The sequence below is a fragment of the Streptomyces sp. CNP082 genome (assembly GCF_059570535.1).
Genome location: NZ_JCANSZ010000002.1, coordinates 227079 through 339995, shown reverse-complemented (window position 1 = coordinate 339995; position 112917 = coordinate 227079). Strand labels below are relative to the sequence as shown.

General features: G+C 73.3%; 85 protein-coding genes, 1 other RNA gene and 2 pseudogenes (1 of these 88 cut by a window edge). 52 read left to right on the top strand and 36 right to left on the bottom strand.

Annotation, left to right across the window (positions count from 1 at the left end; all coding sequences use genetic code 11):
• The first annotated feature begins 221 nt into the window (after nt 1-221).
• The 7 genes from mtnA (at nt 222) to B124_RS02980 (ending at nt 8750) form a co-directional block, all read left to right on the top strand.
• The gene (mtnA, locus tag B124_RS03010) at nt 222-1325 is read left to right on the top strand and encodes an S-methyl-5-thioribose-1-phosphate isomerase (RefSeq protein WP_496501019.1); all 1104 of its coding nucleotides are present in this window, start codon (nt 222-224) and stop codon (nt 1323-1325) included.
• Nucleotides 1326-1429: 104 nt separating this feature from the next.
• Nucleotides 1430-2107 (top strand): two-component system response regulator MtrA, encoded by a 678-nt coding sequence (gene mtrA, locus B124_RS03005; RefSeq protein ID WP_496501018.1) that lies wholly within the window; start codon nt 1430-1432, stop codon nt 2105-2107.
• A 1-nt stretch (nt 2108) separates the two neighbouring features.
• Nucleotides 2109-4136: an MtrAB system histidine kinase MtrB gene (gene mtrB, locus B124_RS03000; protein WP_496501017.1), complete on the top strand. Its 2028-nt coding sequence runs from the start codon at nt 2109-2111 to the stop codon at nt 4134-4136.
• A complete protein-coding gene (locus B124_RS02995) occupies nt 4123-6024 on the top strand; it encodes an LpqB family beta-propeller domain-containing protein (RefSeq protein ID WP_496501016.1) in 1902 nt (633 codons plus the stop codon). The genes mtrB and B124_RS02995 overlap by 14 nt, the downstream gene beginning before the upstream one ends.
• Before the next feature lie 120 nt (nt 6025-6144).
• A complete protein-coding gene (locus B124_RS02990; RefSeq protein WP_496501015.1) occupies nt 6145-6891 on the top strand; it encodes a ComF family protein in 747 nt (248 codons plus the stop codon).
• 326 nt (nt 6892-7217) lie between these two features.
• The gene (gene hpf / locus B124_RS02985) at nt 7218-7937 is read left to right on the top strand and encodes a ribosome hibernation-promoting factor, HPF/YfiA family (RefSeq protein WP_496501014.1); all 720 of its coding nucleotides are present in this window, start codon (nt 7218-7220) and stop codon (nt 7935-7937) included.
• A 93-nt stretch (nt 7938-8030) separates the two neighbouring features.
• Nucleotides 8031-8750, top strand: a complete 720-nt coding sequence (locus B124_RS02980; RefSeq protein ID WP_496501013.1) for a response regulator — start codon at nt 8031-8033, stop codon at nt 8748-8750.
• A 71-nt stretch (nt 8751-8821) separates the two neighbouring features.
• On the opposite strand, the gene B124_RS02975 is transcribed toward B124_RS02980, so the two are convergent.
• The 3 genes from B124_RS02975 to B124_RS02965 all read right to left on the bottom strand — a co-directional run bounded on the left by B124_RS02975 (nt 8822) and on the right by B124_RS02965 (nt 11396).
• On the bottom strand, nt 8822-10021 hold the full coding sequence (locus tag B124_RS02975; protein ID WP_496501012.1) for a winged helix-turn-helix domain-containing protein: 1200 nt from the start codon (nt 10019-10021) through the stop codon (nt 8822-8824).
• Nucleotides 10022-10112: 91 nt separating this feature from the next.
• Entirely contained in the window at nt 10113-10715 is a 603-nt protein-coding gene (locus tag B124_RS02970; protein ID WP_496501011.1) for a GNAT family N-acetyltransferase, read from the bottom strand.
• Nucleotides 10716-10787: 72 nt separating this feature from the next.
• Nucleotides 10788-11396 carry a GNAT family N-acetyltransferase gene (locus B124_RS02965; protein WP_496501010.1) on the bottom strand — a complete coding sequence of 203 codons (609 nt, stop codon included), beginning with the start codon at nt 11394-11396 and terminating at the stop codon, nt 10788-10790.
• A gap of 316 nt (nt 11397-11712) precedes the next feature.
• Here B124_RS02965 and secA point away from each other — a divergent pair, with 316 nt between their 5' ends.
• A complete protein-coding gene (secA, locus tag B124_RS02960; protein ID WP_496501009.1) occupies nt 11713-14553 on the top strand; it encodes a preprotein translocase subunit SecA in 2841 nt (946 codons plus the stop codon).
• A 134-nt stretch (nt 14554-14687) separates the two neighbouring features.
• Here the strand turns inward: secA and B124_RS02955 are convergent, their stop codons facing one another.
• Nucleotides 14688-15422, bottom strand: coding sequence for an Rv3235 family protein (locus tag B124_RS02955; RefSeq protein ID WP_496501008.1), 735 nt, complete (start codon nt 15420-15422; stop codon nt 14688-14690).
• 241 nt (nt 15423-15663) lie between these two features.
• On the opposite strand from B124_RS02955, the gene B124_RS02950 reads away from it, so the two are divergent.
• The 7 genes from B124_RS02950 (at nt 15664) to B124_RS02920 (ending at nt 28105) form a co-directional block, all read left to right on the top strand.
• On the top strand, nt 15664-16176 hold the full coding sequence (locus B124_RS02950) for a DUF6912 family protein (protein ID WP_496501007.1): 513 nt from the start codon (nt 15664-15666) through the stop codon (nt 16174-16176).
• A gap of 46 nt (nt 16177-16222) precedes the next feature.
• Nucleotides 16223-16876 carry an HAD family hydrolase gene (locus B124_RS02945; protein ID WP_496501006.1) on the top strand — a complete coding sequence of 218 codons (654 nt, stop codon included), beginning with the start codon at nt 16223-16225 and terminating at the stop codon, nt 16874-16876.
• Between the two features lie 538 nt (nt 16877-17414).
• Nucleotides 17415-22400, top strand: a complete 4986-nt coding sequence (locus tag B124_RS02940) for an NAD-glutamate dehydrogenase (RefSeq protein WP_496501005.1) — start codon at nt 17415-17417, stop codon at nt 22398-22400.
• Nucleotides 22401-22462: 62 nt separating this feature from the next.
• On the top strand, nt 22463-24007 hold the full coding sequence (locus tag B124_RS02935; protein ID WP_496501004.1) for a stealth conserved region 3 domain-containing protein: 1545 nt from the start codon (nt 22463-22465) through the stop codon (nt 24005-24007).
• Nucleotides 24004-25224 carry a hypothetical protein gene (locus B124_RS02930; RefSeq protein WP_496501003.1) on the top strand — a complete coding sequence of 407 codons (1221 nt, stop codon included), beginning with the start codon at nt 24004-24006 and terminating at the stop codon, nt 25222-25224. The genes B124_RS02935 and B124_RS02930 overlap by 4 nt, the downstream gene beginning before the upstream one ends.
• Nucleotides 25221-26900, top strand: a complete 1680-nt coding sequence (locus B124_RS02925) for a hypothetical protein (protein ID WP_496501002.1) — start codon at nt 25221-25223, stop codon at nt 26898-26900. Before B124_RS02930 ends, B124_RS02925 begins: the two co-directional genes overlap by 4 nt.
• A complete protein-coding gene (locus tag B124_RS02920; protein WP_496501001.1) occupies nt 26897-28105 on the top strand; it encodes a glycosyltransferase in 1209 nt (402 codons plus the stop codon). Before B124_RS02925 ends, B124_RS02920 begins: the two co-directional genes overlap by 4 nt.
• Nucleotides 28106-28269: 164 nt before the next feature.
• On the opposite strand, the gene B124_RS02915 is transcribed toward B124_RS02920, so the two are convergent.
• The 6 genes from B124_RS02915 to B124_RS02890 form a co-directional block, all read right to left on the bottom strand.
• On the bottom strand, nt 28270-29958 hold the full coding sequence (locus tag B124_RS02915) for an oligosaccharide flippase family protein (protein ID WP_496501000.1): 1689 nt from the start codon (nt 29956-29958) through the stop codon (nt 28270-28272).
• Nucleotides 29959-29965: 7 nt separating this feature from the next.
• A complete protein-coding gene (locus B124_RS02910) occupies nt 29966-30919 on the bottom strand; it encodes a stealth conserved region 3 domain-containing protein (protein ID WP_496500999.1) in 954 nt (317 codons plus the stop codon).
• Nucleotides 30920-31086: 167 nt separating this feature from the next.
• Entirely contained in the window at nt 31087-32010 is a 924-nt protein-coding gene (locus B124_RS02905; RefSeq protein ID WP_496500998.1) for a carbohydrate ABC transporter permease, read from the bottom strand.
• Nucleotides 32007-33392: a carbohydrate ABC transporter permease gene (locus B124_RS02900; protein WP_496500997.1), complete on the bottom strand. Its 1386-nt coding sequence runs from the start codon at nt 33390-33392 to the stop codon at nt 32007-32009. Before B124_RS02900 ends, B124_RS02905 begins: the two co-directional genes overlap by 4 nt.
• 21 nt (nt 33393-33413) lie before the next feature.
• Nucleotides 33414-34775: an ABC transporter substrate-binding protein gene (locus tag B124_RS02895; RefSeq protein WP_496500996.1), complete on the bottom strand. Its 1362-nt coding sequence runs from the start codon at nt 34773-34775 to the stop codon at nt 33414-33416.
• A gap of 545 nt (nt 34776-35320) precedes the next feature.
• Nucleotides 35321-39886 (bottom strand): FHA domain-containing protein, encoded by a 4566-nt coding sequence (locus B124_RS02890; protein WP_496501038.1) that lies wholly within the window; start codon nt 39884-39886, stop codon nt 35321-35323.
• A 578-nt stretch (nt 39887-40464) separates the two neighbouring features.
• Between B124_RS02890 and B124_RS02885 the strand changes: the two genes are divergently transcribed.
• From B124_RS02885 to B124_RS02870, 4 genes are all read left to right on the top strand, one after another.
• Nucleotides 40465-42204: a serine/threonine-protein kinase gene (locus B124_RS02885; RefSeq protein ID WP_496500995.1), complete on the top strand. Its 1740-nt coding sequence runs from the start codon at nt 40465-40467 to the stop codon at nt 42202-42204.
• A gap of 147 nt (nt 42205-42351) precedes the next feature.
• A complete protein-coding gene (locus B124_RS02880) occupies nt 42352-43743 on the top strand; it encodes a serine/threonine-protein kinase (RefSeq protein ID WP_496500994.1) in 1392 nt (463 codons plus the stop codon).
• 483 nt (nt 43744-44226) lie between these two features.
• Entirely contained in the window at nt 44227-45348 is a 1122-nt protein-coding gene (gene prfB / locus B124_RS02875) for a peptide chain release factor 2 (protein WP_496500993.1), read from the top strand.
• Nucleotides 45349-45650: 302 nt separating this feature from the next.
• Entirely contained in the window at nt 45651-46451 is an 801-nt protein-coding gene (locus tag B124_RS02870) for a hypothetical protein (protein WP_496500992.1), read from the top strand.
• 178 nt (nt 46452-46629) lie between these two features.
• Here B124_RS02870 and B124_RS02865 read toward each other — a convergent pair whose 3' ends face one another.
• The gene (locus B124_RS02865; protein ID WP_496500991.1) at nt 46630-46827 is read right to left on the bottom strand and encodes a hypothetical protein; all 198 of its coding nucleotides are present in this window, start codon (nt 46825-46827) and stop codon (nt 46630-46632) included.
• Between the two features lie 215 nt (nt 46828-47042).
• Between B124_RS02865 and ftsE the strand changes: the two genes are divergently transcribed.
• The 5 genes from ftsE (at nt 47043) to ssrA (ending at nt 50924) form a co-directional block, all read left to right on the top strand.
• On the top strand, nt 47043-47732 hold the full coding sequence (ftsE, locus tag B124_RS02860) for a cell division ATP-binding protein FtsE (RefSeq protein ID WP_496500990.1): 690 nt from the start codon (nt 47043-47045) through the stop codon (nt 47730-47732).
• Nucleotides 47733-47762: 30 nt separating this feature from the next.
• Nucleotides 47763-48674, top strand: coding sequence for a permease-like cell division protein FtsX (gene ftsX, locus B124_RS02855; protein ID WP_496500989.1), 912 nt, complete (start codon nt 47763-47765; stop codon nt 48672-48674).
• Between the two features lie 90 nt (nt 48675-48764).
• Nucleotides 48765-49946: a S41 family peptidase gene (locus tag B124_RS02850; protein ID WP_496500988.1), complete on the top strand. Its 1182-nt coding sequence runs from the start codon at nt 48765-48767 to the stop codon at nt 49944-49946.
• A gap of 17 nt (nt 49947-49963) precedes the next feature.
• Nucleotides 49964-50443 carry an SsrA-binding protein SmpB gene (smpB, locus tag B124_RS02845; protein ID WP_047016032.1) on the top strand — a complete coding sequence of 160 codons (480 nt, stop codon included), beginning with the start codon at nt 49964-49966 and terminating at the stop codon, nt 50441-50443.
• Nucleotides 50444-50554: 111 nt separating this feature from the next.
• Nucleotides 50555-50924, top strand: a transfer-messenger RNA (tmRNA) gene (gene ssrA / locus B124_RS02840).
• Between the two features lie 266 nt (nt 50925-51190).
• On the opposite strand, the gene B124_RS02835 is transcribed toward ssrA, so the two are convergent.
• Both B124_RS02835 and B124_RS02830 read right to left on the bottom strand, forming a co-directional pair.
• Complete coding sequence (locus B124_RS02835; RefSeq protein ID WP_496500987.1) at nt 51191-52342, bottom strand: PP2C family protein-serine/threonine phosphatase; 1152 nt, start codon at nt 52340-52342, stop codon at nt 51191-51193.
• A gap of 324 nt (nt 52343-52666) precedes the next feature.
• Nucleotides 52667-53425 (bottom strand): Crp/Fnr family transcriptional regulator, encoded by a 759-nt coding sequence (locus B124_RS02830; RefSeq protein WP_496500986.1) that lies wholly within the window; start codon nt 53423-53425, stop codon nt 52667-52669.
• Between the two features lie 24 nt (nt 53426-53449).
• Between B124_RS02830 and B124_RS02825 the strand changes: the two genes are divergently transcribed.
• Nucleotides 53450-53710, top strand: coding sequence for a YciI family protein (locus tag B124_RS02825; RefSeq protein ID WP_496500985.1), 261 nt, complete (start codon nt 53450-53452; stop codon nt 53708-53710).
• Nucleotides 53711-53743: 33 nt separating this feature from the next.
• Nucleotides 53744-55042, top strand: coding sequence for an MFS transporter (locus tag B124_RS02820; protein ID WP_496500984.1), 1299 nt, complete (start codon nt 53744-53746; stop codon nt 55040-55042).
• 15 nt (nt 55043-55057) lie between these two features.
• Here the strand turns inward: B124_RS02820 and B124_RS02815 are convergent, their stop codons facing one another.
• Nucleotides 55058-56200, bottom strand: a complete 1143-nt coding sequence (locus B124_RS02815; RefSeq protein ID WP_496501037.1) for an MFS transporter — start codon at nt 56198-56200, stop codon at nt 55058-55060.
• Between the two features lie 212 nt (nt 56201-56412).
• On the opposite strand from B124_RS02815, the gene B124_RS02810 reads away from it, so the two are divergent.
• Nucleotides 56413-57327, top strand: a complete 915-nt coding sequence (locus B124_RS02810) for a LysR family transcriptional regulator (protein ID WP_496501036.1) — start codon at nt 56413-56415, stop codon at nt 57325-57327.
• Nucleotides 57328-58965: 1638 nt separating this feature from the next.
• On the opposite strand, the gene B124_RS02805 is transcribed toward B124_RS02810, so the two are convergent.
• The 10 genes and pseudogenes from B124_RS02805 to B124_RS02760 all read right to left on the bottom strand — a co-directional run bounded on the left by B124_RS02805 (nt 58966) and on the right by B124_RS02760 (nt 71967).
• Nucleotides 58966-59265 carry a hypothetical protein gene (locus B124_RS02805; RefSeq protein ID WP_496500983.1) on the bottom strand — a complete coding sequence of 100 codons (300 nt, stop codon included), beginning with the start codon at nt 59263-59265 and terminating at the stop codon, nt 58966-58968.
• Nucleotides 59266-59404: 139 nt separating this feature from the next.
• The gene (locus B124_RS02800) at nt 59405-62332 is read right to left on the bottom strand and encodes a glycoside hydrolase family 3 protein (protein WP_496500982.1); all 2928 of its coding nucleotides are present in this window, start codon (nt 62330-62332) and stop codon (nt 59405-59407) included.
• Between the two features lie 116 nt (nt 62333-62448).
• A complete protein-coding gene (locus B124_RS02795) occupies nt 62449-63456 on the bottom strand; it encodes a LacI family DNA-binding transcriptional regulator (protein ID WP_496501035.1) in 1008 nt (335 codons plus the stop codon).
• Between the two features lie 52 nt (nt 63457-63508).
• Entirely contained in the window at nt 63509-65800 is a 2292-nt protein-coding gene (yicI, locus tag B124_RS02790; RefSeq protein ID WP_496500981.1) for an alpha-xylosidase, read from the bottom strand.
• Nucleotides 65801-65827: 27 nt separating this feature from the next.
• Nucleotides 65828-66649: a carbohydrate ABC transporter permease gene (locus B124_RS02785; RefSeq protein ID WP_496500980.1), complete on the bottom strand. Its 822-nt coding sequence runs from the start codon at nt 66647-66649 to the stop codon at nt 65828-65830.
• Nucleotides 66646-67635, bottom strand: coding sequence for a carbohydrate ABC transporter permease (locus tag B124_RS02780; RefSeq protein ID WP_496500979.1), 990 nt, complete (start codon nt 67633-67635; stop codon nt 66646-66648). Before B124_RS02780 ends, B124_RS02785 begins: the two co-directional genes overlap by 4 nt.
• Nucleotides 67632-68936: an ABC transporter substrate-binding protein gene (locus tag B124_RS02775; protein ID WP_496500978.1), complete on the bottom strand. Its 1305-nt coding sequence runs from the start codon at nt 68934-68936 to the stop codon at nt 67632-67634. Before B124_RS02775 ends, B124_RS02780 begins: the two co-directional genes overlap by 4 nt.
• Nucleotides 68937-69219: 283 nt before the next feature.
• Nucleotides 69220-69416: pseudogene (locus B124_RS02770) on the bottom strand (beta-propeller fold lactonase family protein).
• A gap of 222 nt (nt 69417-69638) precedes the next feature.
• On the bottom strand, nt 69639-70034 hold the full coding sequence (locus B124_RS02765; protein WP_496501034.1) for a zinc ribbon domain-containing protein: 396 nt from the start codon (nt 70032-70034) through the stop codon (nt 69639-69641).
• Between the two features lie 475 nt (nt 70035-70509).
• The gene (locus B124_RS02760; RefSeq protein ID WP_496500977.1) at nt 70510-71967 is read right to left on the bottom strand and encodes an MFS transporter; all 1458 of its coding nucleotides are present in this window, start codon (nt 71965-71967) and stop codon (nt 70510-70512) included.
• Nucleotides 71968-72051: 84 nt separating this feature from the next.
• Here B124_RS02760 and B124_RS02755 point away from each other — a divergent pair, with 84 nt between their 5' ends.
• From B124_RS02755 to B124_RS02720, 8 genes are all read left to right on the top strand, one after another.
• Entirely contained in the window at nt 72052-73023 is a 972-nt protein-coding gene (locus B124_RS02755; protein WP_496500976.1) for a LysR family transcriptional regulator, read from the top strand.
• 767 nt (nt 73024-73790) lie between these two features.
• Nucleotides 73791-75173 carry a nitrate/nitrite transporter gene (locus B124_RS02750; protein WP_496500975.1) on the top strand — a complete coding sequence of 461 codons (1383 nt, stop codon included), beginning with the start codon at nt 73791-73793 and terminating at the stop codon, nt 75171-75173.
• Nucleotides 75174-75243: 70 nt separating this feature from the next.
• Nucleotides 75244-76392: a uroporphyrinogen-III synthase gene (locus B124_RS02745; protein WP_496500974.1), complete on the top strand. Its 1149-nt coding sequence runs from the start codon at nt 75244-75246 to the stop codon at nt 76390-76392.
• Between the two features lie 80 nt (nt 76393-76472).
• Nucleotides 76473-77021 carry a sigma-70 family RNA polymerase sigma factor gene (locus B124_RS02740; protein ID WP_496500973.1) on the top strand — a complete coding sequence of 183 codons (549 nt, stop codon included), beginning with the start codon at nt 76473-76475 and terminating at the stop codon, nt 77019-77021.
• The gene (locus B124_RS02735; protein ID WP_496500972.1) at nt 77018-77737 is read left to right on the top strand and encodes a zf-HC2 domain-containing protein; all 720 of its coding nucleotides are present in this window, start codon (nt 77018-77020) and stop codon (nt 77735-77737) included. The genes B124_RS02740 and B124_RS02735 overlap by 4 nt, the downstream gene beginning before the upstream one ends.
• Nucleotides 77738-77908: 171 nt before the next feature.
• Nucleotides 77909-80218 carry a HelD family protein gene (locus B124_RS02730; RefSeq protein ID WP_496500971.1) on the top strand — a complete coding sequence of 770 codons (2310 nt, stop codon included), beginning with the start codon at nt 77909-77911 and terminating at the stop codon, nt 80216-80218.
• 430 nt (nt 80219-80648) lie between these two features.
• Nucleotides 80649-82082, top strand: coding sequence for an NAD-dependent malic enzyme (locus B124_RS02725; RefSeq protein ID WP_496500970.1), 1434 nt, complete (start codon nt 80649-80651; stop codon nt 82080-82082).
• A gap of 268 nt (nt 82083-82350) precedes the next feature.
• A complete protein-coding gene (locus B124_RS02720; protein WP_496500969.1) occupies nt 82351-82632 on the top strand; it encodes an HU family DNA-binding protein in 282 nt (93 codons plus the stop codon).
• 78 nt (nt 82633-82710) lie between these two features.
• On the opposite strand, the gene murA is transcribed toward B124_RS02720, so the two are convergent.
• Nucleotides 82711-84102, bottom strand: coding sequence for a UDP-N-acetylglucosamine 1-carboxyvinyltransferase (gene murA / locus B124_RS02715; protein ID WP_496500968.1), 1392 nt, complete (start codon nt 84100-84102; stop codon nt 82711-82713).
• Between the two features lie 670 nt (nt 84103-84772).
• On the opposite strand from murA, the gene B124_RS02710 reads away from it, so the two are divergent.
• From B124_RS02710 to B124_RS02665, 10 genes are all read left to right on the top strand, one after another.
• Nucleotides 84773-85357: a YqgE/AlgH family protein gene (locus tag B124_RS02710; RefSeq protein WP_496500967.1), complete on the top strand. Its 585-nt coding sequence runs from the start codon at nt 84773-84775 to the stop codon at nt 85355-85357.
• 30 nt (nt 85358-85387) lie between these two features.
• Nucleotides 85388-85696, top strand: a complete 309-nt coding sequence (locus B124_RS02705) for a DUF3039 domain-containing protein (RefSeq protein WP_388898098.1) — start codon at nt 85388-85390, stop codon at nt 85694-85696.
• A gap of 207 nt (nt 85697-85903) precedes the next feature.
• Entirely contained in the window at nt 85904-87574 is a 1671-nt protein-coding gene (locus B124_RS02700) for a beta-N-acetylhexosaminidase (protein ID WP_496500966.1), read from the top strand.
• A gap of 250 nt (nt 87575-87824) precedes the next feature.
• Nucleotides 87825-88748: an FAD binding domain-containing protein gene (locus B124_RS02695; RefSeq protein WP_496500965.1), complete on the top strand. Its 924-nt coding sequence runs from the start codon at nt 87825-87827 to the stop codon at nt 88746-88748.
• Nucleotides 88745-90469 carry a (2Fe-2S)-binding protein gene (locus tag B124_RS02690; protein WP_496500964.1) on the top strand — a complete coding sequence of 575 codons (1725 nt, stop codon included), beginning with the start codon at nt 88745-88747 and terminating at the stop codon, nt 90467-90469. Before B124_RS02695 ends, B124_RS02690 begins: the two co-directional genes overlap by 4 nt.
• Entirely contained in the window at nt 90466-92748 is a 2283-nt protein-coding gene (locus B124_RS02685) for a xanthine dehydrogenase family protein molybdopterin-binding subunit (protein WP_496500963.1), read from the top strand. Before B124_RS02690 ends, B124_RS02685 begins: the two co-directional genes overlap by 4 nt.
• A 139-nt stretch (nt 92749-92887) precedes the next feature.
• The gene (locus B124_RS02680; RefSeq protein WP_496500962.1) at nt 92888-94366 is read left to right on the top strand and encodes an MFS transporter; all 1479 of its coding nucleotides are present in this window, start codon (nt 92888-92890) and stop codon (nt 94364-94366) included.
• A 24-nt stretch (nt 94367-94390) separates the two neighbouring features.
• Nucleotides 94391-94594 carry a ribbon-helix-helix domain-containing protein gene (locus tag B124_RS02675; protein WP_027754347.1) on the top strand — a complete coding sequence of 68 codons (204 nt, stop codon included), beginning with the start codon at nt 94391-94393 and terminating at the stop codon, nt 94592-94594.
• A gap of 3 nt (nt 94595-94597) precedes the next feature.
• Nucleotides 94598-95017 carry a type II toxin-antitoxin system death-on-curing family toxin gene (locus B124_RS02670; RefSeq protein ID WP_496500961.1) on the top strand — a complete coding sequence of 140 codons (420 nt, stop codon included), beginning with the start codon at nt 94598-94600 and terminating at the stop codon, nt 95015-95017.
• Between the two features lie 149 nt (nt 95018-95166).
• Nucleotides 95167-96948, top strand: coding sequence for a DEAD/DEAH box helicase (locus B124_RS02665; RefSeq protein WP_496500960.1), 1782 nt, complete (start codon nt 95167-95169; stop codon nt 96946-96948).
• A gap of 52 nt (nt 96949-97000) precedes the next feature.
• Here B124_RS02665 and B124_RS02660 read toward each other — a convergent pair whose 3' ends face one another.
• Nucleotides 97001-97441, bottom strand: coding sequence for a winged helix-turn-helix transcriptional regulator (locus B124_RS02660; protein WP_496500959.1), 441 nt, complete (start codon nt 97439-97441; stop codon nt 97001-97003).
• A 24-nt stretch (nt 97442-97465) separates the two neighbouring features.
• Between B124_RS02660 and B124_RS02655 the strand changes: the two genes are divergently transcribed.
• Together B124_RS02655 and B124_RS02650 are read left to right on the top strand one after the other, a co-directional pair.
• Nucleotides 97466-97906, top strand: coding sequence for a YybH family protein (locus tag B124_RS02655; RefSeq protein WP_496500958.1), 441 nt, complete (start codon nt 97466-97468; stop codon nt 97904-97906).
• A gap of 57 nt (nt 97907-97963) precedes the next feature.
• Nucleotides 97964-98611: a GyrI-like domain-containing protein gene (locus B124_RS02650; protein ID WP_496500957.1), complete on the top strand. Its 648-nt coding sequence runs from the start codon at nt 97964-97966 to the stop codon at nt 98609-98611.
• Here the strand turns inward: B124_RS02650 and B124_RS02645 are convergent.
• The gene (locus B124_RS02645; RefSeq protein WP_496500956.1) at nt 98608-99489 is read right to left on the bottom strand and encodes a DUF8692 domain-containing protein; all 882 of its coding nucleotides are present in this window, start codon (nt 99487-99489) and stop codon (nt 98608-98610) included. The two genes, B124_RS02650 and B124_RS02645, sit on opposite strands and share 4 nt — an antisense overlap.
• A gap of 227 nt (nt 99490-99716) precedes the next feature.
• Nucleotides 99717-101549, bottom strand: coding sequence for a WD40 repeat domain-containing protein (locus tag B124_RS02640; protein WP_496500955.1), 1833 nt, complete (start codon nt 101547-101549; stop codon nt 99717-99719).
• A 2062-nt stretch (nt 101550-103611) separates the two neighbouring features.
• On the opposite strand from B124_RS02640, the gene B124_RS02635 reads away from it, so the two are divergent.
• The 3 genes from B124_RS02635 to B124_RS02625 all read left to right on the top strand — a co-directional run bounded on the left by B124_RS02635 (nt 103612) and on the right by B124_RS02625 (nt 105614).
• Complete coding sequence (locus B124_RS02635; protein WP_496500954.1) at nt 103612-104181, top strand: COG4315 family predicted lipoprotein; 570 nt, start codon at nt 103612-103614, stop codon at nt 104179-104181.
• A 27-nt stretch (nt 104182-104208) separates the two neighbouring features.
• The gene (locus tag B124_RS02630; RefSeq protein ID WP_496500953.1) at nt 104209-104793 is read left to right on the top strand and encodes a DUF6529 family protein; all 585 of its coding nucleotides are present in this window, start codon (nt 104209-104211) and stop codon (nt 104791-104793) included.
• A gap of 146 nt (nt 104794-104939) precedes the next feature.
• Nucleotides 104940-105614: a TetR/AcrR family transcriptional regulator gene (locus tag B124_RS02625; protein WP_496500952.1), complete on the top strand. Its 675-nt coding sequence runs from the start codon at nt 104940-104942 to the stop codon at nt 105612-105614.
• A 48-nt stretch (nt 105615-105662) separates the two neighbouring features.
• Here B124_RS02625 and B124_RS02620 read toward each other — a convergent pair whose 3' ends face one another.
• Together B124_RS02620 and B124_RS02615 are read right to left on the bottom strand one after the other, a co-directional pair.
• Nucleotides 105663-105854: a DUF397 domain-containing protein gene (locus B124_RS02620; RefSeq protein ID WP_496500951.1), complete on the bottom strand. Its 192-nt coding sequence runs from the start codon at nt 105852-105854 to the stop codon at nt 105663-105665.
• Nucleotides 105851-106435, bottom strand: a complete 585-nt coding sequence (locus tag B124_RS02615; RefSeq protein WP_496500950.1) for a DUF5753 domain-containing protein — start codon at nt 106433-106435, stop codon at nt 105851-105853. The genes B124_RS02620 and B124_RS02615 overlap by 4 nt, the downstream gene beginning before the upstream one ends.
• Nucleotides 106436-106583: 148 nt before the next feature.
• Here B124_RS02615 and B124_RS02610 point away from each other — a divergent pair, with 148 nt between their 5' ends.
• Nucleotides 106584-107027, top strand: a complete 444-nt coding sequence (locus B124_RS02610; protein ID WP_496500949.1) for an ATP-binding protein — start codon at nt 106584-106586, stop codon at nt 107025-107027.
• Between the two features lie 18 nt (nt 107028-107045).
• Here B124_RS02610 and B124_RS02605 read toward each other — a convergent pair whose 3' ends face one another.
• Nucleotides 107046-107669 carry a hypothetical protein gene (locus B124_RS02605; protein ID WP_496500948.1) on the bottom strand — a complete coding sequence of 208 codons (624 nt, stop codon included), beginning with the start codon at nt 107667-107669 and terminating at the stop codon, nt 107046-107048.
• A 157-nt stretch (nt 107670-107826) separates the two neighbouring features.
• Here B124_RS02605 and B124_RS02600 point away from each other — a divergent pair, with 157 nt between their 5' ends.
• Nucleotides 107827-108300 (top strand): phospholipase, encoded by a 474-nt coding sequence (locus tag B124_RS02600; protein ID WP_496500947.1) that lies wholly within the window; start codon nt 107827-107829, stop codon nt 108298-108300.
• Between the two features lie 364 nt (nt 108301-108664).
• Here the strand turns inward: B124_RS02600 and B124_RS02595 are convergent, their stop codons facing one another.
• From B124_RS02595 to hppD, 5 genes and pseudogenes are all read right to left on the bottom strand, one after another.
• A complete protein-coding gene (locus B124_RS02595; RefSeq protein WP_496500946.1) occupies nt 108665-110077 on the bottom strand; it encodes an FAD-binding oxidoreductase in 1413 nt (470 codons plus the stop codon).
• 39 nt (nt 110078-110116) lie between these two features.
• Nucleotides 110117-110650: an SGNH hydrolase domain-containing protein gene (locus tag B124_RS02590; RefSeq protein ID WP_496500945.1), complete on the bottom strand. Its 534-nt coding sequence runs from the start codon at nt 110648-110650 to the stop codon at nt 110117-110119.
• A complete protein-coding gene (locus tag B124_RS02585; protein ID WP_496500944.1) occupies nt 110647-111861 on the bottom strand; it encodes an RNA-guided endonuclease InsQ/TnpB family protein in 1215 nt (404 codons plus the stop codon). The genes B124_RS02590 and B124_RS02585 overlap by 4 nt, the downstream gene beginning before the upstream one ends.
• Before the next feature lie 33 nt (nt 111862-111894).
• Nucleotides 111895-112275 (bottom strand): annotated as a pseudogene (locus B124_RS02580) (acyltransferase family protein); the annotation flags it as partial.
• Between the two features lie 82 nt (nt 112276-112357).
• On the bottom strand, nt 112358-112917 hold the 3' portion of the coding sequence (gene hppD / locus B124_RS02575) for a 4-hydroxyphenylpyruvate dioxygenase (RefSeq protein ID WP_496500943.1). 586 nt of this gene lie beyond the right edge of the window; 560 of the gene's 1146 nt are visible here — the last part of the coding sequence; its start codon lies beyond the right edge, outside the window; it ends in the stop codon at nt 112358-112360.

Sequence of the window (112917 nt, the reverse complement as noted above, 5' to 3'; positions counted from 1 at the left end):
TCCTTGCGGCGGCGGCCCTCGCCCGCCCACAACACGATCCGGGCTCGCAGGGCCACATCCGCCGTCACGTGCCGGTCCGCCACCAACGTCCGCAATTCTGCGGCCTGTTCTGAAGAGAGATTCACGCAGTGTCCAACGAGTCAAAGACCTTCAGGTGACATGAACCGGATCACAAGACACTAGGGGTTGAGTCATTTCCGGGGGCCTTGCAGACTGGGGTAATGGCCGAGAAGATTGCCGTTCTTCGCTGGGATGAGCCGGCGGACAGCGGGGGCGCTCCCGCCGTGGTGCTGCTGGATCAGACGCGACTGCCCGCCGAGGAGGCGGAGTTGGTCTGTGGCGATGTGCCGGCGTTGGTGCGTGCGATTCAGACGCTTGCCGTGCGAGGTGCCCCGTTGCTCGGTATCGCCGGGGCGTACGGCGTTGCCTTGGCGGCCGTGCGGGGGGATGACGTCGACCAGGCCGCCGATCTGCTTGCCGGGGCGCGGCCGACCGCCGTCAATCTGGCGTACGGCGTGCGGAAGGCGCAGGGCGCTTTCCGAGCTGCTGTGGAGGCCGGGGACGGGGGTGTCGGGGCGGCCCGTGCCGCGCTTGCTGAGGCCCGGCGCTTGCACGGCGACGATGCGCGGGCCAGTGCGCGGATGGCGGAGCACGGGCTGGGGCTGCTTCGCGAGCTGATACCCCGTGGCGGTTACCGGGTGCTGACGCACTGCAACACCGGGGCGCTGGTGTCCGGCGGTGAGGGGACGGCGCTGGCCGTGGTGCTGGCGGCGCACCGGGCCGGGGAGCTGCGGCGGCTGTGGGTGGACGAGACGCGCCCGCTGTTGCAGGGGGCCCGGCTGACCGCGTACGAGGCGGGGCGGGCGGGTGTGCCGTACACCCTTCTGACGGACAACGCGGCCGGGTCGCTGTTCGCGAACGGGCAGGTGGACGCGGTGGTCTTGGGCGCCGACCGGATAGCCGCGGACGGGTCGGTGGCCAACAAGGTCGGGACGTATCCGCTGGCGGTGCTCGCCCGCTACCATCGGGTTCCGTTCGTTGTCGTCGCGCCGACCACCACGGTGGACTTCGGCACGCCGGACGGCTCGGCCATCGAGGTGGAGCAGCGGGCCGGGGGTGAGGTCACGGAGTTCTCCGTGCCGCGTCCCGCCGGTTCCGGCCCGGGGCGGGCTGCGCTGGCGTACGCGGTAGCACCTGCGGGTACGCAGGCGTACAACCCGGCGTTCGACGTCACCCCGCCGGAGCTGGTGACGGCTCTGGTCACGGAGCGTGGGGTGGCTTCGCCGGTATCGGGGGATTCGCTCACGGAGCTGGTTGTGCGGTGACCGTGGGTGATCGTCTGGGGAAGAGGTGCGTTTCGGCCGGGGCCGAAACGTGACCTGGGACACGGGATTCTCTGTATGGGATGTGTAAATGGGATGATGTCGACATGAAGGGACGCGTTCTCGTCGTCGATGACGACACCGCACTGGCCGAGATGCTCGGCATCGTGTTGCGCGGAGAGGGCTTCGAGCCGTCATTTGTTTCGGACGGTGACAAGGCGTTTGCCGCATTTCGCGAATCGAAGCCCGACCTGGTGCTTCTCGACCTCATGCTGCCCGGCAGGGACGGTATCGAGGTCTGCCGCCTGATCAGGGCGGAGTCAGGTGTGCCGATCGTCATGCTGACGGCGAAGAGCGACACCGTGGACGTTGTCGTGGGCCTGGAATCCGGAGCCGACGACTACATCGTCAAGCCGTTCAAGCCCAAGGAGCTGGTGGCCCGTATCCGGGCCCGGCTGCGCCGGTCGGAGGAGCCGGTGCCGGAGCAGTTGGCGATCGGCGATCTGGTGATCGACGTCGCCGGGCACTCGGTGAAGCGCGGCGGTGAGCCGATCGCGCTGACGCCGCTGGAGTTCGACCTGCTGGTGGCGCTGGCGCGCAAGCCGTGGCAGGTGTTCACGCGCGAGGTGCTGCTGGAGCAGGTCTGGGGCTATCGGCACGCCGCCGACACGCGCCTGGTCAACGTCCACGTGCAGCGGCTGCGCTCGAAGGTGGAGAAGGACCCGGAGAAGCCGGAGATCGTGGTGACCGTCCGCGGCGTCGGCTACAAGGCGGGACCGAGCTGACGTGTTCCGCGTGCTGCCGCGGGAGGGCGTGCCCGGTGGGCCGGTGCAGCCGTTTGTCCGGCTGTGCGTGCGCTGGGTACGCCGCCCGTTGCACATTGCGACGAAGCTGTACCGGCGGAACATCCAGTTGCGGGTGGTCGCCACCACGCTGCTGATGTCGCTGGGCGTCGTCGTGCTGCTCGGCATCGTCGTCATCGGGCAGGTCCGCAACGGCCTGCTGGAGGCGAAGCTCGGTGCCGCGCACGGGCAGGCGCAGAGCGGGTTCGCGCAGGCGGAGATACGGGGCGCTTCGGAGGAGCCCGGCAGCGGCAGTGAGGCGACGGCGTCCGTGAACTCCGCGGAGTGGCGGGCGGCCCTCGTGGAGCAGCTCATGGGCAGCGGGCAGGGCGTGGTGTCCGTACTGGTGATGAGCTCCAGCGTGAACAACGAGGCCAGCGGCTCGTCCGACAACCCGCGCGGCTCGCTCGTCTCGGACGACACGTCGGTGGACAGCATCCCGGACGACCTGCGGGAGAAGGTGGACCGCGGCGGCGGTTCCGGGATCTACGAGCAGTACGCGCGCGTCTGGAAGCGGGGCTCGGACGAGAGCGAGCCGTCGCTGATCATCGGCAAGCGGCTGAACGACCCGAACAACAATCCGTACCAGCTCTACTTCGTGTTTCCCTTCACGCAGGAGGAGAAGACGCTGAGCCTGGTGAAGGGCACGCTGGCGACGGCCGGGGTGTTCGTGGTGGTGCTGCTCGGCGCCATCGCCTGGCTCGTCGTACGGCAGGTCGTCACGCCCGTGCGGATGGCCGCCGGCATCGCCGAGCGGCTGGCGGCGGGGCGGCTCCAGGAGCGGATGAAGGTCAGCGGCGAGGACGACATCGCGCGGCTGGGCCAGTCGTTCAACAAGATGGCGCAGAACCTTCAGGTGAAGATCCAGCAGCTTGAGGATCTGTCGCGGATGCAGCGCCGCTTCGTCTCCGACGTCTCGCACGAGCTGCGCACCCCGCTGACGACGGTGCGTATGGCCGCGGACGTCATCCATGAGGCGCGCGAGGACTTCGATCCGGTGACCGCCCGCTCCGCGGAGCTGCTGCTCGACCAGTTGGACCGGTTCGAGTCGCTGCTCTCCGACCTGCTGGAGATCAGCCGCTTCGACGCGGGCGCCGCGGCGCTGGACGCGGAGCCCGTCGACCTGCGGGAGCTCGTGCGGCGCGTCGTGGGCGGGGCGCAGATGCTGGCGGACGCCAAGGGCGGGCGGCTGCTCGTCCGGGGCGACGAGCAGCCGGTGATCGCGGAGGTCGACGCGCGGCGCGTGGAGCGGGTGCTGCGCAATCTGGTCGTCAACGCCGTGGAGCACGGCGAGGGCCGCGATGTCGTCGTACGGCTCGGTGCGTCGGAGAGCGCCGTGGCGGTGGCCGTGCGCGACTACGGCGTGGGGCTGAAGCCCGGCGAGGCGACGCGGGTGTTCAACCGCTTCTGGCGTGCCGATCCGGCCCGTGCCCGTACCACGGGAGGGACGGGGCTGGGGCTGTCGATCTCCCTGGAGGACGCCCGGCTGCACGGCGGCTGGCTGCAGGCGTGGGGTGAGCCGGGCGGCGGGTCGCAGTTCCGGCTGACGCTGCCGCGGACGGGCGGGGAGCCGCTGCACGGCTCGCCGGTGCCGCTGGAGCCGGACGATTCGCGAGCGCGGCGGGCGGCCCGGAAGGCGCCGGAGCCGGGTGCGGTGAGTGTGGCGCCGGCCGGCGGGTCGGCGGGCGGTGAGCTGCTGGGGACCGTACCGGCGCAGGGCGGGCGTGGGACGGCCGCCGCCGCGCGGGCGGCGGCGCCGCGGCCCGCGGCGCGGGCGGAGGCGGATCCGACGGCGCTGCCGGGCAGCGGGCGGCGGGTCAGCGGGTACACGGGGGCGGCGGACGAGGCGCCGGCCGGCGGGGGCGAGGATGGGTCCGGGAGCGGGTCCGAGGGCGTGCCTGAGGGGGGCGAGGGCGGCGGTGAGGTCCCGAGTGAGGTCGGCGGCGAGGGGGAGCGCGGTGGTCGCGTCTAGGCGTACGGAAGGGACGCAGGCGGTGCGCGGGCGGGGGAGCCGGGCGGGGGCCCGTACCCCGGATCCGTACCGGCGCCGCTCTTCGGCCCGTACGCGCCGGTACGCCACCGCCGCGCTGCTGGGCGGCTTCCTGCTCCTCGTGGGCTGCGCGTCCATGCCGGACAGCGGGGGCGTGCACCAGGTGCCGCCGTCGGAGCAGCGTGAGGATCCACGCGCGCGTACGTACGCGGAGCGGCCGGAGCCCGGTGCCCGGCCGGAGCGCATCGTGTCCGACTTCCTGGAGGCCCTGCGCAGCGACGACTACGCCACTGTCGCCAAGGCGTACCTGACGAAGAACGCGCGCACGTGGACTCCCGGCGAGACGACGGTGCTCGCCGAGGCCCCCGAGATGACGCTGCTGTCACCGGCCGGGCCCAAGCCGGTGAACGGCGACAAGATGACCACGTCGGTCGTCCAACTGCGCGGCAACAAGGTCGCGTGGCTCAACGAAGCGGGCACGTATACGCCGGATGAGCGCCCGTACAGCCGGAACATCGAGCTGTCGAAGACCAAGTCGGGGCAGTGGCGGATCGTGGATCCGCCGCGGGGGCTGGTGATCAGCCGGGCGGACTTCGAGCGGACCTTCCAGTCGGCCAGTACGTACCACTTCACGGCGCGCAGCAAGGACACGCTGGTGGCCGACCCCGTGTTCGTACGGCGGCGGATCGATCCCGTGACGGACGCGGTGAGCACGCTGCTCGACGGGCCGGGCGGGTTGATCGGCTCGGTGACGCAGACGACGTTCCCGGAGGGCACCAGGCTGGCGAGTAACCAGCGGCTGGCGGTCAACGAGGAGGGCACGCTGCGGGTGCGGCTTGCGCTGGAGACCAAGCCGGGGCTGCACACGTGTGAGCGGATGGCGGCGCAGGTGCTGCACACCGCGGAGAGCCAGGAGGGCGTGCGTGTCGACAACGTGGAGCTGCTGACGGCCAGGGACACCAAGATGTGCGACCTGAGCGCGTCGGCGGGCGAGCACTATGCACCGGACCGGCTGGCACGCCAGCCCTCTTCCCTGTACTTCATCGACGAGAAGAACCGGCTGGTGCGGACGTCAGCCGGGCCGGCCGAGGGTGAGGCCGGGCCGGCGACGGTGATCAGCCCGCTCGGCGACGGCAAGCCGGCGTTCGGCTCGGCGGCGGTGGCGCGTTCGGAGAAGAAGGCGGCCGGTGTCACGGCCACGGGGCGCGCGCTGTACGTGTCGTCGCTGGACGAGTCCTCGGAGCTGGGGGAGCCGCTGATGACCAGCGATGCCACCGAGGCGCAGGCCGAGCACGGCGACGGGCTCACGGCGGCGAGCTGGGACGGGCTCGGCGATCTGTGGGTGGCGGACCGGGTCGGCGGGGAGTCGCGGCTGTACTGGATGGCGGGCGGTGCCGGGGAGCCGGTGCGTATCGACGTCACGGGTCTTGACGGGCGGATCGAGGCGCTGCGGATGTCGGCGGAGGGGGCGCGGATCGCGCTGGTCGTCAGCGAGGGGTCGGAGAGCCGGCTGGTGCTGGGGGCGGTGTCGGTGAAGGACGGTGTGCCGGTGGTGGTGCAGTTGCGCGACACGGGGGCGCTGGAGGAGGTGCGGGCCGTGTCGTGGGCGGGCGAGACCCGGCTGCTGGTCGTGGGGCGGGAGTCCGAGGGCGTGCAGCAGATGCGGCTGGTGTCGACGGACGGGTCGGTGCCGCCGGCGGCGGAGCTGGGGCAGGGGCTGACCGGGGTGACGGCGGTGGCGGCGACGGAGGACGGGATGAAGCCGCTGGCGGCGGCGACGGAGGACGGAATCGTGCGGCTGCCGCAGAACGCGTACTGGAAGGCCGTGGAGGGCGGAGAGCGGGGCACGGCACCGGTGTATCCGGGGTAGCCGGACAGACCCGGGGCAGCCCGGGGCGGGGGGCCGCGGGGCGGTGCTGCCGGGTTGTCCACAAGCGGGGGGTTGTCCACAGGGGTCGCGGGAGCCGGTGGGGGCGGGCATGGTGGACGTATGCGGGGGACAGGGCGGGAACTGGCGGGGCTGATGCTGCCGGCCGGCTGCGCGGGATGCGGGGCCGGCCGGGGCGCGGAGGCGCTGTGCGCGGGGTGCGCGGCGGAGCTGACGGCGGGGGCGGTGCGGCGCGTGGTGCCCCGGCCGCGGCCGGCGGGGCTGCCCGCGGTGTACGCGGCGGTGGCGTATGCGGGCGCGGCGCGGTCGGCGCTGCTGGCGCACAAGGAGCGGGGTGCGCTGCGCCTGGCCGGCCCGCTGGGCGCGGCCCTGGCGGCGGGGGTCCGGGCCGGGCGGCGTGGCGGGGCGCGGGGGTGCGGGGCCGGTGGCGAGCGGGTGGTGCTCGTGCCGGTGCCGTCGGCGCGGAGGGCCGTGGGGCGCCGGGGGCACGATCCGGTGCGGCGAATCGCGCGCGTGGCCGCGGAGCGGCTGCGGCGGGGCGGGATACGGGTGGAGCTGCTGCCGGTGCTGCGGCAGCGGCGGGCGGTGGCGGACCAGGCGGGGCTGAGCGCCGCGGCGCGGCAGCGGAACGTTTTCGGGGCGCTGGAGGCGGTCCGCGGCGGTGCCTTGCGGCTCGGTGCCCCCGGGTGCCGGGTCGTGCTCGTGGACGACGTGCTGACGACCGGCGCCTCGCTCGCCGAGGCGGCGCGGGCAGTGCGCGCGGCAGGAAACCGGGGCCCGCTCGCGGCGGCCGTGGTGGCCGCGCCGCGCGACGCGTTCGAAGAGGGCCAGGCATGTGCGCTCCCTTGACTGCAATCTTACGTTTCCGCAGGTAGAAAGGAGGTATAAGGACCTGACCGGTCCGCTGTCGCCTCAGGGGGTGCCGCAGCATCTCAGGCGAGCTATGTTCGATTGTGAGGAGGCTGCGGGGACAGCGGAGAGGCGAATCCGCTGGAACCGATGGGGTGTCGATCTTGTCGGTAGGGGAGGAGGAGGTGAAGGCCGGTCCTCCCGCGGGAGGGGCCGGCGGCAGAGAAACCGGAGGCTCCGGCACGACCGGGGCCCCAGCGCACCAAGGGACCGGCTTCGCCCGTCAGCTCAGCGGTACGCGGAGCCGTTCCAGAACGGAGTTCTGCGTGGACATCGTCGTCAAGGGCCGCAAGACCGAAGTTCCCGAGCGGTTTCGTCGGCATGTGGCCGAGAAGCTGAAGCTGGACAAGATCCAGAAGTTCGACGGCAAGGTGATCAGCCTCGACGTCGAGGTGTCCAAGGAGCACAACCCGCGGCTGGCCGACCGCTGCGACCGGGTGGAGATCACAGTGCACTCCCGGGGGCCCGTGGTGCGCGCCGAGGCGGCTGCGGCCGACCCGTACACAGCCCTGGACCTGGCGACGGCCAAACTGGAGGCGAGGCTGCGCAAGCAGCACGACAAGCGCAAGACGAGGCGGCCCGGCCGGGACCGCCGCACCGCCGCGGAGGTGGGCGAGATCGTCGCGCACGCGGCGCAGCTCACCGACGAGGGGGAGCTGACGACCCCGTCCATGGAGACGGCGGGGGAGAACGAGGCACGGCAGAACGGCTCTCGGCCGCATCGCCGGGGCCCGCTGGAGGTGGATGGCGAGGGCCCGCTCGTGGTGCGGGAGAAGACCCACGCCGCCGCGCCGATGTCCCTGGACCAGGCGCTCTACGAGATGGAACTCGTCGGGCACGACTTCTATCTGTTCGTCGACTCCGACAAGAAGCTGCCCAGCGTTGTCTACCGCAGGCACGCGTATGACTATGGCGTGATCCACCTCGACCCCTATCTGATCGAGGCGTCGCTGCCCGACGGTGCGGGGGGTGCCTTGGGCGGCTGAAAGGCGACGGTAGGCGGGCGGCGGGGGCGTCACCCCGCCGCCCGATCGTGGAATCATGTGCGCGCACGGCAATGTCGGTGCCTGGGGGCAAGCGTGGCGGAGTTCGAGCTGAGCGGAGCTGGTGAGCCGAAGGCGGCGGTCGGTCCCCGGGAGGAGCCGATCCGCGTCCTCGTCGTGGACGACCATGAGCTCTTCCGCCGCGGCTTGGAGATCGTCCTCGCGCAGGAGGAGGACATTCAGGTCGTCGGTGAGGCCGGCGACGGCGCCGAGGCCGTGGACAAGGCCGCCGACCTCCTTCCCGACATCGTGCTGATGGACATCCGGATGCCCCGGCGCAGCGGCATCGAGGCGTGCACGGCCATCAAGGAAGTCGCTCCCAGCGCGAAGATCATCATGCTGACGATCAGCGACGAGGAAGCCGACCTCTACGACGCGATCAAGGCCGGCGCGACCGGCTACCTGTTGAAGGAGATCTCCACCGACGAGGTCTCCACCGCGATCCGCGCCGTGGCGGACGGGCAGTCGCAGATCAGCCCGTCGATGGCGTCGAAGCTGCTGACCGAGTTCAAGTCGATGATCCAGCGCACCGACGAGCGGCGCCTCGTGCCGGCGCCGCGGCTGACCGACCGGGAGCTTGAGGTGCTCAAGCTCGTGGCCACCGGGATGAACAACCGCGACATCGCGAAAGAGCTGTTCATCAGCGAGAACACGGTGAAGAACCACGTGCGCAACATCCTGGAGAAGCTGCAGTTGCACTCCCGGATGGAAGCCGTCGTCTACGCGATGCGCGAGAAGATCCTCGAAATCCGCTGACGCCTCCGGGCGCCGTGGCGGGCCCGGAGGCCGGCCCGCACGCGCCGTGCCGCGGGCCCCGGGGCCGGTCGTCAGCCCGCGGCCAGTGCTTTCTCCGCCGCCCGCGCCAGCGGCGTGTGCAGCTCCGGCGGGCTGACCCGCTCCACTCGCACCGCCTGCGCCCCGACCCAGCTCGCCGCCTCCGCCAGCGCCGCCGCCGTGGGTTCCACGGCCTTCGCCGGCGTCACGCCGTTTGGCCGGTCGGCACCCAGCGTCACCTGGCGGGCGACGAGCGTGCTCCCCTCGCGCGCCGGGTCGACCCGGCCGACGAGCCGGCCGCCGGCGAGCACCGGCATGGCGAAATACCCGTGTATCCGCTTGGGTTTCGGCACGTACGCCTCCAGCCGGTGCGTCAGCCCGAAGATCCGCTCCGTGCGTGGGCGGTCCCAGATCAGGGAGTCGAACGGGGAGAGCAGCGTCGTCCGGTGCCGCCCCCGCGGGGCGTCTGCCAGCGCCTCCGGGTCGGCCCACGCCGGCTTGCCCCAGCCCTCGACCTCCACCTCGACCAGCTCCGTCTCCCCCACGACGGCGGCGACCTGCTCCCCTTTGAGACGGTGATAATCAGCCAGGTCCGCGCGCGTGCCCACGCCGATGGCCCGGCCCGCCTGGGTGACCAGCCGGCGCAGGCACTCCTCGTCCGCCAGGTCGTCGTGGAACAGGGCGTCCGGAACGGCGCGCTCCGCCAGGTCGTACACCCGCTTCCAGCCGCGCCGGGCCGCGACGACCACCTCGCCGGCGTCCAGCAGCGTCTCCACCGCGATCTTCGTCTCCGACCAGTCCCACCACGGGCCGCCGTTCTTCGCCCCGCCCAGGTCCGTGGACGTCAGCGGGCCGTCCGCGCGCAGCCGGTCCACGACGGCGGCGCGGGAGCCGGCCGGGTCCTGCAGTTGATGCCAGCGGTAGCCGCGGGCGCGGCGCTCCCGGCGGCGGAAGGCGAACAGCGGCCACTCCTCGATGGGCAGGACGCAGGCGGCGTGCGACCAGTACTCAAAAGCGGCGGTGCCCGACCAGTACGCCGACTCCACCGCCTCGCGGCCGATCGCGCCCAGGCGTGCGTACGGCACCAGCTCGTGCGACCGGGCGAGCACCGAGATCGTGTCCAACTGCACCGCGCCCAGCCGCCGCAGCACACCGCGGGCACCGCCGCGGCGGTCGGGCGCGCCGAGCAGCCCCTGGGCGCGCAGGGCGATACGGCGGGCGTCGTCGGCGGAGAGAGACACTTTCGTGGTCATGCCGGCGAGCGTAAAGCCTGCCTCTGACACCCCGGCCCGCCGCCCCGGTCCGCCGCCCGGTCCGGCTGCCTGCCGGCGGCGCGGCCCGTCGTCAGCCCGCCGTGTCCCGTCCCCGCGCCGTCCCCGTCCCGTACGGCACCTGGGGGGCCAGGCCCAGGTCCGAGGGCAGCAGCGACGCCACCCAGGCGTCCCGCCGCACGCCCTGGTGGATGAGCCGGGAGCGCAGCACACCCTCCATCGTGAAGCCGGCCTTGCGCGCCACCGACCGCGATCCCTCGTTCCCCACCTGTGCCAGCCACTCCAGCCGGTCCGCGCCCAGCTCCGTGAACGCCCACCGCGCCAGCGCCGCCACCGCCTCCCCCGCATACCCCTGCCCGCGGTGCCCGGGGGCGGTCCAGAAGCCGACCGAGCGGACGCGCTCCTCGGGCCGGGCCGTGCGGCCCACGCCCGCCGAGCCCACCAGCGCGCCGCTCTCCAGCTCGGTGAGGACCAGGTCGTACTGCCGGTCCTCGCGCCAGCCCGACGGGATGATCTTCAGGACGTATTCCTCCGCGTGCTCCCGCTCGTACGGCGACGGGACCGGCAGCCAGCGCTGGATGGCGGGGTCCTGGCAGGCGGCCAGGACGGCATCGACGTCGCCGGGCTCCGCGGGGCGCAGCAGCAGGCGGTCGGTGACCAGCGTGATCGGGTCCATGGGGAAGATTGTCCGCTTACCGGGCTGAGGGCGCCAGCAGCACAGTTGGACACTCCGTGCGCCGTCGGACACTCACCGCGATGGCGCCGATGGCGCCGATGGCGCCGGCAGATACGGCAGCCGCGACTCCAGGCCCAGGTCCGAGGGCAGCAGCGAGCCCACCCAGGCGTCGCGCCGCGTGCCGTGGTTGACGAACCACGAGCGCAGCGTGCCCTCCATCGTGAACCCCGCCCGCAGCGCCACCGCCCGCGACGGTTCGTTGCCCACCTCGGCGAACCACTCCAGCCGGTCCGTGCCCACGTCCGTGAACGCCCACCGCGCCACGGCCGCCACCGCCTCCGCCGTATACCCGCGCCGCCGCTGCTCCGGCGCCGTCCAGTACCCCAGCTCCGCGACCCGCTCCGCATGCCGCGACGGCGTGAAGCCGACGAGCCCCACCGAGCCCACCAGCGCCCCGCCGTCGCGGGTGAAGGCGCCGAAGCTGTACATGGTGTCCTCGCGCCAGCCCGCCGGGCCGACCTTGAGGACGAAGTCCTCCGCGTGCGCGCGCCCGTACGGCGAGGGCACGCGCGTCCAGCGCTGGATGTCGGGGTCCTGGCAGGCGGTCAGGACAGCGCCGATGTCGCCGGCTTCCATGGGCCGCAGCAGCAGCCTGTCGGTGTCGAGCGTGACGGGTTCCATCCACGGATTCTCCGCCTGCGCCACCCGCCCCGCCATGGCTTTTAGACCCCTCCACCCCCGCTCCGCCCCGGCGGCCGGCCCTCGTCGCGGCGGCCCCTCGCGGCCCGTGCGGCACTTTCCGCGGCGCTCGTACGTTGACACGTACGGTGACGGCACCTAACGTCCCTGGGCTGGACCTCCCGGGACGCCCGCGTCCTCGCATACGATGGCCGGTGCGGCCGTGGGCTCCGCGAGGCCCGAGAGGAGCCCCAGAGGACAGGGGCCGCACCAGCGCACCCGACCGTGCCAGGCCCGACCGGCAAGGAGCCAGCCCAAAGTGTCCGTCTTCGGAAAGATCATGCGCGCAGGAGAAGGAAAGATCCTGCGCAAGCTCAACCGCATCGCGGACCAGGTCAACTCCATCGAAGAGGACTTCAAGAACCTCTCCGATGCCGAGCTGCGCGCACTGACCGAGGAGTACAAGCAGCGGTACGAGGACGGCGAGTCCCTCGACGACATCATGCCCGAGGCGTTCGCCACCGTACGCGAGGCGGCCAGCCGGATCCTCGGCGAGCGGCACTACGACGTCCAGATCATGGGTGGCGCGGCGCTGCACGAGGGCTACGTGGCCGAGATGAAGACGGGCGAGGGCAAGACCCTGGTCGGCACCCTGCCCGCGTACCTCAACGCGATCTCCGGCAAGGGCGTGCACATCGTCACGGTCAACGACTACCTCGCGCAGCGCGACTCCGAGTGGATGGGCCGCGTCCACCGCTTCCTCGGCCTCACGGTCGGCTGCATCCTCGCGAACATGCCGCCGGCGCAGCGCCGCGAGCAGTACAAGTGCGACATCACTTACGGGACGAACAACGAGTTCGGCTTCGACTACCTGCGCGACAACATGGCGTGGTCGAAGGACGAGCTGGTGCAGCGCGGCCACAACTTCGCGATCGTCGACGAGGTCGACTCGATCCTCATCGACGAGGCCCGTACGCCGCTGATCATCTCCGGCCCCGCCGACCAGGCCACCAAGTGGTACGCCGACTTCGCCAAGCTCGTCACCCGGCTGTCCAAGGGCGAGGCGGGCGACCCGCGCCTGGGCAAGCAGGAGACCGGCGACTACGACGTGGACGAGAAGAAGCGGACCGTCGCCATCCATGAGGCGGGCGTCGCCAAGGTGGAGAACTACCTGGGCATCGACAACCTCTACGAGTCGGTGAACACCCCGCTGGTCGGCTATCTGAACAACGCCATCAAGGCCAAGGAGCTGTTCAAGAAGGACAAGGACTACGTCGTCATGAACGGCGAAGTCATGATCGTCGATGAGCACACGGGCCGTATCCTCGCCGGCCGCCGCTACAACGAGGGCATGCACCAGGCGATCGAGGCCAAAGAGGGCGTCGACATCAAGGACGAGAACCAGACGCTCGCCACGATCACCCTGCAGAACTTCTTCCGGCTCTACAAGCGCGAGGACCGCGACGGCAACGAGCTGCCGGGCCTCGCCGGCATGACCGGTACGGCCATGACCGAGGCCGCCGAGTTCCAGCAGATCTACAAGCTCGGCGTGGTGCCCATCCCGACCAACCGGCCGCTGGCGCGCATGGACCAGTCCGACCTGATCTACCGCACGGAGGAGGCGAAGTTCTCCGCCGTCGTGGACGACATCTCGGAGAAGTACGAGAAGGGCCAGCCGGTGCTGGTCGGCACGACCTCGGTGGAGAAGTCCGAGTACCTCTCGCAGCAGCTCAGCAAGCGCGGCGTGCCGCACGAGGTGCTCAACGCCAAGCAGCACGACCGGGAGGCCGTGATCGTCGCGCAGGCCGGCCGCCGCGGCGCGATCACCGTCGCCACGAACATGGCCGGCCGCGGCACCGACATCAAGCTCGGCGGCAACCCCGAGGACCTCGCCGAGGCCGACCTGCGCCAGCAGGGCCTGGACCCGGTCGAGCACGCCGAGCAGTGGGCGGCGGGCCTGCCCGCCGCGCTGGAGAAGGCGGAGGCGGCGGTCAAGACCGAGTACGAGGAGGTCAAGGACCTCGGCGGGCTGTACGTGCTGGGCACCGAGCGGCACGAGTCGCGGCGCATCGACAACCAGCTCCGCGGTCGCTCCGGCCGCCAGGGCGACCCCGGCGAGTCCCGCTTCTACCTCTCCCTCGGCGACGACCTGATGCGGCTGTTCAAGGCGCAGCTCGTGGAGCGCGTCATGTCGATGGCCAACGTGCCCGACGACGTGCCGATCGAGAACAAGATGGTCACCCGGGCCATCGCCTCCGCCCAGTCGCAGGTCGAGCAGCAGAACTTCGAGACGCGCAAGAACGTCCTGAAGTACGACGAGGTCATGAACCGCCAGCGCGAGGTCATCTACGGCGAGCGCAAGCGGGTGCTGGAGGGCGAGGACCTGCACGAGCAGGTGCGCCACTTCATGGACGACACCATCGACGCCTACATCCAGGCCGAGACCGTCGAGGGCTTCGCCGAGGAGTGGGACCTGGACCGGCTGTGGCGGGCCTTCAAGCAGCTCTACCCCGTCTCCGTGACGATCGAGGAGCTGGAGGAGGCCGCGGGCGACCGCGCGGGCATCACCCCCGAGTTCATCGAGGACATGGTCAAGGAGGACGTCCGCACGCAGTACGGAAAGCGCGAGGAGCAGCTCGGCCCGGAGATCATGCGGGAGCTGGAGCGCCGGGTCGTGCTGTCGGTGCTGGACCGCAAGTGGCGTGAGCACCTCTACGAGATGGACTACCTCCAGGAGGGCATCCAGTTGCGCGCGATGGCGCAGAAGGACCCGCTGGTGGAGTTCCAGCGCGAGGGCTTCGACATGTTCAACGCCATGATGGACGGCATCAAGGAGGAGTCCGTCGGCTACCTGTTCAACCTGGAGGTCCAGGTCGAGCAGCAGGTCGAGGAGGTTCCGGTGCAGGACGCGGCGCCCGCCGCCGCGCCGCAGGACGCGGTGCCCGCCCCGGCGATCCACGCCAAGGGCCTGGACCAGCCGCAGCGCCCCGACCGGCTGCACTTCTCCGCTCCCACCGCGGAGGGCGGTGTCGCGGAGGGCGAGCTGGCCACCGACGGCGCGCAGGCCGCGGCGGGCGGCGGCTCGGGCGACGGCCGCACGCGGGCGGAGCGCCGGCGGGCCCAGAAGGGCGGCGGGAAGGGCAAGCGCCGCAAGAAGTAGGGCGGCAGCGGGCCGCCGGGCCGCACGCGCCCGGGGCGGCCCACCGGCCCCGCTGCGGCCCGCTCGGCGAGAGCGCCTGTGCCGGCGCCCGTCCGTGCCGGCGCCGGGGGCCTTCGCCGGCCCGCGTACCGGCTTCATGCGCGGCCGTGCCCCGGGCCCGGGTCCACCTCGACGGCGGCGCAGCGCCAGCGGTGGTCGGGGCCCAGCTCCAGGCGGAAGGCCAGTGCCCGCAGCCGGTCGCCCACGGCGACGCGCGCGAACGCCTCGATGACGTCGGGTGCCGGGCGGCAGTAGCCGCACGCGCGTAACTGCGGGCGGGGGCCGCCGCGGAGCGGCAGTTCGTCGGCGAAAGCGGCGAGCTGGTCGTACGCGGGGCCGACGGTGTGGCCCAGCAGCCAGTGCATCGGCCGCTGCCCGCTGAGCGCGAGCACCAGCCGTTCGGCGAACCACTCGTGCGGGCGCGGCTCCCCGGGCGGGCGCCGCGCGGGGCGGCGGGTGTCACGCCGGTTCGGCGGGGCGGTACGGCCGCGGGGCCGCCGGCGCGGGCGGGCCGGGGCCCGCCGGGGCGTCCCGCGCGCCGGCCTGTACGCGGGGTCCGGCTCGTACGCGGGCTCGCGGGCGGGGCCGGCTGCCGGCCCGTGCGCGGGGTCGGGGGGCGAAGCGCCCGCGGGGTCGTGTGGTGGGCCGGCTGCGGTGTCAGGGGCCGGTTCGTATGGGGTGTCCTGGGCGGGGACGTGCTGGGTGTCGGGCGGCGGGTGTTCCGCCGTGGGCGGGGTCGGTTCGTGTGCCGTGTCGTGGGGCCGTTCGTGCGGCGGCTGCTCCGGGTCGTGGTCCGGTCGCTGTGTCGGCCGGGTGTGTGTGGTCGTCACGCTGTCACCCCCGTGATGCGTGTGGTTCGCGATGCCCGAAGGTCTACCGGCGCCCCGCGCCGGCCGCAACGCCCCCCGTCCTCCTCGCGGCCCGTCCGCGGATTCACCTATCCAGGTGACCCGACCACCCCGGTGTCCGCCCGCCGGTCACGTCACGCCTGCTTCGGGCGTCGCACGGGGTGTCGTCGCCCCGGCGCGGGCAACCCACTCGGACGGGGGACCGCGGCCGTATAGTTCGCCCATGCGCGTGTACGTCCCCCTGACCCTGCCCGGCCTGGCCCGGGCGCACGAGGCCGGTGAGCTGGGCCCGGCGCCGCTGGTGGCCTACGCCGTGACGCCGGCGCTGCGCGAGTGGTACGTCTCGGACAACCTCGAAGAGCTGGAGTACGCGGCGCTCACCCGCGCCGCCCAGGCGTCGCTGCGGCTGCTGGCGATCGCCCCCGCCCCCGGCGCCCCGCCGCGCCGCGTGGTGGTCGCGGTGGAGCTGCCCGAGGGTGCCGCGGCGGCCGACCCGGACCGCGGGATGGACCCCGCCGCGATCGGCGAGGTGCGGGTTGCGGCGGCCGTGCCGCTGAAGCTGGCGGCGGCGGTGCACGTGGACGCCGACGACGCGGCGGCGGACGTCGCGGCGGCTGTCGCCGCGCTCGGCGCCGCGGACGCCGGCGACGACGACGCACGGTTCACGGTCGACGGCGCGGAGGACCACGAACTGCTCTGGTACGGCGTACAGGAGATCGAGAACCTCGTCGGCTGAGCGGCTTTCCGGCCCGGTTGTCAGACCCGCCGGTTACCGTTCTGGTGTGCGTACACACCTCGTCTGGGACTGGAACGGAACGCTCTTTCACGATATTCACGCGGTGATAGAGGCGACGAACGCCTCCTTCGCCGAGCTCGGCCTGCCGTCGATCACGCTGGAGCGCTATCGCGAGCTGTACTGCGTCCCGGTGCCGCGGTTCTACGAGCGGCTGATGGGCCGGCTGCCGACGTCCGAGGAGTGGGAGGTCATGGACGAGGCGTTCCACCGGCACTACTGGACCCGGGCCGAGGGCGCCGCCCTCGCCGAGGGCGCGGCGGAGCTGCTGGCGCAGCGGCGGGCCGCGGGGCAGACGCAGTCGCTGTGCTCCCTCGCGCCGCACGAGCAACTGCTGCCGATGGTGCACTCGCACGGCATCGCGGAGCACTTCGTCCGGATCGACGGCCGCACCGGCCCGTCCGACGGCGGCAAGGCGACGCACATGGTGCGTCATCTCGGCGCGCTCCAGGGCATAGACCCGTCCCGTACGGTCGTCATCGGGGACGCGGTGGACGACGCCACGGCCGCGCGGCACGCGGGTGTCCGAGCCGTGCTGTACACCGGTGGTTCGCACAGCCGGGCGAGCCTGGAGGCGGCGGGCGTCCCGGTGGTGGACACCCTCGCGGAGGCGGTCGCGGCGGCGGACGAACTGGCGGCGTAGCGGCGGCCGGGGCGCCCGCCCGGCGCCAGGACGCGCCCCCGTAACCGTGCGCCCCCGGAGGTGACGTTCGCCACTCGCGGAACACCGGGCTCAACCGGGCCATACGGAAGGCTTTAGTCCAGGTGAAGGACGTCCCGCACGCTGGAGAAGCTGTGCAGAACGTCAAAGAACGGGGGCTGCGTTTGTACACATTCGGCCGTGGACGCCGCCTGGCCCCAAGGGGATAGCCTGGTGGCGTGATCAGCCCGATATCTCATGAGGGCGACGGAGGCGGGGCCCGCGGGGCCCCCACGGCGCCCCTCCCGGCGTCGGTCGGCGCCGGGGACCCCGACCGGGGGACGGCTGATCGGCGAGACCGGTGCCGCCGCCCGATGATGGCCGGAAGCGGACCGGTGCGCTTCCCGTTCCGGCACGATGCCGCCCATGGCCCGGAGCTGTCCGGGCCGCGGTGCCGTGCCCGCTCGTCAGCAGGGCCGGGGAGAACTCCCGGCCCACCGAGAACCGTCACGCAACGGCGCGCGACAGGAGCCTGAGGACCATGCAGATCAAGCTGGCTGAAGCCAAGAACGAGCTGCTCGCGCGCGCCGCGCGGGTGGACGGGACGGGTGAGGGGGGATTGCCTCCGGAGACTCTCGACGCGTATCTCCAGCGCTACTACCTGCATACCGCGCCCGAGGATCTGCTCGGCCGGGACCCGGTCGACGTCTTCGGCGCCGTGCTCTCCCACTACCGCCTGGCCCAGAACCGTCCGCAGGGCACCGCCAACGTGCGCGTCCACACCCCCACGGTCGAGGAGAACGGCTGGACGTCCAGCCACAGCGTCGTTGAGGTAGTAACGGACGATATGCCGTTTTTGGTGGACTCTGTCACCAATGAGCTGTCTCGTCAGGGACGCGGCATTCATCTGGTGATCCACCCGCAGATCGTCGTCCGCCGGGACGTCACCGGGCAGATGCTGGAGGTGCTGGACGCCGGCCACGACCCGAGCGCCTCGCCGCCGTACGTCCGCGGCCTCGAAAACCTGCCGCACGACGCCGTCATCGAATCCTGGATCCACGTCGAGATCGACCGCGAGTCCGACCGCCAGGACCTGAAGCAGATCACCGCCGACCTGCTGCGGGTGCTCTCCGACACCCGCGAGTCCGTCGAGGACTGGCAGAAGATGCGCGACTCCGCCCTGCGCATCGCCGACGACCTCGACGAGGAGCCGCTGCCGGAGGACATGCCCGCGCAGGAGGTGGAGGAGGCGCGGGAGCTGCTGCGCTGGCTCGCCGCCGACCACTTCACCTTCCTCGGCTACCGCGAGTACCGGCTGACGGTCAACCACGACGGCGAGGAGCTGACCGCCGTTCCCGGCACCGGCCTCGGCATCCTGCGCGCTGACCCGTCGCACGCCGCGTTCGACCGGGACGACGGCAGACCGCAGCCCGCCTCCGAGTCCTTCCACCGGCTGCCGGCCGACGTCCGCGCCAAGGCCCGCGAGCACCGCATGCTGGTGCTCACCAAGGCCAACAGCCGCGCCACCGTGCACCGCCCGGCCTACCTCGACTACGTCGGCGTCAAGAAGTTCGACGCCGACGGCAACGTCATCGGCGAGCGGCGCTTCCTCGGCCTGTTCTCCTCCGCCGCGTACACCGAGTCCGTACGGCGCGTGCCCGTCGTCCGCCGCAAGGTCGCCGAGGTCCTCAGCCGCGCCGGCTTCACGCCCCACAGCCACGACGGCCGCGACCTGCTGCAGATCCTCGAAACCTACCCGCGCGACGAGCTCTTCCAGATCCCCGTCGCGGAGCTGCAGTCCATCGTCATCAGCGTGCTGTATCTCCAGGAGCGCCGCCGGCTGCGGCTGTTCCTGCGCCAGGAGGAGTACGGGCGCTACTATTCCGCGCTCGTCTACCTGCCCCGCGACCGCTACACCACCAGCGTGCGGCTGCGGCTGATCGACATCCTCAAGGAGGAGCTCGGCGGCACCTCCGTCGACTTCACCGCCTGGAACACCGAGTCGGTGCTGTCCCGGCTGCACTTCGTCGTCCGCGTCCAGCCCGGCACCGAGCTGCGCGAGCTGACCGAGACCGACGTCCACCGCATCGAAACCCGCCTCGCCGAGGCCTCCCGCTCCTGGAACGACGGCTTCACCGAGGCGCTGATCGCCGAGTTCGGCGAGGAGCGCGCCGCCGAGCTCGGCCACCGCTACGCCGGCTCCTTCCCCGAGGGCTACAAGGAGGACTTCGCGCCCCGCGCCGCCGTCTCCGACCTCCAGCACTTCGAGAAGCTCCGGGCCGGCACCGACCCGTTCGCCCTCAGCCTGTACGAGCCGGTGGGCGCCGCGCCCAACGAGCGCCGGCTGAAGGTCTACGGGGCGGGCGCGCCGTTCTCGCTGACCCGGGTGCTGCCCGTGCTGCACAACCTCGGCGTCGAGGTCACCGAGGAGCGGCCGTACGTGCTGCGCCGCGCCGGCGTCACCGACGCCTGGGTCTCGGACTTCGGCCTGCAGTTCCCGCCGTCGCAGAACGGCGGCGGCCTGGAGGTCGGCGAGGACGCGCGCGAGCGGTTCCAGGAGACGTTCGCCGCGGTGTGGAACGGCGAGGCGGAGGACGACGGGCTCAACGCCCTCGTGCCCGTCGCCGGGCTGACGTGGCGGCAGGCGATGGTGCTGCGCGCGTACGCCCGCTATCTGCGCCAGGCCGGCTCGAAGTTCAGCCCGGCGTACATGGAGGACACCCTCCGTACCAACGTGCACACCACCCGGCTGCTGGTGAGCCTCTTCGAGGCGCGCATGGCGCCGGAGCGGCAGCACGCCGGGCGGGAGCTGACCGACGGGATCCTGGAGGAGCTGAACGGCGCGCTGGACCAGGTGGCCTCCCTCGACGAGGACCGCATCCTGCGCTCCTTCCTCACCGCCATCCAGGCCACGCTGCGCACGAACTACTTCCAGACCGGCGACGACGGCCGCTGGCACTCCTACCTGTCGCTGAAGCTCGACCCGCAGGCCATCCCCGGACTGCCCGAGCCCCGCCCCGAGTACGAGATCTGGGTGTACTCGCCCCGCGTCGAGGGCGTGCACCTGCGCTTCGGCAAGGTCGCGCGCGGCGGCCTGCGCTGGTCCGACCGGCGCGAGGACTTCCGCACCGAGATCCTGGGCCTGGTCAAGGCGCAGGAGGTGAAGAACACCGTCATCGTGCCCGCCGGCGCCAAGGGCGGGTTCGTCGGCAAGCGGCTGCCGGACCCGTCGGCGGACCGCGACGCCTGGCTGGCCGAGGGCATCGCCTGCTACAAGACGTTCATCTACGGCATGCTCGACATCACCGACAACCTCGTCGGCGGCGAGGTCGTGCACCCCAAGAACGTCGTACGGCACGACGAGGACGACACGTACCTGGTCGTCGCCGCCGACAAGGGCACCGCGACCTTCTCCGACATCGCCAACGAGGTCGCCGTCTCCTACGACTTCTGGCTGGGCGACGCCTTCGCCTCCGGCGGCTCCGCGGGCTACGACCACAAGGGCATGGGCATCACCGCCCGCGGCGCCTGGGAGTCCGTCAAGCGGCACTTCCGCGAGCTGGGCGTGGACTGCCAGACGGAGGACTTCACCGCCGTCGGCATCGGCGACATGTCCGGTGACGTCTTCGGCAACGGGATGCTGCTCAGCGAGCACACCCGGCTGATCGCCGCCTTCGACCACCGGCACATCATCGTCGACCCCGACCCGGACCCGGCCGTCGGCTACGCCGAGCGGCGCCGGCTCTTCGAGCTGCCGCGCTCCTCCTGGGAGGACTACGACAAGGCCAAGCTCTCCGACGGCGGCGGGGTGTTCTCCCGCAAGGCCAAGGCGATCCCGGTGAACGCCAAGATGCGCCGGGCGCTGGGCATCCGCGAGGGCGCCGCGAAGATGACGCCCGCCGAGCTGATGAAGGCGATCCTCCAGGCGCCGGTCGACCTGCTGTGGAACGGCGGCATCGGTACGTACGTGAAGTCCTCGGCGGAGGCGCAGAGCGACGTCGGCGACCGCGCGAACGACGCGATCCGGGTGGACGGCGCGGACGTACGGGCGCGGGTCGTCGGCGAGGGCGGCAACCTGGGGCTGACGCAGCTCGGCCGGATCGAGTTCGCCCGCGTCGGCGGTCCCGACCGGCGCGGCGGCAAGATCAACACCGATGCGATCGACAACAGCGCCGGCGTGGACACGTCCGACCACGAGGTGAACATCAAGATCCTGCTCAACCAGGTCATCGAGGACGGCGACATGACCGTCAAGCAGCGCAACCGGCTGCTCGGGGAGATGACCGACGAGGTCGCCGCGCTGGTGCTGCGCAACAACTACGCGCAGAACACCGCCCTGGCCAACGCCGTCGCGCAGGCCCCCAGCCTGCTCCAGGCCCACCACCGGTACATGCGCAAGCTCGGCAAGGAGGGCGCGCTCGACCGGGAGCTGGAGTTCCTGCCCGGCGAGAAGCAGATGCGCGAGCGCCTCGCCGCGGGCCTGGGCCTCACCCAGCCCGAGCTGGCGGTGCTCCTCGGCTACACGAAGATCACCACCACGGAGAACCTGGTCGCCACCGGGCTGCCCGACGACCCGTACCTGGAGCGGCTGCTGTTCGCGTACTTCCCGCAGCCGCTGCGCGAGCGCTTCCCCGACCAGATCCGCGCGCACGCGCTGCGCCGCGAGATCGTCACCACGGTGCTGGTCAACGACGCGGTCAACACCGGCGGTACGACGTTCGTGCACCGGCTGAAGGAGGAGACCGGCGCCTCGACGGAGGAGATCGTACGGGCGCACACCGCGGCCCGCGCGATCTTCCACCTCGGCGACTTCTGGGACGAGGTCGAGACCCTCGACAACGTCATCGCGGCCGACGTCCAGACCCGCATCCGGCTGCACTCGCGCCGGCTGGTCGAGCGCGCCACCCGCTGGCTGCTCAACAACCGGCCCCAGCCGCTGCAACTGGGCGCGACCATCGACTTCTTCAGCGACCGCATCGGGCAGGTCTGGGCGGCGCTGCCGAAGCTGCTGCACGGCACGGACCTGGAGTGGTACGAGCGCAACCAGAACGAGCTGACCGACAACGGTGTCCCCGCCGAGCTGGCGCAGCGGGTCGCCACGTTCTCGGCGGCGTTCCCGACGCTGGACATCGTCGCCGTCGCCGACCGCACCGGCCACGAGCCGCTGGACGTCGCGGAGGTGTACTACGACCTCGGCGACCGGCTGCACATCAGCAAGCTGATGGACCGCATCGTGGAGCTGCCGCGGGCCGACCGGTGGCAGTCCATGGCCCGCGCGGCGATCCGCGAGGACCTGTACGCGGCGCACGCGCTGCTCACCGCCGCGGTGCTCCAGGCGGAGCCGGAGGCGGAGGGCGAGGCGAGCACGCCGGAGCTGCGGTTCAAGACGTGGGAGGCGAAGAACACGGCGATCCTGGGGCGGGCGCGCAGCACGCTGGAGGAGATCCAGGGGTCGGAGTCGTTCGACCTGGCGAACCTGTCGGTGGCGATGCGGACGATGCGTACGCTGCTGCGGACGAACCGGTAGGGGCGCGGTGGCGGCGGTGCGGCGCGGAGTCCGGGGCGGGCGAATGACGTAGTTTGTCCCGCATGGGGCAGACAGTCACGGACCAGCGCCCGACGCGCGTCGGTCCCGGTACGGCGGCCGTCGTCGCCGCGTACCGCCGTGCGCTGCCCCGCGTCGTCCGCCGCCACCTCGCCGCGCTCGCCGCCCCGCACCACGCCGACCGGCTCCGCGCCGCCCTCCGCGCCCGCCGCGAGCAGGCCGCCGCCGACGTGCCCGGCCGCGTCGTCGTCAGCGTTGCCGGCCGGCCGCGCATCGCCCACCTGCAGCACGCGCTCTCCCCGGTGCAGGCCCGCCGCGCCGGTGTGCTCGCCGTCACCCGGGCGCTGCGGACCGCCGGCGTGGCGTACTTCGCGGTACGGGGCCGGGCGTGCGGCCCCGCGGTCGTCGCCGTGCCGGCGGCCCAACGCCGCCGGGCGTGCCGGGCGCTGGCGCGGCTGTGCCGGGTGCAGCCGGCGTACGTGACGGTGGTGGCGGGCGCGGGCGCGGAGCCGGGCGCCGCGTTCGCGGCGGACGGTGCGGACGGTTCGTACCCCCGGCTCGTGCCCGGCTACGAGCCGGGCGTCTGGCAGCAGTGGGAGAAGAAAGCCGACGTCCTGCACCTCACCTGGTTCCGCACCGAGCCGGGCCGGCGGCTGGTCATCGGCCCCGACTCCGGCTGCGAAGTGGAGTTCTGGCGCCGGGACGGCACCGGCGACCGGCTCCTCGCGCCGCGCCCCGGCCGCGTCGCCGACAGCGTCCCGGCCGGCGCCACCGCCGTGAAGCTGACCGACCGCGGCTCCTGGGGCTGCGGCCGGCTCACGCTGCGCACCCGCGAGGAGTTCGCGCACCCGCTGCCCGGCGACGTCACGTACCCGGTCGACGCCGTCTACACCTGGGCCGCCCCCGAACTGCGTTACGCGCTGCGCTCCCTCGCCACGTACGCGCCCTGGGTCCGCCGCGTCCACCTGCTCACCGACGCCGCCGCCCCGCCGTGGCTGGACACCGCGCACCCGGGTCTCGCGGTGGTCGCGCACCGCGAGGTCTTCGCCGACCCGACCGCGCTGCCGACGTCCAACCCGCGCGCGGTCGAGAGCCAACTGCACCACATCGACGGCCTCGCCGAGCACTTCCTGTACTTCGGCGACCGCCTCTTCCTCGGCACCGAGACCGTGCCGGAGGACTTCTTCCTCGCCAACGGCCTCACCCGGTTCTTCGTCTCGACCGCGCAGGAGCCGCTGCGCCATGCCCCGCACCCGCTGCGGCGCAGCGTGCTGTGCGAGATCGAGCGCGAGTTCGGCGACCGCCACACGGCCACCACCGCCCACCGCGACCCGCACCGCGACGACCTGGCGATCCCGTCGTCGCTGTACCCCCACTACGCCGCCCACACCGGCCGCGCCGCCGCCGCGACGCTCCGCTACGCGCAGGTGGACCTGGCGTCGGCCGGCGCGGACGCCGTGCTGCGCGGGCTGCTGGCGGCGCGGGACCGGACGGTGATCCGGGTCGGGGGTGCGGGGGCGCCGGGGCTGCTGGGCGCGTTCCTGGACGCGTACTTCCCGGTGCCGAGTGCGTACGAGCTGCCGGGGTGAGCGCGGTGACGGAGTACCTGGACGCCGAGCACGTGTCGGTGCTGGACGGGCGGACGCTGAACGTGTGCGTGCGGCTGCCGGAGGGCGGCGCCGGGCTGGCGGGGGCGTGGCTGCGGGTGGGTGACGACCGGGGGCTGGCGCTGGAGGTGGCGGGGGAGCGGGCGTTCGGCACGTACGTGGTGGAGCCGGTGGTGCGCAGGGCCGGCGGGAGGCGGCGACCGCAGCGGGGGCCGCACGGGCTGGAGACGATCACGGTGGGGGAGGGGGAAGCGCGGGAGCTGGGCGTGGAGTTGGCGGCGGGGGGCTGGCGGCGGCGCAGGGGGTACGGGCTGAGGGCACCGGAGGGCGCGACGCCCGCGGAGCGGGGCGCGGGCGCGGCGGCGGGCGGTGCGGCGGGTCCGGGCGCGGGCGCTGCTGCGGTCCCGGGCGGGGTCTTGGGTGGGGTCCCCGGCTCGGGCGCGGTCGCGGGCGGGGGTTCTGCCGCCGGTACGGCCGTCCGCCCGGCGGCGGGTTCGGCGGCGGGTTCGGTGGCAGGTTCGGCCGCGGCCCGGGAGGCGGACCCCGTCGAGAGGCCCACCCGGCTCGATCCGCCGCACCCGGACGGCTGGCGTGTCACCGTCGCGTCGCCGGCGGACGGCCGCGCCGCCGTGCTGCGGGTGGCGCGGCTGGGCCCGCACGCGGAGGTGGTACGGGTGGAGGTGGGCTGGACGGAACTGGTGATCCACGGGCGGGTGGTGGGCCTGCCGGCGCCGGGAGTCGTGCCGCCCTGCGGCGGGTTGGCCCCCGGCGTGCTCGCCGCCGTCCTGCGCGGCGCCGCGCCTGCCGTCCCGGCTCCCGTCACAGCCCCCGGGCCGCCCTCCGGCGGAGGGCTCGTCGGTGAGCTGGTGGCGCGCGGGGAGGTCGGGGCGGTGTGCCGGGTGCGGGTGGTGGAGAGCGACGGCGGGGAGTTCACGGCGGTGGCCGGGGGCGGGGAGCTGGCGCGGCTGGCGGAGCGGGGCGGGGAGCGGGTCTGGGACGTACGGGTACGGTCCGGCGGCTGCGGGGTCGCGCTGCCGGTGGGGCGGCTGCTCGGCGACGTCGCCGACCCCGGGCGCGTACACCGGCTGCCGAGCCGGTTGCTCATCGCCGACTCCGGTGCCGTCGTCCGGGTCGCCCCGCACTACACCGCCGCCGGGCGGCTGGTCGTGGTCACCGAGGCCGTAGGGGATGTCAGATGAAGATCACGTTCCTCGCGGCCCCCTCCGCCGCCGAACCCCCCTCCGCCGCGGCACCCGACGGCGTCGCGCGCAGCCTCGCGGCGCACCACGACGTGGAGTTCGCCGCCGAGCCGGATCCGGCCGCCCTGCGGACGCTCGCCGCCGACGTCCTCGTCACCGCCGACCCCGGCCTCGTACCCGCCGTGTGCACCCTCGCCCCCGCCCGTACCCTCACCGTCCACCGCGCCCCCCGCCCCGGCCACCCGCCGCCGCCCGGCGCGCCGGAGCTGGATGCGCTGGTCGTCCCGGCGGAGGCCGACCGGGAGGCGTACGAGACGGAGTTGGGCCCGGCGGCGCCGCGGGTCGCGGTCATCCCCGACGACGAGCACGCCGCCCGCCGCTGGCACACCCTGCTCGCCGAGCTGTCCGCGCTCCGCGACGACGACCCCCGCCGCCAGCGCGACCGCGCCGACCGCGCCGCCTTCCACCGCGCCGCGACCGCCTCCGACTCCGAGTCCGCCGCCCCGCCCCGCCCCCTGCCGGCGCCCCCCGCGCCCGCGGCGGCGGAGCGGCGGCGGTGGGAGGAGGCGGTACGGGCCGCGGAGAGCGGGGGCGACCGGCGACTCGTGTGGGCGGCCGGGCAGTTGGCCGAGGTACGCGACGACCTCCTCGCGGACGACGTGTACGCCGCCAACCTCCGCCTCGCCGCGGACGCGCTGGAGGCCGCGGACGTCCCGTACATCCTGCTGCGCGACGCCGCCGACGCCGCCGACGCCGCCGACGCCCCGGACTCCGCCGCCGCCGGTCTCCTCGAAGACACCGACGCCGCTCCCCGCCACCGGCTGGCGGTCGACGCCGGCCTGCGCTCGCGCGCCTGCCGGGCGCTGGCCGGCGCGTACCCCGGCCAGGCCGTCTACGCCGCACCCCTCCACTCCCCTGACACCCCCAACACCCCCGACGTCCCGGGCACCTCCGTCCCCGCCGAACTGCTCACCGCCGAAGCCGAACCACCCGCGCTGCGCCTCTACCGCCCGTACCTCACCTCCGGCCGCACCCTCCGCTACGGCCCCGACCACGGCTGCGACATCGAGTTCTGGTACCGCCCGCAGCGCGGCGGCGCGTACGCCACCCCGCGCGCCCCCACCACGCTCGGCCCCACGCTGCCCTCGCTGACGCCGACCGCCGTCCTGTACGTGCACGACCGCGCGTTCCCCACCCTGCGCGCCTTCGTCACCGACCCCCGCCCGCCCGTCGACGCCGTTTACACCCGCACCGGCCCGGCGCTGCGCTACTCGCTGCGCTCCCTCGCGATGTTCGCCCCCTGGATCCGCCACACCTACGTCGTCGCCGCCACCCCGCCGCCCTGGCTGGACACCGCCCGCCCCGACCTCACCGTCGTCGGCCGGCGCCAGCCCCTCGACGCCCTCGCCGCGCGCGTCCTCCCCCTCGCCGACGACGTGTTCCTCGGCCGCGCCCTGTCCGCCCGGCGCTGCTCGGGCCCGCTGAGCGTCGACTCCGCGGGCGGCCACGACCCGCGCCGGCTCGACAGACTGTCCGCCGGCCGCGACACCGACGTCTTCTGCCTCGGTCTCGACGGCAGACTTCCCCGGGGCGTACAGGCGTTTCTGGAGGGGTACTTCCCGGTGCCCTCGCCCTACGAGCGCGCGGGGGCGCGCAGGGAGGGCGTACGGGCGTGAGGATCGTCTTCCTGCTCACCCGCGCCGACGAGCCGGGCGACCGCGCGCACGCCGTCCTCACCCGGGCCGGCCACCTCGCCGCGCGCCACGACGTCGAGGTCGTCAGCGTCTTCCGCACCCGCCACCGGCCGTCTCCCGCGCTCGACGCCCGCGTCCCGCTGCGCCACCTCGTCGACCGTACGGGACCCGTCCCCGTACCGCTGCGGCCCACCGCCCTGACCGACCGCGCCCGGCAGCAGCTCGCCGCCGCCCCCAGCGCGCTCGTCGACCCCGCCCGCGAACCGGACTTCGACGCGCTCACCGACACCGAAGTCACCCTCGCCCTGCGCACCTTGGACGCCGACGTCCTGGTCACGGCCTCGCCCGCGCTGCCGGGCATCGCCGCGGACCACGCCCCGGCGCGGGTGGTACGGATCCACGAGGAGCACGGTGACGGGGGCGGGCGCCCGCCGGCGCGGGTGGGGGAGTGCGACGCGGTGGTGGTGCGGACGGAGCGCGCGCGGTGGCGGCTGGCCCAGGCGCTGGGCGCGGCGGCCCCGCGGCTGGCGGCGATCCCGCTCCCGGCGCCTGACGGCTTCCGGCCCCGGTCGTCGCGGACGACGCGGACGGCGGTGATGGCGGGCCCGCCGGCCCGGGCGGACCACGCGCTCGCGGCGTTCGCGTCGGCGACGGAAGCGGAATCGGGGTGGCGGCTGCGGGTGTTCGGGGCCGGTCCCGAGCTGCCGCGGCTGCGCCGGCGGGTGGCGGAGCTGGGGCTGTACGAGCGGGTGGAGCTGCTGGGCCCGAGCCCGTCCATGGCGCAGGAGTGGGCGAAGGCGAGCCTCGCGGTGCTGCCCTCGACGAGCGGCCAGACGCTGGAGGCGTACGCGGCGGGCGTGCCGGCGGTGGCGTACGAATCGGCCGGCGGGCCGCCGGAGGTCGTACGCCACGGGGTCGACGGGCTGCTGGTGCCGCCGGACGACGCGGAGGCCCTGGCGGGCGCGCTGGGCCGGCTGATGGCCGAGGACGCGGAGCTGCTGCACCGGCTGGGCGCCAACGCCCGTGCGGGGACGGGGCGGTTCGCGGCGGCGGGGGTGACGCGGCGGTGGGAGGTGCTGTGCGCGGAGCTGGTCGGGATGCCGGCGGCGGTACGGGCGGAGCGCGCGCTGCGGTACCGGCGCCCCGCGCACCCGGGCGGGGTGAGCACGCCGTACGGCCTGGGCTGAGCCCCTCCGCGCCCGCGCGCCGGTGCGGAGCCGGAAACAGGAGCCGGCGGCGGGCGGACGGTCTCGGGGAGGCCCCCTGCGCGGGGTGCACTGTCTCCAAGACGCGCACGGCGCTGCTCCCCGGACAGCACGTTCCCGGGGCAGAGGGGCAGGGGGGCAGGCGGTCAGGCGGTCAGGTGCGGGTCCCGGGGGCGGGGGGCCGCCGGGGGCGGGCGGGGGTCGGACAGTGCCGTGGTGAGCGGGAGTTGCGCGTGCAGGCCCGCGCACAGCACGGTCACGGGCGCGAGCGAGAGCAGCCCGTAGAGCAGTGCGAGGCCCGGCTCCGTCACCAGTGAACCGGCCAGCGTCGCCAGGGTCCCGGCCGCCGCCCCGATGCCGCCGTGCACCAAGTGCCCCAGCAGCACCTCCCGTACCCGCACCAGACCGGACCGGCCCCACCGCAGCAGTTGCAGCGCGTGTCCCGCGGCCGGGCCCGCGGCGGCGGCGCAGGCCACCAGCGGCAGGGCGTGGCCGGCGCCGCGCCACCAGAAGACGAGGGCGAGGGCGCCGGCGGTGGTGAGGAGTACGGCCAGGTGCGTACCGAGGAGTCCGCGGCGCCGGCCGCGGGCGAGGTCGAGGGAGCAGCCGGTGGCGTAGAGGAGTTGCGGCACCGCTGCGGCGCAGAGCCACGGCACCAGCGCCGTCGCGGACTCCCACCCGGGGCCGAGGAGCAGCGTGAGCGCGGCGGGCCCGACGCCGGCGGCGACGCCGAACCCGGCGAAGGCGGCGGCGGAGGCGCCGGTGACGGCGAGCCGGGCGGCGGGGTCGGCGGGCGGCGGGGGGCGGCCCGGCTCCTCGCCGTGCTCTTCGTACGCCGCCTGCTCCGCGCGCGTCAGCGTCACCTGCTCCTCGCGCGCCGTCTGCTCCCCGTACCCCGTCTGCTCCTCGCGCGCTGTCTGCTCCTCGTACGCCACCTGCTCCTCGTACGTCACCTGCTCCCCGTATGCCGTCTGCCCGGCGCCCTTCGCCCGGTCCAGCGCCCTGCCGTACGCCCCTGCCGGCCCGTCCCACAGCGCCGCGGCGCGCGAGTACACCCCCGCCGCGCCCGGCCCCAGCAGCCGGCAGACCGCCCACAGCGGCGCGACCGCCGCGACCAGCCGCAGCAGCCCGAACCCGGCCGCGAACCACGAGACGCGGACCAGTTCCACGGCCGCCACCGGACGGCCCTCCGGCAGCGGCGTACGGGACAGCAGGAACCCGGCGGTGCACAGGGTCAGCGCGGCGGACACCGGCAGCATGGCGGCCAGCCCGAGGGGGTTGGCGCCGCCGGCGAGCAGCAGGACGCCGGTCGCGGTGCCGCCCGCCTGGCCGCCGGCGTCCGCCCACACGGCGGCGCGGGACCGGCCGGCCCGGCGGAGCGCGGCGACGGCCGCGTCGGCGGCGGGGTGGCAGAGGAAGGCGCAGGCGAGGACGCGCAGAAGCGGGGTGGTGCCGGGGGCGTGCAGGAGCATGGCGGGCAGCGGGGCGGCGAGTTGCGCGACGGAGAAGCCGATGAGCCCGGTGAGCCCGGCGAGCCGGAGCGCGGCGTGGGCGGTGTGCCGGGTCAGCGGCTCGGCGCGGTGCAGGCAGGCGGCGAAGCCGGTGCCGGCGAGGTGGGCGAGGAGGTGGACGGCGGTGAGGGCCACGGCGTAGGCGCCGAGGGCGGCGGGGGAGACGTGTCGGGCGGCGTAGGCGACGTAGCCGAGCTGGAGCAGCAGGCCGACGGCGGCGCCTGTCCACCGCCAGCCGGTGTCGGGCGGCGCGGCCGGGTCGGCCGGGTCGACCTGCGCGGGCGGGTCGGCCGGGTCGGCCGGGGTGCGGGCAGCCGGGGGCATGACCTGCTCACCTCTCGGACGGGCTCGGGGACGGGATCTCGAAGGGGCCGGGGACGGGGAAGTACGCCTGGAGGAACGGCCGTACGAGCTCCACCTGCGCGGCCAGGTCGCCCGCGCCGGAGAGCGTGTCGTTGAGGCAGAAGACGTTCCGGTCGCGGCGGCGCAGCAGCCGCCGCAGCCTGGCGGCGAGGTCCGGGTGCGCGAGGTCGACGTAGTCGTACGTGAGCTGCCCGGGCACCGCGCGGCCGGTGAGGGCCTCGTAGTAGTGGTGGAACGCGGACGGGATGCTCAGGTCCGTGGCGCTGCGGAAGCGGCTTGCCGCGGTCTGCCGGTGGCGTTCGGGGAAGCGCTCCTCGGGGAGCGCCTGCCACGTGGCCGGGTCACCGGCGGGGCGAACCCGGCGTTCGGGGCGCCTGCTGCGGTCGGAGTGGCAGACGTGGCCGGGGTGCTCCGCGCACAGTGCCGCCAGCGCGGCGACGGCGCGGGCGCGGAGGGGGGCGGGGACGGCGACGGGGGTGGAGATGCTGCCGTAGCCGCGGACGGCGAAGTGCTCGACGCCCGCGGCGTCGAGGGCGCCGGTGACCAGGCGCAGGTTCTCGTTGCGGGCGCGCAGGGGCGTGGGGGCGTCGAGCACGACGGCGAGCCGGGTCTGGCCGCGGAAGTGGACGATCCGGCGGTCGGGGCGGCCGAGTTGGCCCGTGGCGCGCAGGGCGCGCAGCACCGGCCGCTGCCCCGGCTCGGGGACCCGCCGGGACACGGCACCGAGGGCGCGCCGCGCCCGGCGCCGGCCGGCGGGGGTGGCGACGGCGGCGAGGAGCCGGCGCACGCGCCGCGGCACCCCCGCGACCTCCCGCGCCGCGCCCCCGGGCGCCGGCAAGGGCCGCGTGAGGACAAACTCCGGGCACTCGTCGGGATACGCCTGGACCCCGTACGCGGGGACGACGACGCTGAACCGGAGCACGGACACATCCCTGGGCGGGTGGCGGCGGAAGGACAGTCCGTTGGTCGGAATGTCCTTATTTCTGCTATCCGCCACGGTAGCGGCGGCGCCACGCACTCAGCGTTACGACGGTACGGCCGCCCGGGTGATGTCCCCGGACGGCCGCATCGCGTCAGTGATGTACGTACCTACTTGACCGCGCCCGCCATCACACCCGACACGAACTGCCGCTGGAAGGCGAAGAAGACGATCAGCGGGATGACCATCGAGATGAACGCGCCGGACGCGATCAGCTCGATGTTGCTGTCGAACTGCCGCGTCTGCTGCTGCACCGCCACCGTCAGCGGCGGCTTGCCCGGGTCGGCGAAGACCAGGGCCACCAGCATGTCGTTCCACACCCACAGGAACTGGAAGATGCCCAGCGCCGCGATCGCCGGCCCGCCCAGGGGCATCACGACGCGGAAGAACAGCCGCACCTCGCTCGCCCCGTCGATACGGGCCGCCTCCAGCAGCTCCCGCGGGATCTCCGCGAAGAAGTTCCGCAAGAGGAAGATGGCGAACGGCAAGCCGAACGCGGTGTGGAAGAGCACCACGCCCGTGATGGTGTGGAACAGGTTCAGATCCCGGTACAGCGACGCGATCGGGATCAGCGCCACCTGCACCGGCACCACCAGCAGACCCACCACGGCGAGGAACACCCAGTCCCGGCCGGGGAAGTCCATCCACGCGAAGGCGTAGCCCGCCAGCGCGCCGATGACCACCACCAGCACCGTGGACGGCACGGTGATCCAGATCGTCGTCGGCAGCGCGCCCATCACGTCGTCGTTGCCGAAGAGCGCGTCGTACGTGTCCGTGGTGAGCTGCCCCGGGTCGCCGAAGACCTTCCACCAGCCGGTCGTCGCGATGTCCGCGGGGTCCCGGAACGACGACAGCAGCAGCCCCACCGTCGGGGTCAGCCACAGGAACGCCACGATGATCAGGAACGCCCGGACCGCGCCGCCGCCCGCGTACCGGCCGATCCGGGAGGCGAGCGACTCCTTCGCCGGCGCCTTCTCCTTCGCCTCCCGCGGTTCCGGCTTCGGTGCGGTCTGTGCCGCTGTTGCGGTGGTCATCGGCCGGACTCCTTTCGCAGGCGGCGGATATTGAAGATCATCACAGGGATGACGAGGAGCAGCAGCACGACGGAGATCGCACTGCCCACGCCCAGGTCGGGCTCGGTGCCGGCGAACGCCTGCTGGAACAGCTCGACGGCCAGCACGTTGCCGTCCTCCAGCCGGGCGCTCGGCACGATGATGTAGACGAGGTCGAAGATCTTCAGCACGTTGATCATCAACGTGACGAGCACGACCGCGAGTACGGGCGCCAGCACCGGCACCGTGATGCGCCGGAACACCTGCCACTCGTTCGCGCCGTCGACCCGCGCCGCCTCCATCAGCTCGCGCGGCACCGACGCCAGACCCGCGGCGATCAGCACCATCGCGAAGCCGGCCCACATCCACACGTACGCCGCGATCACCGCCGGCGTCACCAGCGACGGGCCGAGCCAGTCGACGCCGCCGTACGCCTCCTCGAAGTTCGAGGCGGGCAGCCGCAACTGGGCGCCGTCGGCCTCGGCCGGCAGTGTGAACGTACCGTCGGAAGCCGTCGTGGCCGAGGCGACGACCTTGCCGTCCTTGACCGCCTCGACCTTGATGTCCTTCAGCGCCTTCTCACCGCTGTCGACGACATCGGGCTCGCCGCCGCCGGGCTTGAAGTCCAGCCACACCGTGCCGGCGATCCCGTCGCCACCGGTCTTCGGCTCGGCGGCAGGCTGCTCACCCTCCGCGTCCTGCGGCTTCACCGCGACCAGCGGCAGCAGCGCCGGCCGGCCGGCGCTGACGGTGGCCTCGGAGGTGAACGGGCCGTTGTCCGGGCCCTTCAGATCACCGTTCGGGCGCGGGCGGGCGCCCGGCCAGGGTGCGGGGTCGCTGAACGTGTCGTGGATCGTCGTCCACGCCGCGTTCGCGGCGCCGCGCTCCGGCTCGTTCTGGTAGACGAGGCTGAAGATGACGCCCGCCGCCAGCATCGAGATCGCCATCGGCATGAAGACGACCATCTTGAACGCCGTGCCCCACCGCACCTTCTCGGTGAGGACGGCGAAGACCAGGCCCAGCGCGGTGCAGACCGCGGGCGCGATCAGCACCCAGATCAGGTTGTTGCGCAGGGCGGTACGGATGCGGTCGTCGCTGAACAGCTCGGTGTAGTTGTCCAGGCCGATGAACTCGTCGCCGGAGACGTCGAAAAGGCTGCGGTAGACGGAGTAGCCGATCGGATACAGCACCAGGGCGCCGAGCAGGACCACGGCCGGCAGCAGGAACGCCACCGTGATCCAGCTCTTGGTCCGCACGACCGACCGGGGCGGCTTGCTCTTCTTGCCCGGCGGCGTGCGGGCCGGCGGGACGAGGGGGGAGGGTGCGGCGGACTTCGCCGCACCCCCCGCCGACGAGGTCGACATCAGGGTCTCCCTGCCCGTCCGTCAGCTCTTGTAGGCCGCGGCTGCGGCCTTCTCGAGGTCCTGCTGCGCGCCCTCGACGTCCTTGGGATCGGCCAGGAAGTCCTGCAGGCCCTTCCACTCGCCCTTGCCCGCGGTGCCGCCGAAGTCGGCGGGCGCCTGGTCGGACATGTCGAAGCGGAAGTCGTCCCCGGCGTCGATGAGCGCCTGCGCGATCTCGCGCTGCACGTCGTTCGGGTACGCGCCCATGTCCATGTTCTTGTTCGGCGAGATGAAGCCGCCCGGCTCCGCCCACGCCTGCGCCGCCTCCGTGCTCGCCAGGTACGTCAGCAGCGCCTGCGCACCCTTGGAGTCGGTCAGCGCCACGGCCGCGTCGCCGCCGGTGACGACCGGCTTGTCCGGGCCGACCGCCGGGAACGGGAAGACCTTCGCGTCCGCGCCGACCTTCGCGTCGGTCTCGTTGACGAACGCGCCGACGAAGTCGGCCTCGAAGACCATCGACGCCTTCGGGTCGTCCAGGTCGGCGAAGGGAGCCGTCGCCGAGTCCGGGAAGGCCATCTTCGTCGCCTTCTTCGCGCCGCCCGCGATCAGCGTGTCGTTGCCGAACAGCTCGCCGAGGGTGGTCAGCGCGTCCTTCACCGACGGGTCGGTCCACGGGATCTCGTGCGCCGCGAGCTGGTCGTACTTCTCCGGTCCTGCCTGGGAGAGGTAGATGTTCTCGAACCAGTCGGTGAGCGTCCAGCCGTCCGCGCCGCCGACCGCCACCGGCGGCACGCCGGAGTCGGAGACGAGTTGCGCGGTGTCCAGGAAGCCCTGCCAGTCCTCCGGCTCCTGGGCGCCCGCGTTCTCGAAGGTCGTGGTGTTGTACCAGACCAGGGACTTGTTGGCGGCCTTGGCGTACACGCCGTACTGCTCGCCGTCCACCGCGCCCAGGTCCTGCCAGCCCTGCGAGAAGTTCTTGCCCAGCTCCTTCTTCGCGGCGGCGTTCAGGGGCTTCGCCCAGCCCTCCTTGACGAACTCCTGCAACACGCCCACCTGCGGCGCGAACACGACGTCCGGCGGCTTGCCGCCGGCGACCTGGGTGCGGACGAAGGAGGCGACGTTGTCGCCGGTCGGCACGTACTCCACCGTGGCGCCGGTCAGTTCCTCGAACCCGTCGACGACCTTCTCGAAGTTCTTCTGCTCCGGCCCCGTCCACACGGCGCCGACGCGCAGCGACTCACCGTCCAGCTTCGGCAGCTCGACGCTGGAACCGGACTTGTCCGCGTTCCCGCCGCCACCGCCGTTGTCGTCGTCGCCGTCGTCGCCGCATCCCGCGGCGGTCACGGCGAGCGCGCCGGCGGCGACGATCGCCACCGCGGCCCGCACGACTCTCACCTGCTGCATCCCAGCCTCCCCAGGAACGCGGGGCAGATGGGGTTGTCCCGTGCCGGCGCAGACCTGCCCCGCGGGGCCTGCGCCGTGTTACCTGTGCGAAACGCTGTGGGGTATGTCCTACGCCCGGACCGCCGGGCCCGCAATAGCGTCTCCTACGCAAGCGCTGTCATCGGCCGTTTCGTGATCCGTCCGTGATGGGGAAGCGTTCGGAATGTGAAGGCGGGCGCTGATCGGCTGGAGACCGGAGGAGAGATAAAAACCGCTGGTGGGAGGGGATTTGAAGAGAAACGGGTGCGGGTGCGGAGGGTGGGGAGAGAGTTCGGCCGGTGGAGGGAGGGGTGGCGCGGGTGAGTTGACGGCGAAGGGGGATGGGATAGCAGATTGTTGCTGGGGGGACGGGTGGGGCACATGGGGCGAGTGGGGCGTTGAGGGCAGGGGCGTGCGGGGGCGGGTGCGTACGAAGGGTGCGAGGTACGTACGCGCCGACTCGCGGCGGTGGTGCGCAGACGCGGGCGGGCCGGGGCGGAGGCCGCGGGTGCTACGGGGACGGGGTGCTACGGGGACGGGGCGCGGGGGTCGTGCGGCTGGGCGGCGGACGTGGCCGCGGCGCGCTGGAGGGCGCTTGCGAGGAGGGCCAGATCCGTGGGGCCGTTGCCGAGTTCGCGCAGGGGGCGGCTCGTCGGCGGTGAGCCCATGCGGGCCCACTCCAGCGGGACGACGGTGGGCCGGGCGGTCGCCGTACGCGGGATCCGCCCGGTGACCCGGGCGGCCTGGAACGGCACGGGCTCCACCCCGGCGGCGCACAGCAGCCCGCGCCCGGGCGGCACGTCCTCGCCGCCGAGCACGACGTGGTGCGCGGCACCGGAGACCGCGGCGGTGGCGGCGGTCGCCGCGGGCTGCGCGGAGGCGGTGACGAGGTGCATGCCGAGCGGGCCGCCGTCGCGGGCGATGGCCTCCACGACCCGGACGACCGACCCGGCGGCGGGCCGCGCGGGGCTGCCGAGGGCGGGGGCCACGAGGGCGTCGAAGTCGTCGACGAGCACCACGACGGCGGGCGGCGCGGGCCGCCGCCCGGCGGGGGCGGTGACGGGGCGCGCCGGACTGCCGGCGCCTTCGGCACCTGGCGTCGCGCCGGCGCCCGCGCCCGCGCCCGTGCCCGCGCCCGCGCCCGCGCCCGCGCCGGCCGCGGGCCGCGGGCCGGTGTGCGCGCCCCCGCCGCTGCCTGCCACCGCGCCGGTGCCCGCCCCCGGTGGCTGAGCGGCGGGGGAGCGGGGGCGGAGCCGTAGCGTGTTGCTCTGCGGAGCCTGGACGTCCGCCGCCCCGCCCGACCGCGGTCCCGGGATCGCAGGACCCTGCGGCCCCGGCTCGCCCTCCGGCGCGTACAGCGCGGCCCGGCGCTTGAACTCCGCCCCCAGCTCCTGCGCGAACTCCCGTATCCGCACCGGGTCGGACGCCACCAGATGCCCCGAGACGTGCGGCAGATCCGCCGCCGCGCCGAGCGCGTCGCCCCGCTCCCGCCCCGCGCCGTCGACCAGCACCAACTGAAGCCGCTCCGGCGGCTCCCCGGCGGCCAGCGCGGCGGCGAACGAGCGCAGCAGCTCCGACTTGCCGCCCCGCGCGGCACCTTCGACCGCCAGCGGCCCGGCGGCGAGGTCGGCCAGGAGCCGGCCGCCCGGCCCCGCGCCGAGCACCGCGGCCACGCGCGGGGCGCCGGAACGGGACTCCAGCCAGCGGGCGGTGAGCGCGGTGGGGGTGGCGCGGGCGAGGTCGAGCTCGTCCAGGAGGCGCACGGACCCGGGGAGCGGGCCGCGGCGGGCGGGGTGGGCGCCGTCGGCATCGTCGCGTTCGCCGTACGGGGCGAGCGCGCGGGCCAGCCGCTCCGCCCACGCGGCCGACACGGCATCGACGGTCCCGGCCGGCCCGGCGGCCTCCTGCCCGGAGGCGGCGACCTCGAACCAGCCGCCGGCCGCGGCGGGTTCCGCGGACGCGGCGAAGCCGTCGCCGAGGCGGGTGCGGCCGGTCCCGTAGGCGGTGGCGGGGGAGTCGGTGGCGGAGGAACCGGCGGGGGCCTGGGCAGCGTACGGATCCCCCGCGGCCGGTTCCGCCCGCCCGGGCGGCGCTACGGCCGCGGGGGCGCCCGGCTCCGCGGCGGCGGCACCGACCGGCGCTGCCGCCGCCGGCCGCTGGAGGAGACGCAGGCCGGTGGCCACGTCGCCGCTGAGCAGCCCCACCGCGCCGCAGGCGGCGAAGCCGGGCGCCGCCTCGCTGGCCGCGGCGTACATCGCGGTCAACGGCGAGGCGGGGGTGGCGGGTGCGGTCTCGGCGAGGCAGACGACGTGGACGCCGGCGGCGGACCCGTACTCGGCGAGCCGGGCGACGGCTCCGCGGACGGCGGCCGTCCCCGGGTCGCCGTCGATGACGAGCACGCTGCGGGTCCCCGGCACCGGCTGCTCCAGCCGCCGCTGCAACTCGCCCACGCGCGCGGCGGCCTGCTCCCGGTCGTACGCGAGCAGCAGCCGGCAGTCCTGGCCCTGCCGCGGCCGTACGTGGGGGAGCCAGCCGGCCCACGACCAGTCCTCGACGCGGGCCTCGTGCGGCCGGGCCGGGTCGGCGGCGACCAGCACGAGTTCAAGGACGTCGGGCCCGTGCAGCGCGGCGAGCTGGGCCACGACCGACCGCGCGAGCCCGGCGAGCCGGGCCCGCGGCCCGGCGAGCGCGAGCGAACCGGCCCGGCGCAGATCGACGGTGAGGGGGGCGGTGCCGCCACCGATCCGGAACTCGGTGCCGAGCCGCACCACGAGCGCGTCGGCGTGCGAGCTGCCACGGCGGAACACGAGCCCCCGCTGCCCGGGCCCGCCGCCGGCGGCACCGGGATACGCGGGTCCGCCGGTGGTGCCGGCTGAGCCGGATCGCGCGGACGCGCCGGCTGCCGCACCGGGGTACGTGGATCCGCCGGCGGTGCCGAGGAAGGCGCTTGCGGTGGCACCTGGCTGTGCGGGGAGGCCGATGGCGGCGCCGGGATACGGGGCCCCTTCCGCGGCACCGGGCGAGCCGGGTCGCGCGGGGGCGCCCGGGGCGCCGGTCGTGCCGGAGTCCGGGATACCGCCGGGTCCTGCGGGCGCGCCGGCTTCTGCACCGGGATACACGGACCCGCCCGGGGGGCCGGTCGAGCCGGGGCCCGGGATGCCGGGTCGCGCGGACGCGCCCGCTTCCGCAGCGGGGTACGCGGATCCGCCTGCGGCGCCGGTCGTGCCGGGGCGTGCGGGCGTACCCCCTGGTGCACCGGGGTGCGGAAGTCCGCCCGCGCCGCCGGGGTGCGCGGGGGGGTGGGCCGGGGTGTCGCCGGGGGAGCAGAGGAAGCCCGGCCGGTACGCGGCCTCGCCGGCCAGGGCTGCGAGCAGGACGGCGGCGGCGTCGGGGTAGCGGTCGTCCAGGTCGGTCGTGCCGGCGCGTTCGGCGGCGGTACGGGCCGTGGCCGGGGCGGCGGCTGCCAGGTCCGCGGCACCGTCGCGCCCGCCCAGCCGGCGGGCCCACGCCCGGATCCCGCGCCGCGGCGGCTGCGGTACGGAGGCCGCTCCCGCGGCCCCTTCCGCGGCCCCGCCGCGGGACCGCAACTCCGGCGGCACGACGGTGCCCCGCGTAGGGGTGCCGCTCCTGCGCGGGGCGGAGCCGCCGGGCCCACGTGCCCCCTCGGCACCTGCACGCCCGCGCGCCCGCGCGGCACCGGACTCCGCCCCCCGGCGCCCCGCGCCGTGAGCGCCCTCGCCGCCCGGCGCGCCCCGGCCGGGCGCCGCACGCCCGGCGTCGTACCCGGGAGCTGCGCCCGCGGGAGGTCCGCCCCGGCCGAAGTCGGCGTCCCCTTCACCGTATGAGGGAACCGCTTCCGCGGCGCCCTCACTCAATTCGGGGACGACGCCCCCGCGGCCGTACGTGACGGGTCCGTCGAGGCCGGGGGTGGTCCGTCCGCGGCTGTACCCGGGTTCCGCGCCGGTGGCGGGTCCGCTCTGGTCGGGGCCGGTTTGTCCGCGGCCGTGTCCCGGTCCCGCGCCCGTGGCGTCGCCGCGTCCCGCGCGGGTACGCGCGCTGTCCGCGCCGCCGTCCGTGGCGCGCGTGCGCCCGCTGTCGTGTCCTGGACCGGCTTCGGGGTCCCGGCCCCCGGCGCCGGACGGGTCCGGACGAGCGCCGCCGTGCTCGTCATCGCGGCCGGGGTCACCGGCCGTCGTGCCGCGGGCGGTGCCGGACCGCCCGGCTCCGAACCGGCGACCGCGTCCGCTGCCGGGCTCGTCGCCGCCCGCGGCATCCGCGTACGCGCCTCCGTACGCCGGGCCGCCGCCCGCCGGCCAGCCGGTGCCCAGGCCGGTCGTCGTCGCGTCCCGCTCCCGCGGCTGGCGCTGGTCTGGGACCCGGCTGTGCTCCTGCGACCCCGACCCCGACCCCGGCTCCCCGCCGTACTCCCCCCCGCCCGCGTCCGTACGCCCGGACCCGTGGTCCGCTCCCGCCGGTCCCGCGATCCGCAGCGCCGACTCGCCCACCCGCAGCACCGCGTCCGCCCGCAGCGGCACCGGATCCGTGCCCACCGGGGTGCCGTCGATCGTCGTGCCGTTCGTGGAGCCCAGGTCCGCCACCGTGACGCCGCCGTCCGGCGTGACGGTCAGCGCGCAGTGGAGGCGGGAGACGTCCGGGTCGTCCAGGGGGACGTCGGCGTCCGCCGATCTGCCGATCCGGATCTGACCGCCGTGCAGCAGGTGGACCCCGCCGGCGTCGGGGCCGGCCACCACCCGCAGGGTGGTGACGGCTGCCGCGTCCGCCGCCGGGGGCTGGCCGTGGTCCGGGTCCGCGGGGCCGCCGAGGCTCAGCACCGCGCCGTCCACCAGCGGGGGTTCGCCGAGCAGGGTGCGGTCCGGGTCGAGGAGCCGGCGGCCCGCGTACACCGCCACGCCCGCGCCGCCGCCCGTGCTGCCCGCGGCGCCCCCGCCGCCCGAGGCGGCAGCCGCCGCCGCGTCGAGGAGGCCGCCGGCTACGGCGCCCAGTGCCGTGCCGGCAGGTGCGGTGACGATCACATCGCGGCCACGCGCGGCGACGCCGCCGCGCGTCGCCTGGACGGTCAGCCGGATCTGCATGCCTGTCACCGCTCCCTTCCCTGGGCAGGGCCGATTCGAGGGCCGCTGTCATATTCCCATCCCGCACCGACAACTCGCTGCGGGGCCGGTGTTGGTGGATCTTGTCTGACGCTTCCTGTCCGTACTCCGACGTGAAATTTGCCAATACGGACACCTGTTGACGCCTTCGCTCGCCCTTCGGGGCAACCAACGACCGGGAAGCTGACGTCCTTCCTTCGCACAGGCACCATGCAACGGCTGTGGCTGGACGGCACGGCACAGGTGAGAGTGCGCCGGAAACGGGTACGGCGTCGGCAGGGCACAAGGACACAGGACGAGCACGGGGACCGGGCGGACGGCAGCCGGACGGCAGCCGGACGGCAGCCGGACGGCAGCCGGGGAACAGGCAGCCCGGGGAAAGCAGAAAACCGCAGGCGCCTTCCGGAAAACCGGTGGCCAGGGGCGGACCCCCGACCAGGCCCCGGGTGCCGCCCGACCCCGGCGGGCGCCGCAGCGACGCCACTAGAGTGGTGCAGATGGCGCCCGGACCGACCGGTCCGCGGGCCGGCAGGAACGATCACGACCAGGGAGCGCATGACGTGCGGCCGGTAGGCAGCAAGTACCTCCTCGAAGAGCCGCTCGGGCGCGGCGCCACGGGCACCGTGTGGCGTGGCCGCCAGCGCGAGACGGCGGGGGCGGAGGCCGCCGTGGCGGGCAGCCCCGGCGAGATAGTCGCCATCAAGGTCCTCAAGGAGGAGCTGGCAGGCGACCCCGACGTGGTGATGCGGTTCCTGCGCGAGCGCTCCGCGCTCCTGCGCCTCACCCACCCGAACATCGTCCGCACCCGCGACCTCGTCGTCGAGGGCGATCTGCTGGCCCTCGTCATGGACCTCGTCGACGGCCCCGACCTGCACCGCTACCTGCGCGACAACGGCCCCTTCTCACCCGTCGGCGCCGCCCTGCTCACGGCCCAGATCGCGGACGCGCTGGCCGCCAGCCACGCCGACGGCATCGTCCACCGCGACCTCAAGCCCGCGAACGTGCTGCTCGCCGGCGGCGCCGGGCCCGACGGGGCCGGCCGGATGCAGCCGATGCTCACCGACTTCGGCATCGCCCGGCTCGCGGACTCCCCGGGCCTGACGCGCGCCCACGAGTTCGTCGGCACGCCCGCGTATGTGGCGCCCGAGTCCGCCGAGGGCCGCCCGCAGACCTCCGCCGTGGACGTCTACGGCGCCGGCATCCTGCTGTACGAGCTGCTGACGGGCCGTCCGCCCTTCGGCGGCGAGAGCACCCTGGAGGTACTGCACCAGCACCTCAGCCAGGAGGCACAGCGCCCGCCCGGCCTGCCGGACCCGATGTGGACCGTCGTCCAGTCCTGCCTGCGCAAGAACCCGGACGAACGCCCCAGCGCCGAGAACCTGGCCCGCGGGCTGCGCACCGTGGCCGCCGGCATCGGCGCGGGTGCCGCTCCCGAGCAGGCTACCGCCGCCCTCGGCGTGGCCGCGCTGCTCGCCGCCGACCCGCACCCGGCACAGGTGCCGGGCACGGGCACCGGCGCGTCCGACCCCACGCAGATCCTCCCCGCGGGCAGCGCCGGCGCCCCCGGGCAGCAGGGTGCGTACGACCCGAACGCCGCCACCAGCGTCCTGCCCGCAGGCGCCGCGGGAGCCGCGGCCGGCGCCGCCGCCGCGCACGGCCAGCAGGGGCCCGGCGCCCCCGGGGCCGAGGACGGCACCCGCGTGATGCCCGTCTCCGAAGGGCCGCCGCAGCAGGAGGGGCCGCACCCCTGGGAGACCCAGATGCGCGCCCTCCGCGACCGCGGCGAGCAGACCCAGCAGATGGGCTACATCGACCCCAGCGAGGACCCCCTGCGCCGCCGCCCGCCGCGGCGGGTCCAGCGCCGGCAGCCGCCGCCCGAGGCGTACGCGGCCCCGCCCCCCCGCCGCGAGCCGCCGCCCCAGCGCTACGAGCCCCGCCCGCAGCCGCCCGCGCCGGCGCCCCCGCCGCAGCAGCCGCCGCGCGAGCGGCGCCGCAGCGCGAACCCGATGCACATCCCGGGGCTGGGCTGTCTGAAGGGATGCCTGTTCACGGTCCTCATCCTGGTCGTCGTCTCGTGGCTGATCTGGGAGCTGACCCCGGTCCAGGACTGGATCGCGGACGGCAAGGGCTTCTGGGACCAGATCACCGACTGGGCCACCGACCTCAAGGACTGGATCTCGGACTTCAACGACGCCGCCGACGACGCCGAGAAGACGAAGGACAGCGTCGATGAGGGCGTCAACGACCTGAAGGACGTCCAGGACGGTCTCGACGGCCTGAAGGACGCCACGGGTCAGTGAGCGCGGATCGGCAGGTGATGTTCGGGGCCGTCCGAGAGGCCCCGAACCACCGCCTGGCCAGTGAGCTTGCCGACAAGTCGACACCCACGAGGGGTTTCCGTGCCGGTCCGGCACCCAACGTCCCCGTCGCCGCGTAGCTTTGACGTCATGGCACGCAGAATCGGCAGCCGATACGCCGCCCATCAGGTGATCGGACGCGGCAGCGCGGGCACGGTGTGGCTAGGCGAGGGCCCGGACGGACCGGTCGCCATCAAGCTGCTCCGCGAGGACCTGGCCGAGGACCGGGAGCTGGTCGAGCGCTTCCTTCAGGAGCGCACCGCGCTGATGAGCCTGGACCACCCGCGCGTCGTCGGCGTCCGCGACCTCGTCGTCGACGGCCGCGACCTGGCGCTCGTCATGGACCTCGTCCGCGGTACGGACCTGCGCACCCGGCTGGAGCGCGACCGCCGGCTGCTGCCGCAGGCCGCCGTCGCCATCGCCGCCGACGTCGCCGAGGGCCTCGCCGCCGCGCACGCCGCGGGGCTCGTACACCGGGACGTCAAGCCCGAGAACGTCCTGCTGGACTCCGACGCCCCCGCCGGCCCCGGCGGTGCGCCGCCCGCGCTGCTCACCGACTTCGGCGTCGCCAAGCTCATCGACGCACCCAGCCGCGCGGCGCAGCCGGCCGCCACCGCTCCCCGCCCCCGCGGCGGCACCGCCGCGGGCGTCCGGGTGCCGACCCAGCGCCGCGTCATCGGCACCCCCGACTACGTCGCCCCCGAGATCGTCGAGGGCCTGCCCGCGCGCGCGGCCGTCGACATCTACGCCCTGGCCACGGTGCTGTACGAGCTGCTGGCCGGCTTCACGCCCTTCGGCGGCGGCCACCCGGGAGCGGTGCTGCGCCGGCATGTGACGGAGACCGTCGCGCCGCTGCCAGGCATCCCCGACGAGCTGTGGGAGCTGCTGCTGCAGTGCCTGGCGAAGGCGCCGGCATCGCGGCTGCGCGCGGTCGAGCTGGCTGCCCGGCTGCGCGAGATCCTGCCGGACCTGGACGGGCTGCCGCCATTGGACGTCGAGGAGTCGGCGGAGGGGGCGGACGACCCGGCCGGCGGCGGGGCGGCGCACACGGTACGGCTCGGCGCGGACCGCGCGGGGGCCCCCGCCGGGGCGGGCGAGCCGAGCGTGACCGGCGCCGGCGGACGGCCGCTGCGCGGGTCGGTGCCGCTGGTCAGATCCGCGGCGCCGGACTCCAACCGGGACACGCACACGAGCATGCGCATGCCCAGCGCCGACGAGCTGGCGGGCGGCGCCCGCGGCACCGCGCGCGTGCCGCGGCTGGCAGGCCAGCCGCGGCCGGGCTCGGCCCGCGCCGCCCGCGCGGGCACGTCGCGGGCTGGGGGTGCCTCCACGCCCCTCGGGCGTAGGGGGAGGCTGAAGCTCACGGTCGCGGCGGCGGTGATCGCCGCCGTGGGCGTCGGGGGCTGGCTGGTCGCGTCGGGCGGCGACGACGGCGGGAACAGCGGTGGCGGCGGCGACCGCTCCGCCACCTCGGAACCCTGACCGGGGGCAGCGCCCCCGAGCCCCGACCCGGCCCCGAGCCCCGCCCCGCCGTCCCGACCCGGCCCCGGGCCCCGTGCCGCGCTGCCCGTACCCGCAGGACCCCGGCGCCGTACCCGCGAGCCGCCAGGCCCGCCCTCGCCCGCACCCCCGCAGGACCCCGGGGCACGTACCGCGGCCCCCGCGGGCCTGCGGGTACGGACCGGCCGTCACCGCTACACCGCGCCGCCCCCGCTGTCCTCGCACATCCCAGGTCAGCACCCCCGCCGGCCAGCCGCCGCCCAGGCCGGTCGTCGTCGCGCCCCGCTCCCGCGGCCGGGGCCGGTCCGGGACCCGGGTGTGCTCCCGACGCCGACCCCGACCCCGGCTCTCCGCGGTACTCCGCCCCGCCCGCGCTCGTACGCCCGGACCCGTGGTCCGGTCTCGCGGCCCGCGGGTACCGCACGCGCCACCTGCGGCCGGAGCATGCAGCGGTACGCTGGTGGCGTGGCAGCACCTGATGTATCCGAATCGCTCAAGGCCCTCAGCTCCACCATGGACTCCATCGAGGCCGTACTCGACCTCGACAAGCTGAGGGCCGACGTCGCCGCGCTCGAAGAGGAGGCCGCGGCCCCCGCCCTCTGGGACGACCCGGAGAACGCGCAGCGGGTCACCAGCCGGCTCTCCCTCCTGCAGGGCCAGTTGCGGAAGAACGAGGAGCTGCGGGGGCGGATCGACGACCTCGAAGTGCTCTTCGAGCTCGCCGAGAGCGAGGGCGACGCCGACACGCAGCGCGAGGCGGAGGGCGAGCTGTCCGCCGTCCGGCGCGCGGTCGAGGAGCTGGAGGTGCGCACGCTGCTGTCCGGCGAGTACGACCAGCGCGAGGCGATGGTCAACATCCGCGCGGAGGCGGGCGGCGTGGACGCCGCGGACTTCGCCGAGCAGTTGCAGCGCATGTACCTGCGCTGGGCCGAGCACAAGGGCTATCCGACGGAGGTGCTGGACACCTCGTACGCGGAGGAGGCCGGCATCAAGTCGACGACCTTCGCCGTCAAGGCCCCGTACGCGTACGGCACTCTCTCCGTCGAGCAGGGGACGCACCGCATGGTGCGCATCTCCCCGTACGACAACCAGGGCCGCCGGCAGACGTCGTTCGCCGGCGTCGAGGTGCTGCCCGTCGTGGAGCAGACCGACCACATCGACATCCCGGAGAACGAGATCCGGATCGATGTCTTCCGCTCCTCCGGGCCCGGCGGTCAGTCCGTCAACACCACGGACTCCGCGATCCGCATCACGCACCTGCCGACCGGCATCGTCGTCTCCTGCCAGAACGAGAAGTCGCAGATCCAGAACCGCGCCGCCGCCATGCGCGTGCTGCAGGCCCGCCTGCTCGCCAAGCGCAAGGAGGAGGAGCAGGCGAAGCTGAACGCGCTCAAGGGCGACAGCGCCGGCTCGTGGGGCAACCAGATGCGCTCGTACGTGCTCCAGCCCTACCAGATGGTCAAGGACCTGCGTACGACGCACGAGGTGGGCAACCCGCAGGCCGTGCTCGACGGCGAGATCGACGGCTTCCTGGAGGCGGGTATCCGCTGGCGCAAGCAGCAGGAGCAGGCTGCTGCCGAGGGCTGATTTCCGGCGCTCGCCGGAGGTGCCGGCGGACCCGGTTGTTCCCCTTTCTTTCCGCCCCTTTCCCCGGCTGACCGCGCTCGCTGCGAGTGTCACAGTCGTGCACCATTCGGCCCGGACAATGGCCGGAAAAAGGTACAACCCCGTCTCAACTCGCTTGACGCTCCAGTGAATTCCCGAGAGGCTGGCGGCCGAGCTTTGTAGGTGTGTGGGGTTCGTGTGACTCAGGGGGGTAAGCCCGCCGCGAACAGGCCCCGTACCGACGCCAGCCCACTGACGAGTACGGCTACTGGGGGTAGCGAGCAATGACGAACAAAGTGCGTGTACGGGTGGCGCGGGTCGCCGCCAGCGCGCTGATCGCCGGCGGGGCCTCCCTTGCCGCCGCCGGTGCCGCGCAGGCCACCGGCGACGACGGCGGCGACACGCGCGTCGAGATCCAGGCCAACTCCGGCAACGGCCAGGACGGTGCGAACGGCCAGGGCGACGAGGATGCCGGCGGCGTGATCGCCGGCCTCATCGAGGGTGCCACCGGCGCGGTGACCGGCGAGACCACGGGCGAGACGACCGGTGAGACCACCGGTGAAACGACCGGTGAGACCACGGGCGAGACGACCGGTGAGACCACCGGTGAAACGACGGGCGAGACCACCACGACGGGTGAGACCACCGGCGAGACCACCACCACAGGTGAGACCACCGGCGAGACCACCACGACCGGTGAGACGACCGGCGAGACCACCACTGGCGAGAGCACCAGCAACGGCACTTCCGGTAACGGCGGGGCCGACGACGGCGGTTCCGGTGACGGCGGCGCGGACGACGGCGGTCAGCAGACCACCGGCGGCCAGCAGACCACCGGCGGCACCGGCGGCGGCGACTCCGACTGCGAGCTGGACGACGACAGCGTCATCTGCGAGACGGAGTCGACCTCCGGCGGCAGCGAGCCCTCGCCGGCCGGCGACAGCAGCCAGCCGCAGGAGCAGTTGGCCGACACCGGTTCCAGCGGCACCACGTACCTGCTCGTGGGTGCGGCCAGCATCATCGCGGGCGGCGTCGGCTTCCGGCTGCTGCCGCGGCTGATGACCCGCAACGAGACGGCGGCCTGACCCGCAGCGCCCGCCGCACAGGCGACACGAAGGGCCCGGAGCGATTCGCTCCGGGCCTTTCGCCTGCGTGGTTGCGCTTGGTGAGGATCCGTCGCGCTGCGTCGGTCAAAGCGATGTGATACGGATCACACTCGAAAGTCCGTGGTCCGTACGCCGCCGGGCCCCGCGGGCTTCGCGGCTACGCCGTCCGCTGCTGCAGGAACAGCACCGCCGCCACGGCCGCCAGCAGCGCCAGCAGTATCCACACCGTGGTCGTCGTCAGGCCGTGCCAGCCGTTCTCCTGGCGCATGCGCTCCCTGCTCGCCCGGCAGACAGGACAGCGGCCCTCGCTCACGGGCCCCGCACAGTTCGCGCAGACCAGCCAGTCGCGTGTCATGTGCTTCCTCCTCCCGTTCGCTCTCCAGCTCCGCTGGCTCTCTATTTCTCCACTTACCACTGTGCCAGGTCCGCGGCGAATCGGCGCGTGTCCCCGGATCCCCGCCGCCGCACCGGGAGGTTTGTCCGTGACGAAACGCACCAACCGCCCACGGCGACTGCGCGCCCCCATCCCCTTCGCGTAAGGTCACCTGCGACCGCGACAGGGAGCCCAGCGTGATCCGATTCGACAACGTCACCAAGATGTACCCCAAGCAGAACCGACCCGCGCTCCAGGACGTCTCGCTGGAGATCGAGCGCGGCGAGTTCGTGTTCCTCGTGGGGTCCTCCGGCTCCGGCAAGTCCACGTTCCTGCGGCTCATCCTCCGCGAGGAGCGCACCACCCACGGCCAGGTACACGTACTCGGCAAGGATCTCGCCCGGCTGTCCAACTGGAAGGTGCCGCAGATGCGGCGCCAGTTGGGCACGGTCTTCCAGGACTTCCGGCTGCTGCCGAACAAGACCGTCGCGGAGAACGTCGCGTTCGCCCTCGAAGTGATCGGCAAGCCCCGCGGCCAGATCCGCAAGACCGTCCCCGAGGTGCTCGACCTCGTGGGCCTGTCCGGCAAGGGCGACCGGATGCCCGGCGAGCTGTCCGGCGGTGAGCAGCAGCGCGTCGCGGTCGCGCGGGCGTTCGTCAACCGGCCGATGCTCCTCATCGCGGACGAGCCGACGGGCAACCTCGACCCGCAGACCTCGGTCGGCATCATGAAGCTGCTCGACCGCATCAACAGGACCGGTACCACAGTGATCATGGCTACGCATGATCAGCAGATCGTCGACCAGATGCGCCGGCGCGTCATTGAACTCGAGTTGGGGCGGCTGGTACGCGACCAGTCGCGCGGTGTGTACGGATACCAGCACTGAGCTGCTGCCCCCGGAGCTGAAAGGACGGGCATGCGCGCCCAGTTCGTCTTCTCGGAGATCGGCGTCGGTCTCCGCCGCAACCTGACGATGACCTTCGCGGTGATCGTCTCCGTGGCCCTGTCGCTGGCCCTGTTCGGAGCCTCCTGGCTCATGGGCAAGCAGGTCGACACCATGAAGGGCTACTGGTACGACAAGGTCAACGTCTCCATCTTCTTCTGCAACGAAGTCGACGCCGAAACCTCGCCCAACTGCAAGAAGGGCGCGGTCACGGAGGAGCAGAAGAAGGAGATCCGGACCGAGCTGGAGAACCTGGAGGTCGTCGACACCGTCCAGTACGAGTCCAGCGAAGAGGCGTACAAGCACTACAAGGAGCAGTTCGGCGACTCACCGCTGGCCTCTTCCCTCAAGCCGGACCAGATGCAGGAGTCCTTCCGGGTCAAGCTGACGGACCCCGAGAAGTACGACGTCATCACCAGCGCCTACTCCGACAGACCGGGCGTACAGGAGGTACAGGACCAGCGCAACGTGCTGGAGAGCCTGTTCAACCTGCTCAACGGCATGACGTACGCGGCGATCGGCGTGATGGCGCTGATGCTGATCGTGGCGATCATGCTGATCGTCAACACCGTACGGGTGTCGGCGTTCAGCAGGCGCCGGGAGACCGGGATCATGCGGCTGGTGGGCGCGTCCAGCGTCTACATCCAGTTGCCGTTCATCGTCGAGGCGGCCGTCGCCGGGCTGATCGGCGCGAGCTTCGCCGCGGTGATGCTGGTCGCCGGCAAGCACTTCCTGATCGACAACTGGCTCGCGGACAAGATCCTTTTGATCGACTTCGTCGGCTGGGACGAAGTGATCCGGGTGCTGCCCCTCGTCGTCGCGATCGGCCTGCTCATGCCGGGCATCGCCGCGTTCTTCGCGCTGCGCAAGTACCTCAAGGTCTGACGATCGGGGCGGGTGTGGCGTAGGCCACGTGCGTGCCACGGCGTGGTCAACTCCCCATCTGGCACCCGCCGCTGTCCTACACTCAGCGGCATGTCGGGTTCGGCTGACAGCGACAGGCCCCGCAGCGCCTTCCGCCGCGGGGCCTCCCTGACGTTCGTCTTCGTCAGCGTCCTGGCCACCGGCGCCGCCACCGGGTCCTGGCCCGGCGAGGACGGGCGCCCGCCCAAGGTGCTCACCGGCCACGTCGCCGACGGCCGGGACTACGAGCCGCGCACCGGCGAGGGCGGCACCGCCGAGTCCGCGGGCGAACTGGTCAGCCGCAGCGGAGACCGCTGGTCGACGGCGTACAGCGCGCGCGAGTACGAGTCGCTGCAGCAGATGCTGGCGGGCAGATACGTCGGCGTCGGGCTGTGGATCAAGACCGACGAGGCCGGCCTGATGGAGATCGCCCAGGTCGGCGAGGACAGCCCGGCCGCCGAGGCCGGCATCCGCGCCGGCGACACGCTGCACGCCGTCGGCGGCACGCCCGTCGCCAGCCGCCCGGTCACCGAGGTCGTCGCGCTGCTGCGCGGCGAGGAGCTGGGCGAGGGGGCGCCCGGCAGCACGGTGGTGCTGGCGCTCCAGCGCGGCGAGCGGCGCTGGACGCGGCCCGTGCGCCGGGTGGAGCTGACGACCCAGCCCGTGACCGTACGGCAGGACGAGCCCGCGGCCGACGGCGCCACGGCCGCCCCCGTGATCCGGGTGGAGAGCTTCACCCGCGGCAGCGGCGCGGAGGTGCGCCGGGCCGCCGCCCGGGCCCGCGGCGGCGACGGCCTCATCCTCGACCTACGGGGTAACTCCGGCGGCCTGGTCGTCGAGGCCGTCGAGGCGGCGTCGGCCTTCCTCGACGACGGGGTGGTCGCGACGTACGACCTGGAGGGCAGGCAGCAGGCGCTCTACGCGAAGCCCGGCGGCAACACCGGGACGCCGCTGGTCGTCCTCGTCGACGGCGGCACGATGAGCAGCGCCGAGCTGCTGGCCGGGGCGCTGCAGGACCGGGGCCGCGCCGTCGTCGTCGGAACCCGCACCTTCGGCAAGGGCTCGGTGCAGATGCCGAAGGCCCTGCCCGACGGCTCGGTCGCCGAGCTGACCGTCGGCGAGTACCGCACCCCGGCCGGCCGCAGCCTGGAGGGTGTCGGCGTCACCCCGGACCTCGACCTGGCCGTCACCGGCGACCGGGACGCCGAGGAGGAGGCCCGCACGGTTTTGAGTGGCCTCGGGAGCGGCGTCTAGGCGACAATGGCCCGGCTATGGGTAAAGACACGGGTCGCAAGCTGATCGCGCAGAACAAGAAGGCGCGGCACGACTACCTCATCCTCGACACGTACGAGGCGGGTCTCGTGCTGACCGGTACCGAGGTCAAGTCGCTCCGCCAGGGGCGCGCCTCGCTCGCCGACGGCTTCGCGCACCTCGACGGCGGCGAGATCTGGCTGCACAACGTGCACATCCCGGAATACTCGCAGGGTACGTGGACGAACCACACCGCGCGCCGCAAGCGCAAGCTGCTGCTGCACCGCGCCGAGATCGACAAGCTGATCGGCAAGACGCAGGAGACCGGGCTGACGATCGTGCCGCTGGCGCTGTACTTCAAGGACGGCCGGGCGAAGGTCGAGATCGCGCTGGCGCGCGGCAAGCGGGAGTACGACAAGCGGCAGGCCCTGCGCGAGAAGCAGGACAACCGCGAGGCGCAGAAGGCGATCTCCGCGGCCCGCCGCAGGTTCCGCGGCTGACCTGCGCGGACGGGTCCGTACGGCGGCGGAATAGGGTGGCACGCCGCGCCGTTCTTCCACTACCATGACACCAGCGGTCCCGAGGGGCTGCGCACCTTGAAAACACCACATGGGGATGATCGGTTTCGACAGCGGCTGTCGGAACAGGAGAAGCGAGCCGAGGAAGCGGCCATGATCTCGTTAACCACAGGCCGAAACAAATAATCGCCAACACCAAGCGCGATTCCTTCGCCCTCGCTGCATAAGTAGCGACTTGCGAAGTGTCAGCCCGGGGGTGTTCCCGACCCGGATCCTGGCATCAGCTAGGGGACTCCACCGCTAGACCCGGTCACGGGGTGTAGCGGGACAAACCACAGTGACTGAGCCCGTCGGAGACTTGTCCGCGTGATCTCCGGGGCCGAGAAAAACGAAGCGGACTGCGCTCGGAGAAGTCCTGTCCCTGCACCGTTGGACGCGGGTTCGATTCCCGCCATCTCCACGAATGCGATAGGCGACGTGTGCCCGCGGAATGCGCGGGCCGGGTCGCCTTCGTCGTTTCTGCGCGGCTGCGCCGCGCGGAGCGGGGGCTTTGCCCCCGCACCCCCTTTCCCTGCGGGGTGGGCCGGCGGCGTGTGCCCGCGGAATGCGCGGGCCGGGTCGCCTTCGTCGTTTCTGCGCGGCTGCGCCGCGCGGAGCGGGGGCTTTGCCCCCGCACCCCCTTCCCTGCGTGGTGGGCCGGCGGCGTTTCTGTGCGGCGAACGTAGCTGGTCAGAGCGGGGGCGGGGTGTCCGGGAGGCGTTCGATGGCCAGGAGGGCGGCGTCGTCGCCCAGACGCCGGCCGGCGTGCCGGAGCAACTCCGTGCGCAGGGCCGTGACCAGGGCGTCCAGGTCCTCGTGGGCGTGGCGGGCGGCGCTGGTGGTGAGGGGGAAGTAGACCCCGTGTTCGTCGCGGGCCTCGATGAACCCGTCGGTATAGAGCAGCAGCCGCTCGCCGGGGCGGAAGTCGATGGTCTCGGGGACCGGCATGGTGCCGACGAGACTGCCGAATCCGATGGGGACACCGGGCCGGTCGGGCAGTTGGCTGGTGACGGTGCCGCCGCCGATGAGCAGCGGTTCGGGGTGGCCCAGGTGCACGATGCGGGCGACGTGTTCGTCGGGCGGGATCTCCATCAGCAGGGCGGTGGTGAAGCGCTCGCTGAAGTCCTCCGCCGGCTCGGACCGCCTGATCTCCCGCCGCGCGGTCTCCTCCATCCGCCCGGCGACCTCGCCGATCGTGGGCTCCCGGTAGGCGGCCTCGCGGAAACACCCGGTCAGAATGGCGGAGACCCCGACGGCGGGCAGCCCCTTGCCCCGTACGTCGCCGATGAGCACCCGGACGCCGTACGGGGTCTGGAGCACCTCGTACAGGTCCCCGCCGATCTGCGCTTCGGCCTCCGCGGCGAGGTAGACGCTGCGCACGGCGAGCCGGCCGATACGCGGTGGCGGCGGTCGCAGCAGCGCGAGCTGCGCGGCCTTGGCCACCGACCGGACCTGCTTGAGCTGGGCCTCGCGGTGCTGCCGGATGACGGCTGACGCGACGCTGGCGAAGGCCACGGCCGCCAGGGCGGCGAGGATCAGGTTGGCGCTGACGTCGCCCCAGACGCCGTTGGAGTAGCTCAGGCCCGCGGCCAGGCCGATCGCGGTGGCGCCGATCGCGGCGGTGGCGCGTGCGGACGCAAACGCCGCGGCCACGACGGGCGCGGCGCCGAGCAGCGGCGTCATCCGCAGCCAGGAGGCGGCGGAGAGGTCGACGGCCGCGACGACCACGAGGATCAGCAGGGGGTACAGGACGCCCGGAACCCGGGGCGCGCCGTGCCGGGCGGGGTCCTCCTCGGCGCCTCCGGCATCGCGGCGGTGGCCGCCGCGCGACGGGAGTCGCATGGTGATGGCGCCCTTCGGTCGATCAGTTCCTTATGTCCCGATTAATCGAGGATAAGTCACCGAGAGGGAAGGCGAAGAGACTGTGTGGCCTCGTCGAGGGACGGGGAGCGGGCTACCGGGAGGTACCGCGGGGCGGTGGCCGGGCGTGAGGCCGGAAGGCGGGTGACGCTGGGGCTGCTGGCGCGGCTTCGTACGGGCTCCGGGCCCGGCTGCGTACCGGGGCGTATGCCCGGGCGGCCGGCTCCCAGGCATGTCCGGCGCCTGTCCGGCGCCTGTCCCGCGCCTGTCCGGCGCCTGTCCGGCGCCTTTCCGGCGGCGGTGCCGTCAGGGGTGTCCGGGCGTGGCGCGCAGTGCCAGGACCTCGGGGGCGGTGATCTCCACCTCGCCGCGGGCGTACGTCAGCACGCCGTCGCGGCGCAGCCCGGACAGCGCGCGGTTGAGGGTGACGCGCGTGACGCCGAGGTGGTCGGCCAGCGGCTGCTGGCCGCCGGGGAGCGGGACGCGGGAGGAACGCAGGCGGGCGGCCTCGGCCAGCAGCCAGGCCGCGAGCCGGGCGGGCGTGGGCAGGGTCGCCGTCGCGGTGAAGCGGGTCTGCTGCTCGCGGGCCTGGGCGGCGAGGGTCCGCAGGACGTGGGCGCGTACGGCGGTGGTGTCGTCGACGAGGGCGAGGAAGCGGGCCCGGGGCAGGCTGCGTACGGTGCAGGGGGTGAGGGCGGTGAACGTCGCGGTGTGGCCGCGGTCGTCGATCACCGCGACCTTGTCCAGCGCACACGGTCCCGGCCACGCCCCGACCCGTACGACCCGCCCGGCCGCGGACACGACGGTGGCGGCGACCCGGCCGTCGAGGAGCAGCAGCAGGTGCCCGGCCGGCTCCCCGGCCGCGCGCAGGACGTCCCCGGCGGCGTACCGCCGCGGGACGGAGGCGTGCCAGAGGTCGCGCAGGCGGGCCGGAGGGAGGCCGTGGAGCAGCGGCACGTCCCTGAGCACCGCGGACGCCGCGGGCCCGGCGTCCGGCGCCGCGGGTTCCGCGCCCGCCTCCGGCGGCGTCCCGGTGCGTGTATCGGGCGATACAGATCCGCTCACATCCCCGACCGTACCGTCGCCCCCATGCTCGTACTCGAACTGCGCTTCGCCCCCACCCCCGCCCGCCTCGACGCCCGGCCCGCCCACCGCGACCGCCTCACCCGGCTCCACCGCGACAAGACCCTCCTCGCCGCCGGCCCCTGGGCCGACGACTCCGGGGCCCTGCTCGTCTTCGACACGGCCCGCGACCGGCTCGACGCGATCATGGCCGACGATCCGTACTACCGCACCCCGGGTGTCGAAGTCGTCGGCATCCGCGAGTGGATGCCCGTCGTCGGCCCTTGACCTCCACCCCGGTTCACCCGGCACGCTGACGGCGTGACCCGCCGCCTCGTCCCGCGCGCGTACCGCCCCGTGCTCGCGCACCCCCGGCTGCGCCGGCTGCTGCCCGCCTTCGTGGCCTCGGACTTCGGCGGCGGCATGAGCATGGTCGCCGTGGCGTGGCTGGCCATCCTCATCGCGCCGGACGGCAGCGAGGGCCTGCTCGTCGGGGCAGCGCTCGCCGCGTACGCGCTGCCGGGGGCGGCGGGCGTGCTGCTGCTCGGGCGGTGGCTGCGGAAGCTGCCCGCGCGCCGGCTGCTCATGGCCAACTGCGCGCTGCGCGGCACCCTGTTGGGCTGCATCCCGCTGGCCTGGGGCGCCGGAGTGCTGGATCCCGTGACGTACGTGGTGCTGCTCGGCTGCTCTTCGGTGCTGACCGCCTGGGGCAACGCGGGGAAGTTCACGCTCGTCGGCGAACTCCTGCCGGAGCAGCACCGGCTGGCCGCCAACGCCCTGCTCGGCGCCAGCATGTCCACGAGCATCGTCGCCGGCCCCGCCGCGGCCGGGTTCCTCGCCGCGGCCGTCAGCCCGGCGTGGGTCATCGGCCTGGACGCGCTGACGTATCTGGCGCTCGCCGTGCAGACCGCGCGGCTGGGGCCGGTCGGGGCGGAGAGCGAGGAGGGCGCAGACGCGCAGCACAAGCCCGCCGGCCGCGGGCTGCGGCTGTTGGCCACCCAGCGCGAGCTGCTCGCGATTCTCGTCCTGACCTGGCTGTTCTTCGCCCTCTACGGCCCCGTCGAGGTCGCTCTGCCGCTGTACGTGACCGGGGTGCTCGACGGCGACGCCGGGCTGCTGGGGCTGTTCTGGACGGCCTTCGGCGTCGGCGCGGTCGCCGGCGGGCTGACGGTCGGCGCGCTGCGGCGGCTGCCGCTGTGGCCGGTGACGCTGGGCATCGTCGCCGGCTGGGGGGCGACGCTGCTGCTGCCGTACGGGCTCGGGGCGGGGATCGTCGCGGCGATGGCGTGCTTCGCGCTGGGCGGCGCGGTGTACGGCCCGTACCCGGCGCTGTCGTTCACGCTCTTCCAGAACCGTACCCCGGCGGGCTGGCTGACCACGGTCCTCGCGGCGCGCGGCGCGGTGCTGCTCACGTCGACGCCGGTCGGGGCGGCGCTCGGGGGGCCGCTGGTCGCGGCGTTCGGGGCGCGGGGGGTGCTGGCGGGGTCGGGGGCGGCGACGGTGGGGGTGGCGGTGGTGGGGACGGGGGTGTGGCTGGCGTCGCGGGGGGCCGGCACCGTAGCCGAGGCCGGTGAGGCGCAGGACGGCGCCGGGGCGCGGGGGCAGGACGAGTGGGCGTAGCGGCGGGGGGCCGGACTATGGGGCGGCGTTGGTCTGCTGCCCGGGCACGCGCCCGAGCAGGGTCACCGCGAGTGCGCCCAGCGCCAGCGCGCCGCCGAGCCACAGCACCGAGCGCGTGCCGAACCCGTCCACCATCCGCCCGCCCGTGAACGCCCCCAGGGCGATGGCCCCGTTGAACACGGAGACGAACAGCGACGTCGCGCCCTCCCGGGCCCGCGGGGCGGCCAGGCCCAGCCACGTCTGCGTACTCACCGACACCCCGCCGTAGGCGAGCCCCCACACGACCAGGAGGACCGCCGCCCCCGCCACCGACAGCCCGAGCAGCGGCACGAGCAGCAGGGAGCCGGCCAGCACGGCGCTGATCACCAGCACGGTGCCGCGCAGCCGCCGGGCCACCCGGGCGCCGGCCGCGAAGTTGCCGGCGATCCCGGCGACTCCGTACACGAGCAGGAGCGTGCCGAGCAGCGACGCGCCGACGCCGGAGAGGTCCTCCAGGATGGGACGTACATAGGTGTACGCGGCGAAGTGGCCCGTCACCAGCAGGAACACCACGGCGAGCCCGGTGGCTACCCGGGCGTTGCCGACCAGCCGCAGCACCCCGCCGAGCGCGACCGCCTCCTCGGCGGGCAGCGGCGGCAGCAGCACGGCCATGGCCGCGGTCACGAGCAGCGCCAGGGCGCCGACGGCGAGGAACGCGGCGCGCCAGCCGACGAGTTCGCCGATGTACGCGCCGGCCGGCACGCCCACGACCGAGGCGACGGCGACGCCGCTGAAGATGAGGGAGGTGGCCGCCCCGACTGCCCCGGCCGGCACCAGCCGTACCCCCAGCCCGCCGGCGAGCGACCAGACGCCCCCGAGCCCGACGCCGACGAGCACGCGGGCGGCCATCATGACCGCGAAGTTCGGGGACCAGGCGGCGAGCGCGTTGGCCGCGGCCAGGAGCACCATCAGGGAGCAGAGGACCAGGCGCCGGTCCAGCCGGCCGACGGCCGCGGTGACGAGCGGGGCGGAGAAGGCGGCGATGAGGCCGGTGACGGTGAGGGTCAGTCCGGCCGTACCCTCGCTGACGTCCAGCGAACCGCTGACCGGAGTGAGCAGGCCGACCGGCAGCATCTCGGACGTGACCACGGTGAAGGTGCCGGCTGCCACGGTCGCCACGGCGGGCCAGCCGCCGCGGGGGGAGGTGGGGGGTGTGGCGGTGGGGGCGGACAGCGCGTCGACTTTTGCCATGGCTTAAGCGAAGCCCGGGGGGAGGGAGGGGAACAAGCACGAAGTGCTCATGCTTCTATGAGGTGGGCTAATCGAACGGCGGCGCGGGACGGGGCCGCGCGGAGGGGCGGCACACCATGGCAAGCACTGGTCAGGGACCGGTGGGCGGGGTGGAGATCCGCGAGCTGGAGTGCTTCCTGATCTTGGCGGAGGAGCTGCACTTCGGCCGTACCGGCGAACGGCTCTACGTGTCCCAGGGCCGGGTCAGCCAGCTCATCCGCGCGCTGGAACACCGCATCGGCGCCCGCCTGGTGGACCGCACCAGCCGCCGGGTCCGGCTCACCCCGCCAGGCGAGGACTTCCTCGCCGCCCTCCGCCCGGCGTACGCGGCGCTGCGGGCGGCCGTCGGCGACGCCAGGGCGGCGGCGCTGGGGGTCGGCGGGCCGCTGCGCATCGGGTTCCAGGGGGTGGTGGGGGACGGGTTCATGGACGTGGTCGGGGAGTTCGAGAAGCGGTACCCGGGCTGCACCACGCGGCTCACCGAACTCCCGCTGTCGGACCCCTTCGGGGCGCTGAACCGCGACGAGGTGGACACGGCGGTGGTGCTGCTGCCGGTGGCGGAGCCGACGCTGGTGCTGGGCCCGGTGTTCTCCGTCCAGCCGCAGTACGTGGCGGCCTCCCGCCGGCACCCCTTCGCGGCACGCGGCGAGGTGGACGCGGAGGACCTGGCCACGACACCGCTGATCGGCGTGACCGCGCCGGCCCCGGGGTACTGGCGTGCCGCCCAGGCCCCGCCGCACACCCCGGCGGGCACACCGGTGCCGCGGGGCCCGGAGGTGGGGACGCTGCAGGAGGGCTTGTCGCAGGTGGCGGCGAACAGGGGGGTGATGCTGCTGTGCCGGCCGACGTCGGAGCACCACCCGCGGGGGGATGTGGCGTATGTGCCGGTGAGGGGGGTGGGGGACTCGGCGCTGGGTCTGGTGTGGCGGGAGGACAGGGAGAACGCGAGGGTACGGGCATTCGCGGAGACGGTGGCGGAGTGGGTGGGGAACGGGGCGTGGGGGGCGGGCGGTTGAGGGGTGGGGGCTGAAGTCGGCCTGCCAGAGACAGGCGCGCACGCCTCGCGAGGCAAAACTCGGCCCTCGTGGGTGATTTACCCTGATTTGGCAGCCCAGTGGTCGTGACTTTGTGCCGGTCGCGCGCATTCCGGGCGGCCTGGCGGTGGGGTGACGTGCTACGGGCGGGTGGGTGCGCCTGGGGGTGGCGGAAGTCGGCGCTGGGGGCCTGATTCGGGCTGGATCGGGGGGTGTTACCGCGAGTTGCGGCGAGTTTTCTCCGCTCGGGACAGCACGGACGTGGCGTCGGTGCCCCGGTCGGCGGAGGAGGTGCGGGTCGTGGGGCAGGTGGTCGCCCTTGGGTGCCGACGTCGGGAGAGCTGGAAGACGGCGCGGTGGGTGGTGTCGGGCGGTCGGTCGCCTGCCCCCGGGGGGCGGCGTTGCCTTCGCAGGCCGCCGCAGGCGAGGGGGCCCCATGCTCAAACACCACGCAGACGGGAACGCGTACGCAACCCGTACGCCCGACGCCGCCCCCGGCGCCCGGGGGCATCCGCTACGCGTGCTGCCCGTCGCGGAGTTACGCCGCCGTCAGCGGGCGCCGCTACGGCCGGCCCCACCCGACGCCGGTTTCCCACCCCGACCCGCCCGGCCGCGACGGCGCCGAGCCACCCGCCGCGCGCCGCGGGGGCCGTCCGCCGGCCGGGCCCGCCGCGCCGGGCTGGCCATGCGCCAGGCTGGCGCCCCGCCGGCGAGGGCCGGTCTCCGCGATCGGGCGCACCCCGGCCCGCGGGGGGCAGGCCCGGCCCGGGGGACCGGCAAACGCCGCTGGGCCCGGCTCCGTTCGCCGCCGGAGCGATGGGCGGAACCCGGTCCTCGGAAACGGGGCCGCAGAACCCGGCTCTCGGAACGAGGGCCCGCGGAACGGGGCCCGTGGGGCCGACGGTGCGGTATCGGGGCTGCGGTACCGGGGTGTCGGAATCGGGGGTGCCCTGGTCGTTGGCGCGCTGGTTCGACGTGGGTTTGGAGCATTGGGCCCTGCTCGAACGCCGGCCCCTTGCACGGCGCTATCGTGCTCCGGCCTCCCGGTGACCGTACGGAACAGGGGGCCCCTGCGCCCGGGGATCTGGCCCGGAACGGGGCGTGGCGGCGGGCTTGTCGTGTTCCGGGCGGACGAATCTGGCCGTAACTCGGGGTAACAGCCCCTGTTTCGGCCCATTCCAGGGCCTGAAGGCCGACTTTTGCCGCGTCAGGAGCGCGGCGCCTTCCGGCCGTGTGCTGACTCGGGTACGGGGTGGGGGGAGGGTGCCCCCGCAAGTGGGCCATCGACAGTGCGCGCAACGTCGAGACCCTCGGCTTCCTCCAGGACCTCAGCAAACGCGGCTGCACCCAGCCCAACCCCGGCCAGACCAACCGCCCCGACGGCACCTGGCCGCTGTTCGCCCAGGGCAAGGCCGCGATGGTCTACGGCGCCTTCGGCGCACGGGCGTTCCTGGACCTCATCGAGGAGGGCGACGTCGACTACGGGCTCGCCGTCCACCCGGTCAGCCACGGCGCCGAGCCCGTCGCGCACGGGATCCAGGACTACCTGATGGCGTTCAGGAAGTCCGGCAGCCGCGACCTGATCCGCGACTTCCTCAGCTTCTTCTACCGGCCCCAGAACTACGTGCCGTACCTGAAGACCGAGGGCCTGCTGCCGACGACGCAGTCGGCGGTCGACGTGCTCAAGGACGACCCGGAGATCGGGCGGTACGTGGGGATGACCGGCCGGGCCCGGTTCGACCCCACCACGCGGCCGGTCTGGGCCGAGCTGCTCGGGGTGATGGGCAACGACCTGGGCAACGCCGTCAGCCAGAACTCGGCGCCGGAGAAGGTGCTCCGCGAGTTCCAGTCCATCGCCGTCTCGGGGGGGCTGACGGGCTCCGGGCAGGTCCCGGGGGACGCCCCCGGGCCCTCCGGCACCCTCCGGCACCCTCCGGCACCCTCCGGTGCTCTGGCGCCGCCGGCCGCCGTGCCTCGGCACGGCGGCGCCGGCCCCGGCGTCCGCGGCGGGCGGCCGTCCTCCCGCCCGCCGCGGACTTCCCCTCCCGGCCGCCGGTGGTCAGCGCAGGGTGAAGGTGGCCAGGCGCACGTCCCCGGTCAGGACCAGGTACACGTCCTGCCGCTTCGCGGCGCCCTTCAGCGCCGCGGTGACCTCCGTGTACGTGTACCGCGAACCCGTGCTCGGCACCGGCGCCGTGCCCGCGAGGCGGCCGTCCGGTGCGCCCAGGCGGACCTCCAGCGTGCCCGCGCCCGGCGACTCCTTCGCCACCCGGGCGGTCAGCCCGCCCGCGCCGCGGCCCAGGTCCGCGTCCGCGAACAGCAGCCATGCGCGCGCCGACTCCGCGCCGACCGCCGTGCCCCGCGGCTTCGCCTCGTCGACCAGCCGCACGCCGTCGTAGTCGTCGAAGTTCTCCGCCCGCGTCGTGCGCGTCAGATCGCGCGCCGGGACCGTCTCGCCGTCGACCTTCAGCGCCGTACGGCCGCGGATGTCGCCGGACGACGAGCCGACCAGCACGTCGTACGTGCTGCGCTCCACCACCCAGCGCTCCCGGGTGACGTCCCAGTGCGCCAGCGCGTCGCGCTCCAGCGGCAGCGTCACCGTCCGCGTCTCGCCCGGTTTCAGCGACACCTTCGCGAACGCCTGCAGCTTCTTCAGCGGCTGCTTCACCCGCGAGCTGCGCTGCCGCGTGTAGAGCTGGACGACCTCGGCGCCGGCCCGCCGGCCGGTGTTGGTGACGGCCACCTCGACGCCGTCGCCCACGACGCGGGGGCGGCCGTAGCCGAAGGAGGTGTACGACAGGCCGTGCCCGAAGGGGTAGAGCACGTCGCCGGTGAAGTACTGGTACGTGCGCTCGTGCTTGATGTTGTCGTACTCCAGGAGCGACGGCAGGTCGTCCGCCGACCGGTACCAGGTCTGCGTCAGCTTGCCGGACGGATTGGCGTCGCCGAAGAGGACGTCCGCCAGCGCGTTGCCGGTCTCCTGGCCCGCGTGCGTGGTCCACAGCAGGGCCGGGACGTTGTCCTGCTCCCAGGCCAGGGTGGTGGGGTAGCTGTTCTCCACCACGACGACGGTGTCCGGGTTGGCGGCCAGGACCGCCCGCACCAGCTCGGCCTGGCTCTCCGCGAGCCCCATGTCCTCGCGGTCATCGGTCTCGCGGGAGTTGATGAAGGGCATGGAGCCGACCACCACGATCGCGGTGTCCGCGTCCCGCACGGCCGCCACCGCCTCCTCGGTGCCGACGCGCACCACTTCCCGCTCGTAGCGGCTCGCGTTCGCCGCGGTGGTGCGGTGCAGCCTGCCGTCGTCACGGGCCCCGAGGTACACCTCGTCGCCGAACCAGTTCTCGTAGCCCGCGTAGCGCAGCAGGAAGGTGCCGTCGTCCTGCTCTTCGAGCTTGAACAGCTGGGAGACGAACCAGCCGTTGGGCTGGTCCTGGTCGTTGAAGAAGAGGTGCTCCTCGGGACCGGAGCCGTCCGGGTCGCGCATGCCGACGACCTTGCCGTTGGCGACGGCCCGCAGCGTGACCACGCCCTGGCCCCAGCCGAAGACGTCGAACTGCTCCGTCTCGCCCGCCTCGGTGGCGCCCTCCGCCAGCGCCGCCCCCTCCGCGCCGCCGCCGGCACTGACGTACGCGCCGCTGTCGGCGTTCTTCAGCGCGATCCGGTCGACGCCCTCGCCGCCGGTGACCTCCACGCCGGAGCCGAGCCGGTCGGTGATGCCCTTGAGCGGCGTCACCGCGTACGGCAGCTCGCCGGAGTACCAGTCGGCGTAGAGGGTGTCGGACAGCGGGCCGACGACGGCGACCTTCCGCAGCGCCTTCGCGTTCAGCGGCAGTGCGCCGCTGTCGTTCTTCAGCAGCACGATCGCCTCGGCGGCGGTCCTGCGGGCGAGCTTCTGGTGCTTCGGGCTGTTGATGACGGACTTGTCGATGTGCCCGTACGGGCCGCCGTCCTCGTCGAAGTCGCCGAGGCGGGCGCGGACGTCGAGGATGTGCCCGACGGCGGTGTCGATGTCCGACTCGGTGAGCATGCCCTGCGCCAGCGCCTCCTTGACGGCGTCGGCGGTCGGTTTGCCGTTGGCGTCGTCGGTGGTGAAGCTGTCGACGCCGGCCTTGAGGATGGCGGCGTCGGCCTCGGCGAGGGTGTCGAAGTACTTCTGGGAGCCGGTGGCCGGGAGGTTGTTGGGCGCCCAGGCGTCGGTGACGTTGAGCAGGGCGCGGTCGGTCCAGGTGCGTACCGAGGCGTTGAGGTCGGTGACCGTGCAGGGGCGTCCGTTGACGAGGTTGTACGCGGTCATGACGCCGCACGCGGCGTCGGCGGAGATCGCCGCCCGGTACGCCGGCTCCTCGTACTCCTTCAGCACCCGCGGGCGCAGGTCGGAGGAGGTCTGGTCGCGCCGGACCTCGTTGTTGTTGGCGAGGTAGTGCTTGACGAGCGGGGCCGTCTTGAGGTTGTCGGGGTCGCCGCCGGACATCCCGCCCGCGTACGCCGTGGAGATCACGCCGGTCAGGTACGGGTCCTCGGAGTAGCCCTCCTCGTTGCGGCCCCAGCGCGGATCGCGCAGCAGGTTGACCGTCGGTGCCCACACGTTCAGGCCCCAGCCGGCGGGGCGCTCGTGCTGCAGACCGCGCACCTCGTCGCCGACGGCGTCGCCGACCTCGCGGACCAGCTCCGGGTCCCAGGTGGAGGCCAGGCCGATGGCCTGCGGGAAGACGGTGGCGGGGCCGAGCCAGGCGAGGCCGTGCAGCGCCTCGGTGCCGGTGCGGAACGCCTTCATCCCCAGCCGGGGGATGGCGGGCTGCCACTGGTGGAGCAGCGATATCTTCTCGTCGAGGGTGAGTTCGGCCAGCAGTTCGCGGACCTTGCCGGCGGCGGCTGAGGCAGCCGGGCCTCGTGGCGCGGCGGCGGCGTTGCCGGCGAGCGCGGTGGCGAGAGGGCCGGCCAGCGGGAGGGCCAGCGGGACGGCGAGGATTGATCTGCGTTTCACGTGCGCGACTCCTTCTGATCTTGTCGAACGATCTAGTCGAATCGCTTCGACTACGAGATGGATTGCTCCGTTCTCCGTTACGCGAGGCATGTGCCCGCCGCCCGGGGCTCCCGCCCTCAGCCGGCCCGCGGCGCCGTCGTCGCCCGCCGGGTCAGCCGCGGCGGCAGCAGCGTGGACTCCGGCACGTCCAGTTGGCCGAGCTTGCGCATCAGCAGCTCCACCGCCCGCGTGCCGATCTCCGCCGACGGCACCGCCACCGACGAGATCGGCAGCGGCGCCTGATCGGCCAGCTCGTCCGGGCAGATCGCCACGACCGACAGGTCCTCCGGCACCCGCAGCCCGAGCCGCCGGAACGCCTCGATCAGCGGCTGCACCACCGGCTCGTTGTGCACCACCACCCCGGTCAGCTCGGGGTGCTCGCGCAGCAGTTGCTCCGCCATCGCCTGCGCCGCCGCCGGGGTCGCCTCGCAGGGGTGCACGGTCGACGTCAGCCCGCGCTCGTCGGCCGCCGCGGTGAAGCCGTACGTGACGCGCTGCGCGAACCCCGTCTCGCGCAGGTAGACCTCCGGCGGCGAGCCGACGAGGGCCACGCACCGGTGGCCCAGCTCCGCCAGATGCGTCACGCACGCCCCGCCGGCCGCCGCGAAGTCCAGGTCGATGCAGGTCAGTCCGGCCGGCTCGGCGGGGAAGCCGATGAGCACCGAGGGCCGGTCCAGCGTCCGCAGCAGCGGCAGCCGGGCGTCGTGCAGTTGCACGTCCATGACGATGAGCGCGTCGACCAGCGCCGTGTCCGCCACCCGCGAGAGCCCCTCCTCGCCCTCCTCCTGGGTGAGCAGCAGCACGTCGTGGTCGTGCTGCCGGGCCGTCGTCACCACCGAGACCGCGAACTGCATGACGACCGGCACGTGGATCCCGCTGCGGAACGGGATGACCAGCGCCAGCACGTTGGACCGGCTGCTCGCGAGCGCGCGGGCGCCGGCGTGCGGGCGGTAGCCGAGCTCGCGGATGCTGGCCTCGATGCGCTGCCGGGTCTCCTCGGAGATCGGGCGCTTGCCGCTGAGCGCGTACGAGACGGTGCTCGGCGACACCCCGGCGTGCCGGGCCACATCGGTGATCTTGACCATCAACTCCCCCTGCTCGACGGGCCGGACGTGCGGCATGCCGGACAGCCGGACCCTAGCCCAGCTCCGCGACGACGACTCCGCGGCCCGCCTCCGCGCGCACCGTGGGGCCGCCCACGACCTCCAGCGCCCACGGTTTCCCGGCGCCGGCGGCGTTGCCGGCGGCGCCGCCCGCCGACGCCCGCACCGTGCCGCCCTCGCAGACGACCGTGAACGTCGTCCCCCCGACCGGCACCGCCACCCGCTGCCCCGGCCGCGGCCCGTACACCCGCAGCGTCACCCCGTCCGCGTAGTCGTAGTCCGGCCGGTCGTCGACCGAGCCCACCGGCAGCACCGCGCCCGGCCGCACCAGCACCGGCGCGCTCGCGAACCCGTGGCGCTCCCGCACCCACCGCGGCCCCCGCACCTCCTCGCCGCTCAGCAGATGCGTCCACGTGCCCTCCGGCACGTAGTACGACACCTCGCCCCCGTCGCTGAACACCGGCGCCACCAGCAGGTCGGGCCCGAGCATGTACTGCCGCTCCAGATGCGTGCACGCCGGGTCGTCCGGGAACTCCAGCGCCATCGGCCGCATCATCGGCACACCCGACTCGTGCGCCTCGCGCGCCACCGCGTCCAGATACGGCATCAGCCGCAGCTTCAGCTTCGTGAACACGCGCAGCACGTCCACGGCCTCCTCGTCGAAGAGCCACGGCACCCGGTACGACGACGAGCCGTGCAGCCGGCTGTGCGACGACAGCAGCCCGAAGGCGATCCACCGCTTGAACAGCGCCGGGGACGGCGTGCCCTCGAAGCCGCCGATGTCGTGGCTCCAGTAGCCGAAGCCCGACATCCCCAGCGACAGACCGCCGCGCAGCGACTCGGCCATCGCCTCGTACGTCGACTCGCAGTCCCCGCCCCAGTGCACCGGGAACTGCTGGCTCCCGGCCGTCGCCGACCGCGCAAAGACCACCGCCTCGCCCTCGCCGCGGTGCTTCTTCAGCACGTCGAAGACCGTCTCGTTGTAGAGGTACGTGTAGTAGTTGTGCATCCGCTCCGGGTCGGAGCCGTCGAAGTACGCGACGTCGGTGGGCACCCGCTCGCCGAAGTCGGTCTTGAAGCAGTCCACGCCCATGTCGAGCAGCGCCGCGAGCTTGCCGGCGTACCAGGCGCGCGCGTCCGGGTTGGTGAAGTCCACCAGCGCCATCCCCGGCTGCCACAGGTCCCACTGCCACACCGAGCCGTCCGGCCTGCGCAGCAGATAGCCGGCGTCGCGGCCCTCGGCGAACAGCGGGGAGCGCTGCGCGATGTACGGGTTGATCCACACGCAGATCTTCAGGCCCCGCTCCTTCAGCCGGCGCAGCATGCCCGCCGGGTCGGGGAAGACCCGCGGGTCCCACTCGAAGTCGCACCAGTGGAACTCGCGCATCCAGAAGCAGTCGAAGTGGAAGACGGACAGCGGCAGGTCGCGCTCGGCCATCCCGTCGATGAAGGAGGTGACGGTCTCCTCGTCGTAGGAGGTGGTGAACGACGTCGACAGCCACAGGCCGAACGACCAGGCGGGCGGCAGCGCGGGCCGGCCGGTCAGCGCCGTGTACTTGCGCAGGATCTCCTTCGGCGTCGGCCCGTGGATGACGTAGTACGTCAGCTCCTGCGCCTCGACGCTGAACTGCACCCGCGACACCGCTTCGGAAGCGACCTCCAGCGACACCCGCCCGGGGTGGTCGACGAAGACGCCGTAGCCGGCGTCGGTGAGGTAGAACGGCACGTTCTTGTACGCCTGCTCGGTGGCCGTGCCGCCGTCGGCGTTCCAGATGTCCACGACCTGGCCGTTCTTCACCAGCGGCCCGAAGCGCTCGCCGAGCCCGTAGACATGGGTGCCGACGGTGAGCCCGAGCTGCTCGCGCAGATAGTGCCGGGGCGGGCCGCCGGGGGTGTCGGTCTCCATGATCCCCATGCCCTTGGGCCCCGACGACGTCAGCGGCTTCAGCCCGTCGGCGGTGAGGAAGTCCAGTTGCCACGGCCCGCCGCGTGCCACCCGCACGGCGAGGCTGCCGGCGGTGAGCAGGGCGTGGTCGTCGTCGTAGCTGACCTGCGCGTGCGGTGCGGACTCCGCGAGGTGGAAGCGGGGGCCGGGATCCGTCTCGCCGTCGAAGTGGGTGAGCGTCACGCCGATCACGTCGGGCATGGGGGAGTGGCAGGAGACCGTCATGACCGGGCCCTTCAGCAGATCGCCGCGGTGCCGGATGGGCTGGGTAGGCGCGTGGACGTCCAGCGTGCCGTCCCCGGCGGTGACGTCGAGCACCTCCACGGGGTACGCCGCGCGGACACCCGAGCGCAGCATCCAGTAGCCGTCGGTGAACTTCATTCGTTGCCTCTCGGGGTCAGTTGGAGATCACTTGACCGCGCCCACGGCGATGCCGCGGGTCAGGGTTCGCTGGAAGATCAGGAAGAACGCGATCGCCGGCAGCACGCCCAGCAGGGCGGCGGCGTTGGTCATCGTGGCGTCCATGTCGCGCTGGCCCTGCAGCACGCCGAGGGCGACGGACACGGTCTGGTTGTCGTCGGAAACGAGCATGACCAGCGGCAGCAGGAACTCGTTCCACGTCCAGATGAAGAACAGCACCATCAGCACGCCGATCGTCGGCCGGCTGACGGGCACCACCACCCGCCACAGCACCTGCCACTTGGTCGCCCCGTCGATCCGCGCCGCCTCGATCACCTCGCGCGGGAAGCCGCCGAGCACCGAGGACAGCAGGTACGTGCCGAAGGCGGACTGCACGACGGTGAAGACGATCACGACGCTCAGCCGGGTGTCGTAGAGACCGAACTCCTTCGACAGGTAGTAGACCGGGTAGACCAGCGCCTCCTGCGGCAGCATGTTCGCCAGCACGAAGAACGCGAGCACGTACGGCCGCCCCCGGATCCGGCCGATGCCGATGGCGTAAGCGCTCAGCACCGACAGCACCACCGCGAGCACCGCCACCGAACCGGAGATCAGCACCGAGTTCCACAGCTTCTGGCCGAAGTCGACCCGCTCCCAGAAGTCCACGAGGCCGTCGAGGTACACGCCGTCGGGCATGCTGAGCGGCCCGTCGCTGGAGTACTCCTCCGGCGTCTTGACCGCGTTCATCAGCACGATGAGGAACGGCAGCACCATGAACGCCGCGCCCAGCACCAGCGCCACGAGCACGGGATACTTCTTGACCGGGCTCATCTGTTCTCGTCCTCCGCCCGCGTCTGCAGCTTCAGGGCGACGACCGCCAGCACCAGGATCAGCACCGTGAGGACGGTGGAGATCGCGGCGCCGTAGCCGGCCTGGAAGTTCTCGAAGAAGTTCTGGTACGCGAAGTACGACGGGACGTTCGTCGCCCCGCCCGGGCCGCCGCCGGTGAGGACGTACACCATGCCGAAGACCTTCAGCGCCGCGATCGTGCACCACAGCAGCACCACCGCGATCTCCGGCCGCAGTTGCGGCAGCGTCACGTGCCAGAACCGCCGCCACCAGCCGGCGCCGTCCAGCTCCGCCGCCTCGTGCAGCGCCGGGTCGACGCGCTGCAGCCCGGACATGAAGATCACCAGCGGGAAGCCGATCTGCACCCACACCATCACGGCCATCACGCTGTACAGCGCCCAGTCCGGGTCGCCCAGCCAGTCCTGCTGCAGCGCGTCGAGCCCGACGGCGCCCAGAAGTTCGTTCAGGGAGCCGCTCTCCGGCGCCAGGATCCAGCTCCACACGATGCCGGCGACCGCGATCGGCAGCACCTGCGGCAGGTAGAAGCAGGCGCGCAGGGCCGCCACCCAGCGGCTGCTCGCGTGCTTGCCGACGAAGTCGAAGAGCGCCGAGGCCAGCACCAGCCCGAGCGCGGTCGGCACCAGCGCCATCGCCGCGACCATCGCCAGGCTGTGCCGGAACGACTCCCAGAAGTCGTCGTCGCCGAGGAGCCGGTCGTAGTTCTCCAGCCCGGTGAACTCGGGTGTGCCGACACCGCTCCAGTCGGTGAAGCTGATCCCGGTGTTCATCACGAACGGCACGATGATGACGATCAGGAACGCCAGCCCGCCGGGCAGCAGATAGAGCGCGTACGAACCCTCGGTGGACGTCCGGTGCGTACGGCCGCGACGTGTGCGCCACCGCCGGCGGGAGGGGGTTCCGCTCCCGCCGGCGGGGCGAGCCGCGTCCTTGGAGACGACGGCCGTCATTCCTGCAGCACGTTCTCGTCGTACTCGGCCTGGAGCGACTCCAGTATGTCTCCCGGCTCGGCGCTGCCGGTGAGGAGCTTCTGCGTCTCGGAGGTCATCGAGTCGTAGAAGCCGTTGGCCGGCCAGTCGGGGTAGTAGGCGAGGCCGTCGTTCCCGGCGAGGGCCGTGTAGTCCTCGATGAGGGCCTTGGACTGCGGGTCGGTGATCGCGGCGGCGTCGGCCGCGACGGGGACGCCGCCGTTGTCGCCCAGGATGTTCTGGATGCCCTTCTTCATCGTGATGTCGATGAAGTCGTACGCCAGCTCCTTGTTGTCGGCGCCCTCCGGGACGACCCACAGGTTGCCGCCGGAGCCGAGGGTCAGGTCGCTGCCGGGCCACAGGAAGGTGTCCCAGTCGAACTTCTTGATCTCTGCCTGGAAGCGGCCGAACCACCAGCTTCCGGAGAAGAGCATCGGGTGCTTGCCCTGGATGAACGAGACGCCGGCGTCCTCGGCCTTGGTGCCGGAGGAGCTCTCGGCGATATAGCCCTTGTCGACCCAGTCGGCGAAGGTCTCGGCGGCGTACGTCCAGGCCGCGTCGGAGAAGTCGGTCTCGCCCTCCATCTGGAAGGAGTCGACCCACGCCTTGTCGGCCTGGCTCAGCGCGAGCTGGTAGAGGTACTGCTGCGCCATGTACTCGGCGCCGGCGTTGGCGAACGGGGTGATGCCGGCGTCCTTGAACGTCGCGAGCGCGTCCTCCAGTTCCGCGAACGTCGTCGGGACCTCGACGCCGTGCTCCTTGAAGAGGTCCTTGTTGAAGTAGACCATCGTGTACTCGGCGTAGTTGGGGATGCCGTACCAGGCGCCGGAGCCCATGACGCCGCTCTCGTCGTACTGGCTGGTGGTGGCGACGGTCGGCGGGACCGCGTCGGTCCAGCCGCGCTTCTCCGCCTCCGCGGTGAGGTCGGTCAGCAGGCCCTGGCGGGAGAGCTGGCCGGTGGTGGCGTTGCCCTTGTTGTACTCCATGAGGTCGGGCGCCTTGTCGGAGTTGAGGACCTGGGGGGCGGTCTTCTGGATCTGCTCGAAGCCCTTCTCCTCGAACTCGACCTTCACCCCCGGGTGGCTGTCCTCGAACTCCTCGATCGCCTCCGCCCAGGCCTTGCCCATGGCGCTGTCCGGGCCCTCGTAATGCCAGAGCCGGAGGGTCTTTCCGTCACCCGACCCGCCGCCGTCGGAATCGCCGCACGCGGCCAGCGCGCTCAGCGACAGGGTTCCCGCCAGGGCGGCAGCCAGCAGGCGCGCCCTTCTCCGTGCCTTCAACATCCAACTGCCTCCGGGAGAGTCGTTCTCGTCGAATCGTTTCGATGAGAGGTGTCGAAGCGCTTCGACGGAGGAACGTAGGGAGGGTCCGCCGATATGTCAATGGTGTTGACGAATTGTTTCGGCGAACGGCACCGAAGGGGGCGGGCTGCCCGCCGCCACCGCCCCCTCGTCGCCGTGTCGCGCGCGGCGCGCGTCACTCCGGCCGTGCGCCGGAGGCATGCCGCGCCTCACTCCCGCCTCGTGTGGGCGTCACTCCGATGTCATTCCAGCCGAACCGCGGACGTCACTTCGGCAGTGGGCCCCCGAAGGCCACGCACGCCGGGCTCGGTACGGCGGCGGTGGCGCCGGTGGGGCGCAGGGCGCCGGAGCCGGTGACGCGGAACGACACCACGTCGTGGCTGTTCTGGTTCGCCACCAGCACCGGGCGATGCTGTCGTGCCCGCGGTTGGACACGTACACCGTCCGGCCGTCCGGGTGCACGGTGATCTCCGCGCAGTAGCTCTCCCCCGTCAACTTCCCGGCCCTGAAGGACCGAGTTTGTTGGCTCGGTCGGAGGGGCGTTGATTGCAGGTGGGGCGCGGCTGGTTGCGGCGTGGTCCCCTGCGTCCGGTACGGCTATGCCGTACTGGGGCGGTTGACTGCGCCCCGCTGCCACGCAGCATCGGCCTGGTGGGCGATGTTGCGGGAGCCTCCCCCGTAGCCTTAAGGGCATGGGAGGTGCCCCCATTGGTCCGCGTGCAGAACGATCCCGCAGGACCGGCACACGAACCGTGCTTGATCCACTCGGTTGGTTCGGTGGGTGTGCCAGCACTCGGAGCACTGGCGGGAGGTGTTGCGCGGGTCCACGTGGACCACGGGCACGCCTGCCCGTCGTGCTTTGTACTCGACGAACGCGCCGAGTTGGGCGAAGGCCCAGGAGTGCAGTCGTGCCCGCTGGCCTTTCCTGGCCGTGACCCTCTGCCGGATGCCGCCAAGGTCTTCCAGGGCGACGCCACGAGAGGTGCGTTCAGCGGTGGCAACGATTCGCTTGGCGATGATGTGGTTGGTGTTCGCCGCGTGCCGGGATTCGCGGCGGCGGATGCGCTTGAGAGCGGACACAGGCAGCAATTTCACCTGCGCGACAATCTCTCACGCAAAACACACTAGTACGACCGAACAAGGCAGATCAGCCGTTCAGACACAACGAAGAGAACTCCGCCGCTGCGCGGCTCCGCTCCAAGGAGCAAATTCCTCCTGGGACTGAAGCCCCGGGCTTCCTTGGCGGAAATCAGGTGAGCCGATCGCCGTACGCGAACTGACGCGCCCCGCGGCCCTGCGGCCGTACGGAATCTTCCCGCCCCCTGCGGCCGTTGCTGCCGGAGACGAAGCCGGGCAGCAGCGGCGATGCGGCCGGCCGCAGCCGGACAACGCCTGCTGGACGACCTGCCGGGGCACCGGCTTCCGGCAGCAGATCGTCGGTCGTGTGCACGCGACGGGGACAAACTCTGGGTAACCCCCAAGTCAAACACGGACAAACCACCCACGCGGCCCGAGTTTTGCCCACGCGCACGCATCCCCTCGGGATGCGCGTCGCCTACGCCAGCGTCCCCAGCGTGGCCGCCCCCGAGGGCGCTGCGCCGTGGCCGGCAAGGGCCGCCGCCACGGCGGCGGTGAGGGGGACGGCGTATGCGGCGGCGGGGGCTCCGGCGGCCCAGCCGCCCGCCGCCCAGCCGCCGGTGGCGGAACCGGCGGCGATGCCGGCGAGGAGGGCGGTGACGGCGAGGGTCATGCCCTCGTTGAGGCGGCCGGCGGGGGTGCGGGACTGGACGAGGGACATGCCGGTGATCATTGTCGGGGCGGTGGCCATGCCGGCGACGAGGAGGGCGAGGGCGAGGAGGGGGAGACGGCCGGTGGCGGCGGCGAGGAGGGGGAGCGGCATGAGGGCGGCCATGGCGGCGACGCAGCGGAGGAAGCGGAGTTCGGGAGCGGCGGGGGCCGGTGGAGCCGCGGGGGGCGCCGGGGGCGCGGGTTCCGTGCGGGGCGGCTTCGCGGCTTCGCCGGTGACCGTGGCACTCCGGGCTTCGGTGGTCTCGGTGGTCTCGGCGGTAGCCGTGACCCCCGCGGCCCCCGCGGGCTGTCGCGTGCCGTAGACCAGGCCCGCGAGGCACGAACCGGCGGCCAGCAGCGCGAGGATGCCGCCGGCCGCGGCCTGCCGGCCGAGGTGGTCCGCGTACGCGATCGTGACCACCTCCATCGACCCGAACACCGCCCCCGCGCAGCCGAACGCCGCCAGCAGCGGCGGGAACCCGGGCCGCCGCAGCGGCGACCGGCTCCGCTCGCCCGGCGCGCGGGGCCGGGGCGGGGGCTCGGTGGTGCGCTGGGCGGCGAACAGGAGGATCCCGCCCATCAGCAGTACGGCACCGGTCACCGTGCCCGCCTCGGGGAAGGCGGTGGTGCAGAGCAGGGCGGCGAGGACGGGGCCGGTCATGAAGCACAGTTCGTCGGCGGCCTGCTCGAAGGAGTTGGCGGTGTGCAGAGCGGCTGCGTTGTCGGGGGTCTCGGGTCCCGGGCCGCGGAAGGCGTGGGCCCAGCGGGCGCGGGACATGCCGCCGGTGTTGGGGGTGGTGGCCGTCAGGACGTAGGCGGCGAAGAGCGTCCACGCCGGGGCGCGCAGGTGGACGCAGAGCGCGAGCGTCAGCGAGCCGAGCACGGCGACCGCCGCCGCGGGCACGGCGATACGGGCCTGGCCGCGCCGGTCGATGAGCCGGGCGGTGAGCGGGCCGACGACGGCGGTGGCGGCGAGCCCGGCGGCGGGGACGGCGCCGGCGAGGGCGTACGAGCCGTAGCGCTCGGCGATCATGATGACGGCGCTGACGGAGAACATGCCCATGGGCAGCCGGGCGACGAGGTTGCCCGCGGTGAAGGCGCGGGCGCCGGGGACGGCGAAGAGCCGGCGGTACGGGCCGAGGGCGGCGGCGAGCGGGCACAGCGGGGGCCGCAGGCGCCGCAGGCGTGGCGGGTGCCGTGGGCGCGGCGGGCGCAGGGGGGACATGCGGGAAAGGCTGGCGGCAGGTAGCCGCGGGGGTCCAACACCTGATCGCTGGCCATTCACGCGCGTACGTTGTGAAATGGCCGGATGCCCACCGCCCCCCGGGACGTCGAGCCGCGGCTGCTGCGCGCCTTCGCGGCCGTCGCCGAGACCCTGCACTTCACCCGCGCCGCCGCCCGCCTGTACGTCGCGCAGCAGGCGCTGAGCCGCGACATCCGCAGGCTCGAACGCGAGCTGGGCGCGGAGCTGTTCGTCCGCACCACCCGCCAGGTGCGGCTGACCGCGGAGGGCGAGCGGCTGCTGCCGTACGCCCACCGGGTGCTCGCCGCGTACGACGACCTGGCCGGCGCCGCGGACCCGCGGACCCGCCCGCTGCTCGTCGACGTCAGCGCCCGCTACAGCACCGGGCAGCGGGTCCTGGACGCGGCCCGCGCCGCGGCGCCCGACCTGGAGCTGGTGGCCCGCTTCCACAGCGGGCTGACCGGCGCGGCGGCGGAGATCGCCGCGGGGCGCCTCGACGTGTCGTTCGGCCGGGTGGCGGGCCTGGCCCCGGGGACGCGGGCGGGCCTGCGGCACGAGCTGGTCCGGCTGGAGCCGATGGCGGTGCTGCTGCCGTCGGCCCACCCGCTGGCGGCCCGCGCGGCGGTGCCGCTGGCGGCGCTGGCGGGGGAGACCCTGTACGCGGCCGACGGCAACGCGGCGACGGCGGAGTGGACGGACCTGGCCCGCGAACTCCTCACCGCCCACGGCGTCCGCCTCGCGGCGCCGTTCCCGGAGATCGACGGCGAGGAGGAGTTCGTCCGGCTGGTCCACAAACACGGCTGGTCGGTGCTGGCCACCACGGAGTTCGCGGACATCCCCGCCATGACCCTGCGCCCCCTGACGGACCCGGTCCCGCTGTCCCCGGTCTCCCTGACCTGGCGCCGGGGCCTGACCCACCCGGGCCTGAGCGCACTGCGCAAGGCGGCCCGGGACCTGGCCCGCGCCCACGGCTGGCTCCACCGCCCGGAGGGCGCCTGGCTCCCAGAAGCGGACCGGGTCCTCTACGCCCACCCCTGACCCCCGGCCCCACCGGCCCGGCGGCGGTGTCACCGGGGACGGAGCACCCGCCGGGGCGGGTGGTCAGGCGGGGTGGGAGGTCAAGCGGGAGGGCCGGGGGCGCCGGGTGGGTAGCCGCGCCAGTCCGGGGCATCCCCGAGGCTTGCGCACGCCGGGGGGTCGCTGAGCGGCTCGGGGCGGGGCGGCAGCTCCTCCGCTACCGGGGGGAGCCGGCGGGGCTCGTCGTCGGCGGTCACGGGGCGTCCCCGCAGCGTCGGTGGTGCCGTGCTGGCGGGGGCCCGGCTCCGCTCGTCAGCAGGGTGGGACATGCCGGCTCCAGTTCTGACCTGTACGGCGCACATTCCGACGTGTACGGCGCACGGACACTCAGGACCGTACCCCCGCCCCGCCCGGAGAAGACCGCCTGAACGCCCCCGTCACCCGGTCGGTTGGCCTTCCCTCGGCACCGGCCGTCTCCCCCTCGAACGGGCCCCCGACCGCCCGGTCGCCGGGCCACCTCGCCCGGGCCCCCGACGGCCTGGTGCATCCGCGCCCCTCCGGCCCTCCGCCATCCCCCTGTTACACCCCCGTGAACCCCCGAAACCCCTGGCCCCGCGCCCGCGACCCGCGCTCCCTCACCCGTCGAGTCTGCCTTGAGTGAGGGCAAGGTTGCGTGTGCGTCACTTGTCAACACAGGGTGGAAACCCGTCGTTCCTACGGTCCCCCTGAACCAGATCCGCCGCCCCACCGCGGGCGGCGGCCCGCCGACGAAGGGCAGGGACGCTGCGATGACCGGCTCCGGGCAGACCGCGCGCAGGGGGAAGCGCTGGATCGAGGAGTGGGATCCCGAGGACGAGGCGTTCTGGGCGGAGAAGGGGGAGAAGACCGCCAACCGCAATCTCCTCTACTCCGTCTTCTCCGAGCACATCGGCTTTTCCATCTGGACCCTCTTCTCGGTCCTCGTCCTCTTCATGGGCGACGAGTACGGCATCGACGCCGCCGGGAAGTTCTTCCTCGTCTCCGTCGCCACCCTCGTCGGCGCCTGCGTGCGGGTGCCGTACACCTTCGCCGTCGCCCGCTTCGGCGGGCGCAACTGGACCGTGTTCAGCGCGCTGCTGCTCCTGCTGCCGACCGCCGCCGCGTTCGCCGTGATGGAGCCGGGGACGTCGTATGGCACTTTCTTGCTGGTCGCCGCGCTCGCCGGGGTCGGCGGGGGGAACTTCGCCTCGTCGATGACGAACATCAACGCCTTCTTCCCGCTCCACCGCAAGGGCTGGGCCCTCGGCCTCAACGCGGGCGGCGGCAACGTCGGCGTGCCCGTCATCCAGCTCGTCGCGCTGCTCGTCATAGCCGTCGCCGGGGACGGCCGGCCGCGGGTGCTGCTGGCGGTGTACATGCCGCTGATCCTCGTCGCCGCCACGCTCGCCTGGCTGCGGATGGACAACCTCGCGCCCGTACGGAACGACACCGGCGCGGCGAAGGAGTCCGTCAGGGACGCGCACACGTGGATCATGTCCTTCCTGTACGTGGGCACCTTCGGCTCGTTCATCGGCTACAGCTTCGCCTTCGGGCTCGTGCTCCAGACCCAGTTCGACCGCACCCCGCTCCAGGCCGCGGCCGTGACGTTCATCGGCCCGCTGCTCGGCTCGGTGATCCGGCCGGTCGGCGGGTGGCTGGCCGACCGGTACGGCGGGGCGCGGATCACGCTGTGGAACTTCGCCGCGATGGCCGCCGCGACGGGCGTCGTCGTCTTCGCGTCCGTACGCGAGTCGCTGCCCGTGTATCTCGTGGGCTTCGTCGCGCTGTTCCTCTTCACCGGGCTCGGCAACGGCTCCACGTACAAGATGATCCCCGGCATCTACCAGGCCAAAGCGGTGGCCATGGGGCTGCGCGGCGAGCAGGCCAACGCGTACGCCAGGAGGCTGTCCGGGGCCGCGATCGGGCTCATCGGGGCGGTCGGCGCGCTCGGCGGGCTCGGCATCAACCTCGCGTTCCGGCAGTCGTTCCTCGCCAACGGCAACGGCACAGCCGCCTGCGTCGCCTTCCTCGTCTTCTACGCTGTGTGCTTCGTGGTGACGTGGGTCGTGTACCTGCGCGGGCCGCGCACGCCCGCGGTGCGCGCCGGCGGAGAGGACGGCCAGCCGCGGCAGCCCGCGTACGCGGGGGTGTGAACGCAGCACTGTAAACAGCACGGCCCAGCACAGCACGGCACGAACGGCACCGACCGGGGAGCAGCGAACCATGACCGTACCCGCCGAGGTCAAACCCCTGGAGGGCTTCTCCGTCGGAATCACGGCCGCCCGCAGGGCGGACGAGTTGAGCACGCTGCTGTCGCGGCGCGGCGCGATCGTGTACCGCGCGCCCGCGCTGCGGATCGTGCCCCTGCACGACGACGACGAGCTGCTGAACACCACGAAGGCGCTCATCGAGGACCCGCCGGACGTCGTCGTCGCCACCACCGCCATCGGCTTCCGCGGCTGGGTCGAGGCCGCCAGCGGCTGGGGCCTCGGCGAGGCGCTGCTCGGCAGTCTCGGCGGCGTCGAACTGCTGGCGCGCGGGCCGAAGGTGCGGGGCGCGATCCGGGCGGCGGGGCTGACCGAGTCGTGGTCGCCGGCGTCGGAGTCGATGGCGGAAGTGCTGGAGCGGCTGCTCGCCGAGGGCGTCGAGGGGCGGCGGGTGGCGCTCCAGCAGCATGGCCAGCCGCTGCCGGGGTTCGTGGAGTCGCTACGGGCCGCGGGGGCGGAGGTCATCGTGACGCCGGTGTACCGGTGGATGCCGCCCGAGGACCTGGCGCCGCTGGACCGGCTGCTGGACGCGGTCACCAGCCGGGCGGTCGACGCGGTGACGTTCACCAGTGCCCCGGCCGCCGCGAGCTTCCTGGACCGGGCTCATGCGCGGCACTGCCGCGACGAGGTCCTGGACGCCCTGCGCCACGACGTGCTGCCCGCCTGCGTCGGGCCGCTCACCGCGCTGCCGCTGGAGCGGCACGACGTGCCGACCGCCCAGCCGGAGCGCTACCGCCTCGGGCCGCTCGTCCAGCTCGTCGCCGTCGAACTCCCCGGCCGGGTACGGACGCTGCCGGTCGCCGGCCGCCGCATGGAGATCCGGGGCCACGCCGTGATCATCGACGGGGTGCTGCGCCCTGTGCCGCCGGCCGGGATGTCGCTGCTGCGCGCCCTGGCGCACCGGCCGGGGTGGGTCGTCTCCCGCGCCGAGCTGCTGCGCGCGCTGCCGGGCGCGGGCAGCGACGAGCACGCGGTGGAGACGGCGATGACCCGGCTGCGTACGGCGCTGGGCGTGCCGAAGCTCATCCAGACCGTCGTCAAGCGCGGCTACCGGCTGTCCCTGGACCCACCCACGGACGACAAATACGCCGAAACCCAGTCGTAGTGCCCCGTAACATCCCCGTGAGGCCCGCGTGTTGAACGACGCGGCGCCGATTCCCGTACTCCTGCCCCGGGAGGTGAGGAATGCGGGACGATGCCGTGATGGCAGCGCAGCGCTCGAAGCCGACTCCCGACGAGGAGTTGATGCGGGTCCTCTACCGCGAGCACGCGGGACCGCTCTTCGGCTTCGTGCTGCGCCTGGTCGCCGGCGACCGGCATCGGGCGGAGGACGTCGTCCAGGAGACGCTGCTGCGCGCCTGGCGGCACGCCGACGAGCTGGCCGCTGCCGACGGATCCGTCCGGCCGTGGCTGGTCACCGTGGCCCGCCGGATAGTGATCGACGGGCACCGCAGCCGGCAGGCGCGCCCGCGCGAGACGGATCCCGCGCCGCTGGAGAGCGTCCCGGCAGCCGACGACACCGACCGGGTGCTGCGGCTGATGACGATCTCCGACGCGCTCGCCGACCTGACGCCGGCCCACCGCGCCGCCCTCGTGGAGACATACTTCAAGGGCCGGACGGCGAACGAGGCGGCCGAGGTGCTGGGCGTACCGGCGGGGACGGTGCGCTCGCGGGTGTTCTACGCGCTGCGCTCGCTGCGGTTGTCCCTGGAGGAACGGGGAGTGGGGCCGTGAGTGAGGAACAGCATCCGGACGTCGGGGCGTACGCGATCGGCGCGCTGGAACAGGACGAGGCGGAGCGGTTCGAGGAGCACCTCGCCGGGTGCGAGCGGTGCGCCGCCGCGCTGGCGGAGCTGGTGCCGGTCGCGCACATGCTGGCCGACGTGCCGCCGCCCGAGGAGCCGCCGCCGGGCGGTCTTGAGCGGCTGCTGACGGAGCTGACCGCGGTACGGGCCCGGCAGCGGCTGGAGCGCCGGCGGCTGGTCGCCGCGGTGGTGGCGGCGGCCGTGGTGGCGGTCGCGGCGCCGGTGGTGACGGCCGTGGTGCTGGCCGGGGACGAGCCGGCGGCGGAGCAGCGGCGCGAGGACGTCGCGGGGCAGGAGGTCAGGGCCGCCGACCCGGAGACGGGCGTGGAGGCCAGGATCAGCATGCGCGCGGTGACCTGGGGCACGAGCGTGGACCTCGATCTGCGCGGGGTGACGGGGCCGCGGCGCTGCGACCTCCAGGCCGTGGGCACGGACGGGGCGCACGAGACGGTGACGAGCTGGGGGGTGCCGGCCGACGGCTACGGGGCCGGGACCCGCAGAAACGCGGGTGCCAGCGGCGAGGGCACCGGGAGCAGCCTGCAGACGTCCGGCGGGACGAGCATGTCGCCGGACGACATCGACTACTTCGAGGTGGTGTCGTCGGAGGGCGACCGCCTGCTGGTGGTCCCGGCGCAGACCCGCTGACGAAGCCGCCGCGGCGGCGGACCGGGTACGGACCGGGCGCGTACCCGGTCCGCCGCGCACCGGCTCCCTGCCCCACCCCCCCACACCCGCGCCGACCTGGGCTGACCTCCGCCCCCCGCGACACGAGAGGTAGGATTGACGGCTGCCTTGTCCGTACGAAGGGGGCCGCGGTTGACCGCGCACATCACCGCCCCGGACACCGCCCCGGACTCCGTCCGGGAGCGCGAGGTCCAGGCCGAGCAGGACCATCTGGACCGCGTGTACGACCGCCTTGAGGAGAAGATCCACGAGGCGGAGTTCCTCATGAGCGACGCCGCCAAGCGCGGCCAGGTCGGCACGCCCGGCGCACTCGCCGAGCGCGACGCGCAGGTCTTCCGCGCCGGCGTCCATCTCAACCGGCTGAACAGCGAGTTCGAGGACTTCCTCTTCGGCCGCATCGACCTCCTGCCCGGCAAGGACGGCGTCCGCGGCCCCGACGGCGCGTACACCTCCGTCGAGCCCGCCGCCGACGCCGTGGCCACCGACGGCGACGGCGGCGAGCAGCGCGCCCGGATCGCCGAGACCCTGCACATCGGCCGCCTCGGCGTCCTCGACGCCGACTACGCCCCGCTGGTCATCGACTGGCGCGCCCCCGCCGCCGCGCCCTTCTACCGCGCCACCCCCGTCGCCCCCGGCCGGGTGGTGCGCCGGCGGGTGATCCGCTCCAAGGGCCGCCGGGTGCTCGGCGTCGAGGACGACCTGCTGCGGCCCGAGCTGTCGGTGACGCTGGCCGGCGCGGCGCTGCCGGTGGTCGGCGACGGGGCGCTGATGGCGGCGCTGGGCCGGGCCCGTACGCACGCGATGCGCGACATCGTCTCCTCCATCCAGGCCGAGCAGGACACCGTCATCCGCGCGCCCGCCGCCTCCGTCACGGAGGTCGAGGGCGGCCCCGGCACCGGCAAGACGGCGGTGGCGCTGCACCGCGCCGCGTACCTGCTGTACCAGGACCGGCGCCGCTACGCCGGCGGCATCCTGGTCGTCAGCCCGACGCCGCTGCTCGTGGCGTACACCGAGGGCGTGCTGCCGTCGCTGGGCGAGGAGGGGCAGGTCGCGATCAGGGCGGTGGGCTCCCTCGTGGAGGGTATCGACGACGAGGCAGTGACGCTGTACGACGAGCCGAGGACAGCCCGGGTCAAGGGCTCGGCGCGGATGGTGAAGGTGCTGCGCCGGGCGGCCCGCGGGGCGCTGACGCTGGGCGAGGTGCCGCAGCGGCTGCGGGTGGTGGCGTTCGGCGCCCGGGTGGAGCTGGACGCGCGGGAGCTGCGGCGCGTACGGCAGGCGGTGCTCGGCGGTACGGCGCCGGTGAACCTGCTGCGGGCCAGGGCCCGCCGGTTCCTGCTCGACGCGCTCTGGCAGAAGTCCGGTGCCCGGCCGCGCTACGACGACCCGGAGCTGGCCGCGGAGGCGCGGGCGGCGTTCGACGAGGACATCTCCACCGAGGACGACTTCCTCGCCTTCCTCGACGCCTGGTGGCCGGAGCTGACGCCGCGCGGCGTGCTCGCGGCGCTCGCCGACGAGCGGCGGCTCGCGGGCTTCGCACGGCGCGTGCTGAACCCCGCCGAGGTCCGCGGCGTCGCCCGCTCGCTGGCCCGCGACGGACTGACCGTGCACGACGTGGCGCTGCTCGACGAGTTGCAGGTGCTCCTCGGCGCGCCCGCGAAGCCGGCCAGGCAGCGGGAGCTGGACCCGCTGGAGCAGTTGACGGGCCTGGAGGAGCTGACGACGTACGGGGAGCGCACCGCGCCCGCCGCGCGCCGGCGGGACCCGGAGCGGCAGGAGTACGCGCACGTCATCGTCGACGAGGCGCAGGACCTGACGCCGATGCAGTGGCGGATGGTGGGCCGCCGCGGCCGGCACGCGACGTGGACGGTCGTCGGCGATCCGGCGCAGAGCTCGTGGCCGGACCCGGAGGAGGCCGCCGCCGCGCGTACGGAGGCGCTGGGCACCCGCCCGCGGCGCCGCTTCACGCTGACCGTCAACTACCGCAACCCGGCGGAGATCGCCGACGTCGCCGCCAAGGTCCTGGCGCTGGCGATGCCCGGCACCGAGCCGCCGGAGGCGGTGCGTTCGACCGGGGTGGTGCCGGAGTTCGCGGTCGCGGGGGCGGATCCGTACGGCACGGTGCGCGCGGAGGTCGGGCGGCTGCTGGCGGACGTGGACGGCACGGTGGGCGTGGTGGTGCCGATGGGCCGCCGCGACGAGGCCCGCGGCAGGCTGGCGGAGCTGGGGGAGCGCGTGGTGGTGCTGGGCAGCCTGGAGGCCAAGGGCCTGGAGTACGACGCGACGGTGGTGCTCTCGCCGGCCGAGATGGCGGACGAGTCGCCCGCGGGCCTGCGGGTGCTGTACGTGGCGCTGACCCGCGCGACGCAGCGGCTGACGGTCGTGGCCACGCCCCCGGACCTCCCGGACGCCGAGGGCGTCCCGGACCTGCTGCGCCCGTAGGCCGTGCTGCGCCCGTAGGCCGCCCGCAGGCCCCCCGCGGGTACCGGCGGGTTCGCCCCGGGGGCGCCCGAGACGGGAATGGCCTTGCGGGGATGGTTTGTTAGCCTGGCAGTGGCACCGGCTCGATCCATGCCCCCGGGCCCAACCATCGGCGCTTCGAGCGCCCACTTGCCGCGAGGCGAGCTGGCGGGTCGGTGCCACCAGCCTGTTACGGGGCCGGGTCTGCGGCGGCAGCGCCGCGCACCCGGCCCGCCGCCTTCCGCGCTTCGCTCCGGAGACCCGCGCGCTGCCCGCCGGGCCGCATGTGGAAAAGTGATTCCGCATTCCGGAGGTTTTCGGATACCGCCGGGTAGGTGCGACCATCGACCCGATTACGCAGCGGGGCGTGTCACGCCCCGTGGCTTCACGACACACGAGGGAACACACGGCCATGGCAACGGCGCCAAGCGTCTCCTACTCGAACACGGTCCGGCTGGAGGTGCCCGCGGGGGGCAGCGCGGTCAGCCAGCTCACCTCCGCCGTGGAGTCCTCCGGCGGCAGCGTCACCGGCCTCGACGTCACCGCCTCCGGCCACGAGCGGCTGCGTATAGACGTCACCATCGCCGCTGCCTCCACGGACCACGCGCACGCCATCGTCGAGAAGCTCCGCGGCATCGAGGGCGTCACCGTCGGCAAGGTCTCCGACCGTACGTTCCTCATGCACCTCGGCGGCAAGATCGAGATGCAGTCCAAGCACCCGATCCGCAACCGCGACGACCTGTCGATGATCTACACCCCCGGTGTCGCCCGCGTGTGCATGCAGATCGCCGAGAACCCCGAGGACGCCCGCCGGCTGACCATCAAGCGCAACAGCGTCGCCGTCGTCACTGACGGCTCCGCCGTCCTGGGCCTGGGCAACATCGGCCCCAAGGCCGCGCTGCCGGTGATGGAGGGCAAGGCGGCGCTGTTCAAGCGCTTCGCCGGCATCGACGCCTGGCCGCTCTGCCTGGACACCCAGGACACCGACGCCATCGTGGAGATCGTCAAGGCCATCGCCCCCGGCTTCGCCGGCATCAACCTGGAGGACATCTCCGCCCCCCGCTGCTTCGAGATCGAGGCGCGGCTGCGCGAGGCGCTGGACATCCCGGTCTTCCACGACGACCAGCACGGCACCGCCATCGTCGTGCTCGCGGCGCTCACCAACGCGCTGCGGGTGGTCGGCAAGGAACTGGGCGACGTGCGCGTGGTGATGTCCGGGGCCGGCGCCGCCGGCACGGCGATACTCAAGCTTCTGATCGACGCCGGTGTCACACACGCCGTCGTCGCCGACATCAACGGCGTCGTCCACTCCGGCCGCGCCGACCTGGTGGACTCCGCGCCCGGCAGCGCGCTGCACTGGATCGCCGAGAACACCAACCGCGACGGCCTCACCGGCACGCTCAAGGACGCCGTGCGCGGCGCGGACGTCTTCGTCGGCGTCTCCGCCCCCGACGTCATCGACGGCGCCGACGTCGCCGCCATGGCACCCGACGCGATCGTCTTCGCGCTGGCCAACCCCGACCCCGAGGTCGACCCGGCCGCCGCCCGCGAGCACGCCGCCGTCGTCGCCACCGGGCGCAGCGACTTCCCCAACCAGATCAACAACGTGCTCGTCTTCCCGGGAGTCTTCCGCGGCCTGCTCGACGCGCACTCGCACACCGTCCACTCCGAGATGCTGATCGCCGCGGCCCGCGCCATCGCCGACGTCGTGCACGTCGACGAGCTGAACCCGAACTACATCATCCCGAGCGTCTTCAACGACCGGGTCGCCCCCGCGGTCGCCGACGCCGTCCGCGACGCCGCCCAGGCCGCGGGCGTCTCCCAGCCGCCCGCCAGCGGGGCGTAACCGCCCCCGTACCCCGCGTGGGAACGGGCCTGGCCCCGGCGCGTCGGCTGGCTTTCGGGCCGCGCGTACGTCATAAGTGTGCGGATGGACGGGCTGCGGTGTGCGACGCGCCAGGGCGCCGGATTGGCGTTACGCCGCAGGTGAGGGCAGGATGCGTAGTCGGGCGCGAGGCGTTGTCAGGGGACCCGGTTACGGGGACTGTCAGCGGGTCCTGGCAGCATCGGCTTTGATCTCACGCCTCAATGGCAAGAACACACGGGAGACAGATATGAACCGCAGTGAGCTGGTGGCCGCGATCGCAGAGCGCGCCGAGGTGACCCGCAAGGACGCCGACGCCGTGGTGGCCGCCCTCGCCGAGGTCGCCGGGGAGGTCGTCAGCAAAGGCGACGAGAGGATCACCATCCCAGGCTTCCTGACCTTTGAGCGCACTTTCCGCAAGGAGCGCTCCGCCCGCAACCCGCAGACCGGCGAGCCGATCACGATTCCCGCTGGTTACAGCGTGAAGGTCACGGCCGGCTCGAAGCTCAAGGACGCGGCGAAGGGCAAGTAAGACCCTCAGACCGAAGAGAAGGGCGGCCGTCCCCGAGGGGGACGGCCGCCCTTTGCCGTACGCGATGTGGCAGGCGGCTCAGCCGGCCGCCGAGGTGGCGGCCGGGACATCCGGCAGTTCGGCGTCCGGCAGTTCGGCGTCCGGCAGCTCGGCGCGGGCGCCGAGGTCCGCGAGCTTCTGCAGGAAGTTCTCGTAGCCGCGGTTGATCAGGTCGATGCCGTGCACCCGCGAGGTGCCCTGGGCCGCCAGCGCCGCGATGAGGTACGAGAAGCCGCCGCGCAGGTCGGGGATGACCAGGTCGGCGCCCTCCAGCTTCGTCGGCCCGGAGACGACCGCGGAGTGCAGGAAGTTGCGCTGCCCGAAGCGGCAGGGCGTGCCGCCCAGGCACTCGCGGTAGAGCTGGATGTGCGCGCCCATCTGGTTGAGGGCGGAGGTGAAGCCGAGGCGGGACTCGTACACCGTCTCGTGCACGATCGACAGCCCGGACGCCTGGGTGAGGGCGACGACGAGCGGCTGCTGCCAGTCGGTCTGGAAGCCGGGGTGGACGTCGGTCTCCAGCGCGATGGCGTTCAGCGGCCCGCCGGGGTGCCAGAAGCGGATGCCCTCGTCGCCGATGTCGAAGGCGCCGCCGACCTTCCGGAAGGTGTTGAGGAACGTCATCATCGAGCGCTGCAGCGCGCCGCGTACGAAGACGTCGCCCTCGGTCGCCAGCGCCGCGGACGCCCAGGAGGCGGCCTCCAGCCGGTCCGGCAGGGCGCGGTGGGTGTAGCCGCCGAGCTGGTCGACGCCGGTGATGCGGATGGTCCTGTCGGTGTCCATCGCGATGATCGCGCCCATCTTCTGCAGGACGCAGATGAGGTCTTCGATCTCCGGCTCGACGGCCGCGTTGGACAGCTCGGTGACACCCTCGGCCAGCACCGCCGTCAGCAGCACCTGCTCGGTGGCCCCGACGGAGGGGTAGGGCAGCCGGATCTTCGTGCCGCGCAGCCGCTGCGGCGCCTCCAGGTACTGCCCGTCCGCGCGTTTGTCGATCCGGGCGCCGAACTGGCGCAGCACGTCGAAGTGGAAGTCGATGGGCCGGCCGCCGATGTCGCAGCCGCCGAGGCCGGGGATGAAGGCGTGGCCGAGGCGGTGCAGCAGCGGGCCGCAGAAGAGGATCGGGATACGGGACGACCCCGCGTGCGCGTCGATGTCCGCGACGTGCGCGCTCTCGACGTGCGTCGGGTCGAGCACCAGCTCACCCGGCTCCCCGCCGGGCCGTACGGTCACGCCGTGGAGCTGCAGCAGACCGCGCACCACCCGCACGTCGCGGATGTCCGGGACGTTGCGCAGCCGGCTGGGGGAGCTGCCGAGCAGCGCGGCGACCATCGCCTTGGGCACGAGGTTCTTGGCCCCGCGGACGTGGATCTCGCCCTTGAGGGGCGTACCGCCCTGGACGAGAAGGACATCGGCGCTGTCAGGAGCTGTCATGGGGCTCGCGATCCTGGAGACGGGCTGGGACGAGGGAAATGCTAATGCCCCCTCCGCCCCCTTCCCCCGGGCTGGGGGAGGGGGGACAACGTCATGAATTCGCTACAGAACTGCCGGGGGGTGCGGCCGGGGGACTCTGCGTACGGCACGCGGGTGCGCAGGGTGACGGGGAGGGGGCGAGCCCCCTCCCCCTTCCCCCGCCCCGGCCGGGGGCGGCCCCCCGCCCGGGCCGGTAGGCCGGGCCCGGACCCGCCGGCCCGCACCGGCCCGGGGGCCGGGTCCCGGGGGTCCGGGGCGGGTCCTCGGGGTCCGTGGGCAGACGCGCGGCGCGGGGCCGAAGTGCGGGCTCGCGAGCGCGGGACGCCGCGCCGCGGTGGGGCTGTCCCGCCGGCCCGGGGGTTCCGGGGGCGGAGCCCCCGAGGTCCGCGCGGACGCGCGCCAGGGGTCCGGGGGTGAAGCCCCCGGTTCGGTGGGCCGCGGTGAGGCCCGGGGGGCTCGGGGGCGTGGAGCCCTCGGGGGCGCGGCGCGCGCGCTTCGTGGGGCGCCGTGTGCGGACCCCGTGGGCCTGGAGAGGCGCCCGTGCCGTGGCGCGCGGCGCGCGGGTGCGCGCTTTGCCGTATTCCTCGGCCGTCCGCTCCCCACGCGCCCGTAACTGCGGGATCATGTCCGCATGACGGAGGTGTCATCCCTCACGGGCCGGTTGCTGGTCGCGACGCCGGCCCTGACCGATCCGAACTTCACCCGCACCGTGGTGCTCCTCCTCGACCACGACGAGGAGGGGTCGCTCGGCGTCGTGCTCAACCGCCCGACCCCCGTTGGCGTCGGCGACGTGCTGCGGGACTGGGCCGACCTCGCCGGCGACCCCGGCGTGGTCTTCCAGGGCGGACCGGTCTCCCTCGACTCCGCGCTCGGCCTCGCGGTGGTCCCCGGTGACCAGGGCGGCGGGCCCGGCGGCGGTGAGGGGCCGCTCGGCTGGCGCCGGGTGCACGGCGCCATCGGCCTGGTCGACCTGGACGCGCCGCCGGAGCTGCTGGCGGCGGAGCTGGGCACGCTGCGGATCTTCGCGGGGTACGCGGGGTGGGGCCCCGGGCAACTGGAGGAGGAGCTGGACGACGGCGCGTGGTACGTCGTGGAGTCCGAGCCCGGCGACGTGTCCTCGCCTGCGCCGGAGGGTCTGTGGCGGGCGGTGCTGCGGCGGCAGCGCAGCGAGCTTGCCATGGTCGCGACATATCCGGATGACCCGAGCCTGAACTGATCCGCCCTGCCGTCGGTACCCTTGGCCACCATGAGCACTCCTCTCCCCGAGCCCGAACGCGGAACCGGAACCGGCACCCTCGTCGAACCGACGCCGGAGGTGTCGCACGGCGACGGCGACCACGAGCGCTTCGCCCACTACGTCCAGAAGGACAAGATCATGGCCAGCGCGCTCGACGGCACGCCCGTCGTGGCGCTCTGCGGCAAGGTGTGGGTCCCGGGGCGCGATCCGAAGAAGTACCCCGTCTGCCCCATGTGCAAGGAGATCTACGAGTCCATGGGCGCCGGCGGCGGCAAAGGCGGCAAGGACGGCGGTAAGGACGGCGGCAAGAAGAAGTAGCGGTGCCCCGGCCGCGGCCCCCGGTCCCCGGGCCGTGCCGGCGGCCGGTGCGGGCTGCGCGGCCTGCGCGGGTGCGGGTGCCGGGTCGCCGCCGGCGTTCGGGCTGCGTACGGGCGTGGTGCTGCGCGCGTACGGAGCCGTCCCGCGGGCCCGATCCGGCGCCAGAATGGTCTAGTCCACCTCGCCGTCCTGGGGCAGGATGAGCTCATGGATCTCATCCCCGCGCCACGCAGCGCCGCCCGCTCCAGCGACACCGCGACCTTCGCCCTGGGCCAGGGCACCGTCCTCGCCGCAGGCGACGGGGCCGACGGCGTCGCCCGGTGGCTGCGCGCCGAACTCGGCGCGGCCACCGGGCTGCCGTTCGCCCCGGTGGACCCGGGCTCCGACGCCGAGGCCGCCACCGACGTCGTACGGCTGGACGTCGACCCCGCGCTCGCCGGCGGCCCCGAGGCGTACCGGCTGCAGATCGGCCCCGGCGGCGTACGCCTGACCGGCGGCGGTCCCGCCGGCCTGTTCTGGGGCGCGCAGACCCTGCGCCAGCTCCTCGGCCCCCGGGCGTACCGCACCGCGCCCCTCGGCGAGCGCACCTGGGAGCTGCCGCACTGCCGGATCGAGGACGCCCCGCGGTTCGGCTGGCGCGGCTTCATGCTCGACGTCAGCCGGCACTTCCTCACCAAGCGCGAGGTCCTGCGCCACCTCGACCTGATGGCCGCGCACAAGCTCAACGTGCTCCACTTCCACCTCACCGACGACCAGGGCTGGCGCATCGAGATCAAGCGCCACCCCAAGCTCACCGAGGACGCCTCCTGGCGCCCGCGCACCAAGGTCGGCCACCGCGCCTCCGACATCTGGGACGAGCGTCCGCACGGCGGCTTCTACACCCAGGACGACCTCCGCGAGATCGTCGCGTACGCCGCCGCCCGGCACATCACCGTCGTCCCGGAGATCGACATCCCCGGCCACTCGCAGGCCGCCATCCACGCCTACCCCTGGCTCGGCAACACCGACGTCGTGGACACCGCGTCGCTCGACGTGTGGGGCGACTGGGGCGTCTCGGAGAACGTCCTCGCGCCCACCGAGGAGGTGCTGCGCTTCTACGAGGGCGTCTTCGAGGAGGTGCTCGACCTCTTCCCGGCTGACGCCGCCGCGTACTCGGCGTTCGTGCACGTCGGGGGCGACGAGTGCCCCAAGCACCAGTGGAAGGCGTCGCCCGCCGCCCAGGCCCGTATCCGCGCACTCGGCCTGGCCGACGAGGACGAGCTGCAGTCGTGGTTCATCCGGCACTTCGACCGCTGGCTCGCGGACCGCGGCCGGCGCCTCATCGGCTGGGACGAGATCCTCGAAGGCCAGCGGCCGGGAGGAAGCCTCGCCGAGGGCGCCGCCGTGTCCTCCTGGCGGGGCTACGCCGGCGGTATCGCCGCCGCGCAGGCGGGCCACGACGTCGTCATGTGCCCGGAGCAGCAGGTCTACCTCAACTACCGCGAATCGGGCGCCCCGGACGAGCCCGTGCCGATCGCCCAGGTGCGTACGCTGGAGGACTTCTACCGCTTCGAGCCCGTGCCGCCGCAGCTCGAAGGCGCGGCGGCCGGCCACGTCCTCGGCACCCAGGCCAACGTCTGGAGCGAGGTGCTGGAGACCCCGCAGCGCTTCGACTACCAGGTCTATCCGCGGCTCGCCGCCTTCGCCGAGGTCGCCTGGTCCGCCCTGCCGCCGTCCGCCGAGCGGGACTTCGCCGGCTTCGCGGCCCGCATGGAGGAGCACTACCGGCGCCTGGACGCCCTGGGCGTCGACTACCGCCCGCCCGGCGGGCCGCGGCCGTGGCAGCAGCGCCCCGGAGTGCTCGGACGGCCGATCGAAGGACCGCCCCCGATCGTGTGAGTCGGACGGCTGCCCCGGAAGTCGTACAAGCTCCCCCGAAGAGTGACAATCCCCACCCGGTGCTGACCAGGTCCTCATCCGGGCCCGCGAGTTGACCGCCGAGCGGGGTACGCTCGTGTTCTTCCGCGCCGCCGGAGGCGGCCCCGGACCGAGACGGATGTGCCAGAGTTGCCACGTCCCGGCCGGGAGCCCGTACCGTACGGCGGAACGGCCGGAACTCCTGGGGGACACTGCGGAAGGGGCAGCCGGGTTGACCACTCATGCACCGCAGGCCGCGCAGACGGTGGTGCTGCCGGACTCGCTCGACGAAGCGGTCGCGGCGCTCGTTGCCGTGCCCGCCGCCGTGCCCGTCGCCGGCGGGACCGACCTCATGGCGGCCGTCAACGCGGGCCTGCTGCGCCCCTCCGCGCTCGTCGGCCTGGGCCGGATCAGCGAGCTGCGCGGCTGGCACTACCAGGACGGCGCCGCCGTCCTCGGCAGCGGTCTGACCCACGCGCGTATCGGCCGGCCCGACTTCGCCGCGCTCATCCCGGCGCTCGCCGCCGCCGCCCGCGCCGCGGGCCCGCCGCAGGTGCGCAACGCGGCCACCCTCGGCGGCAACATCGCCTCCGCCGACCGCACCGGCGACACCCTGCCGGTGCTCGCCGCGCTCGACGCCACCGTGGTGATCGCCGAACCCGCCGGCGGACAGCGCGAGATCCCGGTCAGCCACCTGCTCGCGGGCGTGGAGATGCTGCGCACCGGCGAGCTCATCGCGTTCGTACGGGCCCCGCTGCTGCACGCGCCGCAGGTGTTCCTCAAGGCCACGGGGCGTACGGGTCCCGGACGCGCGGTCGCCTCCGTCGCGTTGGTGCTCGACCCGGCGCGCCGCTCGGTGCGGTGCGCCGTCGGCGCGGTCGCGCCCGCGCCGCTGCGGCCGATGGAGGCCGAGCAGTGGGTCGCGGGGCTGATGGACTGGGACGGCCACCGCGGCCTGCCCCCGGAGGCGCTGGCCGCCTTCGGCGAGTACGTCGCCGCCGCGTGCATCCCCGACCCGCCGCCTGCGGCGGCCGGCGGCGGGGCCGCAGACGGGGCCGCAGGTGCAGCGCCGCCGCGGCTGCCGGCGGCGGCGCTGCACCTGCGGCGTACGGTGTCGGTGCTGGCGCGCCGGGCACTGGGGAGGGCGCTGTCGTGAGCCGGGATCAGACGGGCGGAGAGCAGCAGCCGCAGTACGGCACCGGCGGCTGGCAGCCGATGCCGCAGGGCGCGGACGGCGACCCGGACGCCACGGCGTTCGTGCAACTGCCGCCGGAGGCGTTCCCCGAGGCGGACGCGGGCGCGCCGCTGGCGGCGCCGGGCCACGGGTACGTGCCGCCGCCGATAGCGGTTCCGGCGACAGACCCGGGGCAGACGGGGCAGTTCCAGATCCCGGAGGGGCTGCGCGGGCAGACGGCCCCGGAGGCGCCCGGTGCGCCGGAGGGATACGGGCCGGGCGAGCCGTACGGGTACGGGCAGGGCGCGCCGGATCCGGGGCAGGGCGCCGGCCAGGGTCCCGGCCAGGATCACGGTCAAGGTCACAGCCAAGGCCACGGCCAGGCCCGGCGGCCCGGGGCCGGGGGCTTCGGGCAGGCGGGCATGCGCGCGGTGGCGGAGAGCCGGCGCGCGGCGGCCGGAGGCTACGCGCAGGACGCGGCGCAGGGCGCCGGGCAGGACCCGTACGGACCGCCGCAGGACGCGGGTCAGCACGGCGTGCAGGGGTGGGGCGCGGAGCCGGTCTACCCCGCCGGTCACGACGCCGGTACGGGCACCTGGCCCGGCGCCGCCGCGCACGCGGACGCCGGCGAGGGACCGTACGGAGACATCCCTCCGGGCCCCGCCCAGCACCCCGCCGACCGCGCGGGGGCGCCCGACGAGGGGCAGATCAGCGCATGGCGCCCGGTGCCGCAGGACGGCGGGGCACCGCAGTCCTGGGCGATCCCGACCGCGCCCGACGACCTGCCGGAGGACTCCGGCGAGTACGCGCTGCAGGACCGCTCCGCCGGCGACGGGCAGCAGGGCGGCGACGTACGGGAGCACGCGGCGCCGGACGTACCGCAGCCGGAGGCAGAACCGGCCGACGGAACAGACCAGGCGGGCCCCGCAGCGGAACCCGCAGCGGAAACAGCCCCGCCCGAGGCCGGACCCCAGGCATCCCCCTCCTCCGCCCTGCCCCCGGACGAACACCCCCTCGCCTCCTACGTGCTGCGCGTCAACGGCGCCGACCGCCCGGTGACCGGCGCGTGGATCGGGGAGTCCCTGCTGTACGTGCTGCGCGAGCGGCTGGGGCTCGCGGGCGCGAAGGACGGGTGCTCGCAGGGCGAGTGCGGCGCGTGCTCGGTGAAGGTCGACGGCCGGCTCGTGGCGGCGTGCCTGGTGCCGGCGGCGACAGCCGCGGGCGCGGAGATCCGCACGGTCGAGGGCCTGGCGGACCAGGGCGTGCACTCCGACGTCCAGCGGGCGCTGGCGGCGTCGGGCGCGGTGCAGTGCGGCTTCTGCGTGCCGGGCCTGGCGATGACGGTGCACGACCTGCTGGAGGGCAACCACTCGCCGAGCGACCTGGAGGCCCGCCAGGCGCTCAGCGGCAACCTGTGCCGCTGCACGGGCTACCGCGCGGTGCTCGACGCCGTCCAGGAGGTCATCGCGGGCCGCCGCGCCGGGGACGACCCGGACGCCCCGGACAGCCCCGACGCTCCGTACAGCGCCGCGGCGCCGGACACCGGGGCCACCGCGGACGCCTCGGACACCCTGGGCGACGCGGCGCGCGCCCGTATCCCGCAGCAGGCGGGTCCCGGCGAAGGCGGCGCCCACCCCGCCCCGGACACGATCCGCATGCCCCCGCCCCGTCCCCCGAACCCCCATGAGGGAGGTCCTCGATGACCCCTTCCTCCCCGGAGCACACGGCCACGGCCGCCATCCCCCCCGCCGACCCCGAGGGGCACGGGATCGGGGCCTCGCTCCCCGCCGCCGACCTCGCGGCCAAGACCGAGGGCACCTTCCCGTACGCCGCCGACCTGTGGGCCGAGGGCCTCCTGTGGGCCGCCCTGCACCGCTCCCCGCACGCCCACGCGCGGATCGTCTCCATCGACACCTCCGCCGCCGAGGCGATGCCCGGCGTCCGCGTCGTCGTCACCCACCGCGACCTGCCCGACGCCGTCGACCACGGCCGCGGCGTACGCGACCGGCCCGTCTTCGCGCACGAGGTCGTACGCCACCACGGCGAGCCCGTCGCCGCCGTCGCCGCCGACCACCCCGACACCGCGCGCCTGGCCGCCGCCGCCATCGCCGTCGAGTACGAACTGCTCGACCCCGTGACCGACCCCCAGGCCGCCTTCGAGGCCGAGCCGCTGCACCCCGACGGCAACCTGATCCGGCACATCCCGCTGCGCTTCGGCGACCCGCAGGCCGCCGGCGAGGTCGTCGTCGAGGGCATGTACCGCATCGGCCGCCAGGACCCCGCCCCCATCGGCGCCGAGGCCGGCCTCGCCGTGCCGCGCCCCGACGGCGGCGTGGAGATCTACGCCGCCGCCACCGACCCCCACGGCGTACGCGACCAGGTCTCCGCCTGCCTGGGCCTGGCCGCGGACCGGGTCAAGGTCGTCGTCACCGGCGTCCCCGGCGCCACCGGCGACCGCGAGGACGGCTCGATGCAACTGCCCCTCGGGCTGCTCGCGCTGCGCACCGGCTCGCCGGTGAAGCTCCTCGCCACCCGCGAGGAGTCGTTCCTCGGCCACGCCCACCGCCACCCCACCCTGCTCCGCTACCGCCACCACGCCGACGCCCGGGGCAAGCTCGTCAAGGTCGAGGCGCAGATCCTGATGGACGGCGGCGCCTACGCCGACACCTCCGCCGACGCGCTGGCCGCCGCGGTGTCCTTCTCCTGCGGCCCGTACGTCGTCCCGCACGCCTTCGTCGACGGCTGGGTGGTCCGTACGAACAACCCGCCCTCCGGGCACGTGCGCGGCGAGGGCGCCATGCAGGTCTGCGCCGCGTACGAGGGGCAGATGGACAAGCTCGCCGCCGCCCTCGGCATGGACCCCGCCGAGCTGCGCGCGCGCAACGTGATGGCCACCGGCGACCTGCTGCCCACCGGCCAGACCGTCACCTGCCCCGCGCCCGTCGCCGAACTCCTCACCGCCGTACGCGAGGCGCCGCTGCCGCCCGAGGGGGACGGGCTGCTGCCCGGCGGCCCCGAGGGCGCCGGCGAGCCGGGCGTGGTGCGCCGGGGCGTGGGCTTCGGCCTTGGCATGGTGCACATGCTCGGTGCCGAGGGCGCCGACGAGGTGGCCACCGCGACCGTCCGCGTCAGCGGCGGCGTGGCCACCGTCATCTGCGCGGCCGTCGAGACCGGCCAGGGCTTCGCCACCCTGGCCCGGCAGATCGTGCAGGAGGTCCTCGGCGTCGAGGAGGTGCACACCGCGCCCGTCGACACCGACCAGCCCGCGGCGGGCCCCGCCTGCCACGGCCGGCACACCTGGGTCTCGGGCGGGGCGGTGGAGCGGGCCGCGAAGATGGTCCGTACGCAACTGCTGCAGCCGCTGGCGCAGAAGTTCGGCATGTCCGCTGAGCTGCTGACGATCGCCGACGGCAAGATCACGTCGTACGACGGCGTGCTGTCGACGACGGTCGCGGAGGCGCTGGAGGGCAAGGAGCTGTGGGCCACGGCGCAGTGCCGCCCGCACCCGACGGAGCCGCTGGACGCGGGCGGGCAGGGCGACGCGTTCGTGGGCATGGCGTTCTGCGCGGTGCGCGCGGTGGTGGACGTGGACGTGGAGCTGGGCGCGGTGCGGGTGGTGGAGATGGCCGTCGCGCAGGACGTCGGCAAGGTCCTCAACCCGCGGCAGCTCGCGGCCCGGATCGAGGCGGGCGTCACGCAGGGCGTGGGCGCGGCGCTGATGGAGAACCTCCGCACGAACAAGGGCATCGTCCGCCGCCCCGACCTCACCGGCTACCCGCTGCCCACGGCGCTCGACGCCCCCGACGTGCGGATCGTGAAGCTGGTCGAGGAGCGGGACGTGGTGGCGCCGTTCGGCGCGAAGGCGGCGAGCGCGGCGCCGGTGGTCACGTCGCCCGCGGCGGTCGCGGCGGCGGTGCGGGCGGCGACGGGGCGGCCGGTGAGCCGGCTGCCGATCCGGCCGCAGTCGGCGGCGGTGCAGTAGCCGCGGTGCGGCAGGGGCGGCAGTGCGGCAGCGGGCGGCCCGGGCAGGGGACGAGGCGCGGGGCCTAGGACCAAGGGACCAGGGGATGGCCAGAAAAAGACAGGGGCGCTAGACCCGGTCGAGCCTTACTCTGCTGCTCATGGCCAGCCTCGAACCGCGCGGGACCGACACCGCTCCCGCCGGTGCTCCGACCGCCCCTCCCACCGCCGCGCCGCCCGCCCGCGAGGGCGTGCTGCGGTCGCCGTACCGGGCGCTCAGCATCGGCATCGTCACCGTCGTCCTGCTCATCGCCTTCGAGGCCACCGCCGTGGGCACCGCGATGCCCGTCGCCGCGCACGACCTGGACGGCATCGGGCTCTACGCGTACGCCTTCTCCGCCTTCTACACCACCGCGCTCTTCGCCATGGTCTTCTCCGGCCAGTGGTGCGACCGCAGCGGGCCGCTGCATCCGCTGACCGCCGGGATCGCCCTGTTCGCCGTCGGGCTGCTCATATCCGGCACCGCGCAGGCCATGTGGGCGTTCGTCGCCGGGCGGGCGGTGCAGGGGCTCGGGGGCGGGCTCGTGATCGTCGCGCTGTACGTGACCGTCAGCCGGGCCTATCCGGAGAAGCTGCGGCCGTCGATCCTCGCCGCGTTCGCCGCGTCGTGGGTGGTGCCGTCCGTCGTGGGGCCGCTCGCGGCCGGCGGCGTCACCGAACACCTGGGCTGGCGCTGGGTCTTCCTCGGCATACCGCCGCTGGTCGTCGTACCGCTGGCCGTCGCCCTCCCCGCCATCCGCCGGCGCGCCCGCGGCCCCGTCGACCCCGCCGCACCGCCCGCCCTCGACCGGCGCCGCATCCGGCTCGCGCTGGCCATCGCCGCCGGCGGCGGGCTGCTGCAGTACGCGGGGCAGGACCTGCGCTGGCTCTCGCTGCTGCCCGCGCTGGCCGGTGCGGCGCTGCTGGTGCCCGCGGTGCGCGTGCTGCTGCCGCGCGGTACGTACACCGCCGCCCGCGGGCTGCCCGCCGTCGTGCTGATGCGCGGCATCGCGGCGGGGTCGTTCATCGCCGCGGAGAGCTTCGTGCCGCTGATGCTGGTCACCCAGCGCGGGCTGTCGGTGACCGAGGCCGGCATGTGTCTGGCGGTCGGCGGCGCGACCTGGGCGCTGGGCTCCTGGACGCAGGCCCGGCCCCGGCTGGACCCGTACCGGACGCGGCTCGTCCGGATCGGCATGCTGCTGGCGGCCACGGCGATCGCGACCGCGCCGCTGGTGCTGGTGGAGTCGCTGCCGGTGTGGATCATCCCCGTCGAGTGGACCTTCGGCTGCTACGGGATGGGGATGGTCATCTCCGGTACGAGCGTGCTGCTCCTCAAGCTCTCCGCCCCCGAGGAAGCCGGCGCCAACTCCGCGGCCCTGCAGCTCTCCGACAGCCTCGCCAACGTCGTCCTGCTGGCCGTCGCCGGCGTCATCTTCGCCGCCCTCGGCGGCGCCGCCGTCGGCCACGGCGCACTCGGCGCCGGCGGCGACGCGCAACCGGGCGCGTTCGTCGCGGTGCTGCTGCCGATGGCGGGCGTGGCCCTGGTCGGCGCGGCGGTCGCGGGGCGGCTGCGGACGACGGGGGCTTCGGTACCGCGTTGATACGTGGAGCAGTACCATTATGGTATGGCCATGAACCTGAGGCTGCCGGACGACCTCCAGGAGGCGCTGAAAGAGCGCGCCGATGAGGAAGGTCGAAGCATGCACGCCATAGTGCTGGTGGCGATCGAGCGCTATCTGACCGAAGAGGCTGACCGGGCCACGGTCCGCAAGCTGGGGGCGAAGTACGCCACGAACCACGCAGATCTGCTCCGGAGGCTGGGGGAGTAGCGCGTGAAGTACCTGACGGTCCAGGAGGCCCTGGACCTGGCAGAGCTTGCCTGCGCCGGACAGCGGGTGGTGGTACGGGACCTGGGGCTGCTCACCTCGGCGCTGGGACGGCCGCAGTCGCAGATGTTCGGCATCGAGGCGTATCCCGATCTGGTGGAGAAGGCCGCGGCGCTGCTGCAATCCCTCACGGCCAACCACCCGCTCGTCGATGGCAACAAGCGCACGGCCTGGCTGTGCACGGTCGTGTTCCTCGACATCAACGGCGTGGAGATGACGGACATCGACCAGGACCGGGCCTTCGACCTCGTCATCGACATCGCGGCCGGCAAGACCGAAGACGTCGCCGTGATCGCGGCGGAGCTGCGGTCGCTGCGGCGGGACGACCCGGGCGAAACGGGCGGCCCGCGGCGCGGCTTGGTGTGAATCTCGTCTCGTTCGGCGCCCCGGGAGCCGCCCCCGCGGCCCCGGTAGGCTGACGCGGGCACCGCCGCCGGGACGTACCCGCCACTACGCCCCGGCGCCCGGCCGACCGCCCGACCGGCCAACCGACCGCGAACGACCCCCCGGAGACCGTGAGTACCACCTCTCATCACCTCTCACCGGCCTTCCCCGGCCGCGCCCCCTGGGGCACCGCCGGCAAGCTGCGCGCCTGGCAGGAAGCGGCCATGAACCGCTATCTCCAGGCCCAGCCCCGCGACTTCCTCGCCGTCGCCACCCCCGGCGCCGGCAAGACGACCTTCGCGCTCACCCTCGCCTCCTGGCTGCTGCACCACCACGTCGTGCAGCAGATCACCGTCGTCGCGCCCACCGAGCACCTCAAGACCCAGTGGGCCGAAGCCGCCGCCCGCATCGGCATCCGCCTCGACCCCGAGTACAGCGCAGGACCGGTCGGCAGGAGTTACCAGGGCGTCGCCGTCACCTACGCCGGCGTCGGCGTCCGGCCCATGCTGCACCGCAACCGCTGCGAGCAGCGCAAGACGCTCGTCATCCTCGACGAGATCCACCACGCCGGCGACTCCCGCTCCTGGGGCGAGGCATGCCTGGAGGCGTTCGAGCCCGCCACCCGGCGGCTCGCGCTCACCGGCACCCCGTTCCGCTCCGACACCAACCCCATCCCCTTCGTCGTCTACGAAGAGGGCCGGGACGGCATCCGCCGCTCCTCCGCCGACTACACCTACGGCTACGGCAACGCCCTCGGCGACGGCGTCGTCCGCCCCGTCATCTTCCTCTCCTACAGCGGCAACATGCGCTGGCGCACCAAGGCCGGCGACGAGGTCGCCGCCCGCCTCGGCGAGCCGATGACCAAGGACGCCACCGCCCAGGCGTGGCGCACCGCCCTCGACCCCCGCGGCGACTGGATGCCCAACGTCCTCAGCGCCGCCGACCGCCGCCTCACGGAGATCCGCCGCGGCATCCCCGACGCCGGCGGCCTCGTCATCGCCGCCGACCAGGACTCCGCCCGCGCCTACGCCAAGCTCCTCAGGGAGATCACCGGCCACCGCGCCACCGTCGTCCTCTCCGACGACACCGGCTCATCGAAGCGCATCGACGAGTTCTCCGGCTCCGAGGACCGGTGGATGGTCGCGGTGCGGATGGTGTCGGAGGGCGTGGACGTGCCGCGGCTGGCGGTCGGGGTGTACGCGACGACGATCTCGACGCCGCTGTTCTTCGCGCAGGCGGTGGGCCGGTTCGTACGGTCGCGAAGGCGCGGCGAGACGGCGTCGGTGTTCCTGCCGACGATCCCCGCGCTGCTCGGCTTCGCGCACGAGATGGAGGTCGAGCGCGACCACGTCCTCGACAAGCCGAAGCCCGACGGCGAGGAGGACCCGTACGCCGAGAGCGAGAAGGAACTCGCGGAGGCCGAGAAGCAGCAGGATGAGGAGACCGGCGACCAGGACGAACTGCCCTTCGAGGCGCTGGAGTCGGACGCGGTCTTCGACCGGGTCGTCTACGAGGGCGCCGAGTTCGGCATGCAGGCCCACCCGGGCAGCGAGGAGGAGCAGGACTACCTCGGCATCCCCGGGCTGCTGGAGCCGGACCAGGTGCAGATGCTGCTGCAGAAGCGGCAGGCGCGGCAGATCGCGCACAGCAGGAAGAAGCCGGCGGAGGACGCGGACCTGCTGGAACTGCCCGCCGACCGGCGCCCTGTGGTCACCCACCGGGAGCTGATGGAGCTGCGCAAGGAGCTGAACTCCCTGGTCGGCGCGTACGTCCACCAGAGCGGCAAGCCGCACGGGGTGATCCACACGGAACTGCGCCGCGTCTGCGGCGGCCCGCCGAGCGCGGAGGCGACGCCGGGGCAGATCCGGCAGCGGATAGCCAAGGTGCGGGAGTGGGCGACCCGGATGAAGTGAGCAGGGGGCGGACGGCGGCGCCCGGGGTTCGCGCGCGTACCGTACGGACCCGCTAGGCGTCCGGCACGGGCGGGGCGTGGAGCCGGGACAGCGCAGCCCCGGTGCGGTACAGCTCCACGAGCAGCGGGCGCAGTTCCTCCCCGGCGGGGGTGAGGGTGTAGCGCGTACGGACCGGAAAGCCCGTCAGCCGCTCCTGCGTGAGCAGCCCGCGGTCGCGCAGCGCGGACAGCCGCTCGGCGAGCACCTTGGGGCTGATCTCGGGCAGCCCTTCGCGCAGCGCGCCGAACGACCGCGGGCCGTGCATCAGTTCCCGCAGCACCAGCGTCGTCCACCGCCCGGCGACTGCGGCCAGCGCGACCTCCACCGGGCAGCCAGGATCGGGCCGGGCGGTGCGCCCGGCGACGGTCGGGACCAGCTCCTCGTCCCACGCCTCGCGCTCTTCTTCTCCGCCGCGTTCTCCGCCGCGCGGGTGGGTTTCCGTTTGGTGAGCCACGCGGCGCTCGGCTTGGCTGGCTCCATGACCGGCAACCCGCACCCCAGTCACCCGCACTCCAGCCACCCGCACCTCCTTCGTCCGCACGAGGCCGGGCAGCTCCCGCACGCCTTCGCCGCCGCGTTCAACTCCGGCAGCCCCGACACCCTCTCCACGGTCTACGCCGACGACGCCGTCTTCATTCCCCGCCCCGGCACGTGCCTGTCGGGCGAACGGCTCGTCGCCGCCAACACCGAGTTCCAGTCGCTGGGCGTGCCCATCCGCGTCCAGCCGCGGCACCTGTACGTCAACGGCACCGGAGACACCGCCCTGCTCATCGTCGACTGGGTCATCGACGGCCCGGGGCCGGACGGCGCGCACGTCCACGTCGAGGGCACCGCCACCGACGTCGCGCGCCGGGGCACGGACGGGGTCTGGCGCTACGTGATCGACAACCCCTTCGGCACGGCGGCGGACGCGGCCTGACACCCGGCTGTCGGTCACTCCGGCGGTCTGTCACACCGGCGGTCTACGCTGACCCGGATGCCTCCACCGGACAGCAAGTACGACGTCAAACGCGCGCTCAGGCAGTTGTACGCGCCGACGAACACCGACTGGGCGCTCGTCGACGTACCGGCGCAGCGCTTCCTCGCCGTGGACGGCCGGGGCGATCCCAACACCAGCGCCGACTACACCCACGCGGTCGAGGCGCTGTACGCGGTCGCGTACACGGTCAAGTTCGGCAGCAAGCGCACCCTGGGCCGCGACTTCGTCGTCGGTCCGCTCGAAGGGCTGTGGTGGTCGGACCGCCCAGAGGTGTTCGTCACGCGGGAGAAGGCCGCCTGGCAGTGGCGCATGCTCATCAGCCTGCCCGACTGGATCACCGACGAGTCGGTGGCGGAGGCCATCCGGGCCGTGCTGGAGAAGAAGGGCCGCGCCGCCCTCCCCGCGCTGGAGCGCCTGCGTACCGAGACCCTGCACGAGGGCACCAGCGCCCAGCTCCTGCACGTCGGCCCGTACGACGACGAAGGGCCGGCGCTGGCCAGGCTCCACGACGAGTACCTGGCCGCGAACGGCCTCCGGATGACCGGGCACCACCACGAGGTCTACCTCAGCGACCCCCGCCGCGCCCGGCCGGAGAGGCTGAAGACGGTGCTCAGACAGCCGGTGGCGCGGAAGAGCGTCGCCTAGTCGTCGCGCAGCAGGATGGTGGCCCGGCCCGTGACCGGGTCGCGCTCCAGGAGGACGTACCGGCCGAGGACCGCGAGGGCGACGACGCAGGCGCCCATCTCCAGGCCCTCCTCCACGATGGTGCCGAGCATGAGCGTGAGGCTGTGGTCGTTCTTGTGCGCCCAGCCGTTGAACGCCTCGACGATCAGCGCACCCCCCAGGTACACCCCCAGCGCACCCAGCAGCCCCCACCGCAGATCCCGCGGCAGCCGCCGCGCCCACAGCACGGCGACCACGACACCCGCCCCGGCGAGGAGCGCCCCCGGCAGCACCCAGGCGTGCGACGGCAGCGCGACCCCGGCGGTCTCCTTCCACGACTTGCCGACCTCGCCGAGGCGTTCGTGGAACGAGACGGTCTCGTCGAGGCTGAGCGTCGCGGTGGCCGCGGCGAACCCGAGCCACGACAGCCGCGAGGGGCGGCTGCCGCGCGCGGTGAGCAGCGCGGCCACGAGGGCGACGCCGGCGACGGCGAGGAGGAGGGTGCTGTTCCACCAGGTGGCGAGGTTGGCTTCGAGGTCGACGTTGAGCGTCCGGCGGACGCTGGGAATGTCCACGTAGGCGTTGATGCCGCGCGATATCAGGTCGGCGGCGAGCACGGCGACGGTGATGCCCCCGGCACCCCACAGCATCCACCGCGCGCCGCCGGGCGCGGGCTGCGCACTGGACGCGGGCTCGCGCTTGGGCTCGGGTACGGGCCTGGGCGCAGGCACGGCGGCTGCGGCGGCGGCTTCGGAGCCCCCGCCGCCCGGTTCAGCGCCAGCCTCGGTCGTGGACGCGGATCGGGCGGCTTCGCCCCCGGTGCCGTCCGCGTCCGGCTGGTGGGTCTCAAGATTGGTCATAGTCGCGGAGATTAACGGCACGCACCGGGAGTGAACTGCCCGGGGTGCCCTTGTATGAAACGGTTCTCACGTCTCCTTCATCCATGAGTGGAACTCACCCCCGGCGGCGGAAAATCAGCCGACGAACGCCAAAGCCCACTTCATCAGCACGTCACGGCCCCGCCGCCCCCCGCGGGGGCACCGCCGTCGAGCGGAGGGGGGCGGCAGTGTGGCTCAGCCGCTGTGGCTCAGCCGTGCTTGGTGTCCCTGCTGCCGGCGCGCTGCCGCAGGACGGCGCGTGCTTCCTCTGCGTCGCCGTCACCGCCACGGGCGCGCAGGACGTCCGAGAGCCGGACCGCCATCTTGACCAGGGTCCTGCGGTTGTCCTTCTGGCCGGGGTCGCGTTCGCCGGCGATGCGGTACGCCGTCCGCGCGGCGGCCACGGCGTCGTCCAGTTCGCCCAGGTCGTGGAGCACCGAGGCGAGTTCGAAGGAGGCGTGCAGGGCGTTGTCCGTCTCGGCGGTCTCGCCGGTCTCGACGGCCCTGCGCAGCGCCTCGGCGGCACCGCGCTGGTCCTGCGCGTACCTCTGCAGGAAGGCGGCCTTGTCCCGGTACGCCCGGCCGACGGCGACGGGGTCTTCCTCCAGTTCGACCAGCTTGTCGTACAGGAGGGGGACGTCGTGGGGGCGGTGCGAAGACTTGATCAGTTTGCGCAGCTCGTCGGTCGTCGGAGCCCCGTCCCCCAGAGGCCCGACGGGCGGCCCGGCCCGGAAGATCCGGACCCCGCCCCCGTACCCGTGGTGCCCGGTGATCACGCTGGCGGCGAGCATGCTGCCGTCAGGCGACCAGGCCAGGGTGCGGAGATACCGGCCGCCCGTACGGCAACGCATGAGCAGCGCACCGTCAGACACCCGCCGGAGGTCGATCAGCCTGCTTTCGAGATCGCGCGCAGGACTGGGACCGCAGGCCGCGAGGTACTCCCCGTCCGGCCGGACAACCGCTGGCCCGTCGACCTCCTTGAGGTGGTCCAGGACCTGCCCGGTCTCCGGATCCAGGACGTGGACGTCGCTCCCCTGGCGGACGAACATCCGGGTTTCGTCACCGGTGAACGAGACGTCCTTGCCGAACCCCTGCCCCGGCAGCGGCAGCCGCCGCGACGCACCGGACGCGGTCAGCACCTCGACCCGGCCGTCGCCGGCGTCGGCCCGGTAGCGGCCGGTGCGCGAGCGGGCTTCCCGCGGCTGCGGGGGGACGTCCACCTCCGTGCCGGTGTCGACGTCGTAGGCGCGGGTCGGAGCTTCGTCGTCCGACTCCCCGCCGCCTTCGATGATCCGCCCGGTGATCTGGTGGGTGCCGGGAACCCACTGGATGTCCTGGCCCCACATGGGGCGCTCGTCGAGGCGGGCCTGCTCGCTCCAGTCGTCGGTGCGGAGCACCACCAGCTCGCAGTTCTGGCTGGTCATCGCGAGGTACGCGCCGTCGTCGGAGAACGCCAGGTCGCTGGGCGTGCCGGCGTCGGTCTCGCCGCCCTCGAACACGTCGAGCGTCACCGCGGGTGCACGCAGGTCGAGCACCGTGGGTGCGTCGTCCAGCGGGAGCTGGTCGGAATCCAGCGGGTAGAAGGTGGTGCCCCAGCTGTCACCCGGGCTCAGCGGCTCCAGGCAGCGGCGGTCCCTGACTTCCACGTCGTAGTCGGCCTGGACGAGAAGGTCCTCGTCGAGCCAGGTGCCGTCGTTTCGGTAGTAGTAGAAGTCGTGGAGAGACTCCCAGTTCTTCTTGGCCACGGGGCGGTTGCGAACGGCGACCTGCTGGATCCGCCGGACGTACCGGTGACTGTGGGCGGCCACCCAATCGGGATCGCAGATCTCGTCGGTGGTGACCATCTGGAGCGGGAGAAACGAAGCCAACTGCCAGTCCCGGGCGGCCTCCCACAGCGTGCAGGTGAAGAAACCCGGATCGTGCGGGAGCTGGGCGTGGCTCCGGTCACCGGTGTCGTAGTACACGACGAAGACGCGGAACCGTGCACGTAAAGCCTCGGGGTCGACGTCGAGGACGCGGATGCCGTACAGGTCGGTGGACAAGTGGCCCTCCGGGGCAGGGGATTTCGGAGGGCCACATGGTGACAGACGCCCCCACCCTCCCTCCGTACCCCCGTCCCCGGGCCCCTGGCTCCTACCCTTCGGACCCGCGCCCCGGGCCCCCTGACCCCTGCTCCCCTGACCCCGGCCCGGGCCCCCTACCCCTGCTCCCCGGACCGCGCCCCGGGCCCCCCTACTTCCTGCTCCCCCGGACCGCGCCCCGGGCCCCCTACCCCTGCTCCCCTGACCTCGGCCCGGGCCCCTTGGGCCCCTGGCTCCTGGGTCCCTGATCCCCGGGCCCCTGGCCCGGGTCCCGCGCTTTTCTGCCCCGGGCCCCGCGCCCAGGCCCCGGCACCCCGCCGCACCGGGTGCCCCGGCCCCCGGTGCCCCGCGCCCGGGCGTCCTCCGCTCCTGCGCCCGGACCCCGGCGTCCTCCGCTCCTGCGCCCGGACCCCGGCGTCCTCCGCCCCCCCCGGCACCCCGCTCCCCGCGTCCTCTGCCCCTGTGCCCGGCCCCGCGCCCTCCGCTGCGCGCTCACTCCCGCCGCGCCGCGCTCCCCCGCACACCCGCCCAAGGGTAGGCCGCCCCTGTGACAGCACGAGGTTCGCCATCGGGCCGGCTTCGTCACGGAATGCGCGCTACCGATACGAACTCGTAGTAACCGAACCGCCAAACCCGGCCAAATCCCCCTCTGGAGCCGAGTTTTGCCTCGCTACGTGCACACGCGCCCTGCGCCCTGGAATTCGCGGCCAGAGGTGGCCTGTGTGTACGCGGCCGAGACGAACTCGCGGTAACCCGCTGCTAAACTGCCCCAAAAACGTCCTACTCGGGTGCGGTAGCTGGGTGTCCTGCTTCCTCATCGGCCTCGCCGGGTTATTTCAGCGGTCACAGTAAATCGACTCCGGGCCTTTGGGGTGCTCGGTGCAGTCCGTGATCGGTCGACCGTCTCGGGCGCCTTCAGGACCCTAGGCGAATACCTGCTCCGGGGATTCAGGAATCCCGGGAATGCTAAACGGCTTGCCATTGTTTTGCGAAGGTTTTCTTTCCAAACCCTTCGGAATCCGTGTAACTTGCCTCCAGAGACCACTCGCAGTCCATTGCTCCTGAGGAAACCCCGAGCGAAAGCTCGCCGGGACTTGCTGGGCCGCCGAGGTTGATCGGGGCTACGGCTCGGCGTTGTCCTCGGTGATCTAATTTGGCACGGCGCCGCGCAGCTCTCCAAATGCTACACAACTTGGAAAAGTGATGTTGAGTTCTGGGTCGGCCGGCGAAGCAGTCGGATCAGCTCTCGTGCGGCTCTCCCGGAGTCGGACACGCCGCCTCCGGCGCGCACCACACACCACAGAATTACCGAGGCCAACTCCACTGTCAGGCAAACGGCGCGACATCACCTGCGCGAGCTACTTCTCCCACCCACCGCAGCCGGGACGGGCGCGGCTGAGCGGAGAAAATCGGTAGAAACTCGCGGTAACACCCCGTACGAACAAGGGCAAATCAACCACGCGACTCGAAGTTTGCCCATCGACACGCAACGGAACGCGTCCCGCCCGACGCCATACCCCCGAAACCCGGCCCAGGCGGCGCACTCCGCCCGCCCGGCGACCTCCGGACCCGCGGTCCGCGTGCAGGCGGTCCGGCGACCGCTATGTCGACGTCTACTCCTCCAGCACCGGCCACGACGTCTGCCAGCCCGCCGGCACCAAGTGGGTCGAAGGAATCTGCGGCGACGCCGCGGACTACTGGCCCGCCGCGCTCCCCGGCACCCCGGCCGACTGCGCCGCCCTCTGCAAGCGCGCCACCATGGTCCACCCCAACGCCGCGGGACACGCCCACACCGCGGCCCTCGTCGAACGAGCCATCCGCTTCGCCCTCCTCGAAAGCTGGCAGCGCTGACGACCAGTCTCGGGTACGCGCCGGGCGTGCCCGGGGGCCGGGGCCAGGGGCCGCCATCTCGGTGAATCTCGGGCGGACCACGGAGGACCGTCGCCCGTAGAAAGCCCACGATCATGCAATATGCGGTCATTCGGCCCTTCGGACGTCGGGCCTCGCGAGTTGTGGAGCTGAGATGAGGCGTATCCGCCTGGCCGTCGCGGGCGCGGCCACGATTGTGATGATCACCGCCGCGAGTGGGTGTTCCGACAGCGACAGCGATTCCTCTGCCTCGACGGCGGCGACCGCGTCGGCCGAGGCATCGGCGAAGGCATCGAAGAAGGCGTCGAGCGTCGCGCAGTCGAGTGACAAGGCCACGGTGAAGACCAAGTCGGCCGGCGATCTCGGCACCATCCTGGTCGACGAAAAGGACCGCACCCTGTACCTCTTCGAGAAGGACGAGTCGACCACCTCGACCTGCGACGGGGAGTGCGCCAAAGCCTGGCCCCCGCTGCTGACCTCCGGGACGCCCAAGACCGACGGCGACGCGCAGTCCAGGCTCATCGACACGTCGAAGCGCTCCGACGGCAAGACGCAGGTCACGTACAACGGGCACCCGCTCTACCGCTACGAGGAAGACCTCAAGCCCGGCGACACCAACGGCCAGGGCCTCGACCAGTTCGGCGCCAAGTGGTTCGTACTCGACGCCGACGGCGACGAGGTGGAGGACGGCGGGTCGGACGAGTCGGGTGCGCCGGGCTACTAGTCACCGCCCGCCGCACGGGCGATCGACGTGACCTCGAAGACCGGCCCCCGGTCCCACCGCCGCCCCTCCCCGGCACGCGGCGTCTTCTTCGCCCTCGGCGCCGCGCTGCCGGTGGCCACGGCGGTGGTGATCTGGGTGGTCGCCGACCACCACACCCCCCAGTACACGACGGACCTCTTCGGCGAAGAAGGCGAAGCCGCCGTCACCCTCAAAGCCCGCCTGGGCACAGCACTCTTCGGCCTCGCCGTCATCCAGCTTCCGCTCGCCTTGTGGATGTACGGGCGCCGCCACGGCCGCACCGCCGCGCCCCGCCGCGTGCGCCTCACGCACCGCGCGGTGGGATGGGTGGCCTTCCTGCTCTCGGTGCCCATCGCCATCCACTGCATCCGCACCTACGGCGTGGAAACCACCGACACCCGCGTGTACCTGCACTCGATCACCGGCTGCGCGCTGTACGGGGCCTTTGTAGCCAAAGTCCTCGTCGTACGCAGCCGCCACCTGCCGGGCTGGCTGCTCCCCGCGGCGGGCGGCGCGCTGTTCGCGGCCATCGGGCTGCTGTGGTACTCGGGGGCACTGTGGGCCCTCAACGACTACAGCGTTCCCGGCCTGTAGCGACCGGTGTCAGAGTGGCGGCAGTCGTAGCTCTGAGGTGCCGCGTGGACCAGTTCACCGAGCGGCTGGTCGCCGACGAGTGCCCCACGGTCCGCCGCCAGAAGCATGGTTGAAGGAGCGAGTGCCCACTCCGTACGGTGGGCGGTATGGCCGAAGTCTCTCCCGCTCCCTCCAGGCGCCGTGCGGCGCCCATGGAACCCGACCAGCGCCGCGCGTTAATCGTGGCCGCGGCCCTTCCTCTCGTCATCGAGTACGGCGCCTCCGTGTCCATGGCGAAGATCGCGCGCGCCGCAGGCATCGGAGAGGACACGATCTTCCGGGCCTTCGCCGATAAACAGGCCCTGCTCGCGGCCTGCTTGACCGAGGCGGTCCGGCCCGACGGCACCGCCGTCCACCTCGAAGCGATCTCACTGGACCAGCCACTGGCGGCCCGGCTCACCGAGGCGGCCGAGGTGCTGCGCGGCTTCACGACGCGCATGATCGCCGTTTCCCACGCCCTCGCCTCGGCCCGGGGACCGGAACGCCCTGTACCTGCCATTCCCGGCGAGGACGGCCCGTCCCCGGATCAAAAAGCCGAAGACGGCCCGTCCCCGGATCAGATTGCCGCCCTCGATGCGCCCGGCGCGGCCCTGGCCGCCCTGTTCGGCCCCGAACAGGACTCCCTGCGGCTGTCCCCGAAACAGCTCGCGGACGCCTTCCAGATCATGCTCACGGTTGTCGGCCGCCCCGGCGCCCCGGATCCGCTGACCACCGAAGAACTGGTGGACCTTTTCCTCAACGGCGCGCTCGCGATCCCGGGAAGCCCCGGTGACCACAACTGAGACGAGCCGGGCAGCCCGCGGTGTCCGGTGTGGGGCGGCCGTTGGCCGTCAGAGCGTACGGGCGTACGCGACGAAGTCGGCCCAGGCGGCGGGGGTGAAGCCGAGTATGGGGCCCTCGGGGTCCTTCGAGTCGCGGACGTGGATGGTGTGGGGGGTGGGGGCTACTTCGATGCAGTCGCCGCCGTCCGGGCTGCTGTAGCTCGACTTGTACCAGGACAATCCCAGATCGGTGGTGCTCATAGCTCTCCTGCCACTTGCTCGATCAGGCGGATCGACTCCTCAGTGCTGAGGGCGAGCGCGCGCATTGAACCGTAACGGAGCCAGAACCTGCTGGTCTGCTCCCGGCCGGTCCGGGACATCACGCAGCCCTGCGACTCAACGTAGACGAACTGCTGTCCGTCGGCCGTCTCCAGCAGAACCAAGTGCCCGCTCATGCCAGCATGCACCGCGCGTGCCGCGGGCATGATCTGGATCTCGACGTTCCGCCGCTCTGCGCACTCCAGTAGGTGGCGGAGCTGCGCTCGCATCACCTCGCGGCCCCCCACCATGCGATGCAGTGTCGCCTCCTCGATGATGAAGGTGAACGTCACCAGGGGTTTCGTGCGGGTGAGCAGCGCCTGCCGTGCGAGGCGCGCCGTCAACCACTCGTCGATCGTCTCGTCATCAACGGGCGGATAGGTGCTGCTGAGTACGGTTCTCGCGTACTCCTCCGTCTGAAGCAACCCCGGGATCGTGAGCGGGTCGTACGAGAGCCGGACCACCGCTTCCTTCTCCAAGGCCGCCAGGTCGCGGAAGAACGGCGGCAACTGTGCAAGATCCACCTCCTCCTGCAACTCCCACAACACACCCCCCGCCCCCACGGCCTCCTCCGCCCTCCCGGCTCGTACAAAACAACCCCCCTCTCGTACGTCACGCGCCTGTCGATCGGCCGCCCTACACCCCCTTCTCCGCCCTCGCCAACGTGGCCCCATGCACGCACCAACCGCCGACCCCGCCCGCCCCGCCCTCTCCGCGCTCCTCAGCCCCACCCCCCGCGGCGCCCGCCGCGCCCGCCTCCTCGCCCTGCACCAGCTCGGCGAGTGGGACATCCCCGCCGACACCCCTACCGCCGAGGCCGTCGCCGTCGTCACCGCCGAGCTGGCCGCCAACGCGGCCGTGCACGGGCGGCTGCGAGGGCGGTACTTCAGGCTGCGGTTGCACCTGGGGGAGCAGGTGGTACGGATCGAGGTCTCCGACGCCCGCCCCGAACGCTCCGTGCCCACCGCAACCGCCATGCCCGCAGCGGCCGGTGACGCGGACAGCGGGCGCGGGCTGGTTCTCGTGGCGGCGTTCGCGGAGCGCTGGGGGTGCTGTCAGCCCCACGTCGCCGTCAAGACCGTCTGGGCCGAGGTCCGCCGCCACGGGACCGGCTGAGGGCGCCCGGGGCGGAAGTCAGCGGAACACGCGGGGTTCCCAGTCCGGTACGCCCAGGCGGCGGGCGATCTCCCTGACGGGCCGTATCCGCTCCGCGTTGAATTCTCCGTCGCCCCAGATGAAGAACTGGTTGGCGAAGGCGTCGGCAAGGCCGCGGAACGCCTCGGTTGCGGCGTCGCCGGTGGCCGGGGGGCCGGCCGGATCCGGGTGAACCGGGATCGTGCTCAGCGGGTTTCCGTTGCGGAGAGCGGTCTGGATGTCACGCAGGTCGCGGGCCACGGCCACCGACCACCCGGACCAGGAGGCACTCAGCCACGCGAGCATCCACTGCCGCCCCTCCGGGTCCTCGCCCTCGGACACCTTGCGCACCACGGCGTTGTCGGCATCCACGATTCCGGGTCGGAAGAACGACCAGTAGTCGTACCCGACCACGAGGGTGCGCCGAGGCTCGTCGACGGCGGCCCATCCCTCGATGAAGACCTCGTCGAGGAGGCCGTCCGGGCCGGTCCAGCCGTCGTGGAGTACGTGCTCAGGGCCGCTCCCGATGATATCCGGCACCGATTCCGAGCCGTACTTCGTGGACCGGTACTCCGTGTTGCCGTCGGCCTTGGTCCATATCACCTGCACACTTCCACCACTCATGGCCGGGGATTCTTCCACGCGCGTCCTGCGGACGGGTATTCCAGGGCTACGTCAGATTCCGTCAAGGTTTCGTCCCTGTTGCGCCCCTTAGGATCCCACTGTCCCTGCCCGAAGCGTGAGACCTCGGGCATAACACTTCACACGCGTGGGAGCGTTCATGAAGAAATGGCGCAAGGTGTTGGTCACGGCTGCCGCAGCGGGGGCGGCCCTGTCGGTGACCAGCCCGGCTGATGCGGCAGGACCGAGTAAGCCGGTGAAGCTCAAGGTACTGGCCGCCTACACCGACGACTCACTGGATGGGGCCACCCTTTGGACCTGGGCCAAGGGGGATTACTTGGCGGAGGGCGTCAACCCCTATAAGTTCGACTGGTCCACCGACTACTGCTCCAAGGCTCCCGACAAGCCGGGGGGGTTCAATTTCAAGGAGCCCTGTCATCGCCATGACTTCGGGTACCGAAACTACAAGAAGCTGAACGAGTTCACGGACAAGCGGAAGCTGCGCATCGACAAGGGATTCCTCCGGGATATGCGCCGCATATGCCAGCGCCAGCCGGGCTTCTACGACTTCCAGCGGGACGCGTGCCGCGAGACGGCCCAGACCTACTACGAGGCGGTGCGGGCCTTCGGGTGACTGTACCGCCCAGAGGCCGGCGTCGCCCCTGAGCGGCGTGGTTCCCGGCCGGTGGTTTCGGCTGTCGGCCAGGGAGGTTGCAGATTCCGGGTCGTGCGGCCGGTCGGGGTGTGATGGTTGGGGAGCCGGCCCTGAGCAGAGCAGGCGCGGGCTTCGTGATCACGGTGGCGTCCGAGCCAGATGTCACAAGGCGGCCCGTGCCTGCTGCTGCGCCCTCTCCCGTCCCTATCGTGCTGGTGGGACCGGGGCCGCTGGACTCGGTGGCGGCGCGTGGCCGCCTGCGCCGCGGCGCAGAAGTAGGACCGTGATACCCACCCGCGGCCATGGCGCAGGCCGATCCCGGTTCTCCGGCCGGGTGAGTGGGTCAGAACAGCTTGCCCGGGTTCATGATGCCCAGCGGGTCGAAGACCGCCTTGATCTCCCGCTGCAACTCCAGCCCCACCGGCCCCAGCTCCTTCGCCAGCCACTCCTTCTTCAGCAGCCCCACCCCGTGCTCCCCCGTGATCGTGCCGCCCAGCTCAAGGCCCAGCGCCATGATGGCGTCGAACGACTTACGCGCGCGTGCCGACTCGGACTCGTCGTGCGGATCGAAGCAGACGTTGGGGTGGGTGTTGCCGTCGCCCGCGTGGACGCAGGTGCCGATGGTCAGGTCGTACGTCGCGGCGATCTCGGCGACGCCGTCGAGGAAGGCGCCGAGGCGGCTGCGGGGGACGCAGACGTCGTCGATCATCGTGGTGCCGGTCATCGCCTCCAGCGCCGGGAGGGCCGCGCGGCGGGCGGCGAGGAGGAGTTCCGACTCCGCGGCGTCGGCGGCCGGGACGACCTCCGTGGCGCCCGCCGCCGTGCACAGGGCGCCCAGGGCCGCGAGGTCAACTGCCGGGTCGGGGGTGTCGAAGGCGGCGAGGAGGAGGGCTTCCGTGGTCTCCGGGAGGCCCATCTTCGTCAGGGCGTTGACCGCGCGTACCGTCGTACGGTCCATCAGCTCCAGCAGCGACGGTACGTGCCCGCCCGCCATGATCCGGCAGATCGCGTCGCACGCCGCCGTCGCCGACGGGAACTCCGCCGCCAGCGCCAACTGCGGCCCCGGCGCCGGTTTGAGCGCCAGCGTGGCGCCGACGACCGCGCCGAGGCTGCCCTCCGAGCCGACGAACAGCCGGGTCAGGTCGTAGCCCGCGACTCCCTTGGCGGTTCGGCGGCCGGTGGCCAGCAGGCGGCCGTCCGGGAGGACGACGTCGAGGCCGAGGACGTACTCGGCGGTGACGCCGTACTTCACGCAGCACAGCCCGCCCGAGCCCGTACCGATGTTCCCGCCGATCGTGCACGTCTCCCAGCTCGACGGGTCCGGCGGGTAGAACAGCCCCTCGGCGGCCACGGCGCGGGAGAGCGCGGCGTTGACGACGCCGGGTTCGACGACGGCGATCCGGTTGACCGGGTCGATCTCCACGATGCGGTCCATCTTCACGAACGACAGCACGATCGCCCCGTCGCCCGCGTTCGCCCCTCCCGACAGGCCCGTGCGGGCGCCCTGCGGGACGACGGGGACGCGCCGTTCCGTCGCCGTACGCATCACGTGCTGCACCTGCTCGACCGTCTGCGGCAGCACCACCGCCGCGGGCGTGCCGGAGGGGCAGAAGCCGGCCATGTCGCCCGCGTACGACGCGGTGACGTCCGGGTCCGTCAGGACCGCCGCCGCGGGCAGGCCCGTGCGGAGGGCGGTCAGCAGTGCCTCGTTCGCGGCCGGGTCCCTGGTTGCGTCGCTGGCTGCCTGAGCGCTCATGCTTTCAGCCTGCAACGACTCCGCCCCCGGCGAAACCCCTCACGTCACCCGGGGGAGCTGGCTGTCCAGCCAGTCCGTCAGCGTCTCCATGTACGAGGCCGTGATGTGCGCCCCGTTCCGGTACACGATCACGTTCCCGATCACCGCCGGGCAGGTGCCGTCCTTGCACATCACCGGCTTGGGGTCGATGAGCGCCACCTCGTCGAACTTCGCGTTCGCCCGCGTGCTGACCTGCTCGTACCCGTACCCGTCCGCCTCCGAGAACGCGCAGTCCTGCAGATCCCCGACCGCGCCGGAGACGCAGGAGGGGATGTCCTCGGGCGGGTACGGGTTGTCGGCGAGGGTGAGGACGGTGGCGCCGGTGCCGAGGAGGTCGTCTATGGTCTCCTCGTACCCCCTCTGGTGCGCCTTCGCGCTCTCCTTGCCGCCCAGCCGCTCGCCGTCCTCGACGACGGTCTTGACGTCCTGCGTGCCGGTGATGACGAGGTCCGGGCTCTCCTCCTCGATCCGCTGCAGGGCGTTGCCGCGCCACTCGTCGCACTCGGTGTACGTGCGCTGGAGCTGGCTGGTCAACGACCCCGGGGCTGAAGCCCGGGGCTTGCGGCTGGAGCACCGGGGGTGTCCGCCGCAATGGGCTGGTTGACGGCAACCCAGATGCGTTCGGCGCGGGCCGCGATGTTGCGTGCCGCGTTGTGGTCTGCGCGCGCAACGACACCGCATGACCGGCAGGCGAAAAGTTCCTGTGTGGGCCGGTTGGCCTTCTCCGTGTGCCCGCACCAGGAGCACTGCTGGCTGGTGTATGCGGGATTGACCCGGATGCATGGGACTCCCGCTCGCTCGGCCTTGTATCGCACGAAGGCGGCGAGCTGGGCAAAGGCCCAGGAGTGCAGCGCGACCCGTTGGGGCTTTCCGAGCCGTACCCGTTCGCGAATGCCGGTCAGATCTTCCAGACCGATTCCGCGCCCGGTGCGTTCAGCCTCGGTCACGATGCGCTTGGAGATGACATGGTTGACGTGCCTGGCGTGCCGCGCCTCCTGGCGGGCACGCTTCTTGAGCTTCCGCTTGGCGGACTTTGTCCCGCGCGCCTGCAACTCGGCGCGGATACGCACCTGGCGTCGCCGGTAGGCGTTCAGCTTCTGTCCGGCATGCTGCTCGCCTTCATCACTGGTGGTGGCGATGTTCACGATGCCGAAATCCACGCCGATCCAGCCGTTGGGCCGCGTAGTCCGGTCGGCGGCCGGGATCTCGCAGGTGGCGAACAAGTACCAGGCCCCGTCACGGCGGACGAGGTCGGTTTCACCCTTGCGGTGCACAGCGAGCTTCTTCAGCGCACCCGGCGAGCAGACGAACGGCACGTTCCGGATCCGGCCGCTGGTGGTCCAGACCGAGACGGTCTGCTGGTCGTACTGCCAGGACAAGCACCGGTCGTCAAAAGGCTGGGCGGCATCGGGACGGAAGCGGACCGGGGCGTTCGAGATGCGTCGGTACCGCTCGGAGTCCTTCTTTCCGTAATTCCCGGCCTTCAGGTTCGCCTTCCGGGCGGAGTAGGCATCGGCGACCTTTCGGATCACATGCAGTGCTGGCTGGGCCGACAGGCCGCGGGCTTTCAGCTCCGCGTAGGCAAATGGCTGTAATGCCTTGCGCGTGCGGTCCCGGTCGCCCTCGCGGCCCTGGGCGCGAATGGACAGCCAATTCGCCGCGTCGTTGACCGTGCGCAGGGTTGCCTCAAGTGCCGCGGCCACCGCGGGCGGCGGCGTGAGTTTGACCTGCACGACGACCTTCACCCGAATAACCTAACCGGCACCACTGACAATGCCCAGCGGCGGCATCCACTGCGCCGCCGCCAGGCACACCGCGAGCACCACGACCGCCGCCGCGGGCAGCAGCCGGCGCGCCCTGCGGCCGTAGAAGCGCGCCAGCGACACCCTGCCGTGCCGCTCCGCCTCGCGCAGCAGCAGGCCGGTGATGAGGAACCCGGAGACGACGAAGAAGACGTCCACGCCGACGTAGCCGCCGGGGAGCCGGCCGACGCCCGCGTGGTAGAGCAGGACCAGGCCGAGCGCCACCGCCCGGAGCCCCTCCACGTCGGGGCGGAACGCCGGGCGGCGCCGCTCGTCTCGCTCCTCCTCCTGCTGCTCCTCCGGCTGTTGCCGCTGTTGCTGCCGTGCAGGCTTCTGCTGCTCCCGCTCGATACGCATCACAATTGCGTATCATCCAGGTCGCGGAACGGCCAAGGCGGGGTGGGGAAACGGCAGGGATCAGGCGGGAGCCGGGTGCGGCTCAGAGGTTGCCGCGCTTGTCCTGCTCCCGCTCGATGGCCTCGAACAGGGCCTTGAAGTTGCCCTTGCCGAAGCCCATCGAGCCGTGCCGCTCGATGATTTCGAAGAACACCGTCGGCCGGTCCTGCACCGGCTTGGTGAAGATCTGCAGCAGGTAGCCGTCCTCGTCGCGGTCGGCGAGGATCTTCAACTCCCGCAGCTCGTCGATCGGTACGCGGGTGTCGCCCACCCACTCGCCGAGGGTGTCGTAGTACGAGTCCGGCACGCCGAGGAACGACACGCCGGCCGCGCGCATGGTCCGTACCGTGGCGACGATGTCGTTCGTGGCCAGCGCGATGTGCTGCACGCCGGGGGAGTTGTAGAACTCCAGGTACTCGTCGATCTGCGACTTCTTCTTGCCCGGCGCCGGCTCGTTGATCGGGAACTTGACCTTCAGGGTGCCGTCCGCGACGACCTTCGACATCAGCGCGGAGTACTCGGTGGCGATGTCGTCGCCCACGAACTCCTTCATGTTCGTGAAGCCCATGACCTTGTTGTAGAAGGCCACCCACTCGTCCATCC

Coding starts and splice junctions, on each gene's coding strand:
- B124_RS02705 (WP_388898098.1), top strand. CDS start 85,388: ATGAGCACTCCTCTCCCCGAGCCCGAACGCGGAACCGGAACCGGCACC.
- B124_RS02850 (WP_496500988.1), top strand. CDS start 48,765: ATGTCGGGTTCGGCTGACAGCGACAGGCCCCGCAGCGCCTTCCGCCGC.
- smpB (WP_047016032.1), top strand. CDS start 49,964: ATGGGTAAAGACACGGGTCGCAAGCTGATCGCGCAGAACAAGAAGGCG.
- mtrA (WP_496501018.1), top strand. CDS start 1,430: ATGAAGGGACGCGTTCTCGTCGTCGATGACGACACCGCACTGGCCGAG.
- B124_RS02635 (WP_496500954.1), top strand. CDS start 103,612: ATGAGGCGTATCCGCCTGGCCGTCGCGGGCGCGGCCACGATTGTGATG.
- B124_RS02675 (WP_027754347.1), top strand. CDS start 94,391: ATGGCCATGAACCTGAGGCTGCCGGACGACCTCCAGGAGGCGCTGAAA.
- B124_RS02610 (WP_496500949.1), top strand. CDS start 106,584: ATGCACGCACCAACCGCCGACCCCGCCCGCCCCGCCCTCTCCGCGCTC.
- B124_RS02755 (WP_496500976.1), top strand. CDS start 72,052: ATGCCCACCGCCCCCCGGGACGTCGAGCCGCGGCTGCTGCGCGCCTTC.
- B124_RS02740 (WP_496500973.1), top strand. CDS start 76,473: ATGCGGGACGATGCCGTGATGGCAGCGCAGCGCTCGAAGCCGACTCCC.
- B124_RS02990 (WP_496501015.1), top strand. CDS start 6,145: ATGCGGGGGACAGGGCGGGAACTGGCGGGGCTGATGCTGCCGGCCGGC.
- B124_RS02620 (WP_496500951.1), bottom strand. CDS start 105,854: ATGAGCACCACCGATCTGGGATTGTCCTGGTACAAGTCGAGCTACAGC.
- B124_RS02680 (WP_496500962.1), top strand. CDS start 92,888: ATGGCCAGCCTCGAACCGCGCGGGACCGACACCGCTCCCGCCGGTGCT.
- B124_RS02975 (WP_496501012.1), bottom strand. CDS start 10,021: ATGACCACGAAAGTGTCTCTCTCCGCCGACGACGCCCGCCGTATCGCC.
- mtnA (WP_496501019.1), top strand. CDS start 222: ATGGCCGAGAAGATTGCCGTTCTTCGCTGGGATGAGCCGGCGGACAGC.
- B124_RS02870 (WP_496500992.1), top strand. CDS start 45,651: ATGACGAACAAAGTGCGTGTACGGGTGGCGCGGGTCGCCGCCAGCGCG.
- B124_RS02865 (WP_496500991.1), bottom strand. CDS start 46,827: ATGACACGCGACTGGCTGGTCTGCGCGAACTGTGCGGGGCCCGTGAGC.
- B124_RS02900 (WP_496500997.1), bottom strand. CDS start 33,392: ATGTCGACCTCGTCGGCGGGGGGTGCGGCGAAGTCCGCCGCACCCTCC.
- ftsX (WP_496500989.1), top strand. CDS start 47,763: ATGCGCGCCCAGTTCGTCTTCTCGGAGATCGGCGTCGGTCTCCGCCGC.
- B124_RS02710 (WP_496500967.1), top strand. CDS start 84,773: ATGACGGAGGTGTCATCCCTCACGGGCCGGTTGCTGGTCGCGACGCCG.
- B124_RS02925 (WP_496501002.1), top strand. CDS start 25,221: ATGAAGATCACGTTCCTCGCGGCCCCCTCCGCCGCCGAACCCCCCTCC.
- B124_RS02775 (WP_496500978.1), bottom strand. CDS start 68,936: ATGTTGAAGGCACGGAGAAGGGCGCGCCTGCTGGCTGCCGCCCTGGCG.
- yicI (WP_496500981.1), bottom strand. CDS start 65,800: ATGAAGTTCACCGACGGCTACTGGATGCTGCGCTCGGGTGTCCGCGCG.
- B124_RS02880 (WP_496500994.1), top strand. CDS start 42,352: ATGGCACGCAGAATCGGCAGCCGATACGCCGCCCATCAGGTGATCGGA.
- B124_RS02745 (WP_496500974.1), top strand. CDS start 75,244: ATGACCGTACCCGCCGAGGTCAAACCCCTGGAGGGCTTCTCCGTCGGA.
- B124_RS02950 (WP_496501007.1), top strand. CDS start 15,664: ATGCGCGTGTACGTCCCCCTGACCCTGCCCGGCCTGGCCCGGGCGCAC.
- B124_RS02835 (WP_496500987.1), bottom strand. CDS start 52,342: ATGCGACTCCCGTCGCGCGGCGGCCACCGCCGCGATGCCGGAGGCGCC.
- B124_RS02605 (WP_496500948.1), bottom strand. CDS start 107,669: ATGAGTGGTGGAAGTGTGCAGGTGATATGGACCAAGGCCGACGGCAAC.
- B124_RS02915 (WP_496501000.1), bottom strand. CDS start 29,958: ATGCCCCCGGCTGCCCGCACCCCGGCCGACCCGGCCGACCCGCCCGCG.
- B124_RS02600 (WP_496500947.1), top strand. CDS start 107,827: ATGAAGAAATGGCGCAAGGTGTTGGTCACGGCTGCCGCAGCGGGGGCG.
- B124_RS02725 (WP_496500970.1), top strand. CDS start 80,649: ATGGCAACGGCGCCAAGCGTCTCCTACTCGAACACGGTCCGGCTGGAG.
- B124_RS02940 (WP_496501005.1), top strand. CDS start 17,415: ATGCAGATCAAGCTGGCTGAAGCCAAGAACGAGCTGCTCGCGCGCGCC.
- B124_RS02970 (WP_496501011.1), bottom strand. CDS start 10,715: ATGGACCCGATCACGCTGGTCACCGACCGCCTGCTGCTGCGCCCCGCG.
- B124_RS02645 (WP_496500956.1), bottom strand. CDS start 99,489: ATGACCAATCTTGAGACCCACCAGCCGGACGCGGACGGCACCGGGGGC.
- B124_RS02595 (WP_496500946.1), bottom strand. CDS start 110,077: ATGAGCGCTCAGGCAGCCAGCGACGCAACCAGGGACCCGGCCGCGAAC.
- murA (WP_496500968.1), bottom strand. CDS start 84,102: ATGACAGCTCCTGACAGCGCCGATGTCCTTCTCGTCCAGGGCGGTACG.
- B124_RS02780 (WP_496500979.1), bottom strand. CDS start 67,635: ATGACGGCCGTCGTCTCCAAGGACGCGGCTCGCCCCGCCGGCGGGAGC.
- B124_RS02655 (WP_496500958.1), top strand. CDS start 97,466: ATGACCGGCAACCCGCACCCCAGTCACCCGCACTCCAGCCACCCGCAC.
- B124_RS02625 (WP_496500952.1), top strand. CDS start 104,940: ATGGCCGAAGTCTCTCCCGCTCCCTCCAGGCGCCGTGCGGCGCCCATG.
- B124_RS02760 (WP_496500977.1), bottom strand. CDS start 71,967: ATGTCCCCCCTGCGCCCGCCGCGCCCACGGCACCCGCCACGCCTGCGG.
- B124_RS02750 (WP_496500975.1), top strand. CDS start 73,791: ATGACCGGCTCCGGGCAGACCGCGCGCAGGGGGAAGCGCTGGATCGAG.
- B124_RS02785 (WP_496500980.1), bottom strand. CDS start 66,649: ATGAGCCCGGTCAAGAAGTATCCCGTGCTCGTGGCGCTGGTGCTGGGC.
- B124_RS02685 (WP_496500963.1), top strand. CDS start 90,466: ATGACCCCTTCCTCCCCGGAGCACACGGCCACGGCCGCCATCCCCCCC.
- B124_RS02650 (WP_496500957.1), top strand. CDS start 97,964: ATGCCTCCACCGGACAGCAAGTACGACGTCAAACGCGCGCTCAGGCAG.
- B124_RS02895 (WP_496500996.1), bottom strand. CDS start 34,775: ATGCAGCAGGTGAGAGTCGTGCGGGCCGCGGTGGCGATCGTCGCCGCC.
- B124_RS02700 (WP_496500966.1), top strand. CDS start 85,904: ATGGATCTCATCCCCGCGCCACGCAGCGCCGCCCGCTCCAGCGACACC.
- B124_RS02935 (WP_496501004.1), top strand. CDS start 22,463: ATGGGGCAGACAGTCACGGACCAGCGCCCGACGCGCGTCGGTCCCGGT.
- B124_RS02905 (WP_496500998.1), bottom strand. CDS start 32,010: ATGACCACCGCAACAGCGGCACAGACCGCACCGAAGCCGGAACCGCGG.
- B124_RS02720 (WP_496500969.1), top strand. CDS start 82,351: ATGAACCGCAGTGAGCTGGTGGCCGCGATCGCAGAGCGCGCCGAGGTG.
- B124_RS02890 (WP_496501038.1), bottom strand. CDS start 39,886: ATGCAGATCCGGCTGACCGTCCAGGCGACGCGCGGCGGCGTCGCCGCG.
- B124_RS02965 (WP_496501010.1), bottom strand. CDS start 11,396: ATGGAACCCGTCACGCTCGACACCGACAGGCTGCTGCTGCGGCCCATG.
- B124_RS02795 (WP_496501035.1), bottom strand. CDS start 63,456: ATGGTCAAGATCACCGATGTGGCCCGGCACGCCGGGGTGTCGCCGAGC.
- B124_RS02825 (WP_496500985.1), top strand. CDS start 53,450: ATGCTCGTACTCGAACTGCGCTTCGCCCCCACCCCCGCCCGCCTCGAC.